At 65.0% G+C, this 112,920-nt stretch carries 103 protein-coding genes, 2 tRNA genes, 1 other RNA gene and 1 pseudogene (1 of these 107 only partly in view); 66 read left to right on the top strand and 41 right to left on the bottom strand.

Annotated elements, in window-relative coordinates:
* Both boxA and HV786_RS16940 read left to right on the top strand, forming a co-directional pair.
* Positions 1-466, top strand: the 3' end of a protein-coding gene (gene boxA, locus HV786_RS16945) for a benzoyl-CoA 2,3-epoxidase subunit BoxA (protein ID WP_175211312.1). The gene continues 791 nt to the left of window position 1, outside the view; the window shows 466 of its 1,257 coding nt (coding positions 792-1,257); its start codon lies beyond the left edge, outside the window; the stop codon is at positions 464-466.
* A gap of 71 nt (positions 467-537) precedes the next feature.
* Complete coding sequence (locus HV786_RS16940) at positions 538-981, top strand: MaoC family dehydratase (protein WP_056326762.1); 444 nt, start codon at positions 538-540, stop codon at positions 979-981.
* 9 nt (positions 982-990) lie between these two features.
* Here HV786_RS16940 and HV786_RS16935 read toward each other — a convergent pair whose 3' ends face one another.
* The 3 genes from HV786_RS16935 to HV786_RS16925 all read right to left on the bottom strand — a co-directional run bounded on the left by HV786_RS16935 (position 991) and on the right by HV786_RS16925 (position 5,188).
* The gene (locus tag HV786_RS16935; protein WP_128827341.1) at positions 991-1,977 is read right to left on the bottom strand and encodes a TRAP transporter substrate-binding protein; all 987 of its coding nucleotides are present in this window, start codon (positions 1,975-1,977) and stop codon (positions 991-993) included.
* A 203-nt stretch (positions 1,978-2,180) separates the two neighbouring features.
* Positions 2,181-3,374 carry an acyl-CoA dehydrogenase gene (locus HV786_RS16930; RefSeq protein WP_056326766.1) on the bottom strand — a complete coding sequence of 398 codons (1,194 nt, stop codon included), beginning with the start codon at positions 3,372-3,374 and terminating at the stop codon, positions 2,181-2,183.
* A gap of 131 nt (positions 3,375-3,505) precedes the next feature.
* Positions 3,506-5,188, bottom strand: a complete 1,683-nt coding sequence (locus HV786_RS16925; RefSeq protein ID WP_128827342.1) for a thiamine pyrophosphate-binding protein — start codon at positions 5,186-5,188, stop codon at positions 3,506-3,508.
* Between the two features lie 169 nt (positions 5,189-5,357).
* On the opposite strand from HV786_RS16925, the gene HV786_RS16920 reads away from it, so the two are divergent.
* The 4 genes from HV786_RS16920 (at position 5,358) to HV786_RS16905 (ending at position 8,507) form a co-directional block, all read left to right on the top strand.
* Positions 5,358-6,284 carry a LysR substrate-binding domain-containing protein gene (locus tag HV786_RS16920; protein WP_175211310.1) on the top strand — a complete coding sequence of 309 codons (927 nt, stop codon included), beginning with the start codon at positions 5,358-5,360 and terminating at the stop codon, positions 6,282-6,284.
* 9 nt (positions 6,285-6,293) lie between these two features.
* Positions 6,294-7,277, top strand: coding sequence for a site-specific tyrosine recombinase XerD (gene xerD, locus HV786_RS16915; RefSeq protein ID WP_128827343.1), 984 nt, complete (start codon positions 6,294-6,296; stop codon positions 7,275-7,277).
* A gap of 36 nt (positions 7,278-7,313) precedes the next feature.
* Entirely contained in the window at positions 7,314-7,802 is a 489-nt protein-coding gene (gene ybaK / locus HV786_RS16910) for a Cys-tRNA(Pro) deacylase (protein ID WP_056326773.1), read from the top strand.
* Between the two features lie 126 nt (positions 7,803-7,928).
* Positions 7,929-8,507: a DJ-1/PfpI family protein gene (locus tag HV786_RS16905; protein WP_128827344.1), complete on the top strand. Its 579-nt coding sequence runs from the start codon at positions 7,929-7,931 to the stop codon at positions 8,505-8,507.
* A gap of 98 nt (positions 8,508-8,605) precedes the next feature.
* On the opposite strand, the gene adhP is transcribed toward HV786_RS16905, so the two are convergent.
* Entirely contained in the window at positions 8,606-9,631 is a 1,026-nt protein-coding gene (gene adhP, locus HV786_RS16900; protein ID WP_128827345.1) for an alcohol dehydrogenase AdhP, read from the bottom strand.
* Positions 9,632-9,827: 196 nt separating this feature from the next.
* Here adhP and HV786_RS16895 point away from each other — a divergent pair, with 196 nt between their 5' ends.
* Positions 9,828-10,214 (top strand): ribbon-helix-helix domain-containing protein, encoded by a 387-nt coding sequence (locus HV786_RS16895; protein WP_128827346.1) that lies wholly within the window; start codon positions 9,828-9,830, stop codon positions 10,212-10,214.
* A gap of 78 nt (positions 10,215-10,292) precedes the next feature.
* Here HV786_RS16895 and pbpG read toward each other — a convergent pair whose 3' ends face one another.
* On the bottom strand, positions 10,293-11,486 hold the full coding sequence (gene pbpG / locus HV786_RS16890; protein WP_226846670.1) for a D-alanyl-D-alanine endopeptidase: 1,194 nt from the start codon (positions 11,484-11,486) through the stop codon (positions 10,293-10,295).
* Between the two features lie 308 nt (positions 11,487-11,794).
* Positions 11,795-11,869 (bottom strand) — tRNA-Arg (locus HV786_RS16885).
* 351 nt (positions 11,870-12,220) lie between these two features.
* Between HV786_RS16885 and HV786_RS16880 the strand changes: the two genes are divergently transcribed.
* The 12 genes from HV786_RS16880 (at position 12,221) to HV786_RS16825 (ending at position 28,030) form a co-directional block, all read left to right on the top strand.
* The gene (locus HV786_RS16880; protein WP_056326784.1) at positions 12,221-13,426 is read left to right on the top strand and encodes an MFS transporter; all 1,206 of its coding nucleotides are present in this window, start codon (positions 12,221-12,223) and stop codon (positions 13,424-13,426) included.
* 23 nt (positions 13,427-13,449) lie between these two features.
* A complete protein-coding gene (locus tag HV786_RS16875; protein ID WP_175211309.1) occupies positions 13,450-13,608 on the top strand; it encodes a hypothetical protein in 159 nt (52 codons plus the stop codon).
* 129 nt (positions 13,609-13,737) lie between these two features.
* Positions 13,738-16,401, top strand: a complete 2,664-nt coding sequence (locus tag HV786_RS16870; RefSeq protein ID WP_175211307.1) for a PD-(D/E)XK nuclease family protein — start codon at positions 13,738-13,740, stop codon at positions 16,399-16,401.
* A 2-nt stretch (positions 16,402-16,403) separates the two neighbouring features.
* Positions 16,404-19,859 (top strand): UvrD-helicase domain-containing protein, encoded by a 3,456-nt coding sequence (locus tag HV786_RS16865; protein ID WP_175211305.1) that lies wholly within the window; start codon positions 16,404-16,406, stop codon positions 19,857-19,859.
* A gap of 373 nt (positions 19,860-20,232) precedes the next feature.
* An RNA gene (gene ffs / locus HV786_RS16860) (signal recognition particle sRNA small type) lies at positions 20,233-20,330 on the top strand.
* A 151-nt stretch (positions 20,331-20,481) separates the two neighbouring features.
* Positions 20,482-23,052, top strand: coding sequence for a DNA polymerase III subunit gamma/tau (gene dnaX, locus HV786_RS16855; RefSeq protein WP_175211303.1), 2,571 nt, complete (start codon positions 20,482-20,484; stop codon positions 23,050-23,052).
* A gap of 42 nt (positions 23,053-23,094) precedes the next feature.
* Positions 23,095-23,421: a YbaB/EbfC family nucleoid-associated protein gene (locus HV786_RS16850; RefSeq protein WP_056326789.1), complete on the top strand. Its 327-nt coding sequence runs from the start codon at positions 23,095-23,097 to the stop codon at positions 23,419-23,421.
* A 21-nt stretch (positions 23,422-23,442) separates the two neighbouring features.
* The gene (recR, locus tag HV786_RS16845) at positions 23,443-24,051 is read left to right on the top strand and encodes a recombination mediator RecR (RefSeq protein WP_056326792.1); all 609 of its coding nucleotides are present in this window, start codon (positions 23,443-23,445) and stop codon (positions 24,049-24,051) included.
* A gap of 67 nt (positions 24,052-24,118) precedes the next feature.
* Positions 24,119-25,393: a CaiB/BaiF CoA transferase family protein gene (locus tag HV786_RS16840; protein ID WP_128827350.1), complete on the top strand. Its 1,275-nt coding sequence runs from the start codon at positions 24,119-24,121 to the stop codon at positions 25,391-25,393.
* On the top strand, positions 25,390-26,430 hold the full coding sequence (locus tag HV786_RS16835) for an ABC transporter substrate-binding protein (protein WP_128827351.1): 1,041 nt from the start codon (positions 25,390-25,392) through the stop codon (positions 26,428-26,430). Before HV786_RS16840 ends, HV786_RS16835 begins: the two co-directional genes overlap by 4 nt.
* Positions 26,423-27,232, top strand: a complete 810-nt coding sequence (locus HV786_RS16830) for an ABC transporter ATP-binding protein (protein ID WP_056326799.1) — start codon at positions 26,423-26,425, stop codon at positions 27,230-27,232. Before HV786_RS16835 ends, HV786_RS16830 begins: the two co-directional genes overlap by 8 nt.
* A gap of 3 nt (positions 27,233-27,235) precedes the next feature.
* Entirely contained in the window at positions 27,236-28,030 is a 795-nt protein-coding gene (locus HV786_RS16825; RefSeq protein WP_062841727.1) for an ABC transporter permease, read from the top strand.
* A gap of 24 nt (positions 28,031-28,054) precedes the next feature.
* Here the strand turns inward: HV786_RS16825 and HV786_RS16820 are convergent, their stop codons facing one another.
* The 4 genes from HV786_RS16820 to HV786_RS16805 are packed head-to-tail and all read right to left on the bottom strand — an operon-like array spanning position 28,055 to position 31,895.
* Positions 28,055-28,630 (bottom strand): biliverdin-producing heme oxygenase, encoded by a 576-nt coding sequence (locus HV786_RS16820; RefSeq protein WP_128827352.1) that lies wholly within the window; start codon positions 28,628-28,630, stop codon positions 28,055-28,057.
* A 50-nt stretch (positions 28,631-28,680) separates the two neighbouring features.
* The gene (locus HV786_RS16815; protein ID WP_128827353.1) at positions 28,681-29,313 is read right to left on the bottom strand and encodes a hypothetical protein; all 633 of its coding nucleotides are present in this window, start codon (positions 29,311-29,313) and stop codon (positions 28,681-28,683) included.
* Positions 29,314-29,323: 10 nt separating this feature from the next.
* Positions 29,324-29,680, bottom strand: a complete 357-nt coding sequence (locus tag HV786_RS16810) for a response regulator (RefSeq protein WP_252870012.1) — start codon at positions 29,678-29,680, stop codon at positions 29,324-29,326.
* 25 nt (positions 29,681-29,705) lie between these two features.
* Positions 29,706-31,895 (bottom strand): ATP-binding protein, encoded by a 2,190-nt coding sequence (locus HV786_RS16805; protein WP_128827355.1) that lies wholly within the window; start codon positions 31,893-31,895, stop codon positions 29,706-29,708.
* A 97-nt stretch (positions 31,896-31,992) separates the two neighbouring features.
* On the opposite strand from HV786_RS16805, the gene HV786_RS16800 reads away from it, so the two are divergent.
* Complete coding sequence (locus tag HV786_RS16800; protein WP_056326810.1) at positions 31,993-32,520, top strand: carboxymuconolactone decarboxylase family protein; 528 nt, start codon at positions 31,993-31,995, stop codon at positions 32,518-32,520.
* A 39-nt stretch (positions 32,521-32,559) separates the two neighbouring features.
* Here the strand turns inward: HV786_RS16800 and tal are convergent, their stop codons facing one another.
* Entirely contained in the window at positions 32,560-33,513 is a 954-nt protein-coding gene (gene tal, locus HV786_RS16795) for a transaldolase (protein WP_128827356.1), read from the bottom strand.
* Between the two features lie 234 nt (positions 33,514-33,747).
* Between tal and carA the strand changes: the two genes are divergently transcribed.
* From carA to HV786_RS16780, 3 genes are all read left to right on the top strand, one after another.
* The gene (gene carA, locus HV786_RS16790) at positions 33,748-34,902 is read left to right on the top strand and encodes a glutamine-hydrolyzing carbamoyl-phosphate synthase small subunit (protein ID WP_062841732.1); all 1,155 of its coding nucleotides are present in this window, start codon (positions 33,748-33,750) and stop codon (positions 34,900-34,902) included.
* A gap of 10 nt (positions 34,903-34,912) precedes the next feature.
* The gene (carB, locus tag HV786_RS16785; RefSeq protein ID WP_056326817.1) at positions 34,913-38,152 is read left to right on the top strand and encodes a carbamoyl-phosphate synthase large subunit; all 3,240 of its coding nucleotides are present in this window, start codon (positions 34,913-34,915) and stop codon (positions 38,150-38,152) included.
* Positions 38,153-38,225: 73 nt separating this feature from the next.
* Positions 38,226-38,990: an SDR family oxidoreductase gene (locus tag HV786_RS16780; RefSeq protein ID WP_175211301.1), complete on the top strand. Its 765-nt coding sequence runs from the start codon at positions 38,226-38,228 to the stop codon at positions 38,988-38,990.
* A 104-nt stretch (positions 38,991-39,094) separates the two neighbouring features.
* Here the strand turns inward: HV786_RS16780 and HV786_RS16775 are convergent, their stop codons facing one another.
* The 6 genes from HV786_RS16775 to HV786_RS16750 all read right to left on the bottom strand — a co-directional run bounded on the left by HV786_RS16775 (position 39,095) and on the right by HV786_RS16750 (position 45,437).
* Positions 39,095-39,739: a histidine phosphatase family protein gene (locus tag HV786_RS16775; protein ID WP_128827357.1), complete on the bottom strand. Its 645-nt coding sequence runs from the start codon at positions 39,737-39,739 to the stop codon at positions 39,095-39,097.
* Positions 39,740-39,765: 26 nt separating this feature from the next.
* Positions 39,766-40,674 (bottom strand): LysR family transcriptional regulator, encoded by a 909-nt coding sequence (locus HV786_RS16770; protein ID WP_175211299.1) that lies wholly within the window; start codon positions 40,672-40,674, stop codon positions 39,766-39,768.
* Positions 40,675-40,689: 15 nt separating this feature from the next.
* Positions 40,690-41,775: an ABC transporter ATP-binding protein gene (locus HV786_RS16765; RefSeq protein ID WP_128827359.1), complete on the bottom strand. Its 1,086-nt coding sequence runs from the start codon at positions 41,773-41,775 to the stop codon at positions 40,690-40,692.
* The gene (locus tag HV786_RS16760) at positions 41,772-43,484 is read right to left on the bottom strand and encodes an ABC transporter permease (RefSeq protein ID WP_128827360.1); all 1,713 of its coding nucleotides are present in this window, start codon (positions 43,482-43,484) and stop codon (positions 41,772-41,774) included. Before HV786_RS16760 ends, HV786_RS16765 begins: the two co-directional genes overlap by 4 nt.
* An 89-nt stretch (positions 43,485-43,573) precedes the next feature.
* Complete coding sequence (locus tag HV786_RS16755) at positions 43,574-44,899, bottom strand: ABC transporter substrate-binding protein (RefSeq protein ID WP_128827361.1); 1,326 nt, start codon at positions 44,897-44,899, stop codon at positions 43,574-43,576.
* A 115-nt stretch (positions 44,900-45,014) separates the two neighbouring features.
* Positions 45,015-45,437 (bottom strand): FlxA-like family protein, encoded by a 423-nt coding sequence (locus HV786_RS16750; protein ID WP_128827362.1) that lies wholly within the window; start codon positions 45,435-45,437, stop codon positions 45,015-45,017.
* 145 nt (positions 45,438-45,582) lie between these two features.
* On the opposite strand from HV786_RS16750, the gene HV786_RS16745 reads away from it, so the two are divergent.
* Together HV786_RS16745 and greA are read left to right on the top strand one after the other, a co-directional pair.
* Positions 45,583-46,893, top strand: a complete 1,311-nt coding sequence (locus HV786_RS16745) for a solute carrier family 23 protein (protein WP_062841738.1) — start codon at positions 45,583-45,585, stop codon at positions 46,891-46,893.
* A gap of 405 nt (positions 46,894-47,298) precedes the next feature.
* Positions 47,299-47,775, top strand: a complete 477-nt coding sequence (gene greA, locus HV786_RS16740; protein ID WP_008158056.1) for a transcription elongation factor GreA — start codon at positions 47,299-47,301, stop codon at positions 47,773-47,775.
* 130 nt (positions 47,776-47,905) lie between these two features.
* Here the strand turns inward: greA and HV786_RS16735 are convergent, their stop codons facing one another.
* The gene (locus HV786_RS16735; protein WP_056326834.1) at positions 47,906-48,508 is read right to left on the bottom strand and encodes a YhbY family RNA-binding protein; all 603 of its coding nucleotides are present in this window, start codon (positions 48,506-48,508) and stop codon (positions 47,906-47,908) included.
* An 18-nt stretch (positions 48,509-48,526) separates the two neighbouring features.
* On the opposite strand from HV786_RS16735, the gene HV786_RS16730 reads away from it, so the two are divergent.
* From HV786_RS16730 to HV786_RS16710, 5 genes are all read left to right on the top strand, one after another.
* The gene (locus HV786_RS16730; protein ID WP_056326836.1) at positions 48,527-49,159 is read left to right on the top strand and encodes an RlmE family RNA methyltransferase; all 633 of its coding nucleotides are present in this window, start codon (positions 48,527-48,529) and stop codon (positions 49,157-49,159) included.
* Between the two features lie 220 nt (positions 49,160-49,379).
* Positions 49,380-51,266, top strand: coding sequence for an ATP-dependent zinc metalloprotease FtsH (gene ftsH / locus HV786_RS16725; RefSeq protein ID WP_062841739.1), 1,887 nt, complete (start codon positions 49,380-49,382; stop codon positions 51,264-51,266).
* An 18-nt stretch (positions 51,267-51,284) separates the two neighbouring features.
* Entirely contained in the window at positions 51,285-52,130 is an 846-nt protein-coding gene (gene folP, locus HV786_RS16720) for a dihydropteroate synthase (protein WP_056326840.1), read from the top strand.
* Positions 52,127-53,470: a phosphoglucosamine mutase gene (gene glmM, locus HV786_RS16715; RefSeq protein WP_056326842.1), complete on the top strand. Its 1,344-nt coding sequence runs from the start codon at positions 52,127-52,129 to the stop codon at positions 53,468-53,470. Before folP ends, glmM begins: the two co-directional genes overlap by 4 nt.
* Positions 53,471-53,640: 170 nt before the next feature.
* Positions 53,641-54,447, top strand: coding sequence for a GNAT family N-acetyltransferase (locus HV786_RS16710; RefSeq protein ID WP_128827363.1), 807 nt, complete (start codon positions 53,641-53,643; stop codon positions 54,445-54,447).
* 158 nt (positions 54,448-54,605) lie between these two features.
* Here HV786_RS16710 and ppx read toward each other — a convergent pair whose 3' ends face one another.
* The gene (ppx, locus tag HV786_RS16705) at positions 54,606-56,093 is read right to left on the bottom strand and encodes an exopolyphosphatase (protein WP_128827364.1); all 1,488 of its coding nucleotides are present in this window, start codon (positions 56,091-56,093) and stop codon (positions 54,606-54,608) included.
* 219 nt (positions 56,094-56,312) lie between these two features.
* On the opposite strand from ppx, the gene ppk1 reads away from it, so the two are divergent.
* From ppk1 to HV786_RS16675, 6 genes are all read left to right on the top strand, one after another.
* Entirely contained in the window at positions 56,313-58,388 is a 2,076-nt protein-coding gene (ppk1, locus tag HV786_RS16700) for a polyphosphate kinase 1 (RefSeq protein WP_128827365.1), read from the top strand.
* Positions 58,389-58,686: 298 nt separating this feature from the next.
* Positions 58,687-59,727 carry a phosphate ABC transporter substrate-binding protein PstS gene (gene pstS, locus HV786_RS16695; RefSeq protein ID WP_128827366.1) on the top strand — a complete coding sequence of 347 codons (1,041 nt, stop codon included), beginning with the start codon at positions 58,687-58,689 and terminating at the stop codon, positions 59,725-59,727.
* A 101-nt stretch (positions 59,728-59,828) separates the two neighbouring features.
* On the top strand, positions 59,829-60,845 hold the full coding sequence (gene pstC / locus HV786_RS16690; RefSeq protein WP_056326851.1) for a phosphate ABC transporter permease subunit PstC: 1,017 nt from the start codon (positions 59,829-59,831) through the stop codon (positions 60,843-60,845).
* Positions 60,846-60,869: 24 nt separating this feature from the next.
* Positions 60,870-61,724, top strand: a complete 855-nt coding sequence (pstA, locus tag HV786_RS16685) for a phosphate ABC transporter permease PstA (protein WP_082586400.1) — start codon at positions 60,870-60,872, stop codon at positions 61,722-61,724.
* A 48-nt stretch (positions 61,725-61,772) separates the two neighbouring features.
* The gene (pstB, locus tag HV786_RS16680; protein WP_056326853.1) at positions 61,773-62,549 is read left to right on the top strand and encodes a phosphate ABC transporter ATP-binding protein PstB; all 777 of its coding nucleotides are present in this window, start codon (positions 61,773-61,775) and stop codon (positions 62,547-62,549) included.
* 58 nt (positions 62,550-62,607) lie between these two features.
* A tRNA-Pro gene (locus tag HV786_RS16675) sits at positions 62,608-62,684 on the top strand.
* A 138-nt stretch (positions 62,685-62,822) separates the two neighbouring features.
* Here HV786_RS16675 and HV786_RS16670 read toward each other — a convergent pair.
* Entirely contained in the window at positions 62,823-63,803 is a 981-nt protein-coding gene (locus HV786_RS16670; protein ID WP_128827367.1) for a Bug family tripartite tricarboxylate transporter substrate binding protein, read from the bottom strand.
* Positions 63,804-63,835: 32 nt separating this feature from the next.
* Positions 63,836-64,786, bottom strand: a complete 951-nt coding sequence (locus HV786_RS16665) for an alpha/beta hydrolase (protein WP_128827368.1) — start codon at positions 64,784-64,786, stop codon at positions 63,836-63,838.
* An 83-nt stretch (positions 64,787-64,869) separates the two neighbouring features.
* Here HV786_RS16665 and HV786_RS16660 point away from each other — a divergent pair, with 83 nt between their 5' ends.
* Positions 64,870-65,763 (top strand): LysR family transcriptional regulator, encoded by an 894-nt coding sequence (locus HV786_RS16660; protein ID WP_128827369.1) that lies wholly within the window; start codon positions 64,870-64,872, stop codon positions 65,761-65,763.
* 57 nt (positions 65,764-65,820) lie between these two features.
* On the opposite strand, the gene HV786_RS16655 is transcribed toward HV786_RS16660, so the two are convergent.
* A complete protein-coding gene (locus HV786_RS16655; RefSeq protein ID WP_056326861.1) occupies positions 65,821-66,468 on the bottom strand; it encodes a BON domain-containing protein in 648 nt (215 codons plus the stop codon).
* Between the two features lie 327 nt (positions 66,469-66,795).
* On the opposite strand from HV786_RS16655, the gene HV786_RS16650 reads away from it, so the two are divergent.
* The 5 genes from HV786_RS16650 to HV786_RS16630 all read left to right on the top strand — a co-directional run bounded on the left by HV786_RS16650 (position 66,796) and on the right by HV786_RS16630 (position 71,270).
* Entirely contained in the window at positions 66,796-66,951 is a 156-nt protein-coding gene (locus HV786_RS16650; RefSeq protein WP_155739284.1) for a hypothetical protein, read from the top strand.
* A 53-nt stretch (positions 66,952-67,004) separates the two neighbouring features.
* The gene (locus HV786_RS16645) at positions 67,005-67,694 is read left to right on the top strand and encodes a phosphoribosyltransferase (protein ID WP_128827370.1); all 690 of its coding nucleotides are present in this window, start codon (positions 67,005-67,007) and stop codon (positions 67,692-67,694) included.
* 29 nt (positions 67,695-67,723) lie between these two features.
* The gene (locus HV786_RS16640) at positions 67,724-69,082 is read left to right on the top strand and encodes an erythromycin esterase family protein (RefSeq protein WP_128827371.1); all 1,359 of its coding nucleotides are present in this window, start codon (positions 67,724-67,726) and stop codon (positions 69,080-69,082) included.
* Between the two features lie 50 nt (positions 69,083-69,132).
* On the top strand, positions 69,133-70,698 hold the full coding sequence (locus tag HV786_RS16635; RefSeq protein WP_128827372.1) for a bifunctional aminoglycoside phosphotransferase/ATP-binding protein: 1,566 nt from the start codon (positions 69,133-69,135) through the stop codon (positions 70,696-70,698).
* A 116-nt stretch (positions 70,699-70,814) separates the two neighbouring features.
* On the top strand, positions 70,815-71,270 hold the full coding sequence (locus tag HV786_RS16630) for a hypothetical protein (protein ID WP_252869993.1): 456 nt from the start codon (positions 70,815-70,817) through the stop codon (positions 71,268-71,270).
* Between the two features lie 134 nt (positions 71,271-71,404).
* Here HV786_RS16630 and HV786_RS16625 read toward each other — a convergent pair whose 3' ends face one another.
* A complete protein-coding gene (locus HV786_RS16625; RefSeq protein ID WP_128827373.1) occupies positions 71,405-72,316 on the bottom strand; it encodes a DNA/RNA non-specific endonuclease in 912 nt (303 codons plus the stop codon).
* A gap of 217 nt (positions 72,317-72,533) precedes the next feature.
* Here HV786_RS16625 and HV786_RS16620 point away from each other — a divergent pair, with 217 nt between their 5' ends.
* Positions 72,534-72,860 (top strand): hypothetical protein, encoded by a 327-nt coding sequence (locus HV786_RS16620; RefSeq protein ID WP_175211297.1) that lies wholly within the window; start codon positions 72,534-72,536, stop codon positions 72,858-72,860.
* 36 nt (positions 72,861-72,896) lie between these two features.
* Here the strand turns inward: HV786_RS16620 and HV786_RS16615 are convergent, their stop codons facing one another.
* Together HV786_RS16615 and HV786_RS16610 are read right to left on the bottom strand one after the other, a co-directional pair.
* Complete coding sequence (locus HV786_RS16615) at positions 72,897-73,238, bottom strand: hypothetical protein (protein ID WP_128827374.1); 342 nt, start codon at positions 73,236-73,238, stop codon at positions 72,897-72,899.
* A 267-nt stretch (positions 73,239-73,505) separates the two neighbouring features.
* On the bottom strand, positions 73,506-73,748 hold the full coding sequence (locus tag HV786_RS16610) for an HP1242/YdcH family protein (RefSeq protein WP_056326879.1): 243 nt from the start codon (positions 73,746-73,748) through the stop codon (positions 73,506-73,508).
* A 253-nt stretch (positions 73,749-74,001) separates the two neighbouring features.
* Here HV786_RS16610 and HV786_RS16605 point away from each other — a divergent pair, with 253 nt between their 5' ends.
* On the top strand, positions 74,002-75,153 hold the full coding sequence (locus HV786_RS16605) for a sterol desaturase family protein (RefSeq protein WP_056326880.1): 1,152 nt from the start codon (positions 74,002-74,004) through the stop codon (positions 75,151-75,153).
* Positions 75,154-75,231: 78 nt separating this feature from the next.
* Here HV786_RS16605 and ycaC read toward each other — a convergent pair whose 3' ends face one another.
* The 3 genes from ycaC to HV786_RS16590 form a co-directional block, all read right to left on the bottom strand.
* Complete coding sequence (ycaC, locus tag HV786_RS16600; protein ID WP_128827375.1) at positions 75,232-75,858, bottom strand: isochorismate family cysteine hydrolase YcaC; 627 nt, start codon at positions 75,856-75,858, stop codon at positions 75,232-75,234.
* A gap of 129 nt (positions 75,859-75,987) precedes the next feature.
* Positions 75,988-76,959, bottom strand: coding sequence for a LysR substrate-binding domain-containing protein (locus HV786_RS16595; RefSeq protein WP_128827376.1), 972 nt, complete (start codon positions 76,957-76,959; stop codon positions 75,988-75,990).
* A gap of 150 nt (positions 76,960-77,109) precedes the next feature.
* Positions 77,110-78,063 carry an AraC family transcriptional regulator gene (locus HV786_RS16590; protein WP_128827377.1) on the bottom strand — a complete coding sequence of 318 codons (954 nt, stop codon included), beginning with the start codon at positions 78,061-78,063 and terminating at the stop codon, positions 77,110-77,112.
* A gap of 318 nt (positions 78,064-78,381) precedes the next feature.
* Here HV786_RS16590 and HV786_RS16585 point away from each other — a divergent pair, with 318 nt between their 5' ends.
* From HV786_RS16585 to HV786_RS16570, 4 genes and pseudogenes are all read left to right on the top strand, one after another.
* Positions 78,382-79,428, top strand: coding sequence for an aldo/keto reductase (locus HV786_RS16585; RefSeq protein ID WP_128827378.1), 1,047 nt, complete (start codon positions 78,382-78,384; stop codon positions 79,426-79,428).
* A gap of 193 nt (positions 79,429-79,621) precedes the next feature.
* Positions 79,622-80,851, top strand: a complete 1,230-nt coding sequence (locus HV786_RS16580) for an SMI1/KNR4 family protein (RefSeq protein ID WP_175211295.1) — start codon at positions 79,622-79,624, stop codon at positions 80,849-80,851.
* Positions 80,848-81,534, top strand: a complete 687-nt coding sequence (locus HV786_RS16575) for a lysozyme inhibitor LprI family protein (protein WP_128827379.1) — start codon at positions 80,848-80,850, stop codon at positions 81,532-81,534. Before HV786_RS16580 ends, HV786_RS16575 begins: the two co-directional genes overlap by 4 nt.
* Before the next feature lie 73 nt (positions 81,535-81,607).
* Positions 81,608-82,360: pseudogene (locus HV786_RS16570) on the top strand (YoaK family protein); the annotation flags it as partial.
* An 11-nt stretch (positions 82,361-82,371) separates the two neighbouring features.
* Here the strand turns inward: HV786_RS16570 and HV786_RS16565 are convergent.
* A complete protein-coding gene (locus HV786_RS16565; RefSeq protein ID WP_128827380.1) occupies positions 82,372-83,133 on the bottom strand; it encodes a hypothetical protein in 762 nt (253 codons plus the stop codon).
* A gap of 151 nt (positions 83,134-83,284) precedes the next feature.
* On the opposite strand from HV786_RS16565, the gene HV786_RS16560 reads away from it, so the two are divergent.
* Positions 83,285-83,944, top strand: coding sequence for a thiopurine S-methyltransferase (locus HV786_RS16560; RefSeq protein ID WP_128827381.1), 660 nt, complete (start codon positions 83,285-83,287; stop codon positions 83,942-83,944).
* A 48-nt stretch (positions 83,945-83,992) separates the two neighbouring features.
* On the opposite strand, the gene HV786_RS16555 is transcribed toward HV786_RS16560, so the two are convergent.
* From HV786_RS16555 to HV786_RS16530, 6 genes are all read right to left on the bottom strand, one after another.
* The gene (locus HV786_RS16555; RefSeq protein WP_128827382.1) at positions 83,993-84,760 is read right to left on the bottom strand and encodes an SDR family oxidoreductase; all 768 of its coding nucleotides are present in this window, start codon (positions 84,758-84,760) and stop codon (positions 83,993-83,995) included.
* A complete protein-coding gene (locus tag HV786_RS16550; RefSeq protein ID WP_128827383.1) occupies positions 84,757-85,752 on the bottom strand; it encodes an NAD(P)H-quinone oxidoreductase in 996 nt (331 codons plus the stop codon). The genes HV786_RS16555 and HV786_RS16550 overlap by 4 nt, the downstream gene beginning before the upstream one ends.
* A gap of 20 nt (positions 85,753-85,772) precedes the next feature.
* Positions 85,773-86,477: an ABC transporter ATP-binding protein gene (locus tag HV786_RS16545; RefSeq protein ID WP_062841762.1), complete on the bottom strand. Its 705-nt coding sequence runs from the start codon at positions 86,475-86,477 to the stop codon at positions 85,773-85,775.
* On the bottom strand, positions 86,470-88,251 hold the full coding sequence (locus HV786_RS16540) for a branched-chain amino acid ABC transporter ATP-binding protein/permease (RefSeq protein ID WP_128827384.1): 1,782 nt from the start codon (positions 88,249-88,251) through the stop codon (positions 86,470-86,472). Before HV786_RS16540 ends, HV786_RS16545 begins: the two co-directional genes overlap by 8 nt.
* Positions 88,252-88,273: 22 nt before the next feature.
* Positions 88,274-89,140 (bottom strand): branched-chain amino acid ABC transporter permease, encoded by an 867-nt coding sequence (locus HV786_RS16535; RefSeq protein ID WP_056326907.1) that lies wholly within the window; start codon positions 89,138-89,140, stop codon positions 88,274-88,276.
* A 134-nt stretch (positions 89,141-89,274) separates the two neighbouring features.
* Positions 89,275-90,474, bottom strand: coding sequence for an ABC transporter substrate-binding protein (locus HV786_RS16530; protein WP_175211293.1), 1,200 nt, complete (start codon positions 90,472-90,474; stop codon positions 89,275-89,277).
* A 331-nt stretch (positions 90,475-90,805) separates the two neighbouring features.
* On the opposite strand from HV786_RS16530, the gene HV786_RS16525 reads away from it, so the two are divergent.
* The 3 genes from HV786_RS16525 to kce are packed head-to-tail and all read left to right on the top strand — an operon-like array spanning position 90,806 to position 93,472.
* The gene (locus HV786_RS16525; protein WP_128827385.1) at positions 90,806-91,588 is read left to right on the top strand and encodes an SDR family oxidoreductase; all 783 of its coding nucleotides are present in this window, start codon (positions 90,806-90,808) and stop codon (positions 91,586-91,588) included.
* Positions 91,588-92,544 carry a 3-hydroxyacyl-CoA dehydrogenase gene (locus HV786_RS16520; RefSeq protein WP_128827386.1) on the top strand — a complete coding sequence of 319 codons (957 nt, stop codon included), beginning with the start codon at positions 91,588-91,590 and terminating at the stop codon, positions 92,542-92,544. The genes HV786_RS16525 and HV786_RS16520 overlap by 1 nt, the downstream gene beginning before the upstream one ends.
* Positions 92,537-93,472 carry a 3,5-dioxohexanoate:acetyl-CoA acetone transferase gene (gene kce, locus HV786_RS16515; protein WP_056326915.1) on the top strand — a complete coding sequence of 312 codons (936 nt, stop codon included), beginning with the start codon at positions 92,537-92,539 and terminating at the stop codon, positions 93,470-93,472. The genes HV786_RS16520 and kce overlap by 8 nt, the downstream gene beginning before the upstream one ends.
* A 59-nt stretch (positions 93,473-93,531) precedes the next feature.
* Here the strand turns inward: kce and HV786_RS16510 are convergent, their stop codons facing one another.
* Positions 93,532-94,602 carry a glycerol dehydrogenase gene (locus HV786_RS16510; protein WP_128827387.1) on the bottom strand — a complete coding sequence of 357 codons (1,071 nt, stop codon included), beginning with the start codon at positions 94,600-94,602 and terminating at the stop codon, positions 93,532-93,534.
* 9 nt (positions 94,603-94,611) lie between these two features.
* A complete protein-coding gene (locus HV786_RS16505; RefSeq protein ID WP_063953167.1) occupies positions 94,612-95,316 on the bottom strand; it encodes a GntR family transcriptional regulator in 705 nt (234 codons plus the stop codon).
* 125 nt (positions 95,317-95,441) lie between these two features.
* Here HV786_RS16505 and HV786_RS16500 point away from each other — a divergent pair, with 125 nt between their 5' ends.
* From HV786_RS16500 to HV786_RS16460, 9 genes are all read left to right on the top strand, one after another.
* Positions 95,442-96,299: a transketolase gene (locus tag HV786_RS16500; protein WP_420809644.1), complete on the top strand. Its 858-nt coding sequence runs from the start codon at positions 95,442-95,444 to the stop codon at positions 96,297-96,299.
* A complete protein-coding gene (locus tag HV786_RS16495) occupies positions 96,300-97,286 on the top strand; it encodes a transketolase family protein (RefSeq protein ID WP_128827389.1) in 987 nt (328 codons plus the stop codon). It begins immediately after the preceding gene.
* A 13-nt stretch (positions 97,287-97,299) separates the two neighbouring features.
* Positions 97,300-98,103 carry a shikimate dehydrogenase family protein gene (locus HV786_RS16490; RefSeq protein ID WP_128827390.1) on the top strand — a complete coding sequence of 268 codons (804 nt, stop codon included), beginning with the start codon at positions 97,300-97,302 and terminating at the stop codon, positions 98,101-98,103.
* Positions 98,104-98,140: 37 nt separating this feature from the next.
* Entirely contained in the window at positions 98,141-99,739 is a 1,599-nt protein-coding gene (locus tag HV786_RS16485) for a GMC family oxidoreductase (RefSeq protein ID WP_128827391.1), read from the top strand.
* Positions 99,740-99,884: 145 nt separating this feature from the next.
* Positions 99,885-100,595: a glutathione S-transferase gene (locus tag HV786_RS16480; RefSeq protein WP_128827487.1), complete on the top strand. Its 711-nt coding sequence runs from the start codon at positions 99,885-99,887 to the stop codon at positions 100,593-100,595.
* A gap of 159 nt (positions 100,596-100,754) precedes the next feature.
* On the top strand, positions 100,755-102,098 hold the full coding sequence (locus HV786_RS27460; RefSeq protein WP_128827392.1) for a methyl-accepting chemotaxis protein: 1,344 nt from the start codon (positions 100,755-100,757) through the stop codon (positions 102,096-102,098).
* Positions 102,099-102,215: 117 nt separating this feature from the next.
* The gene (locus HV786_RS16470; RefSeq protein WP_062841788.1) at positions 102,216-102,440 is read left to right on the top strand and encodes a DUF1653 domain-containing protein; all 225 of its coding nucleotides are present in this window, start codon (positions 102,216-102,218) and stop codon (positions 102,438-102,440) included.
* Between the two features lie 4 nt (positions 102,441-102,444).
* Positions 102,445-103,065 (top strand): 3'-5' exonuclease, encoded by a 621-nt coding sequence (locus tag HV786_RS16465; RefSeq protein ID WP_175211291.1) that lies wholly within the window; start codon positions 102,445-102,447, stop codon positions 103,063-103,065.
* Between the two features lie 26 nt (positions 103,066-103,091).
* The gene (locus tag HV786_RS16460) at positions 103,092-103,448 is read left to right on the top strand and encodes a nucleotide pyrophosphohydrolase (protein WP_128827394.1); all 357 of its coding nucleotides are present in this window, start codon (positions 103,092-103,094) and stop codon (positions 103,446-103,448) included.
* Between the two features lie 34 nt (positions 103,449-103,482).
* On the opposite strand, the gene HV786_RS16455 is transcribed toward HV786_RS16460, so the two are convergent.
* On the bottom strand, positions 103,483-103,773 hold the full coding sequence (locus HV786_RS16455; RefSeq protein ID WP_056326936.1) for an antibiotic biosynthesis monooxygenase family protein: 291 nt from the start codon (positions 103,771-103,773) through the stop codon (positions 103,483-103,485).
* Positions 103,774-103,872: 99 nt separating this feature from the next.
* Here HV786_RS16455 and HV786_RS16450 point away from each other — a divergent pair, with 99 nt between their 5' ends.
* The 3 genes from HV786_RS16450 to HV786_RS16440 all read left to right on the top strand — a co-directional run bounded on the left by HV786_RS16450 (position 103,873) and on the right by HV786_RS16440 (position 105,818).
* Positions 103,873-104,274 (top strand): hypothetical protein, encoded by a 402-nt coding sequence (locus HV786_RS16450; protein WP_252869996.1) that lies wholly within the window; start codon positions 103,873-103,875, stop codon positions 104,272-104,274.
* Positions 104,275-104,613: 339 nt separating this feature from the next.
* A complete protein-coding gene (locus tag HV786_RS16445; protein WP_056326939.1) occupies positions 104,614-105,090 on the top strand; it encodes a hypothetical protein in 477 nt (158 codons plus the stop codon).
* 44 nt (positions 105,091-105,134) lie between these two features.
* Positions 105,135-105,818 (top strand): hypothetical protein, encoded by a 684-nt coding sequence (locus tag HV786_RS16440; RefSeq protein ID WP_128827396.1) that lies wholly within the window; start codon positions 105,135-105,137, stop codon positions 105,816-105,818.
* Between the two features lie 36 nt (positions 105,819-105,854).
* On the opposite strand, the gene HV786_RS16435 is transcribed toward HV786_RS16440, so the two are convergent.
* A complete protein-coding gene (locus tag HV786_RS16435) occupies positions 105,855-108,269 on the bottom strand; it encodes a DUF3772 domain-containing protein (protein WP_175211289.1) in 2,415 nt (804 codons plus the stop codon).
* A gap of 225 nt (positions 108,270-108,494) precedes the next feature.
* The gene (locus HV786_RS16430) at positions 108,495-109,421 is read right to left on the bottom strand and encodes a LysR family transcriptional regulator (protein WP_128827397.1); all 927 of its coding nucleotides are present in this window, start codon (positions 109,419-109,421) and stop codon (positions 108,495-108,497) included.
* Positions 109,422-109,667: 246 nt separating this feature from the next.
* Between HV786_RS16430 and HV786_RS16425 the strand changes: the two genes are divergently transcribed.
* Positions 109,668-111,185: an acetyl-CoA hydrolase/transferase family protein gene (locus tag HV786_RS16425; protein WP_128827398.1), complete on the top strand. Its 1,518-nt coding sequence runs from the start codon at positions 109,668-109,670 to the stop codon at positions 111,183-111,185.
* Positions 111,186-111,331: 146 nt separating this feature from the next.
* Here the strand turns inward: HV786_RS16425 and HV786_RS16420 are convergent, their stop codons facing one another.
* Positions 111,332-112,255, bottom strand: coding sequence for a LysR substrate-binding domain-containing protein (locus tag HV786_RS16420; RefSeq protein WP_128827399.1), 924 nt, complete (start codon positions 112,253-112,255; stop codon positions 111,332-111,334).
* Between the two features lie 119 nt (positions 112,256-112,374).
* Here HV786_RS16420 and HV786_RS27330 point away from each other — a divergent pair, with 119 nt between their 5' ends.
* Positions 112,375-112,677, top strand: a complete 303-nt coding sequence (locus tag HV786_RS27330) for a hypothetical protein (RefSeq protein ID WP_252869997.1) — start codon at positions 112,375-112,377, stop codon at positions 112,675-112,677.
* Positions 112,678-112,920: the final 243 nt, after the last annotated feature.

Genomic DNA, 112,920 nt, shown 5'->3' with positions numbered 1-112,920 from the left:
CCACACCTTCCTGATGCCGAACCACCCGCAGGCCAATCTCATCATGATCTGCACGGGCACGGGTTCTGCGCCGATGCGCGCGATGACCGAGCGCAGCCGCCGCCTGATCGGCACGGCGGACATCGGCAAGCTCATGCTTTTCTTCGGCGCGCGCACCGAACGTGAGCTGCCGTACTTTGGCCCGTTGATGAAGCTGCCGCGCGATTTCATCGACATCAACCTGGCGCTGTCGCGCGAACCCGGCCAGCCCAAGCGCTACGTGCAGGACCTGATCCGCGAACGGGCCGCGCACGTGCGCGGGCTGCTGGCCGACCGCAATACCTGCATCTATGTCTGCGGCTTGAAGGGCATGGAAGTCGGCGTGCTGGACGCCCTGCGCGATGTGGTGGTGCAGTCGGGCGAGGATTGGTCTATCCTGCATGATGCGCTGCGCCGTGAAGGCCGGCTGCACTTCGAGACGTACTGATTCCAACAACAGTTGCGTGACGAACGGCGCGCCTGGGCGCGCCGTTTTCGTTGGCAGGGGGAAAACACAACATGAAGTTCGCCGAATTCAAGGACGGCATGGTGATCAAGGCGGGGCCGGTCACCGTGACGGAAGCGGAGATCCTGGAGTTCGCCCGCAAGTACGATCCCCAGTGGTTCCATACCGATCCGCAGCGCGCCGCGGAAGGCCGCTGGGGCGGGCTGATCGCCAGCGGCTGGCACACCTGCGCGATGGCCATGCGCATGGCGGTCGACGCCGCCCTGCATGATTCCGAATCCTTCGGTTCGCCCGGGCTGGGCGAAGTCCGCTGGCGCACGCCGGTGCGCCCCGGCGACACCCTGCGCCTGCACGCGCGCGTGCAGGGCGCGCGGCACTCGTCCTCGCGCCCGGACCTGGGCATCATCAACTGGGCATGGACGGTCGTGAACCAGCACGACGAAAGCGTGCTGGAAATGGACGCGACCAGCCTGTTCGACCTGTCCGGCAACAACTAGGCGCGGCGTCTACCGCTTGCTCGCCTGCTTGAGAATGGCGGCCGCCTCCGGGCCGGCCGCCGCCTTCCACGCATTGATCGATTCGGCGGAAGCGTCCTTCAACGCCTTCTTCACCGCCGGGGGCACGGCGGTGTTGATCGCGACGCCGTTCTTGCGCATGTTCGCGTAGTTCTGCTGCAGGCGGCCCTCGATGCGTTTCCACTGCTCGGCCTCGGTCTGCGCGGCCGCCTGGTCGATGGCCTTGCGCGAGCGCGCATCCAGCGCCTCGTAGGCCTTCAAGTTCATCGTCGCCACCGAGACCGGCATGGCGTAGTTGATCTCGGCAAAATTCGGCAGATGTTCCCACAGCTTGCGGCCCGCGCCGCCATCGCCGGAAGACAGTACCGCGTTCACCTCGCCCGATGCGATGCGCGGCATCGCGTCCGCGAACGAAATATTCTGCGCCTTTGCGCCGGCCCGCTGCATGACGTCCTGCGAGGTCGCATCGTAGGTGCGGATGGACAGGCGCTTGAGCGCCGCCACGCTGTCCAGCTTCTGCTTGGACCAGATGCCCGACGCGGGCCACGGCGTGGTGTAGAGCAGCTTCTGGCCATGCGCGGCCAGCAGCTTCTCGTAGGCCGGGCGCGCCGCCTTGTTCAGATTGCGCGCCTTGGACAACGAGTCGGCCAGGAAGGGCAGGGACGAGACGCCAAAGATCGGATACTTCGTGGCAAGCGCGCCGGCAAAGGCGTCGCCCGCATCCACCTTGCGCGTTTGCACGGCCTCGATCATGTCGCCCGACTTGATGCCCTTGGCGGCGTCGAAGCTCGCGTCGATGACGACGTTGCCGGCCGACTTGGCCCGCACCAGTTCGGCAAATGTGGACACACCTTGACCCGGCATGGAGGTGGCCGGGTATTCGGTGGTCATGGTGAGCGTCGTGGCGGCCTGAGCGCCTTGGGCGATGAACGCCATGGCGACGACTGCCGCCAGGCGCAGGGGGGGGATGCCGTGCATGCGCGACTCCTCGTGTAGGGACCCGTGAAGCGTAAGAGGTATACAGGCGTACGCCTAGTCGGGCTTTCGGCAATGCGCAGGCGGGGAGGGATCGGGCGTATGGCGTATTCCCATTCGGTCGGTGTCTGACACCCGGCTCTGCAGCAACGCGTCAAAAAAATGGCCGCCCGTGGGCGGCCTCCTTCGCTACACCAGGCAGGCGATCAATAGAACGCCTGGATGCCGGTCTGGGCACGGCCCAGGATCAGGGCGTGCACGTCGTGGGTGCCTTCGTAGGTGTTGACCACTTCCAGGTTCACCAGGTGGCGGGCCACGCCAAATTCGTCGGAGATGCCGTTGCCGCCCAGCATGTCGCGGGCCAGGCGGGCGATGTCCAGCGCCTTGCCGCACGAGTTGCGCTTCATGATCGAGGTGATTTCGACGGCGGCGGTGCCTTCGTCCTTCATGCGGCCCAGGCGCAGGCAGCCTTGCAGCGCCAGCGTGATTTCGGTCTGCATGTCGGCCAGCTTCTTCTGGATCAGCTGGTTGGCGGCGAGCGGGCGGCCGAACTGCTTGCGGTCCAGGGTGTACTGGCGGGCGGTGTGCCAGCAGGCTTCGGCGGCGCCGACAGCGCCCCAGGCGATGCCGTAACGGGCGGAGTTCAGGCAGGTGAACGGACCCTTCAGGCCGGACACGCCGGGCATCATCTGGTCGGCGGACACTTCCACCTCGTCCATGACGATTTCACCGGTGATCGACGCGCGCAGGCCGACCTTGCCGTGGATGGCGGGGGCGGACAGGCCCTTCATGCCCTTTTCCAGGATGAAGCCGCGGATCTTGCCGTCGAAGTCGCCGCCGACGCACTTGGCCCACACCACGAACACGTCCGCGATCGGCGAGTTGGTGATCCACATCTTGTTGCCGCTCAGCTTGTAGCCGTCGGCGGTCTTGACCGCGCGGGTTTCCATGCCGTTGGGGTCGGAGCCGTGATTGGGTTCGGTCAGGCCGAAGCAGCCGATCCATTCGCCGCGCGCCAGCTTGGGCAGGTACTTCTTCTTTTGTTCTTCGCTGCCGAATTCGTTGATCGGCACCATGACCAGCGAGGACTGCACGCTCATCATCGAGCGGTAGCCGGAGTCGACGCGTTCGACTTCACGGGCGATCAGGCCGTAGCTCACGTAGTTCAGGCCAGCGCCGCCGTATTCGACAGGGATGGTGGCGCCCAGCAGGCCGAGCTCGCCCATTTCGGAGAAGATTTCCGGATCGGTCTTCTCGTTGCGGAAGGCGTTGAGCACGCGCGGCGCCAGCTTGTCCTGCGAGTAGGCGTAGGCGGCGTCGCGCACCATACGCTCTTCTTCGGTCAGCTGCTGATCCAGCAACAGGGGGTCTTGCCAGTGGAATGAGGGGTTCGAGGACATGCTGGGTCTCCGCTATGGATTTCCGTGATCGGAATCTAGAAAGTTTAAACTTAAAATAATTCGGGCGGCAAGTTGGGGTTTGCACGGCGGTGCGCCTGGGCGCGCCGCCGGTCTTGACGCCCGTGCAGGGTTCAGTGCTGGGCCTTCAGCGCCGCCTCACGGATCTTTTCGAGGGTCGTGGACGGGCTGATGGTTTCCGGATCGATGAAGCAGTGCAGGATCGCCGGCTTGCCGCTGGCCAATGCACGTTCAAACGCCGGACCGAACTGTTCGGTGGTCTCCACGCGTTCGCCGTGGCCGCCAAAGGCGCGCGCGTAGTCGGCGAAATCGGGGTTCTTCAACTGGGTCGCGGAAATGCGGCCCGGATAGTGCTTTTCCTGGTGCATGCGGATCGTGCCGTACATGCCGTTGTCCACCAGCACCACGATGATGGGCAGGTCGTATTGCACGGCCGTCGCAAATTCCTGGCCGTGCATCAGGAAGCAGCCGTCGCCCGCGAAGCAGACGACGGTCTTGTCCGGCCACACGCGCTTGGCGCCCACCGCTGCCGGCAGGCCGTAGCCCATTGAGCCGGAAGTCGGCGCAAGCTGCGTGCCAAAGCGGGTGAAGCGGTGAAAGCGGTGCAGCCAGGTGGCGTAGTTGCCCGCGCCGTTGGTCATGATCGCGTCGGCGGGCAGGGTCTTTTCCAGATACGCCATGACCTGGCCCAGTTGCAGCGCGCCCGGCGTGGTGATGGCTTCGGGGTCGCTCCATTTCAGGTACGACTCGCGCATCGCCTTCGTGCCGTCGGCCCACACGGGGGCGGCAGGCGCCTTCAGGCCGGCCAGCGTCGCGGCGAAGGCGGACGGCGAGGTGTTGATGGCGAGGGTGGGACGGTACACCCGGCCCAGTTCGGCGGCGTCGGGATGCACGTGCACCAGCTTTTGCTTGGGCACGGGAATGTCCAGCAGCGTGTAGGCCTGGCTGGGGTTTTCCGACATGCGGCCGCCCACCAGCAGGATCAGGTCGGCATCGGCCACGCGCTTGAGCAGCGCCGGATTGATGCCCAGGCCCACGTCGCCGATGAAGCACGGATGGTCCGCGGGAAACAGCATCTGGCGGCGGAACGACACGGCGGTCGGCAGCGAATGCAACTGCGCGAAATCGGCGAACTGCTGCACGGCGCGGGCGTCCCAACGCGTGCCGCCCAGGATGGCGACAGGGTTCTTCGCGTCAGCCAGCAGCTTTTCCAGATCGGACAGCTGGCCAGCCGTGGGGGCCGCATCGATGACTTCGTAGCGCGGGGCGTCGGCCACTTTGGCGGCCTCGACCAGCATGTCTTCCGGCAGCGCGATCACCACCGGACCGGGACGGCCCGAGGTCGCGATGTGAAACGCGCGCGAGATCAGTTCGGGAATGCGTTCGACCTGATCGATCTCGGTCACCCACTTGGCCTGCGTGCCGAACACGGCGCGGTAGTCCATTTCCTGGAAGGCCTCGCGCTCGCGCATGCCGCGCTCGATCTGGCCGACAAACAGGATCATCGGCGTGGAGTCCTGCTTGGAGATGTGCACGCCGGCCAGCGCGTTGGCGGCGCCGGGGCCGCGCGTCACCATGCAGATGCCGGGTTCGCCCGTCAGCTTGCCGTGCGCGTCGGCCATCATGGCCGCGCCGCCTTCCTGGCGGCACACCGTGACCTTGATGTCGGCATCGTGCAGGCCGTCCAGCACCGCCAGATAGCTTTCGCCGGGGACACAAAATACATGTTTGACGCCCTGGGCGACCAGTTGGTCGACCAGAATGTGACCGCCAAGGCGGGAATCTTGCTGAGGCATGGTGGTGTCGTGGTTAGCCTAGGGTAGAACTGCCGAGCATATGTTCCCTGAGCGCACAACGCAATTGATAAAATTGCACATTCTGTTGATCCCCCGGCACGTCCCGCCTGGTGCGCCGCAACATGGGCGCGTCGCCGCGACGGGCCGCATTTCAGGCGGCATTCCCTCCATGAGAAACGGCATTCCCAATCTGAGCGCCCTGCAGGCATTCGAGGCCTCGGCCCGGCTGGGCAGTTTTTCGCGCGCCGCCGAGGAGCTGTCGCTGACCCACAGCGCGGTCTACCGGCAGGTGGCCAGCCTGGAGGCGCGGCTGGGCGTGCAGCTTTTCACCCGGGTGCGCCGCCGCATCGTACTGACCGACCACGGCGCCGAATATGCCGGCCGCATCCGTCACCATCTGGACCAGATCGAAAAAGACACTTTCGGGCTTGTCAGCCGGACCGGCATGGGGCGCAGCATCCACATTGCCGTCGTGCCCACCCTGGCCACCACCTGGCTGATTCCGCGACTCGCGGATTTCCAGCGCGAGCACGGCGACATCACCGTCAGCCTGTCCGTGCGCACGCTGCCGTTCCAGTTCAAGGACCAGCCGTTCGACGGCGCGCTGTATCACGGGGACGGGCTCTGGCCGGGCACGCAGGGCGGGCTGCTGTTTCCCGAGCGCGAACTGGTGCCGGTTTGCGCGCCCGAACTGGCCGCACGCGTGGCGCAAGCGGGGGGCGCCGCGCTGACCGGCATGACGCACCTGCACCTGGCCTCGCGGCCGGACGCCTGGCGCCAGTGGTACGCAGCCAATGGCCATCTGTACGGGCCGCAGGCGGCCGGCGGCCCCCGGTACGAGCTTTTCACCATGGTGATGGCGGCAGTGCAGGCCGGACTGGGCGTCGGGCTGATGCCGCGCTTTCTGGCGCAACCGGCGCTGGACCAGGGCGCGCTCGTCATGCCCGTGCCGCAGTCGCTGGCGGTCAGCCAGGGGTATTACTTCGGCTATCCGCAACGCAGCGAGCGGTCCGAGGCGCTGAAGGTGTTCGAGGCCTGGCTCAAGTCCGCCGCCGCCGGCGTGGGCGAGCGCCTGCCCAACCGCGCCGCGCCGTAGAATCCCGCCATGTCCACCGTCCGCCAGCCGCTGGCCTCCCAGGCCGATATCGACGCCTTCATCGACGCCGTCTGGCTCGAGGATGGCCTTTCCGCTAATACCCTGGCCGCCTACCGCCGCGACCTGACCGGTTTTGCCCGCTGGCTCGAAGACCCCGAGGCCTATGCCCGGGAGCTGGCCGGCCGGCACGGTGAACCCGAGCGTGCGCAGACCATGCCCGTCGGGCCGGCCAAGCCGATCCGCGACGCGCAGAAGGCGGATATCGAGGCCTGGTTCGCGTTTCGCCACGAAGAAACCCGCGCCACCACCGCCAACCGCCGGCTGGCGGCGCTGCGCCGCTTCTACGCCTGGGCGCTGCGCGAACACCGTGCCGAACGCGATCCGTGCCTGACGCTGGTCGCCGCCAAGCAACCGCCGCGCATGCCCAAGACGCTGTCCGAGCAGCAGGTGGACTCCCTGCTGCGGGCGCCCGACCTCAGCCAGCCGCGCGGCCTGCGCGACCGCGCCATGCTCGAGACCTTGTATGCCACCGGCCTGCGCGTGTCCGAGCTGGTGGGCGTGCGTTCGCTGGACGTCAGCCTGAACGAAGGCGTGGTGCGGGTGGTGCTGGGCAAGGGCGGCAAGGATCGCCTGGTGCCGCTGGGCGCCGAAGCCGCGCACTGGATTGCGCAGTATCTGAATACTGCGCGCCCGGAATTGGCGGCAGGCCGCGTCAGCGATGCGCTTTTTATCACCAGCCGCGCCGAGGCGATGTCGCGGCAGGCGTTCTGGCAACTGGTCAAGAAATACGCCGTGATCGCTGGCGTGCATGCGCCCCTGTCGCCCCACGTGCTGCGCCACGCTTTTGCCACGCACCTTCTGAATCACGGCGCGGACCTGCGCGTGGTGCAGATGCTGCTGGGCCACGCAGACATCTCCACCACGCAGATCTACACCCACGTGGCGCGCGAACGCCTGAAGGCGTTGCACGCGGCCCATCATCCGCGCGGCTAGCCGCCGCCCACCATTCCCTTTTCAACCGGCACACCCATGAGCAAAGCCCGCCACGTTTCCGAAACGCCCGCCACCCAGTTCCTCAAGCAGCACAAGGTGGCCTACACCGAGCACACCTACGACTACGTCGACCACGGCGGCGCCGGCGAAGCCGCGCGCCAGCTTGGCCTGGACCCGCACGCGGTGGTCAAGACGCTGGTGATGGAGGACGAATCGGCCAAGCCGCTGATCGTGGTCATGCACGGGGACCGCGAAGTCTCCACCAAGAACCTGGCGCGCCAGGCCGGCCTGAAGAAGGTCGAGCCCTGCAAGCCCGAGGTCGCGCAGCGCCACTCCGGCTATCAGGTGGGCGGCACGTCGCCCTTCGGCACCCGCAAGAAGATGCCGGTATGGGTGGAAGCCGAGGTGCTGACGTATCCGGCGGTCTACATCAACGGCGGGCGGCGCGGCTACCTGGTGGGCATCGATCCCAAGGTGCTGGTGGACCTGCTGGGCGCGCGGCCGGTGACGGTGGCGTTGGAGTAGGACGGCGTTCCGCGGTCGTATCCCGCGCCGGTGGTATCCCATTACCACCCGCCCCGCCGGCGCAGCGCGCACAATGGGACGAGAAGACCAGGAACTGGCCCCCACCCTCATCCCAAGGAGACAATCATGAGCAAACGACTGTTGATGCTGGTCGGCGACTACGCCGAAGACTACGAAACCATGGTGCCGTTCCAGACGCTGCTGACCGTGGGGCACACGGTGCACGCGGTCTGCCCGGACAAGAAGGCCGGCGACACGGTGGCTACGTCCATCCATGACTTCGAGGGCGCGCAGACCTACACGGAAAAGCGCGGCCACAACTTCACGCTGAACTACGACTTCGACCGCGTCGAACCCGCGTCCTACGACGGGCTGGTGATCCCCGGCGGACGTGCGCCCGAATACCTGCGCCTGAATGAAAAGGTGCTGGATATCGTGCGTGAATTCGACAAGGCCAACAAGCCCATCGCCGCGGTGTGCCACGGCGCGCAAATCCTGGCCGCGGCCGGCGTGCTGAAGGGCCGCACCTGCTCGGCGTACCCCGCCTGCGCGCCCGAGGTCCGGCTGGCCGGCGGCACCTATGCCGAGATCGCCGTCGACCAGGCCTACACCGACGGCAACCTGGTGTCGGCGCCCGCCTGGCCTGCCCATCCGGCGTGGATGGCGCAGTTTCTGGCGGTGTTGGGCACGAAGATCACGCCCTGACCGCTCGCGCGGGGCGGCGTGAGAGCGGTCACTTCGCCGCGATCATCCACGGCGTGCGGCAAATGCCGCACCCCGTGGCTAGCCTGGGCGCGAAGCAATCAGGCGAAGTCGAGCACGATGCGGCCTTCGATCTGGCCCTTCTTCATGCGGTTGAACACGCTGTTGATGTTGTCCAGGCTTTCGGTGGCGACGGTGGCGTGGACCTTGCCTTCTTCGGCAAACTGCAGCGACTCCTGCAGATCCAGCCGGGAGCCCACGATGGAACCGCGCACCGTCACGCCATTGAGCACCATGTCGAAGATCGACAGCGGGAAGTCCCCCGGCGGCAGGCCGTTCAGCGAAATCGTGCCGCCGCGGCGCACCATCCCCAGCGCCTGCTCGAAGGCCTTGGGCGACACCGCGGTGATCAGCGCGCCATGCGCGCCGCCGATTTCCCGCTTCAGGTAGGCGGCCGGATCGGTGTTCATCGCGTTGACGGTGACTTCCGCGCCCAGCCGGCGCGCGAAGTCGAGCTTGGCGTCATCGATGTCCACGGCCGCCACATTCAGGCCCATCGCCTTGGCGTACTGCACCGCCATGTGACCCAGGCCGCCAATGCCCGAAATGACCACCCAGTTGCCGGGCCGGGTGTCCGTCATCTTCAGGCCCTTATAAACCGTGACGCCGGCGCACAGCACCGGCGCCACATCGACAAAGCCGACGTTCTTGGGCAGCAGGCCCACGTAGTCGGCGGCCGCCAGCGCGTATTCGGCAAAGCCGCCGTTGACGGAGTAACCCGTGTTCTGCTGCTGCTCGCAAAGGGTTTCCCAGCCGCCCAGGCAGTGTTCGCAATGTCCGCAGGCGGAATACAGCCAGGGGATGCCGACCCGGTCGCCTTCCTTGACGTGGGTGACGCCGGCGCCCACGGCCACGACGTGGCCGACGCCCTCGTGGCCGGGAATGAAGGGGGGATTGGGTTTGACGGGCCAGTCGCCTTCCACGGCGTGCAGGTCCGTGTGGCAGACGCCGCAGGCTTCGATCTTCACCAGGAGCTCGCCCGGGCCCGGGCGCGGCACCGCGACTTCCTCGATCACCAGCGGTTTGCCAAATGCGCGTGCAACTGCGGCCTTCATGGTTTTGTCCATCACTACCTCCGAAGTCTGATCAGTTTCACTATGCTCGAACGCTTGCGCGCTCAAATCCATGATGTACATCAATCGGCGCGGGAAGGTCGAGATCGTTACAGGTTCGGCGCCGTATTGCCCCGGGAGAGGGAGTCGTCGTACAGTCGATCGCAGGCGCGCCGGTCCGGCTGCGTGTCGCCGATGCCCAGGAGCTCCCATGTGTGAAATCTTCATCCGCGCCACCGAGCATTCATATGCGTGCGAAACCCGGTCCTTGCGCCTGCACGGCGTGGCGACCAGCCTGCGGCTCGAGCACCTGTTCTGGCAGGTCCTCGAAGAAATCGCCGGCCGAGACGGCCTGCGGGTCACCCAACTGATCGAACGCCTGTACGACGAACTGGTCGAGTACCGCGGCGAGGCCGCCAACTTCACCTCGTTCCTGCGCGTGTGCTGCCTGCGGTATCAGCTGTTGCAGGCCGAGGGCCGGATCCCGCGCGATGCCAGCGTGCCGATCCGATCGCTCAACGCGCAAGCCGTCCTGGAAGGGCTGCCGCCTTCACTCTGCGACGCCCAGCCCGTCCCCGCGAAGCGCCGCGCGGCGTGACCCGCTTTGCCGCACCATGCAAAAGGGCCCGATAAGATCGGGCCCTTCGTTTTGCGGTGTGGAGCGGTCAGACTGGCATCAGCCGCCCGAGGCAATCGACGCCATGGCCACTTCGCTTTGCACGATGCGGCGGATGCGCACGGCATCGCCGATGCGCGAAAGCTTGCCCTGCGAATCCAGCAGCACGATGGCCAGATCGCGGCCGTTGATGCGCGCCAGCATCACCAGGCATTCGCCCGCTTCATTGATGTAACCCGTCTTGGACACCTTGATGTCCCAGTCGGGCTTGCGCACCAGCAGGTTGGTGTTGCGGAAGGTCTGCGTGCGGTTGTTGATCTCGACCTCGTACTCGGTATCGGTGGAGTAGCGATGGATCAGCGGGCGCTGCGACGCAGCGCGCAAGAGGCGCGCCAGGTCGTGCGGCGACGACACGTTGTTGCTGGACAGGCCCGTCGGCTCGATGAACCGGGTGCTGGTCATGCCCAGCGACTGCGCCTTGGCGTTCATAGCGGCCACGAAGGCGCGCAGCCCGCCCGGATAGTGGCGGCCCAGCGCGTTGGCGGCGCGGTTCTCGGAAGACATCAGCGCCAGATGCAGCATGTCGCCGCGCGACAGCTTGGTGCCCACCCGCAGCCGCGAGGTCGTGTGCTTGAGCTCGTCGACGTCCTCGTCGGTGATCTCCAGCATCTCGTCCATCGGCAGGTTGGCGTCCACCACGACGACTGCCGTCATCAGCTTCGAGATGGAAGCGATGGGGCGCACGACGTTTTCGTTCTTGGCGAAGATGACCGTGGAGGTTTCAAGGTCCTGCACGTAAGCGGTGCTGGACCGCAGCGCGGCCGCTTCGGCGCGCGCCGAGGCGGCGGGCGGCGGCATGGCCGCGCTGGCTGCGCCGGCGGCGGCAACGCGCCGGCCGCGTGCGGCCTTGTCCGTCTTGCCACCCTTGCCGGCAGCGCCCGATTTCTTGGGCGGGGTGCCTTTCGCGGCCACCTGCTTGCCGCTCTTGGGCGGCGCCTTCTTGGCCGACGAGGATTTAGGCGGCGCCTTCTTGGCGGACGGCGCCGCCTGCTTGGCGGCGGCGCTCTTGCCGGAGCCCGCCTTGGGCGCCGGCGCTTTTTTGGCTTGTTGCGCCTTGCAGGCCGCCGACTTGGCGTTGGTCTTGCAAGGGTCGGAATTTTTGGCTGCTTGCGCCGCAGGGGGCAGGAGCGCGCACACCGCCAGCGCGGCAGGCGCTATGGCGTTCGCAATTGCACGTTTCCAGGAAAAGGCCATGGTTGGGCAGGCTTGTGGTCTGTGAGCAAATATTTCTTAAGCCGGCGTTTCGTCGGATCAGAAAAAGTCCAGATGAATTATGGGCTTACGCGTCGAATTTAAACAGCAATTTCAAGTAGTGCGCAAGGCGATTTGCGAGTTTTTCAGAAAAAACACCGTGACGGATTGTGGCCGCATCAATTAGTCACAAGTCGGAAGCTGCAAAGCTAACCGCGCGGCGCGCAAGAGCGTAGCCCGGATTAACCCTCATCTGGCTGAATAGGTGGATTTTTTTGAGAAGAATCTGCGCGCGGAGTCGAGGCCAAAGCTGGCCTCGCCGGGTGGAATCGAACCACCAATTGACCCTTAGGAGGGGCCGGTTATATCCATTTAACTACGGCGAGCGAGGAGGGGGGCGCAAGGCAGTGCTGTCGCCATCGACGGAAAAGGGCCGCCAAAACTGAGGGCGCTTCGCACTAAGGCCTTGAAATTGCTGCGGAACTTGCGAGCCGAAGTTTAGCACTGCAGACGCGGGCTTCGAAGCAGGACGCAAGTCTATCAGCAGGTGCGGCAACGCCCAAATCATCGCGCGCCGGGCGCTCGCCCCGGATGGCCCGGCGGGTGAAGCTTGTTGCGGCAACGCGGGTATTAACGGACCCGCATGCCGACTTGTATATGATGTTCGCGTCCCACCGCTGCGTGGGGCCGCCCCGAGGAGGGGGCGCAAACCCAAAAAACAACCAGACACGGGTTTCATGTCTAGCCAAACCGATACGATTTCCGCACGCACCATTGTCTTGGGCACCCTGGTCGTGCTGCTTGCCATGGGGGTGCGCGCCACCTTCGGCCTGTTCATGCAGCCGATGGGCCTGACGCACGGCTGGAGCCGTGAAGTATTTTCGATGGCGTTTGCCCTGCAGAACCTCGTGTGGGGCGTGGCCTGTATCTTCATGGGCATGCTCGCCGACCGTTACGGTTCGGGCCGAACCATTGCGCTGGGCGCCGTGCTGTACATGCTGGGCCTGATCGGCACGCGCTTTGCCACCGACGAGGCCACGCTTTACCTGACCGCGGGCGTGCTGGTCGGACTGGGACAGGCGGGCACCACGTTCCCCGTCATCCTGCCGGTCGTCGCGCGCGCCGTGCCGCCCGCCTACCGCAGCACGGCGATGGGCATCGCCAGCGCGGGCGGTTCGCTCGGCCAGTTTGCCGTGGTGCCGACCGGGCAGTTGCTCATCAGCGGGCTGGACTGGACGGGCGCGCTCTGGGTGCTGTCGCTGTTCGTGGCTTGCGGCGCGCCTTTGGCGTATTTCCTGCGCGGCCGCCCCCAAGCGCACGCCGGTCCGCATCAGTCGCTGGGCACCGCCATCAAGCAGGCCGTGCGCCATCCGTCATTCCACTTCCTGTTCTGGAGCTACTTCGTCTGCGGCTTTCACACCGCGTTCATCACGCTGCACTTGCCGGCCTATGTGACCGACGGCGGGCTGACGGCCGGGCAGGGCGCCACCGCGATCGCGCTCATCGGCCTGTTCAACGTTCTGGGTTCGTTCTACGCCGGTAAGCTTGGCGGCAAATACAGCAAGAAGCGGCTGCTGGCGGTGGTGTACTTCATGCGCGCGTTCGGCATCCTGTTGCTGCTGTCGGTGCCGCTGACGCCGTGGGTGCTCTATGCGTTCGCGGCTTGGATGGGATTGTTCTGGCTGGGCACGGTGCCGCTGACGCAAGGGCTCATTGGCCAGATCTACGGCTTGCGCTATGCGGCCACGCTCTCGGGCATCGTGTTTCTCGGGCATCAGTTGGGCAGCTTCATTGGCGTGTGGCTGGGCGGTTACGCGTATGCCAAGACCGGCAGCTACGATCTGGTCTGGTGGCTGGGCGTTGCGCTGGCCGTCATCGCGGCGCTGCTCTGCCTGCCCGTGCGCGAGCAGCCGGTCGCGCCGGCGCAGCCCGCCACGGCCTGACCGCGACCTGCCGGAGCCCCGCCATGTCGCACGGACCGCATTCCCAAACCCCTCGCCGCAAAGGCTGGCGAGCGGTGGGCGTGCTGGCGCTGGCCGCGGTGCTGGGGCTGGCGTTCTGGGGATACACCACGCCCGAGATGCAGATTCACTGGGAAAACCTGGCCGCACTCTGCGGGTTTTGACAGGGCTCGGCTTACCGCAACCGGCGCGTCGCGGCGGCCGCCTCGCGGTATCCTACGGCGGAGATTTTCTCCGCCTTTTTCATTGCTTTTCGTCGCGCGGCCGCCCGCCGCGCGCGCCCTTGGATGACCATGCAGGACGCAGCGCCTTCCTACTCCGATCTCTCGTTGCCGGACATCGCCAGTCTGCCCGCGGCAGACACGCTCGTGCTCACGGTGAACAACCGCCTGTCGCGCCGCTTCACGCTAGAGCTCGCCGGATTGCTGCGCCAGGAACGCCAGGTCAGCGAGCTGCCGCGCATCCTGCCGCTGTCCGCCTGGCTCGCTGAATCCGCCAACGAACTCGCGTTCGAATCCGACGAAGACGTGCCCGCCTACCGGTTGGACAGTTTTGCCACACAGCTCGTCTGGACCGAAGCCATCCGCCTCGAAGAAGCCGAGCGCGTCCTGCTGGATGCCAGTCAGGCGGCGCGGCTTTCCATGGATGCGGACCTGCTCATGGACGAATGGGCGCTGCAGGTGCCGTCCGGCGCGGACACCGACGAATACCGCGGCTTTGCGCGCTGGCGCGAGCGCTATCGCCACACGCTCGCCGGCATTGATGCCGAAGACGCCAACCAGGGTTACGCGCGCGTGCTGCGCGCCCTCGAAGCCGGACGCCTTGCCACGCCGCGGCAACTGGTGCTTGCCGGGTTCACCGATATCTCGCCCCGCTTTCAGCGCCTGCTGCACGCATTCGAGGCCCAGGGCACGCGCGTGGCGCAATGGCGCGATACCCAGCGGGTGGCGGCAGTGGCGCAGCGCTTCGAGGCCGCGGATCAGGGCGCCGAATGGCGCGCCGCCGCCGACTGGGCGGCCAGCCGTTTGAAGGCCGATCCCGCCGGGCGGTATGCGATCGTGTCGCCGCAACTGGAAGCCGAATCCCCCTTCGCGCGCCGCGTGCTCAGCCAGGCGCTGGCCGGGCGCGACGGCGCGCCAGCGTTTGCGTTCAACGTTGCCGTGGGCCGGCCGCTCGACGAATGGCCCATGGCCCGCGCCGCGTTGGCCTGGCTGCGGGCGCTGGCCGAATGCGCGCAGGGCAAGGGCTGCGGGGTGGGCGTGCTGGGCGCCGCGTTGCTTGCAGGCCATTGCGCCGGCGACGTGCGCGACCGCGCGCGGCTTGCTGCCATCGACGCGCGCTGGCGGCGCCAGGGGCAATTGCATGTCGCCCCGCAAGCATGGCGCAAGTTGCTTGCAGATCTGCCGGCGTTGGCGCAGGCCTGGAACCACGCCACGGAAATCTGGACGCAAGGTGGCCGCCAGGCCACGTGCGACGTCTGGATGCTGCGCATGAAGGCCGCCTTGACGGCCCTGGGCTTTCCCGGCGAAGCCCCGCTCGACAGCGTGGGTTATCAGGTCATGGGCGCGCTGGGCGATGCGCTAGGCAGCTTTTCGGCGCTGGCGCCGGCCGCGGGCCGACTGGGCGGCGTGGCCGCCGTGAACCTGCTGGAAAGCGTGGCGCGGTCCTCCTCGTTCCAGCCGCAGCGTGATCCGCTCGCGCGGCTGGACGTCCTTGGGTTGCTGGAAGCCGAAGGCGGCTACTGGGATGGCGTCTGGCTGCTGGGCCTGACAGACGACGTGTTGCCCGCGTCGCCCAAACCGAACCCGCTGCTGCCGCTTGCCGTGCTGCGCCAGGCCCGGGCGCCGCGTGCCACGCCCGAGCGCGAGCGCGAATGGGCCGAAGGCATGTTTGCCGCGCTGTGCCGCTGCGCGCCCGACATCATCGTCAGTCACGCCCACATGGACGGCGAGCGTGAGCTGCGTCCCTCGCCATTGATCGCGGCGCTCTCTCTTACCGACTGGACGCCCGCGCTCACGGCGGCGCAGGCCGTCTTGCCGCAGGAATCGCTCGACGATTCGCAGGGGCCGCCATTGGCGGCCGGCAATCGCGGCGGCGGCGGCCTGGATGTGCTGGACACGCAGGCGCGCAATCCGCTTTGGGCGTTCGTGCGCCATCGCCTCGGCGGCCGGGAGCTCGCGCCCTATGCCGACGCGGCCACTGTCAATGTGCGCGGCCAGTTTCTGCACAAGGCGCTTGAAGTGGTGTGGGGCATGATGCCCGACCAGGACGCGCTGCACGAGCAGCTTGCGGCTGGCCGCCTGCCGGCGTTGCTGGAGCAGGCCGTGGCGCAGGCCGCCGACGAAGAACTCAAGGAATACGCGCCAGCCTTGCGCGCGCTGGAATGCCAGCGCGCCCAGGCCGTTCTGGCCTCATGGCTGGACCTCGAAGCGCAGCGCCTGCCGTTCGCGGTGGCGCAGGTCGAAAAAAACCATCAATGGCAGCGTGGCGCGTTGAACCTGAAGTTGCGGTTGGACCGCATCGATCGCCTGCCCGACGGCCGTAACGTCATCGTCGACTACAAGACCGGCGTGGCGGCGGCCAAGCCCGAGCCCGACTGGTCCCGCAGCCGTCCCGTGAACGTGCAGTTGCCGTTCTATGCATCGGTGCTGGCCGACGCGGCTGGCGGCGAAGCCGCGGGGCTGGTGCTGGCGCAGATTCACGCGCGGCAGGTCGCCGCGCAAGGATTGGCCGACGAAGACCTGGGCATGCCCGGCGTCACACTCGCCAGCGAAAGCAAATACTTCGACGGCCTGTCCTGGCCCGAGATCCGCCAACGCTGGCGTGTGGCGATCGAATCCCTGGCCGACGAATACGTGGCGGGGTACGCGGCCAACGTCGCCTACCGGCGCGACGATCTGAAATACTGCGATGCCTTGCCGTTCCTGCGCTTGCATCTTGACGACGAGGACGCATGAACATGGCCGAACCCGATCGCCTTCCGCATGACCACGCCGCTCGCGCGGCGGCGCTCGACCCCGCGCGGTCCTTCCTCGTCCAGGCGCCTGCAGGTTCAGGCAAGACCGAACTCCTCACCGACCGCATCCTGGCCTTGCTGGCCACGGTGAACCGGCCTGAAGAAATCGTCGCCATCACCTTCACGCGCAAGGCCGCGTCCGAGATGCACGCCCGCGTGCTGAGCAAGTTGCGGCGCGGGCTGGATGCGCCTCCCGAGGCCGCGCACGAACGCCGCAGCTGGGACCTCGCCCGCGCGGCGCTGGCGCGCAATGCCGAACAGGGCTGGCATCTGCTGGAGCATCCCGCGCGTCTCGCCATTCGCACCATCGACTCGTTCTGCGCGGGGCTGGTGCGCAGCATGCCGTGGCTGTCGGAGCTGGGCGGCATGCCGGACATCACGGACGATGCGCGCTCGCACTACGAGGCCGCTGCGCGCGCCACGCTTGATCTCGCCGATGACTACGAGGCCGTGCGCATCCTGCTGCGTCACCTGGACGTCGACGTCCAGGCCGCCAAGGACGCCATCGCCGACATGCTGGGCCAGCGCGATCAATGGCTGCCGCTGCTGCGCCACGGCTCCGACCGCGAGGCCATGGAGGCCATGTTGGCCGAGGCCATCGGCGAAGACCTCGATGCCTTGTGCGCCGCCATGCCCTACGGCTGGTCCGAATCGCTTTGCGGCCCGGCGCGCCTGGCCGCCGCCCATCTGCAGGACACCGAAGACGACAACAAGCTGGCTGCGTTGCTGGACTGGACCGAAGCACTGCAACCCGACGCCGAACTGCTGGACGCCTGGCGCGCCGTCGCGCACCTGCTGCTGACCGGCACCGGCTCCCTGCGCAAGACCGTCAACAAGAACCTGGGGTTCCCGGCCAAGTGCGCGCACAAGGAACCCTTTGTCGCCTGGCTGGAAGGCGCCGACGCGCAAGCCGCCTGGGTGCGCCGCTTGCACGCCGTGCGCGATATTCCGGCGCCGCATTTCACCGATGCGCAATGGGAAGTGCTGGGCGCGCAGCTCATGACCCTTGCCCTGGCCGTGGCGCAGTTGCGCCTGCGCTTTGCCGAAAGAGGCGAGGTGGACTTCATCGAGATCGCCCAGCGGGCCGCGGCCGCGCTGGGTAGCGCCGATGACCCGGGAGAACTGCTGCTCAAACTCGACGCCTCGATCCGGCATTTGCTCATCGACGAATTCCAGGACACCAGCCAGACGCAGCTCGACCTGCTGCGCACCCTCACGGCAGGCTGGCAGTCTGGCGATGGCCGCAGCCTGTTCCTCGTGGGCGATCCCATGCAGTCGATCTACCGCTTCCGCAAGGCAGAGGTCGGCCTGTTTCTCGAAGTCGCCGACATCGGCGTGGGCGAGGTCAAGCCCGACTTCCTGAACCTCACGGACAACTTCCGTTCGCAGGCAGGCATTGTCGACTGGGTGAACCAGTCGTTCGTCGACCTGCTGCCCCGGCGTAGCGACGCCGCCGCCGGCGCCATCGCGTACAGTCCGTCCACGGCCTTCCACCCGGCGCTGCCCGACCCCGCGGTGCGCTTTCATCCGGCATGGTCGCGCGAGGGCGCGCCGCCCGCCGAAGAACAGGCCGAAGATATCGCCGTGGGACTGGTGCGCCAGGCGCTGATCGATCACAAGGGCGCCAAGCACCCCGTCGCGATTCTCGTGCGCGCCCGCAGTCACCTGGGCAACCTCACGCGCCGGCTCGCGCAGGAAGGCATACGCTCGCGCGCCGTCGACCTGGTGCCGCTGGCGCTGCGGCCGGTGGTGGCCGACCTGGTGCAACTCGTGCGCGCCGTGTCGCATCCGGCCGACCGCCTCGCGTGGCTGTCCGTGCTCCGCGCGCCCTATTGCGGCTTGACGCTCACCTCGTTGCAGCGGCTCTTCGGCGACGACCACATCACGCCGGTGCCCGTGCTGCTGGAACGCGCCTTGCGCATCGCCCCGCAGCCCATTGCAACGGCAGCGCCCGAGGCATCCGGCCCGCAAGGCTCGCTCTTTGACGCGCCCGCCCCAGAACCGCAAGCCCCGTCGGCGCAAGCAATACTCAGCCCCGACGAATTCGCGCGCCTGCGCCAAGTCGCGTCGGTCCTCCTGGACAAACGCAACGCATCGGGCGCAATCCCCTTCGCCGCGTGGGTGGAATCGCTGTGGCGCCGCCTGGGCGGCCCCGGCCTGTACGCCGGCCTGTCGGTCGCCAACGACGCCGAAAGCCTGTTCCAACTGGTCGAACGCCTTGCCCCGCACGGCAACATCGACGTGGCCGCCTTGGACGCCGGCATCTCCCGCCTTTTCGCCGCGCCCGACGCGGCGGATGAAGACGAAGGCGCGGTCGAGATCATGACCATGCACAAGTCCAAGGGCCTGCAGTTCGAAACCGTGATCCTGTACGGCCTGCACCGCGCGCCGCGCGGCGATCAGGCTCCCCTGGTGCGCTTCGAACAAAGCGGCGGCCGCGTCCTCTTCGGCCCGGTCAAGCCACGCGCCGAAACAGAGGCAGACCCGGTCTCGCGCTATCTGGGCGCCCGCGAGGCCCGCCGCGCCTCCTACGAAATAGACCGTCTCCTCTACGTAGCCGCCACCCGCGCCCGCAAACGTCTGCATCTGGTCGGACACGTATCGATCGACGAAGCCTCGGGCCAGGCCAAGACCCCGCCCGCAGCCAGCCTGCTGGGCCGACTGTGGCCGTGCCTGACCCCGCCCATTCCACCTTCGCTGAATGGCGAAACCGTGCAAGAAGAAGCCGACGCCCCCGAATGGCAAGGCGAACCCCTGCGACGCATCGACAACGCCGGCCTCGCGCATCTGCAACGCCAATCCAGCATCACCATGAGCGCCGGCTTTGCCACGGCCACCCGAGGCGCCTGGGGCGAAGCCGCCGAACATCCCGCCTGGCAACTCGGAGCCGGCTACGACGCCGCCATCGGCACCTTGGCCCACGCCTGGCTGGCCCGCATCGGCCAGGACGGCATACAAGCCTGGCCCCCAGAAGCCCTCACGCCCCGCCTGCCCGCCATGCGCCGCCAACTGACCCGAGCTGGCATCCCCGCCAGCCAGGCAGACGCCGCCGCCGAGGCCGTCCTGGAAACGCTGCAAGCCACCCTGGCAGACGAACGCGGCCTCTGGCTCCTATCCCAATCCGGCGCCCGCCGCGAATGGCCCCTCATCGACGCGGCAGGAAAAGTCTCGGTCATCGACCTGGCGCTCAGCACCGAAGACGGCTGGCTGATCGTCGACTACAAAACCGGCCGCCCCCACCCCGGAGAATCCCCCGCCGCCTTCGCAATCCGCATGCGCCAACGCCACGGCGAACAATTGCAGCGCTACTGCACCCAAGTCACCGCCCTGGACGGCCGCAGCGCCCGAGCCGCGTTGTACTTCCCGCGCGCAAAGGCGTGGATAGATCTGTTGGAGTAAAGCGCAAACAGGGCAAGTACACCGGCGAGCGAAGCAACGCCCCGCGCCAAGCAGTGCCACGCAGGGAGCAAGGCAAAGCGAAGCGAGCCAAAAGGGCGAGCGAAGCAACGCCCCCGCGCCAAGCAGTGCCACGTAGGGCGCAAGGCAAAGCGAAGCGAGCCAAAAGGGCGAGCGAAGCAACGCCCCCGCGCCAAGCAGTGCCACGTAGGGCGCAAGGCAAAGCGAAGCGAGCCAAAAGGGCAAGCGAAGCAAAGCCCCCACCCCCTCCCCCTCGGGGGGAGGGCCGGGGAGGGGGCCCACATATTGCCCCTCGGGGCCCGCCTGCCGAGATTCGAGCGAGCGCGCGAAGCGCAGCTCTGCTAGAATCTCGGCTGGCGGGCCCCTTCGCATGGTTCGACGGTGAACCTGGTCAGGTCGGGAACGAAGCAGCCATAGTCGTTTAGGGTCAGTGCCGGAGTAAGGCTCGCCAACCGGATTCTTCAAGGCAGTAGCGTTTGCTACATCGCTTTCACAGGGGACGGGGTTATTTTCCAAGGATTCGTTCCACGGGAATAAGCCCGTCCCCTTTGCATTCCAGCCCGCTCGATCAACGGGTTCAACAATCAGGCTCTACAATCCAGCCATGACTTATCTGGTATTGGCCCGCAAGTGGCGGCCGCGATCGTTCGATACCCTGGTGGGACAGGATCACGTGGTGCGCGCGCTCACCCATGCGCTCGACACGCAACGCCTGCATCACGCCTGGCTGTTCACCGGAACCCGGGGCGTTGGCAAGACCACGCTCTCGCGCATCCTGGCCAAATCGCTCAACTGCGAGACCGGCATCACCTCCAAGCCTTGTGGCGTCTGCCGCGCCTGCACCGAGATCGATGCCGGCCGCTTCGTCGACTACCTTGAGCTGGACGCCGCGTCCAACCGCGGCGTCGAGGAAATGACGCAGCTCCTGGAGCAGGCGGTCTATGCGCCCGGCGCGGGACGCTTCAAGGTCTACATGATCGACGAAGTCCACATGCTGACCGGGCACGCGTTCAACGCCATGCTCAAGACGCTGGAAGAGCCGCCCCCGCACGTCAAGTTCATCCTGGCCACCACCGATCCGCAGAAGATCCCGGTGACGGTTTTGTCGCGCTGCCTGCAATTCAATCTAAAGCAGATGCCGGCCGACTCCATCGTTGGCCATTTGCAGGCCGTGCTTGGCCAGGAAGACGTGGGCTTTGAAATCCCGGCCCTGCGGCTGATCGGGCAGGCCGCGTCGGGGTCGATGCGCGACGCCTTGTCGCTCACCGACCAGGCCATTGCCTACAGTGCGGGCAACCTGACCGAGGACGCCGTGCGCGGCATGCTCGGCACTATCGACCAGCGCCATCTCGTCCGCCTGCTCGACGCCTTGTCCTCGGGCGACGCCAAGGGCGTGCTGGCCGTGGCCGATGAACTCGCGATCCGCGGGCTGTCGTATGCCGGCGCGCTGGCCGACCTGGCCGTGCTGCTGTCGCGCGTCGCGATCGAGCAGCGCGTGACGGGCGTCACCGCCGCCGAAGATCCGCTGGCCGCCGACATCGCCCGTCTGGCGCTGGCGCTCCATCCGGACGCCGTGCAACTCTTCTATTCCGTCGCGGTGCACAGCCGCGGCGAATTGACGCTGGCGCCTGACGAATACGCAGGCTTCATCATGGCGTGCCTGCGCATGCTGGCGCTCAATGGCGACGCTGGCCCGCAGACGGCGCTGGAAGCGCCCGCCGCACCCGCCCGCCAGACGGCAGCGCCCGCCGCAGCTGCGGCCATCGCCGCGCCCACGGGCGCCGAGGCCGGCGCTTCTAACCCAGATGCTGCGCCAACGGCCGCTGCGTCGGCGGCGGTTGCGTCGACTGCCGCGGTATCGACCGACGCGGTATCGACCGCCGCGGTATCGCCCGCCGCTGTGCCGGCATCCGCGCAGTCGGGAGACGCTCCTTCGGCAGCGGCTCAGTCGGCAGCGGGCCAGCCGCCAGAGGCTCAGTCGGCAGCCGCCGGTCAGCCCATCGCAGCGACATCCGACGCCGGCACGTCCGGCCCCGCGGCAGCCTCCGCGCCGGCCCACAATGCGGCAGCGGGCAACGATCCGGCTGGCAACGCGTCGGCCACCGCCAATGCTGCAGCCACTGACGCTGCCTTCACCTCAGTAGCCGGCGGCGCCGCCGCGCCGGCAGACGGCTCCGCGTCCTCGCCCGACGCCGCCCGCACGCCCTCGACATCGTCGGCAAGCGAAGCGGCAGCCCCCGCGCAACCGGCCCCGCCGGCCGCAGCGGCTCCGGCGCAATCGCCCGCCGCGTCCTCCCCGCAATCCGCGGATCCCAACAGTGTCCCGCCTTGGGAAGACCTCCCTGCGGACGCCGCGCAGGCGCCCGGCAACGGGTCAACGCACGGCGTAGCAACGTCTGCCGCAGCAACGGCTGCCGCAGCAACGGCTGCCGCAGCAACCCCCGCAGCCGCAATCCCGGACGCTACCCCCGCCGACGCCGCTTCGCCGCACCCGGTCTCCGCCAAAGCGCAAAATTCCGCCGCCCTGGCCGTGACGCCCGCCGCTGCTGCCATTGCCCCGGCCGTGGACGACGCCGACGGTCCTCCAGCGTGGGTCGATGAAGAAATTCCTTTCGAAGCCGAAGGCGGGTTCATGCCTGACAGCGGTTTCACGTCCGACCCCGACGACGATTTTGAAACGCTGGCCACGTCGCCGTCCCCCGCACCCGCACCGCCCGCCGCCCGCCGCGATGGCCCCGCGCCCGCGCGCAAGCGCCAGTCGCGCGCGCCGCGCCTGGCAGACATGGACGCGGCGTCCTGGCCCGAACTGGCCGCACGGCTGCCGGTGACCGGCCTGGCCTCGGAACTGGCGCGCCAGAGCGAATGGGCCGGCGTGCAGGGCGACGCCATCATCCTGCGCGTGGCCGTCAAGACCCTGGCCGAAAGCGAAAGCCGCGTGCGGCTGCAGACCGTCCTGTGCGAACATTTCGGGCAGGGCATCCGGCTGGACGTGCGGGTCGGCGTCACCGGCGATGCCACGGCGTATGCCGTGGCTCAGGCCGAGAGCGCGGCGCGCCAGCTGGCGGCCGAAAACGCCGTGGCCGACGATCCCTTTGTGCAAGCGCTGTTGGCGGATTTCGGAGGCCATGTCGTGCCTGGCTCGATCCGCCACGTTGATTCATCGGCCGCCGCCTGACGGCGGCCAACCTCATTCCCCTCGTTCAAGGAAGCTCCCATCATGATGAAAGGACAACTCGCCGGCCTGATGCGCCAAGCGCAGCAGATGCAGGAAAACATGAAGAAGGCGCAGGACGCGCTGGCCGACATCCAGGTCGAAGGCGCCTCGGGCGGCGGTCTGGTGAAGGTCACGATGACCTGCCGTCACGACGTCAAGCGCGTCGAGATCGATCCGTCGCTGCTGGCCGACGACAAGGACATGCTGGAAGACCTGGTCGCCGCCGCGTTCAACGACGCGCTGCGCAAGGCCGAAGCCACCTCCCAGGAGAAGATGGCGTCGGTGACCGCCGGCATGCCGCTGCCCCCGGGCATGAAACTGCCGTTCTGATAGCCGCTGCCGTAGGCTGCAATGGATCCCTTACTGCCTGAACCCGAGCCGCTGGTCTCGCTGATCGAAGCGCTGCGTCGCCTGCCTGGTGTGGGCGTGCGATCGGCCAGACGCATGGCCTACCACCTGTTGCAGCATGATCCGCAAGGCGCGGACATGCTGGGGCGGGCGCTTGCCGGCGCGGTGCGGGATCTGAAGCACTGCGCGCGCTGCAACAGCTTTTCCGAAGACGAGGTCTGCGCGACCTGCTCCAACGCCAAGCGTGATCCCTCGCTGCTGTGCATTGTGGAAACGCCGGCCGACCAGAACATGATCGAGTCCAGTCACGGCTATCGTGGCCTGTACTACGTGCTCATGGGCCGCGTCGCGCCGCTGGAAGGCATCGGCCCGCGCGAGCTGGATTTCGACCGCGTGATCAAACGCGCGACCGACGGCGTGGTGCAGGAGGTCATCCTGGCCACCAACTTCACGGCCGAAGGCGAGACCACCGCGCACTTCCTGGGCGAGGCGCTTGGCGAGCGCGGGCTGCGGGTCACGCGCCTGGCGCGTGGTGTGCCGGCCGGCAGCGAGCTCGAATACGTCGATGCCGGCACCATCGCCTGGGCCCTGATGGAGCGCAAGACCACCTGACGCTCGCGGTACCAGAACGCCCGCCGGCAATGCATCGGCAGGGCAACCAATGTGAGGAAGACAAACCATGTCAGCGCTGACTGGACTCAAAGTCCTGGAACTCGGCACGCTTATCGCCGGCCCGTTCGCCGCGCGCATCTTCGGCGAATTCGGCGCCGACGTCATCAAGGTGGAAACCCCGCACGGGCCTGACGGCACGGGCGGCGGCGATCCCATCCGCAGCTGGCGCCATCTGCACGAGGGCAATTCCTTGTGGTGGACGGTGCAGGCCCGCAACAAGCAATCCATCGCGCTCAACCTGAAAGACCCCCGCGCCCAGGAGATCGCCCGCAAGCTGGCGCTCGACGCCGATGTGGTGGTCGAGAACTACCGCCCCGGCGTCCTGGAAAAGTGGGGGCTGGGCTACGAACAGCTACGAGCCATCAATCCCGCCCTCATCATGGTCCGCCTGTCCGGCTATGGACAGACGGGGCCCATGAAGGATCAGCCCGGCTTTGGCGCCATCGGCGAATCGATGGGCGGCCTGCGCTACGTGTCCGGCCATCCCGACCGTCCGCCGCTGCGCGTGGGCATCTCCATCGGCGATTCCATCGCGGCGCTGCATGGCGTGATCGGCGCGATGATGGCGCTGCGCCATCGCGATGCCACTGGTGGCCGCTGGAATGGCAAGACGGGCGACGAATGCCAGGCAGGGCAGGGCCAGATGGTTGACGTGGCCCTGTACGAAGCCGTGTTCAACATGATGGAAAGCCTGGTCCCCGAATACGACGTGGCCGGCGTGGTGCGCGAGCGCACGGGCGGCGCGCTGCCCGGCATCGTGCCGTCCAACACCTACACCACCCGCGACGGCCAGAACATCGTCATCGCCGGCAATGGCGACGCGATCTTTCATCGCCTCATGCGGGCCATCGGCCGCGACGATCTGGCCGAGGATCCGGACCTGGTGCGCAACGATGGCCGCGCGCGGCGTGTCCAGGAGATCGACGGGGCCATCCAGCAATGGTGCGACGGACGCGGCATCGAAGCGGCACTTGAGGCGCTCAAGCGCGCCGACGTGCCGGTAGGCAAGATCTACAGCGTGGCCGATATGTTCAGTGACCCGCAGTTTCTTGCGCGCCGCATGATCGAGCAGCATCGCCTTGCCGACGGCAGCCCCGTCAAGCTGCCGGGCGTGGTTCCCAAGCTCTCGGAAACGCCCGGCCAGACGCGCTGGGTAGGCCCGAAATTAGGGGAACATACCGAGGAAGTCCTGAAATCGCTAGGGTATGATTCAGCGGCTATCGACGAGCTGGCGAAGACCGGCGCTATCGGAAAACCCGACAACCAGGAGACAAAGCAATGACAGTCACCCGCCGTGAACTGCTCAAGATGGCCGGCGCTGCCGGCGTCATGGGCATGGCCCCTGCCATCGTGCGCGCGCAGAAACTCGAAAAGGCCAAGGTGCAGATCGCAGTAGGCGGCAAGCCGCTGATCTACTACCTCCCGCTGACGATTGCCGAGGTGCGCGGCTACTTCAAGGACGAAGGGCTGGACGTCAGCATCGCCGACTTCGCCGGCGGCTCCAAGGCCTTGCAGGCCGTGGTGGGCGGCAGCGCCGACGTGGTATCGGGCGCCTTCGAGCACACGCTGTCCATGCTTTCCAAGGGCCAGGCCTATCGCGCCTTCGTGCTGCAAGGCCGCGCGCCGATGATCGGCGTGGGCGTGTCCAAGAAGAACATCCCGGGCTACAAGGGCCCGGCCGACCTGAAGGGCAAGAAGATCGGCGTGACCGCGCCGGGTTCGTCCACCAACATGGTCGTCAGCTTCTTCCTGGCCAAGCATGGCCTTAAGGCCTCGGACGTTTCCTTCATCGGCGTGGGCGCCGGCGCGGGCGCCGTGACCGCCGTTCGCAGCGGCCAGATCGACGCCATCTCCAACACGGACCCGGTGGTCTCGATGCTGGAAATGCCCGGCGAGATCCAGATCATCGTCGACACGCGCACGCTCAAGGACACGCAGGAGATTTTCGGCGGCAACATGCCGGCCGGTTGCCTGTACGCGCCGCAGGCGTTCATCGACGCCAACCCCAACACTGTCCAGGCGCTGACCAATGCAATTGTCCGCGCCGACAAGTGGATCCAGAAGGCCGGCCCCGACGAAATCGCCAAGGTCGTGCCGGAAACCTATCTGCTCGGCGATCCGGCCGTGTACAAGGCCGCGCTCGGCAAGAGCATGGAAGGCCTGTCGCCTGACGGCATGATTCCGGAAGATGGCGCGGCCACCGCGCTCAAGGCGCTGGCCGCCTATCAGACTGACTTCGACAGCGCGAAGGTCGATCCGTCGAAGGTATGGACCAACGATTTCGCGCGCCGCGCCAACGAGAAGTATGCCAATGGCTGAAGCTGCACTGTCGCTGGAAAACATAAGTTGCACCTTTGTCTCGCGTGACGACCGGTCGCAGCGCTACACCGCGGTCAGCGACACGACCCTGGCCATTGCGCCAGGTGAGTTCGTGTCCGTGGTGGGCCCGACCGGTTGCGGCAAGTCCACGCTGCTCAACGTCAGCGCCGGTTTGTTGGCGCCGTCGTCGGGGCAGGTGAAGGTATTCGGCCAGCCCCTTGCCGGCATCAACGAACGCGCCGGCTACATGTTCCAGGGCGAGGCGCTCTTGCCCTGGCGCAGCGCGCTGGACAACGTCATCGCCGGCCTGGAGTTCGCCGGCGTGGCCCGATCCGAAGCGCTGGATCGCGGACGCGAATGGATGCGCCGGGTCGGCCTGGGCGGCTTCGAGGGCCGTTACCCGCACCAGATGTCGGGCGGCATGCGCAAGCGAGCCATGCTGGCGCAGACGCTGATCCGCGACCCGGACATCATCCTCATGGATGAACCGTTCTCCGCGCTGGACATCCAGACGCGCCAGCTCATGGAGAACGAAGTCCTGGATCTGTGGATGGCCAAGCGCAAGGCGGTGCTGTTCATCACCCATGACCTGGACGAAGCCATCGCCATGAGCGATCGCGTGATCGTGCTGTCGGCCGGTCCGGGCACCCATCCCATCGGAGAATTTGCCATCGATCTGCCGCGTCCTCGCGATGTGGCCGAAGTGCGCATCGACCCGCGTTTCGTCGAGCTGCATGCCGCCATCTGGGGTGTGCTGCGCGAGGAAGTGCTCAAGGGCTATGCCCAACAGAAGCGAGCCTGAACCATGCCCAAACTGAATAAATCCGGTTCCGGCAGCCTGCGCATCTGGCAATTGCTGCTTCTCGTCATCATCCTGGCCGTCTGGCATTTCGCGTCGCGCGATCCCAAGGTCGCCTTTTTCTTTGGCGAACCGCTGAAGGTCTGGGGGCGGATCTGGGCGTGGTTCGTCACCAATGCCGACATCTACAGCCACTTGGCTGTGACGCTGACCGAGACCGTGCTGGCGTTTTTCATCGGCACGATCGCAGGTTTGGGCTTTGGCCTGTGGCTGGGGCTATCGCCGCGCGCCAGTGCCATTCTCGACCCGTACATCAAGGCGGCCAACTCGATGCCGCGCGTCATTCTGGCACCCATCTTCGGCATGTGGTTCGGCCTGGGCATCTGGTCCAAGGTGGCGCTGGCCGTGACGCTGGTGTTCTTCATCGTGTTCTTCAACGTCTACCAGGGCGTGCGCGAAGTCAGTCCCACCTTGCTGGACAACGCCCGCATGCTGGGCGCGCGCAAGCGCCAGTTGCTGCGCCACGTGTATCTGCCCTCGGCCACAAGCTGGGTCTTCTCCAGCCTGCATACGTCGGTGGGGCTTGCTTTCGTGGGCGCGGTCGTGGGCGAATACCTCGGGTCGGCAAGCGGCGTGGGTTACCTGATCCTGCAGGCCGAGGGCACGTTCGACGTGAACACCGTGTTTGCCGGCATCATCGTGCTGACGGCCTTTGCACTGATCCTGGACACCATCGTCGGGGTCGGCGAAAAGCGCCTGATGAAGTGGCAGCCCAAGTCGGGCGAAACCGAAAAGTTATAGATCTCTGCCGGTGCGCTGCCGGGCTCAGGCCCGCAGCGCACCCTGGCTGCGCAGCCAGCCGGTCAGGCTGTCGAACGCGTCACGGGCGCCTTGCAGCGCTTGCGCCTCGCGGTCCCGCGCGCCAGCCTCGCTGTCCAGATACAGCAAGAACGCTTTCCACAGAGGTCCCACCTCTTCTTCATACCCGCGCAGGTACCGCTGGGGCAGATCGGGCGCCGCCGCCTGCAGCCGCTTGGCCAGGAACCGGCCGCCCAACTGCGAACCTTCCACGACGTACGCGACGCCCAATGCATAGGCGTCGGGCGCCGCCACCAGCGGCGGATGCACGCAATGAACGATGGGCGCGGTATCGCCGGCCGCCTGCAGGTCTTCGTACAGCCAGGTGGTCTTGCCGGCGCGTTCCGGCGCACGCAGTTCCCGCGGCCAATCCAGTTGCCAGAGCCGCCCTTCCAACGGTTCCAGCCATCCCAGAAGCGCACGCAGGTAAGCCAGATAGTTGCCCCGGTCCACATCGCCGTCGGCCAGCGCCAGGCCATGATCCAGCGTTTCGTGACGGTCGCGGGTGCCTTCGCGCAGCACCTGGTGGACGGGAGAAATCATGGCGTTCTTGAAGTGAAGGGTCTTGACCAGACGCGTCTCGATGAAATCGGTTAAACGGGCAGATGCAGCGACCAGCACCGGTCCTGGCGTTCCAGCCGCCAGCCAGCCGCCGTCGCAAGCAGCTCGACTTCCTGGGCGTCGAACGCGGGCGGCCTTTCAGAGGCCGCTTCGCCTTCGGGGACGCGGGCGCGCCAGACGCCGGGTTCGGAAGCATCCAGTTCAAGGTGGGTGTCGGCCGGCACCAGCGGCAACAGGCACAACAACCACGCCAGCACCAGGTAACGGGTGCTGAACAGCGGCACGTCGGCGTGGGCGACTTGCTCCGGCCAGCGAATGCCGTGGTGCGACAACAGCAGGTGCGAGAACATCAGCTTGCGGCAGTCGTGCAACAGGTCGCCGCACGCCACGTTGGCGCCGCCGTCGCTCAGCCATCCTTCCAGGTCGCGCACCACGTTCACGCTTTCGTCGAGCATGTCGGAAAGATCGCCGGCGAGGCGCTCGCAGCGTTGCTGCACGGCTTCGTCGCTGGCGCCTTCAGGGGCCTGGCGCAGCATGGCGGCCGCGAGAGATGCGCTGGACAGCGGGCCCAGGACTTCGTGGCGCAGTACCGGAAAGATCTGGCTGAGCACCTTGAGCTGCACGCCCTTCACGGCTAGTTGGCCAAGGGTGTCGGATTGCATCATGGAAGAATCGTCAGTTGGCCTCGTGCAGAATGGCCAGGAGCGCGTCGGGGTCCGCCGGCTTTTCGATCCATCCGGTGAAGATGCCATTGATGGCATCGCGTCGTTCGTGCCGCGCCAGGCCGCTCAGCGCGTAGATGCGCGGCGGATTGGCGTGTTCGCGCAGGCGCTTGGCGAGCTCGTAGCCGTCCATGTCGGGCAGCAGGATATCCAGCAGCACGGCATCCGGCGCAAACGTGCCGACCAGCTCCAGGGCTTCGGCGCCGGTGGCGGCGCACCGCGTCTCCAGGTTCGAAAGCGCCAGGAACTCGGCCAGCAGTTCCGATCCCATTTCGTTGTCGTCCACCAGCAGGACGCGCATGGCGCGCACTTCGTTCAAGTTATGTCTCCCAGGTTCAAGAGGGGGTTGATTCCGGCAAGGCGCGGGGTAACGAGACCGTGAAGATGACGAGCCCGTCGCGGCATTGGACCGAGATGTCGCCGCCGTGGTCGCGCACGACCTGCTCGGCGATGTACAGACCAAGGCCGAGGCCGGTGCGGTTGCGCGACTGGCCCACGGACTCTGGCTTGAAGGGCGAGAACAGATGCGCAAGCACGTCATCGGCGATCGGTTCGCCATGGTTGGTGACGCTGAGCGTGACGCCGTCGCCGGACGCCGACGCGTTCACCACAATGGGCTGGCGCGGCGCGCCGTGCTGGCGCGCGTTGCTCATCAGGTTGGTCACCACCTGCGCGATGCGGTCGGTATCGGCCATGAGCGTCAAGCCGTCCGGCACGTCAGTTTCAATGCGCAGGCCAGGATAGGCCTGGCGCTTTTCCTCGATGAGGCCGTTGACCAATGCCGACAGGTCGCACAGCCGCTTTTCGATGCCCAATCCCAGCCCGCCCTGCAGGCGCGACAGGTCCAGCACCTGCGAAATCAGGCGCTGCATCCGGCCGCTGGAATAGCGGATGCGCTCGCCCATGCGCGCCCCGGTATCGGTGCGCGACAAGAGCGTTGCGGCCATGGAGATCGATTGCAACGGGTCGCGCAGATCGTGGCCCAGCATGGCCAGCAGCGCGGTGCGGGCGCGGTCGACGTCCGCGGTGCGGCTGGTCGAAATGTGCGAGAGCTCGTCGCGCAGATTGTCCACGGCTTCCAGCTCGGATGGCAGCCAGGGCAGACAGACCCCGCGTACGACTTCGCGCCACGCCTCGAACGAGCCGCGCGGAGTCAGGCGCGGGCCGAGGCTGCCGACGGCGTACTGCTTTTCCGGCTTGCCGCCCCACACAAGGGTCTCGATCTGTTCCTTGCGCAGCCAGATCAGCCAGCCATTGTTCATGGGGTCGAACTTGCAGGCAAGCAGCCCCGCATACGGGACGATTTCGGTCTGCAATTCAGGGAAATCGCGCGCGATGTTGGTGGTGTGCACCACGCGCTGCCCGCTCTGGTCCAGCGCATTGAGAATGCCCGCCAGTTCGCCGCGCGGCGCAATGCCGCCAAACACGGTGACGCTGTTGCTCCAGAGGCAAAGCGCGGCATCGTTCGGGACCAGCGAGGCAGGCGTTTCACCGCCCTGCGACAGCGCCTGATGCATGTTTTCAGAGGCCGACACGCGCTCGACCAGCTTGCTGACCAGCGCGGCGCTCTGGCGGGACTGTTCAGCCCGCTCGTTAGCCTCGATGCCAGACACGGTGGCGGCAACGACCTGCGCCATGGCTTCGCACGCCAGGCGGGCAGGGTACGGCAAGGCCCGCGGCGTGTGGTGGTGGCACGCGATCATGCCCCACAGGCGGCCGCCGATCACCAGCGACAGGCTCATCGACGCCCGCACGCCCATGTTCGCCATGTATTCCAGATGGATGGGCGACACGCTGCGCAAGACCGAAAAGCTCATGTCGAGCGCGCGCGGCTCCGGCGACGGGCCGCTCAGCACGCGCACGGGGTGGTAGGTCGCGTCGGCGATCAGGCGCAGGGTGTTTACCGTGTAGAGCCGGCGCGCCTGCGCCGGGATGTCGCCGGCGGGGTAGCGGCGGCCCACCCAGTCGTCCAGGTCGGCGCGGCGCTGTTCGGCCACGATCTCGCCGCTGTCGTCGGGATGGAAGCGATACGCCATCACCCGGTCAAAGCCCGTGGCGCGCTGCACTTCGCGCACCATGCTGTCCAGAAGCGAAGGAATGTCGCGCTGCCGGCGCACGCGCTCGATGCTGCGGTAGATGCGCTCGGGCGCGGCGATGCCGACGCCGTCGGCGCGGCGCTCGAGTTCGACGATGGTCAGTCCGTCGGTATTGCGATGACCAATGACGTCATACGTGGCGCGATCCAGCGTGATGGTCAGCGGATCGAAAATGGGGTCAGGGTTGCCGAGCCACGTGGACAGGCAGTACGCCAGGCCGGGCGGCAGCGCCTCGGGCGCGCAAGGCTGGTCCAGCGTCAGACACGTGTCGAGCAACTGGGCGGCATTTTCGCTGGCGTAGCGTAGCGTGCCGTCCATGTCGAACGCGAGCAGCGCCCCCAGCGGCTGGATGGCGCCCGGAATATGTATCGGTTCGCTATCGCAATTGGCGAGAGTGAGTTGAGGGTAGGATTCTGTGGGCGCATTCATGCGAGTGGGTTACCGTGGACGCGCGGATGTAGTGCCATTATGTCAAAGATATTGTGAGAATGTGTGCATTTGCTGCCCCTTACCTTCCGGAGTTCGCATGGCCCGTTTGCCCTACGCTGATTTGACTCATCCCGAAGCACGGCCCCTCGTGGAACGCATCGTCGCGCAGCGAGGCAGTGTGCTGCATCTGTATCAGATGCTGCTGCACAGTCCCGCCGTGGCCGACGGCTGGCTGAACTACCTGACGTCGATCCGGCAGCTCAGCACGTTGCCGGGCGATCTGCGCGAGCTCGTCATCATGCGGGTGGCGGCCATCAACGGTGCGCCCTACGAGGCCGACCAGCATGCGCCGATCGCATTGAAGGAAGGCGTGTCCCAGGCGCAGCTCGATGCGCTGGATGCGTGGGAAACCTCGGGTCTGTTCAGCGAACGCGAACGGGCGGTGCTGGCCTACACGGACGCCATGACGCGTCACGTGCAGGTTCCCGAGGCGGTGTTCGACGCCGTCCGGGCGGCCATGGGGTCGGAAAAACTGGTGGTCGAGCTGACGGCGACAATCGCCGCGTACAACATGGTATCGCGGTTCCTCGAAGCGCTGCAGGTGCACTCCCACGATCACCGGTAGGAAAGGGGCGCGCGGAAGCCCGCCGCGCGCCACGCTGGCTCAGCCTCGCTGCGCGTCGATCAGGGCGTCCAGCTTGATGGCATCGGCCACAAACAGGCGGATGCCCTCTGACAGTTTTTCGCTGGCCATCGCGTCTTCATTGAGCAGGGTGCGGAACGTGACTTCATCCGCGCCGATGCGTTCGATGTCACCGCGCGCGTCGCCGGCCCGAAGCTGCGCCGGGGCGTCGCCCTCGGTGGAGGCCAGCTTGTTCAGCAGGTCCGGGCTGATCGTCAGCAGGTCGCAGCCGGACAAGGCAAGGATCTGCCCGACGTTGCGAAAGCTCGCGCCCATGATCTCCGTGGGAATCCCGAAGTGCTTGTAATAACGGTAGATATTGGTGACGGATTGGACGCCGGGGTCGCGCGCGCCGGCGTTGTCCTCTTCCACCCACGACGCCCCGGCCGATTTCTTGTGCCAGTCGTAGATGCGGCCCACGAAAGGGGAAATGAGCTGCACGTGCGCATCGGCGCAGGCGACGGCCTGGGGCAGCGAGAACAGCAGGGTCAGGTTGCAGCGGATGCCTTCGGACTGCAGGACGCGGGCGGCCTGGATGCCTTCCCAGGTGGAGGCAATCTTGATCAGCACGCGCTCGCGCGGGATGCCGGCGGCCTCGTACAGGGCGATCAGGCCGCGCGCGCGCTCGATGGTGGCGCGGGTGTCGAACGACAGGCGGGCGTCCACTTCGGTGGACACGCGGCCCGGCACGATGTCCAGAATCGCGCGGCCGAAGGCGACCAGCAGGCGATCCATGAGCTCGGCAGTCGAGACGCCGCGGTGTTCGCGCGCGGTCTTTTCCAGCAGCGGGCGGTAGGCGTCCTGCTGCACGGCCTTCAGAATCAGGGACGGGTTGGTGGTCGCGTCGGTGGGGCGCAACGCCTTCATGGCTTCGAAATCGCCGGTATCGGCGACAACGGTGGTGTGATCACGCAGGGCGTCAAGTTGGCTGGGCATGGACTTATACGACTCGCAGCAGGCTAGGGTTGAAGGTGCTGCTAGCGTATCACCGACGCCGCCGCGCCGCTGTCCGCCGCAAGGCCGAGGGCGCTCATGGAATGCCGCGCAACGGCGGGGCAAAACAGCCGAAAACACCGATTTCGGCCTTATTTGGCGCGGTTCTCCGGGAAAAACGGCCGGTCAAGGTATAATCCGAAGGTTTGATTATCGATTCTAAAACCGGGGTTTACTGTGCTGCCGCAACTCTTTCCCGAGGGGATCAACCGCTTCCCTCCTGCAATTCTGGCTCTGGCGGACGGTACCATTTTTCGAGGCGTGTCGATCGGTGCGCCTGGCCATACCGTCGCCGAAGTGGTGTTCAACACCGCGATGACCGGGTACCAGGAAATTCTCACCGATCCCAGCTATAGCGGCCAGATCGTCACGCTGACCTATCCGCACATCGGCAACACCGGCGTCAACGCCGAAGACGTGGAATCCAATCGCGTCTATGCCGCCGGCCTGGTGGTACGCGACTGCCCCGCGCGCGTGTCGAACTTCCGTTCCACGCAATCCTTGCCTGACTACCTGAATGAGCAGGGCATCGTTGCCATCTCCGGCATCGACACCCGCAAGCTCACGCGCATCCTGCGCGAAAAGGGCGCCCAAGGCGCGTGCATCCTCGTGGGTTCCGACGCCGAGCGCGCCGTTGAACTCGCCCGCGGCTTTCCCGGCATGGCCGGCCAGGATCTGGCCAAGGTCGTGTCCATCAAGGAAAGCACCGGCTGGACGCAAGGCACCTGGCAGCTCGAAGGCGGATACACGTCGCCCGACCAGTCCAAGTTCCATGTGGTCGCCTACGACTACGGCGTCAAGAGCAACATCCTGCGCCTGCTGGCCGACCGCGGCTGCCGCATCACGCTGGTGCCCGCCCAGACCTCCGCCGAAGAGGTCTTCAAGCTCAATCCCGACGGCGTGTTCCTGTCCAATGGCCCCGGCGACCCCGAGCCCTGCGACTACGCCATCGAAGCCACGCGTGCCTTCCTGGACAAGAAGCTGCCCGTGTTCGGCATCTGCCTTGGCCACCAGATCATGGGCCTGGCGGTGGGCGGCAAGACCGTCAAGATGAAGACGGGCCATCACGGCGCCAACCACCCTGTGCAGGACCTGGCGTCCAAGCGCGTGTTCATCACCAGCCAGAACCACGGTTTCGGCGTCGACGCAGCCAGCCTGCCCGCCAACGCGCGCGTGACGCACGTGTCGCTGTTCGACGGCACGCTGCAAGGCTTCGAGCTCACCGACCGCCCGGCCTTCTGCTTCCAGGGTCACCCCGAAGCCAGCCCGGGTCCGCACGACATCCTCGAGCTGTTCGACAAGTTCATCAGCCTGATGTCCGGCCAAAAGTAAAGATTGCATCATGCCCAAGCGTACAGACCTAAAAAGCATTCTCATTATCGGCGCCGGCCCCATCATCATCGGGCAGGCCTGCGAATTCGACTACTCCGGCGCGCAAGCTTGCAAGGCGCTCAAGGCCGAGGGCTACCGCACCATCCTGGTGAACAGCAACCCGGCCACGATCATGACGGACCCGGAAACGGCCGACGTCACCTACATCGAGCCCATCACCTGGCAGGCCGTCGAAAAGATCATCGAGCGTGAAAAGCCCGATGCGCTCCTGCCCACGATGGGCGGCCAGACCGCGCTGAACTGCGCGCTGGACCTGGCCCACCACGGCGTGCTCAAGAAGCACAACGTCGAGCTCATCGGCGCCAACGAACACGCCATCGAAAAGGCCGAAGACCGCCAGAAGTTCAAGCAGGCCATGACCGACATCGGCCTGGAATCGGCCAAGTCGGGCGTGGCCCACAGCATGGACGAAGCGTGGGAAGTGCAGCGCCGCATCGCGGCCGAAGTCGGCACCTCCGGCTTTCCCGCCGTCATTCGCCCCAGCTTCACGATGGGCGGCTCGGGCGGCGGTATCGCCTACAACGCCGAAGAATTCGAAACCATCTGCCGCCGCGGCCTGGAAGCCTCGCCCACCAGCGAACTCCTGATCGAAGAATCGCTGCTCGGCTGGAAGGAATTCGAGATGGAAGTGGTCCGCGACAAGGCGGACAACTGCATCATCGTCTGCTCCATCGAAAACCTGGATCCGATGGGCGTCCACACGGGCGACTCCATCACTGTCGCGCCGGCCCAGACGCTGACCGACAAGGAATACCAGATCATGCGTAACGCATCGATCGCGGTGTTGCGCGAGATCGGCGTGGATACGGGCGGCTCGAACGTGCAGTTCGCCGTCAATCCCAAGAACGGCCGCATGATCGTCATCGAGATGAACCCGCGCGTGTCGCGTTCGTCGGCGCTGGCATCGAAGGCCACGGGTTTCCCCATCGCCAAGGTCGCCGCGCGCCTGGCCGTCGGCTACACGCTCGACGAGCTGCGCAACGAAATCACCGGCGGCGCAACGCCGGCTTCGTTCGAACCGACGATCGACTACGTGGTCACCAAGGTGCCGCGTTTCGCCTTCGAAAAATTCCCCACCGCCGACGCGCGCCTGACCACCCAGATGAAGTCCGTGGGTGAAGTCATGGCCATCGGCCGCACCTTCCAGGAATCGTTCCAGAAGGCGCTGCGTGGCCTGGAAGTGGGCGTCGACGGCCTGAACCAGAAGACCACCGACCGCGAAAAGCTGCAGGTCGAGCTGGGCGAACCCGGTCCGGAACGCATCTGGTACGTGGGCGACGCCTTCGCGCAAGGCTTCACGCTGGACGAAGTGCACAACATCACGCACATCGACCCGTGGTTCCTTTCGCAGATCAAGGAAATCGTCGATATCGAGCTGGCGCTCGAGCAAAAGACGCTGGCCGACCTGGACTACGCCACGCTGTTCGAACTGAAGCGCCGCGGGTTCTCGGACCGCCGCCTCGCGTTCCTGCTGGATTCCTCGGAATCCGAAGTGCGCAAGCTGCGCCACCAGCTCAACGTGCGCCCGGTCTACAAGCGCGTCGACACCTGCGCCGCCGAATTCGCCACCCGCACCGCCTACATGTACTCCACGTACGAGGAAGAGTGCGAATCCGCGCCCACCGATCGCAAGAAGATCGTGGTGCTGGGCGGCGGCCCGAACCGGATCGGCCAGGGCATCGAGTTCGACTACTGCTGCGTGCATGCCGCACTGGCGCTGCGCGATGACGGGTATGAGACCATCATGGTCAACTGCAACCCGGAAACCGTGTCCACCGACTACGACACGTCCGACCGTCTGTACTTCGAGCCGCTGACGCTGGAAGACGTGCTGGAAATCGTCCACAAGGAAAACCCGGTCGGCATGATCGTCCAGTACGGCGGCCAGACCCCGCTGAAGCTGGCGCGCGCCCTGGAAGCCAACGGCGTGCCCATCATCGGCACCAGCCCCGAATCCATCGACGTCGCCGAAGACCGCGAGCGCTTCCAGAAGCTGCTCAACAAGCTCGGCCTGCGTCAGCCGCCCAACCGCACCGCGCGCACCGAAGGCGAGGCCCTGGCCCACGCCGCCGAAATCGGCTATCCGCTCGTCGTGCGTCCCAGCTACGTGCTGGGCGGCCGCGCGATGGAAATCGTGCACGAGCAGCAGGACCTCGAGCGCTACATGCGCGAAGCCGTGAAGGTCAGCAATGACTCGCCCGTGCTGCTGGACCGCTTCCTGAACAACGCCACCGAAGTCGACGTGGACTGCCTGGCCGACGGCGAAACCGTCTTCATCGGCGGCGTCATGGAACACATCGAGCAGGCCGGCGTGCACTCGGGCGACTCGGCGTGCAGCCTGCCGCCGTACTCGCTGTCGGCGGAAGTCATCGCCGAGATCAAGCGCCAGACCACGATGATGGCCAAGGCCCTGAACGTCAGCGGCCTGATGAACGTGCAGTTCGCCATCCAGGGTGGCGACGTCTATGTGCTGGAAGTGAACCCGCGCGCCTCGCGCACGGTGCCTTACGTCTCCAAGGCCACAGGCCTGCAGCTTGCCAAGATCGCCGCGCGCGCCATGGCCGGCCAGACCCTTGCCGCGCAAGGCATCACGAAGGAAGTCGTGCCGCCTTACTTCTCCGTCAAGGAAGCCGTCTTCCCCTTCGTGAAGTTCCCGGGCGTGGACACCATCCTCGGACCGGAAATGAAGTCGACCGGCGAAGTGATGGGCGTGGGCATGAGCTTCGGCGAAGCCTTCGTGAAGTCGCAGCTGGCTGCCAGCGTGCGCCTGCCGGAATCCGGCACGGTGTTCATCAGCGTGAAGAACCAGGACAAGCCCCGCGCCGTCGAAGTGGCGCGCGGCCTGCACACCCTGGGGTTCAAGCTGGTCGCCACGCGCGGCACGGCCGCCGAGATCGAAGCCGCCGGCATTCCGGTGCAAGTGGTGAACAAGGTCAACGAAGGCCGTCCGCACATCGTCGACATGGTCAAGAACGGCGAGATCTCGCTGGTCATCAACACCGTCGAAGAACGCCGCAACGCCATCGCCGACTCGCGCACCATCCGCACCCAGGCGCTGGCCGCCCGCGTGACCTTCTTCACGACCATCGCCGGCGCCCGCGCCGCGGTCGAAGGCATGCAGTATCTGCGCCAGGGACTCGGCCTGCAGGTGTACCCGCTGCAAGAGCTTCACGCTTCCCTGCACGGCTAAGCCGGTAGTCAACGTTAGGGCACGCGAGAGCGTGCCCTAATTCTTTGCAACGCCAACACAGCGACGGGCACACATGGTCAACGTCTTCATTACCGGCGCCAGCAGCGGGCTCGGCCGCGCGCTGGCGCAGCAATACGCCGCCTCGGGCGCCACGCTGGGCCTGCTGGGCCGGCGCGAGGACGCGCTGCAGGAGCTGGCCGGCAGTCTGCCTGGCGCCCACCGCTGCTATGCCGTCGATGTGCGCGACCGCCAGGCGCTGCATGCCGCGGCGCAGGACTTCATCGCGTTCTGCCAGGGCAAGGTGGACGTGGTCATCGCCAGCGCGGGCATCAGTGCCGGCACGCTGACCGACCATGGCGAGGATTTCGACGTGTTCAAGGCTATCGTCGACACCAACCTGCTGGCCACGGTGTCCACCTTCGAGCCCTTCATTGGACCAATGCGCGCGGCGGGGGCGGGACGGCTGGTCGGTATCGCCAGCGTGGCCGGTGTGCGCGGCCTGCCCGGGGCGGGCGCCTACAGCGCCTCCAAGTCGGCGGTGGTGACGTATTGCGAAAGCCTGCGGCTTGAACTGGCCGCCCAGGGCATTGGCGTGGTGACGATCGCACCCGGCTACATCAAAACCGCCATGACGGCGCACAACCCGTACTCGATGCCCTTCCTGATGGAAGCCGACGCCTTCGCGTCGCGCGCCCGCGCGGCAATCGACAGGGGCACGAGCTACACGGTGATTCCGTGGCAGATGGGCGTGGTGGCCAAGCTGATGCGCCTGCTGCCCAACGCCGTGTACGACAGGCTCGCCCGCAACGCTCCCCGCAAGCCGCGCAAGACGGCCTGAGCCTGGCTGCGTTGTGCACAGGTGTCTGACACCCGGCGGAAACGACCTTCAACTGTCGCACCTGCTCCAGGGGTTTCAGGCACCCACAGACCCCCGGGGCCGATTCAAGGCACCACGTCGTCGCCGACCTCGGCTGCCACGTGGCTGACATCGCCCCAGTCCAATACTTCCCATTTGCGTCCATCAACGCCGACGCGGTTGATGCTGACATTGAGCAGCGCGGCGTCGCGCGGCGCGTTAAGCGGCACGCCCGAGGCATGGCGCCAGATGATGTCCAGCACGCCGCCGTGGGTGAACAGCAGGATGCGCTCGCCTTCATGGCGGCTGGCGATATCGTCGACCGTGCTGATGACGCGCGACTGGAACTGGCCCAGCGTTTCGCCGCCGTCCAGCGGTCGCAGCGGATCGCGGCTCTTCCAGGCGGCCGCGGCCTCCGGCGCCAGCACGTCGATGCGCTCATGGTCCAGGCCTTCCAGCACACCGAAACCCCGCTCGCGGATGCCGGGCTCCACGCGCACGCGCAGGCCAAGCTGCTCCGAGACGGGCACGGCGGTCGCGTGCGCGCGCTGCAGATCGCTGCTGTAGATCGCGTGGATGGGCGTGTGCTTGGCCTCGTCGTGCAGGCGCGAGGCCAGCAGGCTGGCCTGGTTGATGCCGAATTCGTTCAGGGGGATGTCTTGCCAGCCTTGCAGGCGCCGCTGGCGATTCCAGTCGGTTTCGCCGTGGCGGATAAACCAGATTTCAGTCATTGCAGTCTTGTTGCGGGAATTGAGCCTTAAGCCTGGGTGGGCGCGATGGGCGCGCGCGGTTTCCAGATGGCTTGAATGATCGAGCTTAACGCGACCAGCGCGGGCTCGCTAGCGCGTTCGTAAGGCAGCATGAAGCCCAGCACGGCGTCCACGCGCGCCTGGCCCCACACGATGAAGTCGTTGGACGCCGCGCCCGCCAGCGCGGTTTCCTCGCGCAGCAGCGCGCAGCCCGCGCCGGCCCGCACCAGCGCGTCCATGTTGGCCTGGTCGTCGTTCTGCATCACGATGCGCGGCGACAGGCCGTGCCGTTCGAACATATCGCGCAACAGCAGATGCGTGTGGCTGCCGGACTGCCCGTCCAGCCACGGCAGTTGCGCCACTTCGCGCCAGCCGCCGCGTTTGAGCACCGCCGCGTGCTCGCCGGGCATGGCGATGCGGTAGCGCACACTGCGCAGCGGTTGCCACAGCACGCCGCGCGGCGCGTTGGCCGCGATGGTCAATGCGGCAGGCAGACGGCCCGTGCTCACCTGTTCGGCCAGCGTCGCTGCGGGCTGCGTCTGCGTCTTTAACTCAACCAGCGGCAAGCGCTGCGTCACGGCCGACGCCAGCTCGCCCAGCCGCAGGAAATCGGGCTTTTCACTGGGTACGCCCAGCTCGACGATGCCGTGCAGATTGCCCTGCAGCTGCTGCGCCTCGGACTTGAACTGCGCGCCCAGCACCAGCAGCGATTCCGCCGTTGGCAGCAATACTTCGCCTGCCTTGGCGAGAGCCAGGCGGCCGCCGCTGCGATCGAACAGCGCCACGCCCAGGCTCTGCTCCAGCGCCTTGATCTGTGCTGTCACGGCGGGCTGCGTCAGCGACAGCGCCTCTGCCGCCTTCGTCAGGTTGCCCAGCCGGGCGACCGTGACGAAGGCGCGGATCTGGTAGATTTCCATGGCCGCGAGTGTAGGTCAGGCCGCCAGCAACCGCACCTGTGTCGGCTCCAGGCCCACGGATACCGGCGCGCCCGCCGGAAACGGCGACAGCCCGGCCAGATGCGCCTGGTCCGCGGTCAGGCGCTGTTCGCCGACCTGCACCTGATAGCGCGTGAATTCGCCCAGGAATTCGCTGCTTTCGACAATGCCGGGCAGCCAGACGTAGCGCGCATCGCCCAGGCCGTCCGCCATCTCGATCTGCACCGTGTGGGGCCGGAAACTTGCCGCCAGCCGCGTGGCCGCGGGCGCGTCGCCCGCCAGCGGCAGATGCAGGTCGCCCACGCCGTCCACCGCCAGCGTCACGCTGCTGCTGGTGCGCTCGCGCACGTTGCCTTCCAGCACATTCATCGTGCCCACGAAGTTCGCCACAAAGCGGTTCACCGGATAGTCGAACAGCGTGCTGGGCGCGCCGATCTGCTGCACCACGCCGTGGTCCAGCACCGCCATGCGGTCGGCGGTGGTCATCGCTTCTTCCTGGTCGTGCGTGACGAAGATCGTCGTGATCCCCAGGCGGCGCTGCAGGCTCAGGAGGTCCTGGCGCATCTGCACGCGCAGCTTCTTGTCCAGGTTGGACAGGGGTTCATCCAGCAGCAGCACCTGCGGTTCGATCACGATGGTGCGCGCCAGCGCCACCCGCTGCTGCTGGCCGCCGGACAGTTGGTTTGGTCGCCGCTTGGCATATTGGGACAGGCCGACCAGATCGAGCGCGGCTTCGACCTTGGTGCGGATCTCGGCGCGCGGCAGCTTGCGCTCGACCAGCCCGAACGCCACGTTGTCCCACACCGTCATGTGCGGCCACAGCGCGTAGTTCTGAAACACCATGCCGATGTTGCGGTGCCAGGGCGGGGTGCCGCTGATGTCCTTGCCATCCACCAGCAGTTGGCCCGCGCTGTGCCGGTTGAACCCCGCGATCAGCCGCAGCAACGTGGACTTGCCGGATCCCGACGGCCCGAGCAGCGCGAAGAACTCGCCCGGCTCGATGCTGATGCTGACGTCCTTGAGCACTTCGGTGTTGCCGTAGGAAAGCTTAATGTTGCGGCATTCGACGCTGACTTTCTTCATGCGGATTCCCCTTCATTGCGCGCCGGCTGCTGGCGTTTGGACGCACGGTCCACCAGCAGGTGCGAGATGTATGTGCCGATGCCCACGGCGACCACCGCCAGGACGCCCAGCGCGGCGCCCGGGCCCCGGCCCGCCGCGCTTTGCATGTAGAGATAGATGCCATAGCTCATGGGCGCCTGGCTGTCCTTGGTCACCAGCATGATGGTGGCCGACAGTTCCACGGCCGCGGTGACGAAGCTGGTCACAAAGCCCGCCAGCATGCCGCCCGCCATCAGCGGCACCACCACGCGGCGGATCGTGCTCATGCGTGTGGCGCCCAGGGACTGGGCGGCTTCTTCAAGCGACACGTGGATCTGCTGCAGCGCCGCCACGCACGAGCGCAGCGCATACGGCAACCGCCGCACGGAATACGCCAGCATGATGATGATCCAGGACGAGGTCAGCATCGTGCCTGTGCCTGGCAGCTCGATGCCGCGGAAAGTGCGAAGAAAGCCGATCGCCAGCACGATGCCGGGAATCGCCAGCGCCGCGGAGGCAAGAAAATCCAGCCATTGGCGCGCGGGCAGCCGGGTGCGCAGCATCAGGTACGCAATTGCGGTGCCCAGGATCACGTCGATCCCGGCCGCCAGCCCGCAGTAAAGCAATGTGTTCGCGATCATGCCCTGCGACTCGGAGAACACGGCGGAATAATGCGCCAGCGTGTACCCGTCCGGCAGCGGCGCGTAGCTCCAGACGCTGGCCAGCGACAGCAGCAACACGCCGATGTGCGGCGACAGCACCAGCAGCAGCACCAGCACGATCCAGCCATACGCCAGCACGCTTTCCACCGGTCCCAGCTTACGCTTCTGGATCGAATTGCCGCCCTTCTGCAGCGTGGAGTAGTCGCGCCCCTTGAGCACCCGCGCCGACAGCCACAGCGCCAGGATCGAGAAGCCCACCATGATGACGCTGATCACGTAGCCCAGCGGGTCCTCCAATCCGACCTGCGTGATGCGCAAATAAGCTTGCGGCGCCAGCATGTTGGTGGTGCCAAGCACCAGCGGCGTGCCAAGGTCGTCGAACACCTTCACGAACACCAGCGACGCGCCGGCCACGTAGCCGGGCAGGGCAAGCGGAAAGATCACGCGGCGAAACAGCCGGAAGCCGCGCGAGCCCAGGTTGAAGGCCGCTTCCTCCATGGCCCCGTCGATGTTGCGCAGCGCCACGACCAGGTTCATCAGGATGAACGGAAAATAATGGATGGCCTCGACGAAGATCACGCCGTTCAGCCCTTCCATGAACGGAATGGTGAAGCCGAACCAGTCGTTCAGCAGCAGGTTCACGCTGCCCGAGCGGCCGAAGATCAACTGCATGGCGACCGCGCCCACGAAGGGCGGCATGATGAGCGGCAGCACGCCCAGGGTCTGGATCAGCAGGGCGCCCCGGAAATCGAAGCGCACCGTGAAGTACGCCAGCGGCACCGCGATCAGCGAGGCCAGCAGCGCCGACCAGCCCGCCACATACAGGCTGTTGAAGAACGCCTCGCGCATCAACGGCTGGTTGAAGAAGGCGCCGAAGTGCCCGGTCGTGAAGCTGCCGTCGGCGTTGACGAAGGCGCTGTGAAAGACCGTGCCCACCGGCACGATCAGGAACAGCAGCAGAAAGCCCAACACCAGCAGCGCCGCCAGGACGGGGCCGGGGGGCAGGCGCGAATGGCCCGAATGATTCATCGAGATTCCCGAAAATCGTTGCCAGTAGACAAGCGCTGCCCGCGGCGGGCAGGTCAGGCCCGCTCGCCGCGTTCAGTGCGTCCTGCGTATCAGAGTGCGGCGGCTTGCCGCGCCAGCTTGACGGCTTCTTCGTAGTTGGCGCGCGCGCGGCCGTTCCACTCGCCCTCGAGCTGCGTGACCTGCTGATTGACAGCCGCGTCCTTCTTGTTGCCCGCGAAGATCGCCAGGAAGGCAGGATCGGCCGCCTTCTTGCTGTCCACCAACGGCGCCCAGGCCAGCTTACGCGCCTGGTCCAGCAGTTCCGCAGCCTTGCCGCTCTTGGCCTTGTCGCCCAGCTTGGCTTCGGCGTCGTAGATGGCTTTGGTGGCCGCTTGCAGCTCTTTCAGCCGGAACGTCACGGTCTGGTCGTACAGCGACTGCACGACGTAGTAGCGCGTCTGCGACAGGTCCGCATCGAAATGCACCTTGCTGCGCTTGGCGATTTCCGCCGGGTCGGGATAGCCCGGCGGGATCTTTCCGGCCAGGGCGGAGTAGGGCAGCACCGGCAGCCGCGAGATCTTCGGCTCCAGCAGCAGCTCCTGGCCTGCCTGGCTCAGCGTGAAGGCGATGAACTTCTTGCCTTCCTCGGTGTTCTTTGCGCCCTCGATCAGCGCGATGTTGGCCGGGACGATGGCCGTCTCGGAGGGATAGACGAATTCGACCGGGAACTTGGAATACTTGCTCGACAGTCCGAAGAAGTCGATGACCGGGCCTGCGCCGAACTGGCCGTTGTTCACGCCGTCCGGCACGCCGAACGAGCGCTCGGTCACGGCGCTGCTGTTGCCCGACATGCGAAGCAGCGTGCTCCAGCCCTCATCCCAGCCTTCGCCCTGCAGGATGGTCTCCACCGTCAGGTGCATCGTGCCCGAGCGCGACGGCGAGGTGATGCCCACATGGCCGAACCACTTGGGCGACAGCAGGTCCTTCCATTCCACGGGAGCCGGGATCTTGTGCGCCGCGATGTACCGGGTGTTGTAGATGATGCCGTAGCCCGCCAGCGCCTGACCTAGATACATGCCGCCCGGATCGTTGATGGGGTAGCTGCCGATCTTGTCGGGCACATCCTTGTTGGCGATGTCGGCCGACTTGGCCAGCAGCTTGTCTCGCCCCAGCACCTCGAACGCATCGGGCGCACTCGCCCAGAAGACCTCGGGGCGTTGGCCTGCCGGCGTCTCGCGCACGAAGGCGATGCCCGACACGGTGTTCTTGTTCAGGATTTCCAGGGTGATGCCTGGGTTCGCTTTTTCGAACGCGGTCTTGTAGGCCTGGGTCAGGTCCTTGGGGAACGACGTGATCACCGTAACGGTGCCGGCCAGGGCCGGCGCCGCGCAAACGGCCAGCAACGCCCCGGCCAGGGCTGTGCGCATAGCGTGCATGGTTTGTCTCCGTGGTTTTAGATTTGTCTGGAGACAGTACCGGCACGCCCGATGAGCGTCCAATCAGAAATTTTGATGCGCGCCATCAGTGACGGCGCCACATCGCTTGCCCGAATCAGGCTTGGGCCGACACGCCGGCCTGTTTGGCCGCCTGCGCCTGTTTCGCCAGGAGCTGCGAGATCTGGCCTTGGATCTGCACCGCCTGGGCATTGAGCGCCATGATCTGCTGCGCCTTCATTTCGGCCGACATGCCGCTTGCCTTCACTTTGGCGATCTGATCCATGATGCGCTTGAGCTGCTTTTGCAACTCCTTGATCTGACGGGTGTATTCGTCTTCGTTGTCGGTTTCTTCGGTGGCCTGCGCGTTGCCGACCTTGGTGGCGCCCGGATTGTTGACGCGGATCTTGCCTTCCGCGGTCACCGACACCGCATCCTGCCCCGAAGCGTTCTTCGCTTCCTTGTTGGCCTGGATCTTCTCGGCCCACAGATCTGCAAGGCTGCTGATCCGGGAGGTGCCGCTGATGCTGTTGATCGCCATGACTGTTCCTTTGTCTGGGATTTCGGGGTTTCCACTAATACGGCAATCGGCCGGCAAAACTTAAACGTTGCCCCCGCTTGATGGCCCCCTTTACACTGGCGCCCGCTCGCAGTTTGAAACCCTCTCGTACCACCCCGGGGAATCCATGTCCAACTCCTACTTTCCGCGCTGGCGCCTGGCGGACGACGCCGAGCCCGGCGTCATCATCGCGCCTGACGAACGGCTGTCCTGGCCCAAGAACGTCGCCATGGGCGCACAGCACGTCGTCGCGATGTTCGGCTCGACTGTCCTGGCGCCGTTGCTCATGGGGTTCGATCCCAACGTCGCCATCCTGATGTCGGGCATCGGCACGCTGATCTTCTTTCTGTTCGTGGGCGGCCGGGTGCCCAGCTACCTGGGTTCCAGCTTCGCGTTCATCGGCGGCGTCATCGCGGTGACCGGCTATGCCGGCGGCGGGGCCAACGCCAACATCGGTGTCGCGCTGGGCGCCATCATTGCCTGCGGTCTGGCTTACACGCTGATCGGCGTCATCGTCTGGATCGTCAATGCCCGGGCAGGCGGCGGCGCCAACTGGATCGATACCCTCATGCCGCCGGTCGTCACGGGTGCGGTGGTGGCGGTGATCGGCTTGAATCTCGCGCCCATCGCCGCCAAGGGCGCGATGGGCGCGTCGGGCTTCGATAGCGCCATGGCCATCGTCACGATCGTCTGCGTCGGCGGCATCGCCGTCTACACGCGCGGCATGGTGCAGCGCCTGCTCATCCTGGTCGGCCTGATCCTTGCCTGCGTGGTGTACGCGGTGCTGGCCAACGGCCTGGGCCTGGGCAAGCCCATCGATTTCTCCGCGGTGTCCGCCGCGGCGTGGTTCGGCCTGCCGCAGTTCTCGGCGCCGGTGTTCAAGGCCGAGGCCATGGGCCTGATCGTTCCGGTCGCCATCATCCTGGTGGCCGAAAACCTGGGGCACGTGAAGGCCGTCAGCGCCATGACGGGGCGCGACCTGGACCGCTACCTGGGCAGGGCATTCGTGGGCGACGGCGTGGCGACGATGGTGTCGGGCGCGGTCGGCGGCACGGGCGTCACCACCTACGCTGAGAACATCGGCGTCATGGCGGTCACGCGCATCTATTCCACGCTGGTGTTCGTGATTGCTGCCTTGATTGCGATCGTCCTGGGCTTCTCGCCCAAGTTCGGCGCGCTCATCCAGACGATCCCGGGACCCGTGCTGGGCGGGATGTCGGTGGTCGTCTTCGGTCTGATCGCCATTGCCGGCGCCCGTATCTGGGTCGTCAATCAGGTGGATTTCACCGACAACCGCAATCTCATCGTGGCAGCTGTCACGCTGGTGTTGGGCGCGGGCGACTTCACCATCAAGCTGGGCGACTTCACGCTGGGCGGCATCGGTACCGCCACCTTCGGCGCCATCATCCTTTATGCGCTGTTGCGCCGCACGAAGTAAACGCTGCGGGCCGGGGCGCCCTGGCGCCCCGTTTCAAGCCGCACAGGCAATCTTTCAGGTGTTTTTCAGCGGTAGCCGATCCCGAAAAACCCGCAGTCCGCATGACGGTTCGCCCCTACGGGCGGCATCGCCAGCGTTTTTGGCGCGAAATCGCGGGTTTTAGCGGGTTACAGCGGCGAAATGCGCCGAAAAGGCCGTTTTCTCCGGCGGCTTGCATTTCCCAGCAAGTTTGACCACAATATGAACTTGATTGCCCCGGTTCCGACCCGAGCCGGGGTTTTGTTTTGGTCGCCCGCGCCGCTCGCCAGTTTTTTTCAAGCATCAGATGGCAAGCGCGCCGGTCCAGCGGCCTTCACCGAGAACGCTCCTTCGGGGCGTTTTTCTACTTTTTGTTTGGGAAACGACATGTCTGCCATTCCTTTGACCGTGCGCGGGGCCGAGCGCTTGCAAGAAGAGCTCCAACGGCTGAAAACCGTCGAACGTCCTGCTGTGATCAACGCGATCGCCGAGGCTCGCGCGCAGGGTGATCTGTCGGAAAATGCCGAGTACGATGCCGCTCGCGAGCGCCAGGGTTTCATCGAGGGCCGGATTGCCGAGCTTGAAGGCACGCTTTCCAATGCCCACATCATCGATCCGTCCTCGCTCGAGGCCGAAGGCCGCGCCGTGTTTGGCGCCACCGTCGACATCGAAGACCTGGATTCGGGCGATCGCGTCACCTATCAGATCGTCGGCGACGTCGAAGCTGATATCAAGTCCAACCTGATTTCCGTGTCCAGCCCTGTGGCTCGCGCGCTGATCGGCAAGAGCGAAGGCGACGTGGTCGAGGTCATGGCCCCGGCTGGCGTTCGCGAGTATGAAGTCCTGGGTGTGCGTTACATCTGACGCAAACCCGTCAAGCAGTAAAAATGTCAAACCACCCTGGCCCTGACGCAACGTTCGTCTGAATTCCGCGGTACATTGCGGATCGCTATGGTGGACCGGGCGCGTAAAGCGCCCGTTTTTGTGCCTGGACTTACCGTTTTGCAGTCTTGCGGCTGGTGCCGCTGCGGGCTCCGGCGCGCAGGCTCAGCGCGCTGCCAGCGCGGCGCGGAATGCCGTGGCCGCTGGTGGTGGCGCGTTTGTTGGACGGCCGCATGGGCTTGCCCTTCTTGTTGAGTTCGTCCTGGGGGACGTAACGCTTCTTGGCGGGCGCGGGCTCTTCGGACTCGCTGCGGCGCGGGCGCTTGGCAAGGGTCCGGCCTTCGGCGGCCAGCTTCTTGGGCGTGTACGGCTCAGAGGCGCGGCGCTTGGCGGGGGCTTCGGGCTCCTGGGCGGCCAGCGCGGCGGGCTTGATGTTGCCGGGCAGCGGGCGGAACAGGATCAGGGTCTTGCCCAGGTGATGCACGGGCGCGCACGATAGCGTGTCGCAGATCGTGGCAAGCATGGCGTCACGGGCCTCGCGGTCGTCGCCGCCGGCGCGAACCTTGATGAGGCCATGCGACGTCAGCGCCCGGTCGATTTCCTTCAGCACGGCGTCGGTCAGGCCGTTGTCGCCAATCAGGACGACAGGGCGCAGAGGGTGAGCGGCGGACCGCAGGTCGCTGCGCTCACGAGAGGTAAGTTCTAATATAGGCATGCGTGGAATTGTACGGTAATGGCCAAGAATAAATTCTCTAAAGACTGGATTCACCAGCACATCAACGATCCCTATGTGAAGCTGGCGCAACAGAAGGGCTATCGCGCCCGCGCCGCCTTCAAGCTGATCGAGATTCTCGACACCGAAAAGCTGCTGCGCCGCGGCGATCTGGTCGTCGACCTGGGCTCCGCGCCCGGCAGCTGGTCACAGGTGGCGCGCGAACGGCTCGCGGGGCCGGGCGGCGTCGTGGACGGCCGCATTATCGCGCTGGACATCCTGCCCATGGAACCCGTGGCAGGCGTGGAATTCATCCAGGGCGACTTCCGCGAAGACGAAGTCTTGAAACAATTGGAAGACATGGTCGGAACCCGCGCGGTGGACCTTGTTATTTCCGACATGGCCCCCAACTTGTCCGGGGTGGGTATTGCCGATGCCGCGCGCATCCAGCATGTGTGCGAATTGGCGATGGAATTTTCCTGCGCCCACCTCAAGCCCAACGGGGCGCTGATCGTCAAGGCATTCCACGGCACTGGCTTTTCGCAGATCGTGGAATCCTTCAAAAAGCGCTTTCGCCGGGTGGTCGAACGCAAACCGAAGGCGTCACGGGACAAGTCCTCTGAAACCTTTCTGGTGGCGCGCGATCTGAAGTAACCCTTCCGTATCCATCCGGGGCAAGGTGCCCTGGCCAAGAAAACCCCGGCCCGCCGAGACAACGACCAGAAAACTCAAGAATCAAATGTAATTAAATGGGCCCCACGGCTGCCAGGACGCAACTCCGTCCTACAGGTTAGAATGGGCTATTGACATACTTGTGACTGTGCCATACGCGGGTGCACAGTCGCCGGTCGGAATCGAAAGCAGGAGATCGACCTTGAACAATTCATTTTCCAAAGTCGCTGTCTGGATGGTGATAGCCCTGGTGCTGTTCACCGTCTTCAAACAGTTCGACGGACGCGCTCAGACCCAGGACGGCGTGACCTACACGCAGTTCATGGACGACGCCAAGGCGGGACGCATCCGCAAGGTCGACGTTCAAGGCGACGTGCTGTACGTCACCCCGGACGCGGGCCGCGCCTATACGCTGACTTCGCCCGGCGATCTCTGGATGGTTTCCGACCTGCTGAAGTACGGCGTGCAGGTGTCGGGCAAGCCGCGTGAAGAGCAGTCGCTCCTGATGAGCATCTTCGTGTCCTGGTTCCCCATGCTGCTGCTGATCGGCGTCTGGGTGTTCTTCATGCGCCAGATGCAGGGCGGTGGCAGGGGCGGCGCGTTCAGCTTCGGCAAATCGCGCGCCCGGATGCTCGACGAGAACACCAACCAGATCACCTTCGCCGACGTTGCCGGCTGCGACGAAGCCAAGGAAGACGTCCAGGAACTGGTCGACTTCCTGCGCGACCCCAGCAAGTTCCAGAAGCTGGGCGGCCGCATTCCGCGCGGCGTGCTGATGGTGGGCTCGCCCGGTACCGGCAAGACGCTGCTGGCCAAGGCCATCGCCGGCGAAGCCAAGGTGCCGTTCTTCAGCATCTCCGGCTCGGACTTCGTTGAAATGTTCGTCGGCGTGGGCGCGGCCCGTGTCCGCGACATGTTCGAAAACGCCAAGAAGCACGCGCCTTGCATCATCTTCATCGACGAAATCGATGCGGTCGGCCGCCAGCGTGGCGCCGGTCTGGGTGGCGGCAACGACGAGCGCGAACAGACCCTGAACCAGATGCTGGTTGAAATGGACGGCTTCGAATCCGGCCAGGGCGTCATCGTGATCGCCGCGACCAACCGTCCCGACGTGCTGGATCCGGCGCTGCTGCGTCCGGGCCGTTTCGACCGCCAGGTTGTCGTGCCGTTGCCCGATATCCGTGGCCGCGAGCAGATCCTGAAGGTTCACATGCGCAAGGTTCCGCTGTCGCCCAACGTCGACGCGACCATCCTGGCGCGCGGTTGCCCGGGCTTCTCCGGCGCCGACCTGGCCAACCTGGTCAACGAAGCCGCACTGTTCGCCGCCCGCCGCAATGGCCGCACGGTGGATATGTCCGACTTTGAAAAGGCCAAGGACAAGATCATCATGGGCGCCGAGCGCCGCTCCATCGTGATGCCCGAAGAGGAACGCAAGAACACCGCGTACCACGAGTCCGGCCACGCGATCGTCGCGCGCATGCTGCCCAAGACCGACCCCGTCCACAAGGTCACCATCATCCCGCGCGGCCGTGCGCTGGGCGTGACCATGCAGCTTCCGGAAACCGACCGCTACAGCATGGACAAGGGCCGCCTGCTGTCCACGATCGCCGTGCTGTTCGGCGGCCGTATCGCGGAAGAGATCTTCATGGACCAGATGACGACGGGCGCCTCGAACGACTTCGAACGCGCCACCGCCATCGCCCGCGACATCGTCACGCGCTACGGCATGACCGACGAACTGGGCCCCATGGTCTACGCCGAGAACGAAGGCGAAGTCTTCCTGGGCCGCAGCGTCACCAAGACCACGCACATGTCCGAAGCCACCATGCAGAAGGTGGACACCGAGATCCGCCGCATCATCGACGAGCAGTACGGCGTTGCGCGCAAGATCCTGGAAGACAACCGCGACAAGGTCGAAGTGATGACCGCCGCGCTGCTCGAATGGGAAACCATCGACGCCGACCAGATCAACGACATCATGGAGGGCCGCCCCCCGCGTCCCCCGAAGACGCCGCAAGGCCCGTCGGATACGTCCGATACGCCGCCGACCGGCCTGGCTGCAGGCGGCAACACGGCAGCTGCGGTCTGAGGTCCTTCGTTCTGGGTTATGGCAAATAACTTCCTTTGCGGGCGCTTCGAGTTTGATCTCGAGCGCCCGCTTGTCATGGGCATCGTCAATGTCACGCCGGACTCGTTTTCCGACGGCGGCCAGCACGACGATACCGATTCCGCGGTGGCGCATGCGCGCCGGCTGATCGACGAAGGCGCGCAGATCCTGGATCTTGGCGGCGAGTCCACGCGGCCCGGCGCAGACCCCGTGTCCGTGTCCGACGAGCTGGACCGGCTGCTGCCGGTGGTCGAGGCGCTGCGCGACTGCGGCGTGCCGCTGTCCATCGACACCTTCAAGCCGGAGGTCATGCGCGCCACGCTGGACGCGGGCGCGGACATGATCAACGACATCTATGGTTTCAGGCAGCCGGGCGCGATCGAGGCGGTCTCGCAATCGCGCTGCGGCCTGTGCGTCATGCACATGAAAGGCGAGCCGCGCACCATGCAGGCGGCGCCGCCCGAGTACACCGACCTGATCGGTGAAATCGGCCTGTTCCTGGGGGCACGCGCGCAAAAGCTGCGCGCGGCCTGGATCGATCCTCGGCGCATCGTGCTGGACCCGGGTTTCGGGTTCGGCAAGACGGCCGACCAGAACTTTCAACTGCTGCGCCGGCTGTCCAGCCTGCGCAGCACCGGTTATCCATTGCTGATCGGCCTGTCGCGCAAGAATATGATCGGCCAGGCCACCGGCCGGCCGGTCGGCGACCGGCTGCCCGGCAGCATTGCCGCCGCGCTTGCCTGCGTCGCGCGTGGCGCCTCCATCGTGCGCGTGCACGATGTTGCGGCCACCGTGGATGCGCTTAAGGTATGGCAGGCGGCTGAACAAGGAGCTATCAGTTCATGATTCGACGCAAATATTTCGGTACCGATGGCGTACGCGGTGAAGTCGGCGGTCCGGTGATCAACGCCGAATTCGCGCTGCGGCTGGGCTACGCGGCTGGCCGCGTGCTGGCGCGCGAGCACGCGGTGCGCGGCGCGACGCGCCCCCAGGTCGTCATCGGCAAGGACACGCGGATTTCCGGCTACATGCTGGAATCCGCGCTGGAGGCGGGGCTGTCCGCCGCCGGCATCGACGTGCTGCTGGCCGGCCCGATCCCCACGCCCGCCGTGGCCTACCTGACCCGCGCTCTGCGCCTGGTCGCCGGCATCGTCATCAGCGCATCGCACAATCCCTACCAGGACAACGGCATCAAGTTCTTCTCGGCGCAGGGCATGAAGCTGCCCGATGACATCGAAGCCGATATCGAGGCCGCGCTGGACGAGCCGCTGGGCTGCGTCAGCTCCGAAGGCCTGGGGCGCGCGCGCCGCATGGGCGATGCCCAGGGCCGCTACATCGAGTTCTGCAAGAGCACGTTCCCCAACGATCTGGACCTGAACGGCATGACCATCGTGGTCGACGCCGCGCACGGCGCCGCCTACAACATCGCCCCGCACGTCTTCCGTGAGCTGGGCGCCGAAGTCCACGCGATCGGCGTGAACCCGGACGGTTTCAACATCAACAAGGGCGTGGGCGCGCTGCACCCCGAGCTGCTGGCCAAGGAAGTCAAGGCGCGCGGCGCCCAGCTTGGCATTGCGCTGGACGGCGACGCCGACCGCCTGCAGATGGTCGATGGCGAGGGCCGCATCTACAACGGCGACGAGCTGATGTACGCCATCGTGCGCGAGCGCATGCAGCGCGGCAAGGTCGAAGGCGTCGTGGGCACGCTGATGACCAATTTCGGCTTCGAGCGCGAAATGAAGCGACTGGGCGTGGGTTTTGACCGCGCCAATGTCGGCGACCGCTACGTCCTGGAACAGATGCAGTCGCGCGGCTGGCTGTATGGCGGCGAAAGCTCAGGCCACCTGCTGTGCCTGGACTGCCACTCCACCGGCGATGGCATCGTGGCCGCCTTGCAGGTCCTGACGGCGCTGCGCCGCAATTCGGCCGCGCTGGGCGATTGGGTCAGTGATCTGCGCATGTATCCGCAGAAGATGATCAATGTGCCGCTCACGCCCGGCATGGACTGGAAGACGCACCCCGGCCTGACCGCGGCGCGCCAGGCTGTCGAAGCCGAACTGGACGGCCGCGGCCGGATTCTGATCCGCGCTTCGGGGACGGAACCCAAGCTGCGTCTGATGGTCGAGGCCGAAGACGAGGCGCTGGCGACCAATTCGGCCGAGAAGCTTGCACAAAGCCTGGGGTAAACCCTGAGTTTTCGTTTTAATATGTGGGCCACGCGTCGAAATTCGCCGCGTGGCCTTTGTTTATATGCTCTTTCTGTACCGGCCTAATCTTCATAGTCACGTAACATATTGGTCAAGTCATTGACATACAGGGCGTCCACACTGGCTGGACTCTCTAGGAGCTTCGCGCAATGCTGGAATTAGCACGCATCAACCCGAGCCGCAGTACCGCAGAACCCTGGACGGGCGCCTCGCCGAAGGTCCTGGCGGTCGGCCTGGCGCGCACCGCCGAAGAAATAGAGCAGATTCAACGCCTGCGCTATGACGTCTTTACGGAAGACATGGGTGTCGTCTTTCCAGATGCGCAAGATGGCATCGAACAAGACCGCTTCGATCCCTTCTGTGAACACCTGATGGTGCGTGAGCTCGACACAGACCGGGTCGTCGGCACCTATCGGATACTGACCCCTGAAAAGGCCCTCGAAGCCGGCGGCTATTACTCGCAGTCTGAGTTCGACCTGTCGGGACTGGGCGCCATCCGCGACGAAGTCGTCGAGGTCGGCCGCTCGTGCACCCACGCGGATTACCGTGGCGGCGCGGTCATCATGCTGTTGTGGTCTGGCCTTGCCGAATACTTGCGCCGTGGCGGTTACGAATATGTGCTTGGTTGCGCCAGCGTCAGCCTGCGCGACGACGGCGTCACCGCAGCCGAAGTCTGGCGCACGGTCGCCAAGCAGATGCCCCAAGGCGACGAGCCGCGCGTCACGCCGCTGCACCGCTACCCGGTCGAAAAGCTCAACAGCACCCTGCCGGCCCGCGTGCCGCCGCTGATCAAGGGTTACCTGAAGCTGGGCGCCAAGGTTTGCGGCGAACCCGCCTGGGATCCGGATTTCAACGCCGCCGACTTCCCGGTCCTCTTGAAGATGGAGCGCATGGACGAGCGCTACCGCCGCCACTTCGGCCTGGATCAGCCGGCCGTCCTCAATACTCAGCGCTAGACACCACTACCATGCGCCGCCTGCTCCGCCGAATGACTATCAGACTGATACGGCGGGCCACCCGGCCGCTGCGCATGGAACTCAGGCGGCTCGATCGGGAAACCGATCTGTCGCCATTTTGAAGCGCCGGGGCGGCCAGGCCGCCCCGCGCGGCCGCTTCAGAACTCCAGCAACTCGAACGAAAACCCGACCTTGTTCCACTCGGCTTCTTCCGCGCGCAGCGTGAAGTCGCTGAGCGGATGTTCGGCCAGCCATTCGCGGTTGACGCGCACCACGATGGAGTTGTCGCGGACCGAGGCGGTCAGCGGCAGGGGCTCGATCTCGCCGCGGCGGCGGAACAGCAGCACGGCCAGACGCAGAGCCAGAATGGCTTTCCACTGCGGGCGCGACCGCACCAGGGGTTCCAGCTTGACGAGCTTGCCCTGGTGACCCAGCGCCAGCAGGGCCAGCAGTTGCTGGTCCGCGCGCGAGAAGCCGGGCATGTCTGCGTTTTCGAGCACGTAGGCGGTGTGCTTGTGATACGCGTTGTGCGCGATCGACAAGCCCACTTCGTGCAGGTCTGCCGCCCAGCCGAGCGCGGGCCGCAGTTCGGCGCGTTCCTGGCCTTCCGGGAACATCGCATCGAACAGGGTGAGGGCGGCGTGGCGCACGCGGCGCGCCTGGTTCACGTCGACGTGGTAGCGCTTCATGAACTGGCGCACCGATTCATCGCGTTTGTCGTGCTCGTCGTCGCGGCCCAGCAGGTCGTACAGCACGCCCAGCCGCAGCGCGCCGTCGCCGGTGTGCATGACGTCGATGCCCAGTTCGTCGAACAACGCGCTCATGATGGCCAGCCCGCCCGGGAGCACGTCGGCGCGCTCGATCTTGATGCCGGGCAGCTCGGACGGGATGACGCGGCCCGAGCGCACGAGGCGGTCTTTCAGCTTGTTCAGCCCGACGCGCGTGATGCCGCGGTTGGAATAGCCGCCTTCGGTCAGGATGGCAAAGAGCGCCTTGGCCGTGCCGGAAGAGCCATACACTTCCTTCCAGCCCGTCTTGCGGTACTGCTTGGCGATGACTTCGATTTCGCGGCGCGCGGCCAGTTCGGCCTGTTTCATCTGGTGGGCGTCCACCACGCCGTCCGAGAAGAACTGGCGGCTGTAACTGACGCAGCCCATGTAAAGCGAGGACATCAGACCGGGTTCGAGCCCCTTGCCGATGATGACTTCGGTGGAACCGCCGCCGATGTCGATGACCAGGCGCTTGTTGGGGGAGGGGGGCAGGGTGTTGACCACCCCCGTGAAGATCAGGCGGGCCTCTTCGCGGCCGGCGATGACTTCAATCGGAAAACCCAGCGCGGCTTCGGCCCGGGGCAGGAAGTCTCGCGTGTTGCGGGCGACGCGAAAAGTGTTGGTGGCAACCGCGCGCACCCGATTGGGGTGAAAGCTGCGAAGCCGTTCGCCGAAGCGTTCCAGGACGGCGATGGCGCGATCGATGGCGTCGTCGCTAAGCCGTTTTTCGGCATCCAGGCCGGCGGCCAGCCGGACGGTTTCCTTGAGGCGGTCGATCTGGTAAATCTGGGGCGTACCGTCCTGCTGAACGATGCGTCCGATGGAGAGGCGAAAGCTGTTGGACCCGAGGTCCACCGCGGCCAGAAGTTGATCCATGCGGCTCGTGATATTGGCTGTGAGGTGGACCGATTATAGAGACCCCATGTGACAACGCCTTCGGCTTCGGGTTTTTGCTTATGGAACAGGCGCTTGCAAGCGTCAGGCCGATGCGCCATATGTCCCGTATTTGACGTACCCTTAGCGAATGGGCGCTGTCATAGAACCGTCACTCTTTTGCAGTAAAACTTCACGCTCTCTTTTCGTATGGAATCCGGTATGCCCACACGTCCGCCAGGCGAGCCCTTGCTCATGAATCGCGAATTGTCGCTGCTCAAGTTCAATGAACGGGTGCTGGCGATGGCGGAGAACCCCAAGACGCCGCTCCTTGAGCGGCTGCGCTACGTGTGCATCGTCAGTTCCAACCTGGACGAGTTCTTCGAGATCCGGATTTCCAGTCTGAAAGAGCAGCAGCGCCAGTCGCCCAACCTGGTCGGCCCGGACGGCATGACGCCGGACGAGGCTTTCGACTGCGTGCAGCAGGCCGTGCATGAATTGGTGGGCCGCCAGTACAACCTGCTCAACGACGACATCCTGCCGGCGATGCACGCCGAGGGCATCGCGCTGCATCACGCTTCCGAATGGAACGCCGCGCAGCAGGAATGGGCGCGCGACGTGTTCCATCGCGACGTGATGCCGCTATTGACGCCCATCGGGCTGGATCCCGCGCATCCGTTTCCGCGCGTCTACAACAAGAGCCTGAATTTCATCGTGTCGCTGGCGGGCGCCGATGCCTTCGGCCGTCAGGCATCGATCGCCATCGTCCAGGCGCCCCGAGCCCTGCCGCGTTTGATCAAGATGCCCCAGGAACTGTCGGGGCAGCCCGAAGGCTACATCCTGCTGACCTCGCTGCTGCGCGCCTTCGTGGGCGAGCTGTTTCCGGGCCTGGAGATGCTGGGCTGCTATCAGTGGCGCGTCACCCGCAACAGCGACCTCTTCGTGGACGAGGAAGAAGTCACCAACCTGCGCCATGCGCTTCAAGGCGAGCTGTCGCAGCGCAACTTCGGCGCGGCCGTCCGGCTGGAGATCGACAAGCTGACGCCGGTCGAACTCGAAACGTTCCTGCAGCGCGAGTTCTCGCTCAAGGCGGACGACACCTACCGTGTGCCGGGCCCGGTGAACCTGTCGCGCCTCATGCAGCTGTGCAATTCCGCGGCGCGCCCGGATCTGCTGTTTCCCGACTATCGTGCCCCCGTGCCCGCGCCCTTTGACCGGGTCGGCGACAAGCCGGCCGATCTCTTTGAAGCGGTGGCCGAATGCGACCGCCTGCTGCACCACCCCTACCAGTCGTTTCAGCCCGTCATCGATTTCCTGACTGCGGCCGCGCTGGATCCCGACGTGATGGCCATCAAGCAGACCATCTACCGTACCGGCGAGGACTCCGAGCTGATGAAGATCCTGCTGGCGGCCGCGCGCGCCGGCAAGGAAGTGACGGTGGTCGTGGAGCTGATGGCCCGATTCGACGAGCAGACCAACATCAACTGGGCTTCCAAGCTTGAAGAGGTGGGGGCGCATGTCGTCTACGGCGTGGTGGCGCACAAGACGCACGCCAAGATGGCGGTCGTGCTGCGCCGGGAAAAAGGGCGTCTGCGCCGCTACGCCCACCTGGGCACCGGCAACTACCATCCCCGCACGGCGCGGCTGTACACCGATTTCGGACTGCTGACTGCGGATCCCAAGCTGTGCGAGGACATGGACAAGGTCTTCGCCCAGCTGACCGGCCTGGGCGCGCGGCGGGCATTGAAGTCGCTGATGCAGTCGCCGTTCACCCTGCACGAGGGCATGGTGTCGCTGATCCGCGCCGAGGCGCGCGCCGCCAAGGCGGGCAAGCGGTCGCGCATCATGGCCAAGATGAATTCCCTGCTCGAAGAGCAGATCATCGCCGAGCTTTACAAGGCCAGCCAGGCAGGCGTGAAGATCGACCTGATCGTGCGTGGCGTCTGCGCCCTGCGCGCCGGGGTGCCGGGCTTGTCGGAGAACATCCGCGTGCGTTCCATCGTGGGCCGCTTCCTGGAGCACTCCCGCGTCTTCTATTTCTATGCCGAGGGCGAAGAGACGGTGTACCTGTCGTCTGCCGACTGGATGGACCGCAATTTCTTCCGGCGCGTGGAAATCGCTTTCCCGATCTATGACAAGACGCTCAAGAAGCGCGTCATCGACGAAGCGTTCACCTATGCCCTGCGCGACAACCAGCTCGCCTGGCAGCAGCAACCCAGCGGCGACTACGCGCGCGTCAAAAGCCGCCGCGAGCCCTTCAACGTGCACCAGTTCCTGATGCAGAAGCTGGGCGTGTAACACCGACATGGCGGCAAACCGTCCCTGATATTGCAGCGGGTGACGAGCGCCGCTCCATGCCGGTCCCCGGGCTTGAGCACGGCCCCGGGCAGCCCATTTCCGCAGTGGAAATGGGCTTTTTTCATTCAGGGACGGGCTTCCCCATGCCGCCGCGCGGATCCGGCTTCGCGGGGCCGGCACCCGGGATCATGACTGTCATGGTCTTGTCACGTTGGACTCCTAAGATGCGAGGGTCGCTGAAAGACAGGCAGCTAAAAAGCCTGCCAAGACTCCTTTAACGAGCACAGAAGGAACCCAGATGTTCAAACGTGTCTTCAAGCAAGTTTCCGTGGGCGTCGCGCTGAGCGCCGCCGTTTTCGCTGTCCAGGCCGCCAACGTGACCGGCGCCGGCGCATCGTTCCCGTACCCGATCTACGCCAAGTGGGCGTCCGACTACAAGGCTGCGACCAACAACGCGGTCAACTACCAGTCCATCGGTTCGGGCGGCGGCCAGCAGCAGATCATTGCAAAGACCGTCGACTTCGGCGCCTCGGATGACCCGATGAAGGCTGCCGACCTGGAAAAGCACGGCCTGCTGCAATTCCCCGCCGTGATCGGCGGCACCGTTGCCGTCGTGAACGTCGACGGCGTCGAGCCGGGCAAGCTGAAGCTGTCGGGCAAGGTCCTGGCCGACATCTTCCTGGGCAAGATCAAGAAGTGGGATGATGCCGCCGTCAAGGCGCTGAACCCTGACCTGAAGCTGCCGTCGGCCGACATCATCGTCGTGCACCGTTCGGATGGCTCGGGCACCACCTTCGGCTGGACGAACTACCTGTCCAAGGTGTCGCCGGAGTGGAAGTCGCAAGTCGGTGAAGGCAAGGCCGTCAAGTGGCCCACCGGTCAGGGCGGCAAGGGCAACGAAGGCGTCGCCGCCTACGTCGGCCAGCTGAAGAACTCGATCGGCTACGTCGAATACGCCTACGCCAAGCAGAACAAGCTGGCCTGGACGCAACTGCAGAACAAGGACGGCAAGTTCGTCCAACCCGAGCAAAAGGCGTTCGCCGCCGCGGCCGCCAACGCCGACTGGAAGAGCGCGCCGGGCATGGGCGTGGTCCTGACCGACGAGCCGGGCGCCGATTCGTGGCCCGTCACCGCCGCTACCTTCATCCTGATCCACAAGTCGCAAGACAAGCCGGCTCAGGGCAAGGCGGTGCTGGAGTTCTTCGACTGGGCCTTCAAGAACGGCGCCAAGTCGGCTGAAGCCATGGACTACGTGCCGCTGCCGGAAGCCGTGACCAAGGAAATCCGCGCCGCCTGGGGCGAAGTGAAGTCCGCCGACGGCCAGGCTGTCTGGAAGTAAATCAGTAACGCGCGGCCCCGACGCCACCCGGCGGGCGGGGCCGCCGCCTGTAATTCGACCTACCTGCTGTTCCCCCCAGGTTTCCTAAGGAAAGTCCATCCATGAGCGCGGTAATGGATAATAGTGTGCCGCTTCCGCCCAGCGTGGCGGATTCCGTGACTACCGGCACGCCTTCGCCTATGAAGCAAACAAAAAACGCGCTGATGGATGCGCTGTTCAAGAATCTGACCCGCCTGTTCGCCTTCCTGGTGTTCATTCTGCTGGCGGCAATTCTTATCTCCCTCATCTATGGCAGCCGCGAATCGCTGGCCAAATACGGCCTGTCGTTCCTGTGGCTCAATGACTGGGATCCGGTCAATTCCAATTACGGCGCGGTCGTGCCGATCATCGGTACGTTGCTGACGTCCGCGATCGCGCTGATCATCGCCGTGCCGGTGTCCTTCGGCATCGCCATCTTCCTGACCGAACTGTCGCCGACCTGGCTGCGCCGCCCGCTGGGCACCGCCATCGAAATGCTGGCGGCCATCCCGTCCATCATCTACGGCATGTGGGGCCTGTTCGTCTTCGTGCCCGTGTTCCAGCAGTACGTGCAGCCGTTCCTGATCGCGACATTGGGCAATCTTCCCATCATCGGCGGACTGTTCGCGGGTCCGCCGTTCGGCATCGGCATCTTCACCGCAGGACTGATCCTCTCGATCATGATCATCCCGTTCATCGCCGCCGTGATGCGCGACGTGTTCGAGCTGGTCCCCGCGATGCTCAAGGAATCGGCGTACGGCCTGGGCAGCACGACCTGGGAAGTGATGTGGCGCGTGGTTCTGCCCTTCACCAAGTCGGGCGTCATCGGCGGCATCATGCTCGGCCTGGGCCGCGCGCTCGGCGAAACCATGGCCGTGACCTTCGTCATCGGCAATGCGTTCAAGTGGTCCGGCTCGCTGTTCTCGCCCGGCAACTCCATCGCCTCGGCGCTCGCCAACGAATTCAACGAGGCGGGCGGCATCCAGAAGGCGGCGTTGCTGGAACTGGGCCTGATCCTGTTCCTCATCACGACCATCGTGCTGGCCCTGGCCAAGGCGCTGCTGGTCCGCCTGTCCGCTGGCGAAGGCAAGAAGACCTGACGCCCGGAAGCACAAGGAAAAACCATGGCTGAATCCGTACTCAACATGCAGAACGGCATCTATCGCCGGCGCCGCGTGGTCAATCGCATCATGCTCGCCGTGTCGATGACGACGCTGATTTTCGGCCTGTTCTGGCTGTTCTGGATCATTATCACGTTGCTGATGAAGGGCGCGCCCGCGCTGTCGTACACGCTCTTCACCGAAATCACGCCGCCGCCGGGCCAGGCGGGGGGCTTGCTCAACGCCATTCTCGGCAGCGTGATGATGGCGGGCGTCGGCACGTTGATCGGCACGCCGGTGGGCATCCTGGCCGGCACCTATCTGGCTGAATACGGCCAGCGCGGCTGGCTGGCGCCGGCCACGCGATTCCTGAACGACGTGCTGCTGTCCGCGCCGTCGATCATCATCGGTCTGTTCATCTACGCCGTGTATGTGGCGCAGGTGGGGCATTACTCCGGTTGGGCCGGCGCGGTTGCGCTGTCCATCCTGGTGATTCCCGTCGTGGTCCGCACCACCGACAACATGCTGCTGCTGGTGCCCAATAGCCTGCGCGAGGCCACCGCCGCGCTGGGCTGCCCGAAGTGGCGCATGATCACCATGGTGTGCTATCGCGCCGCCAAGTCCGGCATCATCACCGGCGTGCTGCTCGCCATCGCCCGCATCTCCGGCGAAACCGCGCCGCTGCTGTTCACCGCGCTGTCGAACCAGTTCATGTCGCTGAACATGAACGGTCCGATGGCCAACCTGCCGGTCGTCATCTACCAATACGCCGCCAGCCCCTTCAAGGACTGGAACAACCTGGCCTGGGCCGGCGCGACGCTGATCACGCTGCTGGTGTTGGGCATCAACATCATCGCCCGCAACTTGTTCCGCAAGTAAAGATCGCTATCCCGGCGCGCCAGCCGCGCCGGAGCCAAGGGAAATGCAATGGAAAACACCGCTACCGCAGTCAAGAACAAGCTCGAGGTCAAGGACCTGAACTTCTACTACGGCAAGTTCCACGCGATTCGCAACGTGAACATGTCGATCCAGGAGAAGAAGGTCACCGCCTTCATCGGCCCGTCGGGCTGCGGCAAATCGACCCTGCTGCGCACGTTCAACCGCATGTTCGAGCTCTACCCCGGCCAGCGCGCCGAGGGCGAAATCCTCCTGGATGGCGAAAACCTGCTGACGGCCAAGACCGACATCTCGCTGATCCGCGCCAAGGTCGGCATGGTCTTCCAGAAGCCCACGCCGTTCCCCATGAGCATCTACGACAACATCGCCTTCGGCGTGCGTCTGTTCGAACGCCTGTCCAAGGGCGAGATGGACGAGCGCGTGGAATGGGCGCTGAGCAAGGCCGCGCTGTGGAACGAAGTGAAGGACAAGCTGCACCAGAGCGGCAACAGCCTTTCCGGCGGCCAGCAGCAGCGCCTGTGCATCGCCCGCGGCGTCGCGATCAAGCCCGAAGTCCTGCTGCTCGACGAGCCGTGCTCGGCGCTGGATCCCATTTCCACCGCCAAGATCGAAGAGCTGATCGCCGAACTGAAGAACGACTACACCGTCGTGATCGTGACGCACAACATGCAGCAGGCCGCGCGGTGTTCGGACTACACGGCGTATATGTACCTGGGCGAACTGATGGAATTCGGTCAGACCGACCAGATTTTTGTTAAGCCCTCGCGCAAGGAAACCGAGGACTACATCACGGGCCGTTTCGGCTGACCGCAGGGTCGGGCGCAGCGCACGCCAGACAACAGTTTCTGGTATAGTCTCCACCCTTCGGGGCGTAGCGCAGCCTGGTAGCGCATCTGCTTTGGGAGCAGAGGGTCGTGAGTTCGAATCCCACCGCCCCGACCAATATTCATGCGGGTCTCCGGATTTCCGCAGTGCAAGAAAAGACGACAGGTGGCCCATCCTATGGACCACCATTCGGTAGGACAACAAAATGGCCCCAAGCTCACAAAGCTTGGGGCCATTTTGTTCCGTCCCTTCCTTCTACTGCCGCGGGATCTTCGCTTCTTCGATCAGCTTTTGCCATTGCGCATCGCTGCTCGCCACGAACTGCCCAAACGCCGTGGGCGAGGTGGGCGGGCTGACCTTCACGCCCAATTCCTTGAACCGTGCCTGGATCTCCGGCTTGGCCATGACACGGCTGAACGCGGCGTTCAATGTCTGGACGATGGGTTCCGGCGTATTCGACGGCGCGAAAATTCCGGTCCAGAAGTAGTAGTCCATCCCTTTGAGTTCCGGTGTTTCACTGGCCGACGCCAAGTCTGGGTTGCCGATGTCGCGGTCGCGGCTCATGACGCCCACGCCCGTCACTCGCCCGCTTTTGATCAGTTCAAGCAGGGCTGGCAGCCCAGACACCGCGATATCCACATTGCCGCCGATGACATCGGTCGCGATCTTCGAGGCGCTTGCATAGGGAATGAAGGTGATGTCCGTACCGGTGGTGAGCTTGAAGCTCTCCATGGCGATGGCGGGCAGCGAGCCGACGCCCGTGGCGCCGTAGGTCAGCTTGCCCGGGTTGGCCTTGGCGCGCGCAATCAGGTCGCCGAACGATTTCACGCCCAGGTTCGGGTTCGCCACCACGCCGACGCCGCTTGTGCCCAGCGGCGCGACAGCGGCCAGGTCGCGGTAGGTGTACTTGGCCGACGATTGCAGAATGGGCGCGATCACGACGTCGGACACGATGCCCATCAGTACCGTGTACCCATCGGGCTTGGCGTTGACGGCGCGCGTGACGCCGATGATGCCTCCGGCTCCCGCGACGTTCTCGATGACGACGGTCTGGCCCAGTTCGCGGCCCAGTTCGGGGGCAATGATGCGAGCAAACGTGTCCACCGAGCCTGCCGGCGCGTAGCCCACGATGAGCTTGATGGGATGGGCAGGGTATGCCTGCGCATGCGCCGCGCTCGTTCCTCCCAACACAAGGGCTCCCAGCAGCGCTGCGCTGGAAAGGGTTCGAATGTTCATGGTTGTCTCCCGTTGTTGTCGTTTGTGTTGCTTCAGCTTTGCAGCCAGTTCAGGACGCGTTGGAACACCTCGTCGCTATTGCGGTCCATCATCGGCAGGTGCGAATTGCCCGCGATGCCGCTGGCGGGCAAGTCCAGCACCGTTACGTCGGCGCACCCCCGTATGGAATCCAGGTAACGCTCGGCTTGTTGGCGGTAGCCGACCCAGTGCGATCCCGACGGTTCGATGAAGTCGCCCCACACCACAAGATGCGGCGGCAGCGCTTCAATCGGCGCCGCTTGCGGCATGCCGCCGGGCTCCACGCCCACCACCCGGCGCACCGCGCGTGGCCGACGGCGCGCAATTTCGGCTGCAAAGCCCGCGCCTTGGCTGTGGGCCACGATATGGCAATGTCCCACCCGGTCGATCAACGCTTCATAGGCCGCGAGGATCATGGACTCGTGGCCCGGCCAGCGCGGCACCCATTGATTGGCGAACGCGTCGAACGCCTCGGTGGGAAACTGTTGCCCTGCATAGGCTTGCCGCCGCGCAGGGTCCGGGTCGTAGACAGGCCCGATGCGAAACGTCGTCCACGCCTCGCGCTTGGTGCGAAAGACGGGCGCCTCGCGATACACCTGCGGGAACCGTGCCCATGACGAACGGCCCCGTTCCACCGCATCGCTGACCAGCACGTCGTAACCGGCGTCCAGGAATTTCCACAGCCAGCCGTTGCGGCCATCCGGGGTCGTTTCCCAGGTGCAGCCGGTCATGCCCCCGCCATGCCACAGCAGCACCGGATCCGGATGGCGGGGCTGCGCCAGGCGGTACTCCTGGACATACATCTGCCCATAGACCTGTTCTCCGTTCGGGTTGACCTCGCGCGGCGATCCGTTCAGGACCATGCTGCGATATTCGACCGGCAGGCCTTCCAGCACGGCGGTCGCGCCGCCCACGAAGAAGCTGCTCATCGATTTCAGGAAAATGCCCTTGCCTTGTGGATTCATGATGGCTCGTCGAAGTAATGCCGGCATGTTCGGCCAGCGCGTATAGTTACGTCTATCGAAAAAATTTCAACGATTATTAATCCATGAGAATCAATTACGATCTGGAAGATATCCGCGCGTTCTGCTGCGTGGCGCGCATGGGTCAATACACGTCGGCCGCCGCGTTGCTGTGCGTCACGACGTCGGCCTTGAGCCGGCGCATTGCGAAGCTGGAATCGGAAATTGGCGGGCGGTTGTTCGAACGCACGACGCGCAGCGTGGTGCTGACGTCGGTGGGCCGCGCGCTCTATGAGCGCGTGCTGCCTATCGTGACGCAGATGGATGCCAGTCTGACCGAGGCAGCCCGCCGCGCGCGGGGGCACGAAGGCACGCTGATGGTGAGCACGGTGGCCTCGGTCGGCTATTCGGTGCTGCCGAAGGTGCTGCCCGAGTTCTATGCACGGCATCCGCAGGTGTACCTGTCAATCCGCGACGGCAACGCCACCGTCACGACGGGCCTGGTCGAAGAACGCGAGGTGGAATTCGGCATCACCACGCCGGTGTCATTCGGCCCCACCCTGGAGGCCGAGCGCGTCGCCACCTATGGCTTCAATCTGGTGTACGCCGAGCGTTCTGCCCTGGCGCCACGCAGCCGCAAGCTGTCGTGGAAAAAGTTGCCCGGCCTGCCGGTGGTGGGACTGAATCCGGTCAGTTCCACCCGCCTGCAGATCGACAGCGTCCTCAATGCCCGCGGGCTGGAGTTGCCCTGGACCATCGAAGTGGATCAGCTAGCCACCATGATCGGGCTGGTGCAGTCGGGCAATTTCGTGACCATCATGCCGGCATTGTTCGAGGCGCATGGTTATGGCCTGAAGTCGATTCCGGTCCTGGATCCCGACATTACGCGGGAGGTGTACATCGTGCGCCGGCGTGACAGCACGCCGACGCCCCAAGGCCAGTATCTGATGGAACTCGTGCGCGCCTACCTGGCGCGTTGAGTCACGCCAATTGATTCGGCGGTTGCCCGCCGGCAAGCCGCAGCGCAAGCGCCGCCATCAGCCCACGGTGAGCTTGTCTTCCACGCTTATGACGCTTGGCGCGCTCCATGCGGCCTGCTCGGCGACGCGCCTGTCGGCCAGGCTATTCACTTTTCCCATCAGCGTGACGTGCCTGTCGTGCACGGCCACTTGAATATCGTGTGCTTCCAGCGCGGCGCTTCGTTTCAACGCGTCCTGAATTCGCTGTTTCACATCGCTGATCTGCGCGTTGTTCGACAACTTGATCTGGTTCGCGACGCCCTTGACGCCGGATAGGCGGCGAATGGCGCTTTCGGCCGCCACGCGTTGGAAGTTCCAACTGACCTCTCCGGTCAAGGTCACCCAGCCGTGTTGCACCTTGACCTGCACCTTGTTGTCGGGGATGGACACATTCCAGCCGATGCTGGTGATCGCGCGTTTGGCCAGCTCTTCGTCCGAGTTTCCTTGCTCGTAGCCGGTTCGGACCTCGAGCTCCTGCGCGATGCCTTTGACGCCTTTCACGTGTGCGGCAATCTTCTCTGCGTCGTACTTTTCGCTGAACGTGCTGACATGCCCCGTCAGCGTTACGACCCCTTGGGAAGCCGCGACCCCGATGCCGGTCGCATCGACGCGGGGATCGAACTCCAAGGCGTCCAGCACGTGACGGCGAAGTTCTTCGTCTTTCATGATGGCTCTCCTGTCGGAATAAGGGACGAGTTAAGGGGTACGCGTGTTCCGTCGCGCACCCCGGATTCGGCGCTCTTCGCATCGATTTTCCCGGGGCAGGGCGAGTCAGTATTGACGATCGTCAATGGAAAAATGGGGTGCGTTTCATGCCGGGCGTTCGGGGGGCGACGCGTGCAAGCCCGCCAAGCGGGGCGCGTCTGTGCCCCTGGCAAAGATTCGATGAACGGGTGGTTGGAAAATTCGTGATTTTCGTCAACAAGGCGCCGCGGCGCCGGTTCATGATGGGCTATCCCGCCGCGTCGGGCGGCGAACGTCCAGGAGGCCATCATGCAGCAACCCGCCAAAACTCCCCCGCCGAAAGCCAGAAAAGAAGAGGCGCGCCAGAAGGAAGACGCCGTGGCACAGCGGCAGAAGGCCGAAATGGCCGAGTCGCTGGGACGGCACAAAAATACTGGCCAGAAAGATCACAAGGGCGCGCGTTGATGTCCGCGCGGGTCACGGCCTGGCAAGACAACGGGCTGGGGACGCAAGAGATCATGAACATTCTCTTCAGAAACCGGCGCGAGGCCGGGCTGTTGCTCGCGCGGCAATTGGCCCGATATGCGGGGCGGCCGGATGTGATCGTGCTGGCGTTGCCGCGAGGCGGCGTGCCGGTGGGATTCGAAGTCGCAGCCGAACTGGATGCACCCCTGGACATCAAGGTGGTGCGAAAGATCGGAATGCCGGGGCATCCCGAATACGCCATCGGCGCGATCAGCAGCGATCAGTCGCTATTCCAGACCAGGGAAATTGAGGCCTACGGCGTCGATCCAAAAGCGATCGAGTCCATCGTGACGCGTGAACGGAAAGAAATCGAGCGCCGTGAATCGCTCTATCGCGCGGGGCGGCCACCGCTTCCATTGCAGGGAAAAGTCGTCATCGTGGTGGATGACGGCCTTGCGACGGGTTCGACCATGCGCGTGGCGCTTCAGTCCGTACGCAAGAATAATCCTGCATGGGTTGTTGCCGCCGTGCCCGTTGCCGCTGCCGAGATCAGGCAAGAGCTTGAGGGCGAAGCGGACGAGGTCGTGTGTCTGCATACGCCGACGCCGTTTTATGGCGTCGGGCAATGGTATGCGGATTTTGAACAGACTGCGGATAACGAGGTTCTGCATCTGCTGCACGAGGCGCAACGCCGGCATCCGTCCACCGCGTCGACGACGACTTCTTCGTCGCGCAATGGATGATGCCCCCTGGTCCAGCCTTTGGAGTGCACATGGAAACCGCCATCGATGCTCACGCCGCCACGCTTGCCCAACTGTCTGCGGCAGCGCGGCCGCTTACGGGAGGAATGACGGACTACGACGCGCTTCTTGAACATATCGGCGGCGCGCGCTTCGTGCTGATCGGCGAAGCCAGTCATGGCACACACGAATTCTACGAAGAACGGGCTCGCATTACGCAGCGGCTGATCGCCGAAAGGCGATTCTCTGCAGTTGCGGTCGAGGCGGATTGGCCCGATGCCTATCGCGTCAACCGATACCTGCGCGGCCAAGGCGACGACAATTCCGGCGAGCAGGCCTTGGCCGGGTTCAAGCGATTTCCAACGTGGATGTGGCGCAATACCGAGGTCGTCCGGTTCGTGGAGTGGCTTCGGTCTTTCAACCAATCGTTGCCCGCACACGCGGCGCCCGTCGGTTTTTATGGGCTAGATCTATATAGCCTGTTCACGTCCATTGCCGAAGTGCTGAAGTACCTGGATGAGGTCGACCCCGATGCTGCGCGTGATGCGCGTCAGCGTTACGCCTGCTTCGATCATTTCGGCAGCAGTAGCGAGCGCTACGGCTACTTTGCGCACCATGGCATGTCGGCGTCCTGCAGGGACGCCGTGATCGCGCAAATGCAGGATCTCAATGCCCGTGCGGCCGAATATATGAGGCGCGATGGCCAGGAGGCAAGCGATGCGCTCTTTTACGTGCAGCAGAACGCGCGCCTGATCGCAAACGCCGAGCAGTATTACCGAACCATGTTCGACCAGCGCGTTTCGTCCTGGAATCTGCGGGATCGGCACATGATGGAAACGCTTGATGCGCTAGCCAGGCATTTGCCTCGGACAGAAGACGGCCTGCCACCAAAGATCGTGGTGTGGGAACACAATTCTCATGTGGGCGACGCGCGTGCCACGCAAGTGGGCCAGGCCGGCGAGTTGACCGTGGGACAGTTGGCGCGTGAATCCTATGGCAAGCAGGCGTTTCTGATCGGACTGACGACCTACCAGGGCAGCGTGACGGCGGCGGCCGATTGGGACTTGCCCGCCGAGCGCATGCGGGTGCGCCCTGGCCTGCGGGGAAGCTACGAATCGCTGTTCCATGAGACGGGCCTTCGCCGCTTCATGTTGCCGCTCAACAGCGATCAAGAGGTGATGCGGGCGCTGTCGACGTCCCGCCTGGAGCGCGCCATTGGGGTCGTCTACCGTCCGGAAACGGAACGAGGCAGCCATTATTTTTACGCCTGCCTGCCACGGCAGTTCGACTGCGTGCTGCATTTTGACGAGACGCGAGCGGTTGAACCTCTGGAATGGGGCGACATCTGGAAATTGGATGAAGCGCCAGAAACCTTCCCCGCAGGGTTCTAGCGGGGCCAGCACGTCTGACCCAACGGCATTGCGATGCGAGGCGGACCTGCATGAACCAGACAGATGAACACGTGGACCCGGACGCGAGGGGCCAGGCCGCAACGCTGGAATTCTTGACCCGTCCTGATGTTCACGGCGTGCCTGCGGGCGACATCGTCACGATACGCACCCATATCTCCGTTATTGTCCTTGCCGGGATTCGCGCTTTCAAACTGAAAAAGGCGGTGCGCTTTCCCTACGCCGATTTCTCCGCTGCGGCGCTGCGCTTGGCGGCATGCTTGCGTGAACTTGAGCTCAACCGGCGAACCGCGCCCGATCTGTATGTGGCGGTGCGGGAAATCAGGCGTGACGATAAGGGCAATCTGAATTTCGACGGCCCCGGAGAACTGATTGATGCTGTCGTGGAAATGCGACGCTTCCCGGACGATGCGCTGCTTGAAGCCGTCGCGCAGCGGGAAGGGCTGACCGACGCGCTGGCGGAGCGCATTGCGGGAGAGATTGCCAAGTCTCATGACAACGCGCCGGTCGTGGGCGGCGTCGATGTGCCTTCCAGGCTGGCCCACGTGCTGGCCGCGGCGGAGAAACTTCTTGTCGCGGCCGGCGTGCTGCCTGGACCGAAGATCGAGGTGCTCTGCGGCGCGATTCGTGACGAGTTGGACAAGCAGGCACCGTTGCTGGCCGCGCGGGCGGCGGCGGGGCATGTGCGCCATTGTCACGGGGACCTGCACTTGCGCAATATCTGCGTGATCGATGGGGCGCCGATGCTGTTCGACTGCCTCGAGTTCGATGATGCCCTTGCCACCATCGATGTGCTGTACGACCTGGCATTTCTGATCATGGATCTTTGCTCGCAGGGGTTTTCGCGGCAAGCCAACGTCGTGCTGAACCGATATCTGGATCTCTGCCACGATGACGCGGGCATGGCGCTGATGCCGTTGTTCCTGGCCATCAGAGCCGTCATCCGCGCCCACGTCCTGGTCGCGCAGGCCGAAGAAGCCATCGACACCACGCGACCGTCTCTCCTGGGAAAGGCCCAGCGCTATATCGATACCGCGCTTGCCTGCCTGTCGCCGCGCGTTGGGCGTCTGGTTGCCATTGGCGGGCTCAGCGGCTCGGGAAAATCATCGTTGGCCGTCGCGATCGCGCATGCGCTTGGCCCGATGCCGGGGGCTCGGATACTGTCCAGTGACCGTATTCGCAAGCAGATGTGGGGAGTGCCGGCCTCATCGAAGCTGCCCGAAATGGCTTATCAAACCGACTTTTCCGAAAGCGTCTACGCGGCACAGGCCGTTTGCGCGCAGAAATTGGTCCAGGCTGGTTGCGCAGTGATCGCCGATGCAGTGTTTGAGCGGGAGGCCTGCCGCCAGCGTATTGAACAGTGCGCGGCGCGTGGTGGGGTGCCCTTCAGCGGGTTTTGGCTCGATGCGTCACCGGCCGCGTTGTCGGCACGCGTGAATCAGCGTACGAATGACCCTTCGGACGCCACTGAGGATGTGGTGCGCGCCCAATTGTCGCGGCAACGCGACGTGAAAGGCTGGACGCATGTCGATGCGCAACGCCCGCTGGAATGTGTCGCCGCATCCGTCCTTGCCCACCTGGACGGGCATGGGTCCTGACACATCGCGTTACTTCGTTCGTGGCGACCGATGATTGCCGCATGTTAGATATATCGGCGGGAGTCACCGCTCGGCGCGTCGCCGGGCGCATCCCCCCTTTTTCCAAGGAGCCGACCATGAATGCTGTTCAAGTGTCCCTGAAAAGCGTTTCCGCGATCCTTTGCCTGGCGGGTCTGGCGTGGACGGCTGGCTCGGCCCGTGCTGCCGACACCAGCGCCACCTCGCAAGCGCAGCATCAGCAGGATGTCGCGACCTGCAAGAGTGGCGCCTCCGGCCAACCGCTGGAGACATGCCTGCGCGAAGCGGCCGCGGCGCGGCAAGAGCGTGATCGTCAGAACCTGAATGCGCAGAGCCCGGAGCAGCTCCGCCAGAACGAGCTGGCGCGATGCAACCGTCTGCCGGAATCGCAGCGGCAGACCTGCGTGGCAAAGATGAACTCGCCCACCAGTGTGCAGGGCAGCGTGCAGGGGGGCGGCGTACTGCGCAAGAAAGAGATCCAGGTGCCCGCTACGCCGGCTACCCCGGCCAATCCCGCCACGCCGGCCGGCAGTGCGCCGGCTCCCGCGCGTTGAACGGGGCGTTTCAGCCCGTATGAAACGCGGTGTTTCGCTGCCATGCGGCACATGCTTGCGTGGCGGCGATTGTCCATCTGCGCGAGGCGGGTGGCCTCGGCAATCGCGCCATTCATCGCCGTCCTGCTCCTTCGTCAAGGCTTCGACGTTGGCAGCAGCTGCATACCCGTGCGCCGTGCGAATTCCTCGTAGCTGATGGGCGCGCCTGCCGTGGTGCTGGGGCTGTTGGCCTGCCAATGCACCCACGAGCGTCCGCTGGACGCATCGTAGACGACCTTGAACAGATGGCTTGGCACGGCCACGCCCGAGCCGATCTGTTTGGGCTTGTCGCCGTAGTACGGGCCGGTGAAGACATACACGTCGCCCGAGGCGCGCATTACGTACTTGCGCGTGTCCTGTTCGATCTGGCTCCACGGGCCGCCATTGTGGCGCTGGTCTTGAGGCACCATGTTGGCCAGCGAAAAGCTCTGCGCCATCGCTTCGGGGGTGGACATGTCGCCCGCCGGAGCCATGTGGCCGCGGGAATAGCCCGAGCCGCGGTAGTCCGTCAGTTCGGCACGTTCGGCGCGGGGCACACGCGCTTCGGCATAGAACTTGTCGGACCGCTGCATGTCCTGCGCCTGCGTCAAGATCTTGCGGTTCAGGCGCTCGGCCACGAACACCGGCGTCTTGGTCTGGCCGTTGTGCAAGATGGCGAAGTTGGAAAAGCACAGCTCGCGCAGGGCTTGGCTGGCCGGAACGACCGGCGGGCGCTGCTGCGGGAAGAACTGCGGACACTCGGCAAAGCGCGTGTGCGCCATGCCGCCTGCCGGCACCGCCGCGGGCGCGAACTTTTCGTGGGTCGGCCAGCCGACGCGCGCAAGAATGTCGTCAAGCGAAAACTGAGGGCGCCACTGCGGATTCAGCGCATAGGTGGCTGCGCCGAAGGCGGCCACCGAGGTCAGCGCGAATGTGCGCAGGAACCGGAAGATGCGGCCGCCGCTTGCGGCCTTGCTTCTGCTGGCTGGGGCTCTCTTTCTGGGTGCTGATTTCTTCGCGCGGGTCATGCTGCCTGTTTGTTGCGGGCCGGCGCCACTTCGCGCTCGGCAAGTGGCGGCATTGTAGATGACCGCAACATGACAGGCGCAGACCGGGCAATCGGGCCGACGCCGAACCGCGTCAAGGGCGTTGGCCGGGGTATTCTTATGCTCGTTCTAAATTCATAACCACAACGTCATAACCACAACGGCCGCACATGCCGGCCGCCAGGATTGGGGAAGTTCAATGAGATCGTCCGTGCTTTTCGTGGCCGCGCTCGTGGCGGGTTGCGCCTCGCCCGCGCCGGGAGACCTGGTCACGCAATCGAAGGTGCAAGCCATCAAGATCAACGTCACGACGTTCGATGAGATGGTTCGCGATTTTGGCCCGCCCCGCACGCAGAGCGTCAATAAGCAGGGGCTGCGCACGGCCTCGTGGTTCTACTTCAACAACAACGAGTTCGGCGCCATGCAGGATCAGCGCACACTGACCGTGACGTACAACAAGAACGGTACGGTCAAGGAATACGTGAATTCGTCCGCCGGAGAGAAGGACGGCGCGCGGACGCGATAGCGCGCAGTTTCACCCTCTGCGCCGGCCGGCAATGCCTCACTGCGCCGGCGCCGCCTTCGAGGCGTTCGCCCGAATCTGTTCCGACCGCTGGCGCTGCTCGGCGCGAATCGGGATGCAATCGACGACCAGCACTTCTTCGCCCGTGCGCAGGTCGATGACCTTGGTCGCACGGTAAAGGTTGCTGGGCGGGCCGCGATCCAGGCACGCGCGCTTGGCGCCGGAACTGGCGCGAAAGAGCTCGGGCACGCCTTCGTAGTGCGGGTTGGGCACGCTCCACTTGCCGCTCATGTCCTGGGTGCGCACCACATACTGGGCAAAGGCCGGACCGCCGCACAGCAGCATGGCCAATGCGCACGCGACGCCAACTGCGGTTCTCATGGCGGACGTTCCTTGATGGACGACGGTAGGGCAGCGTAGCAGCGCACTGCCGCCTTCGCCGTCCGCCAGAAGGATGAGGGATTTGATGCGCTCGCGCGCGCGTTCAACTCGCCGGAGGTCAGGCAGTCGATGGCGACTCAGAACAACCGTATTGTCCTGATGCCGCCTGAGCAGACGGTGGCGTACTTTCGGTCCGAAATGGCGAAGTACGCCGCCGTCGTCAAGGGCGCGGGCCTGGAATTGATGTAGCCCGCATGGAGCGGCAGGTCAGCTGCCGTTGCGCTTGTCGTGACCGTTCTGGTCGGCTGCGCGGAGCAGTCCGTAGAGCTTGTCCTTGAGGTGCAGTTTTTCTTTTTTTAGCACCTCGATCGCGGTGCCCGAGGACGGCGTGATGCCGTCCTCCATGTTCTGGATTTCCTGGTCCAGATCGTTGTGCCGCTGGAACAGCGCCGAAAAGTGAGCGTTTTCGGATTTCAGTTGGGTAATGAGCTCGCGGTATTCAGGGAACATAAAGGCCTCTTGAGGAACCGGTTGACGGGACCGACGATGCGCCTGGCTCGACGCCCTCATCAGCGTCAAGCCCATGACACGCCAACGCCAACGGCTTGTCAACCTCAGGGGCCGCGGCGGGCTTCCCGCCCGTTGATGGGGCGCAAGGGCTCCCTCAAAATGAGTCATTCTGTCGCGTACGTTCACCTTTAATTACAGGACGCTCTGTCCCCGGCGATACACTCGCTTCCCTTTGGACTGTCCCAGAACACCCATGAAAGAGCGCGCCCCGGTCTACCGCAGAGTGATGGACCTTTTCAAACAGGATGGCCGGATCCACCCCGGCACCGGCATGATGAGCGGCGTGATCGCGCTTTTCCTGGCGATCCTTTCGGTGCTGGGTGTGCTGGCGTTCCACTTTCCCGCCTATCTCACCACGCCGGAGCTGCGCAGCTTCTACTCGGTGGAGGCGATGCGCACGCTGCTGTTCAGCGCGCTGCTGGTGTCGGGCTCGATCGCGCTGGCCAATACCGTGCTTGGCCGCCAGCGCTGGCTGAATATCTCGGCCTTCGTGCTGGTCTGCTGCGCGGTGGCCGCGGGCGGCAGCCAGGTTGCCGTCACAGCGTCGAACGCAGGCGGCCATCCCTATCTGGGACTCGATTGGTTCATCCTCGACCTCTTGGCGTCCAGCACCGTCTTCATCATTTTCGAAAAGCTGACACCGCTCTATCCTGGCCAGCCCGTATTCCGGGGCGAGTGGCAGGTGGACATGAAGCACTTCCTCTTCAATCACCTGTCGGTGGGGGCCGTGCTGCTGTGCATCAACTTCTTCATTCACCGCCTGTTCTCCTGGGCGGCCTATGAACCGCTGCAACAGGCCATCCAGTCGATGCCGTATCTGCTGGAGCTGTTCGTGGCGGTGCTGGTGGCGGACCTGGCGCAATACGCCGCGCACCGCATTTATCACGAGGTGCCGTTCATGTGGCGCTTCCATGCCGTGCACCACAGCACGCGCACGCTGGATTGGCTGGCCGGCTCGCGCCTGCACATCGTTGAACTGTTGATCACGCGCGTGGCCGTGCTGGGCGTGCTGTTCGTCTTGGGCTTTTCGAAGGCCGTGCTCGATGCCTACATCATCATCGTGGGATTCCAGGCGGTGCTGATCCATTCCAACGTGAAGCTGCCGTGGGGCTGGCTGCGCTACATCATCGTCACGCCGGACTTTCATCACTGGCACCATTCGTCCGATACCGAGGCGATCGACAAGAACTACGCGGCGCACTTTTCCTTCATCGACTACCTGTTCGGCACCGCGGTGCGCGGGGTAGGCAACCGGTTGCCGCAACACTACGGTATTCTGGACAACGACATGCCAGGAACCTTCCTGGCGCAACAGGCATATCCCTTCGCCCGCAAGGCGAAATGACGAAGGCCCAGGCATATCGCCTGGGCCTTTTTTCATTGCCGTCTCAGCGGGTTACGGCCGGCAGTCCGGCCGCGCGCCTTACTTGGCCGACTTGAAGGCCGAATACGAAGCCATCAGGTTGCGGTAGTCGGGGATGTGGTTGGCGAACAGGGTGCCCAGGCCTTCCACGTCGTTGCGCCAGTCGCGGTGCAGTTCGCACGCCACCCCGAACCACGACATCAGCTGGGCGCCAGCCTGTTCCATGCGTCGCCACGCCGCATCGCGGGTGACTTCGTTGAAGGTGCCCGACGCATCGGTCACGACGAACACGTCAAAACCCTCTTCGATGGCCGACAGCACGGGGAAGGCGACGCAGACTTCGGTCACGACGCCGGCGATGATCAGTTGCTTCTTGCCGGTTGCCTTGACCGCCTTGACGAAGTCTTCGTTGTCCCAGGCATTGATGTTGCCGGGGCGGGCGATGTACGGCGCGTCGGGAAATTTGTCCTTCAGCTCCTGGACCAGGGGGCCGTTGGGGCCGTCTTCGAAACTGGTCGTCAGGATGGTGGGAAGCTTGAAGTATTCGGCCAGGTCGGCCAAGGCCAGCACGTTGTTCTTGAATTGATCGGGTTGGAAGTCGCGCACCAGGGACAGCAGGCCCGCCTGGTGATCCACCAGCAGAACGGCGGCTTGGGACTTGTCGAGCTTAACGTAGGGCTTGGTCATGGCTGATTCCTTTGGTCGATTCAGTTTTGCGCGGTGGTGCGCGGTGTTGAGAACAACGCTGAGTGCGTAGAAGGAATACTAATTTCAGGACGATACAGCCGCTAGTCCGGTGATTTGCACCTCAGTGTTCTATAAATTGAACGCCGGCGTTAGGGCGCCCAGCGTGGGAATGCCGTGGCGTGCCTGGGTTTCAGCCTCTCGGCGCGCGTTTTCACGATACTCCGCGCCCATGAAATCCAACAGTTCGCGCACGGCCGGCAGGAGGCCGCGGCGCGACGGAAAGACGGCATGCACGCTGCCCGGCTCGGGTTGCCAGGGGGCGCCCACGGTCACGAGCGTGCCCGCATCCAGTTCCTCGCGGATCATCAAGAGGGGCAGCGCCACGACGCCCACGCCGCGCAGCGCGGCCTGCTTGAGCGCCAGCATGTCGTCCGTGACCAGCCTGGGCATGAAGGGAACGGCAAGGCGCGCGTTGCCGGGTCCCAGCAGGCGCCATTGGCATTCGCGCTGCTCGGTCCCAAGCGCCAGGGTGGGTTGCCGGCTGATCATCTGCAAGTCGGCGGGGTCGGGCAACGAGCGGGCCAGCGCGGGGCTGGCGACCAGGCTCTGGCAGCTCATACCCAGGTTTTTCATCACGAGATCGCTGCTTTCGATGGCGCCGAAGCGCACCCGCACGGCTAGGTCAAAGCCTTCACGCAGCACGTCCACGGGCCGGCTGAAGCTCTTCAGGTAGACGTTCACCTTCGGGCACTTTTCCATGTAACGCGCCACCACGTTGCCCAGGAAGTAGTAGATGAGCGCGGGCGGTGCGGCGATGCGGATGGTGCCTTGCGGTTCAGCGTGGGTGCGGTCGATGACATCCTGCGCCGCTTCGGCGCCCGCCAGCATTGCCAGGCACTGGTCGTAGTATTCCTGTCCAAGTTCAGTCACGGCGAACGTCCGCGTGGACCGCTGGATCAGGCGCACGCCAAGGCGCTCTTCCAGTTGGGCAATGCGCCGGCTCAGACGCGACTTCGGGATGTTCAGCGCCCGGCCGGCCGGCGCAAATCCGCCATGCTTGACGACCTCCACGAAGAAATAAAGGTCATTCAGGTCGTGCATGCAAAATCCTCTCAGGTCGTCGGTGGGCCGCCGAGCATATTAAGGCGCGCGGCGCCGATTCCCTACAAATGCGCCATTACGCAGACAAATCCGGGTCGTCTTCGAGGCACAGGGGGATATCGGCTTGGCACCGGCGGGTCGGGGCTGCTCTCAGGCGGCCAGCGCGGTCTCGTCCTTCCAGCGCTGCTTGTCGCGCAGCGGCGGCGCTCCGAAAAGGCGGCTGTACTCGCGGCTGAACTGCGAGGAACTCTCGTAGCCCACGGCATGCGCGGCCAGCGCCACGCCGGCATCGTCCGTCAGCATCAGCCGCCGCGCCTCCTGCAGCCGCAGGTGCTTCTGATACTGCAGCGGGCTCATGGCGGTGGCCTGCTTGAAATGATGATGCAGCGACGACACGCTCATGTGCACGTCGCGCGCAATCTCTTCCACCCGCAACGGTTGCGCGAAATTGTCTCGCAGGATGCGGATCGCCTTGGCCACGCGGTTGAGCTGGCTATCTTGCAGCACCGTCTGGCGCAGCACGACACCCTGGCCGTTCATGAGCAGGCGGTACAGCAGTTCGCGCTTGATCATCGGCGCCAGGATCGGAATGTCGCGCGGCGTGTCCAGCAGCCGCAGCAGACGCAGCACGACGTCCAGGAGGGTGCTGCCCAGCGGGTTGACGCACAGCGCGCGCGAGGCTTGCTCAGGCACCAGCGGCGGCAGGTTTTCGTCGCTGATGAGCGCGGTGATTTCCTCGGGGTTCAGGTCCAGCCGCAGGCCCAGATAGGGCAGGGTGGGACTGGCGACGGACACCTTGGCCACCACGGGCAGGTCCACCGACGAGATCAGGAAATGGAAGGGATCGTATTCGTAGGTCTCATCCCCGATGAGCAGGCGTTTCGACCCCTGCGCAATGACCGCCAGCGCCGCCTTTTGCAAGGCCGGCTTCGCCCCCGACGGCTGCGACAGCCGGTGCAGGTACAAGCCTTCGATCGGCGTATCCAGTGCGCCTTCCAGGTTGCCGGTCATGCGCTCCAGCATGCACAGCAGCTCGGACCGCGCCAGTTCGCAGGCGGCGTCGTGACCGGTGGGGGCGAGCGATCGGGCAGGATTCAGGGACATTGACGGGCTCTCGAAGGCGCACCGTTCGTCACCTTGAGAGGCGACGGCGGCGGAGGATTGGGTGTCCGCCAGTGTATTGCCATCTCGGGCCTGAGGCGGCGTGTTCACGTGGGGGAATGGAGAATCAGGCAGGAATTCCGGAGAAAACGACGGGTCGGTCCGGCCTGGCTGTCGTGCCGGAGAATCAGGCAAAAAAAGGGCAGGATCAAGCAGCGCGTGCCGGGCCCGCCGGTCGCATACTGTCCGCATCCGGCAGGCTGCCGCAGCGGCGTTCCGTTCCGGAACCCGGCGCGCCCGCCAGCCCCTGAAGGAGCAAACATGCGATACAAGAAATTTGGCAGCACGGGCCTGTTCGTCTCGGAGCTGTGCCTGGGCACCATGACCTTTGGCGGCGAAGGCGAGCTCTGGAGCAAGATCGGCAGCCTGCAGCAGGAGGACGCCAACCGCCTGGTGGGACGCGCGCTGGACGCAGGCATCAATTTCATCGACACGGCGGACGTCTACTCCGAAGGACGTTCGGAAATCATCACGGGCCAGGCCCTGCGCGATCTGAACATCCCGCGCGAAGATGTCGTCATCGCTACGAAGGTCTTTGGACCGACCGGCGCGGGCGTGAACGCCCGGGGCAATTCGCGCGTGCACATCCTGGACGGCGTGAAGAAAAGCCTGTCGCGCTTGCAGCTCGACCATATCGACCTCTATCAGATCCACGGCTTTGACCCGGCCACGCCCATCGAGGAAACCCTGCGCGCGCTGGACACGCTGGTGCAGCATGGCCACGTGCGCTATATCGGGGTGTCGAACTGGGCCGCCTGGCAGATCATGAAGGCGCTTGGCATTTCCGAACGCCTGGGGCTGGCGCGCTTCGAGTCGCTGCAGGCCTATTACACGGTTGCCGGGCGTGATCTGGAACGCGAGCTCGTCCCCATGCTGCAAAGCGAGGGCGTCGGGCTGATGGTATGGAGCCCGCTGGCCGGCGGCCTGCTCAGCGGCAAGTACGGCCGGGACGGCGAAGCCGAGGCGGGCAGCCGCCGCGTGGCGTTCGATTTCCCGCCCGTGAACCGCGAACGCGCCTATGACAGCATCGACGCGCTGCGGCTGATTGCGGATGCGCGCGGCGTGTCGGTGGCGCAGGTTGCGCTGGCCTGGCTGCTGCACCAGCAAGTCGTCACCAGCGTCATCATCGGCGCCAAGCGCGTGGACCAGCTCGAGGACAACCTGGCGGCCACGGACATCCGGCTGACCGGGGAGGAATTGGCCGCGCTGGACAGGGTCAGCGCGCTGCCGCCGGAATACCCGGGCTGGATGCATGTCCGGCAGGGCGAATACCGGCGCCAGCAGTTGCGCGAATCGGGCGAGGTCTGACCCGCGCCGCGCTAGGGTAATCCTCACGGACCGGCGCCCGGCCGCCGGTCCGCGCCGGATGGGTGCCGTGCAGACTCATGGAGAAGGCCCAGGACAAACGCCGTAAATCAACGGCGGTCGGCCATCTTGGCCCGGCGATATTCACCGCTCGCTAGTAGAATCGGACCAGTCCCTTTTTCCTCGAAGCATCACCATGAGCGAGTTTTTCACGTCGGCCGAACTGCAGGCCTTGCGCGAGCACGGCATCGCTGTGTTCGCGGACCGCCTGCTGATCGATGTGCAGCCGCCATTGCCCGACGCCCGTATCGCCGAGATCCAGGCCCTGTGCGAAGGGCCGCTCCCGCCCGCGCTGCTCGACCTGTGGCGGCTCACCGCCGGGGGCGAACTGGCGTACGACCTGCGCGCCCAGATGGATGGCAATGAAGAGGCCCTGAGCTGGTCCGAACTCTTCTATGACGGCAGCGATCACTATCGTGACCTGCAAGGCTGGATCGAGCACGAACAGGAGTGCGCCCAGGACGCCGCCGCCGAGGACGGCGCCATCTGGAACGCGAAGTTGCGCTATCTGCCGATTGGCGGCTTCGAATACTGCGACCGCATCTACGTCGCCGTGGAGCCAGGGCCGCAGGCCGGCAGTGTGGTCGCGTGGAAGCAGGGCCTGCCGGGCTGGACGCACGCCTTGCAGCAGGACGGCATCGCCACGATCGCCCCGGACCTGCACGCGGCCTTTGCCGCGCTCCGCCTGGAAACCGACCCCGGCGAAGACGAGAACAGCACCGGCCTGCGCGTGCTGGAGTATCTGGATGAGCGCGTGTCGGACCATGGGATGCCGCAGGCGCTTGCCGACCGCGTGGCCGCCTTCCACCGGCGGGCGCTGGTGGACTGGCGCGGCCCGCTTGAGGCCGGCACGCTGGCCGACACCCCCAGTCTTGCCACGCTGGCCTTGCAGCACGCGCTGTCGCACGATGACGCCGGGCTCGTGCGTCGCCTGTCGGCGCAGGGCATGCGCTTCGATGCGCCGCTGCGCGGCAGCGCCCAACCGCTGGATGTGGCCCTGATGCAGCATGCGTACGCCGCTGCCCAGGCGCTGTTGGAAGCGGGCGCGCCGGTCAGCCCGACGGCCCTGCACCGGTTCGACCGGCAGCCGCCCGTCGCGCTGGTCGCCGCGCTGCTGGCGCACGGCGCCGTGGCCGATGCGCTGGGGGTTGCGCGCTGCGTCGCCTGTGGATCCCCGGAGGCCGCGCGTCTGATCGCGCAGGCGTGCGGCGATGGGCTTGCCGACGCATATGCCCAGGTCCGCGATTCGATGGCCAGCCGCTACCAGGAAGACCTCAAACGCGTGCGCGCGGGCACGCTGGGGCACTACCTGGGCGCGGAAGGCCTGGCCGAGCGGGTCGCCAACCTGCGGGAATTTTCGCTATGAATCGTCGCCTGGCCGCGCCGGCGCTGTGCCTGCTGCTGGGCAATGCGGCGGCCTGGGCGGCCGGCACGCCTTCTTTCGATTGCGCCAAGGCGCGCACCGACGTCGAAAAGGCGATCTGCGCCGATGACGCACTGGCCGGGCAGGATGCCAGCATTGCCAAACACTTCGGCAAGGCCAGGATGACCTTCGATGCCGCGACGGGCAAGGCGCTGACGCAAGACCAGCGCTGGTTCGTTCAGGTGCGCGACGAGGCGTTTGCGTCGCCGCCCGGCAACGATCCGCCGCAAAAGGAACTTGCCGACCGGCTGAAGTACCGCGATGCCTTTCTTGCGTCGCTGGTGCTCAAGCGGCGGCAGGGCTTCGAGGGAGACTGGGAGAACCTCGCGGGCGGCGTCTCGATCAACCGGCAGCCCGATGGCAGCCTGTCGTTCGACGGCTCCGCGGCGCATCCGGAAAACGGCCGTTGGGTGTGCGATGTCCGGGGCACGGGCGCCATCAAGAACAAGGTGCTGGTCGTCGAGACCGTCGATGCCGAGGGCTGGACGCTGACGTTGTCGCGCAAGGGGTACGGCCTTGTGGTGTCGGAAATCCCGCCGGCGGGGGCGGCCGATGCTGCGGGCCGGCCTTACTGCGGTCTGAACGGCGCGCTGGGCGGCGTTTACTATCCCGTATCCAGGCCTTGATCGATCCCGCCCCGGCGCGTCTAGAATGGTTTCCGAATCGCAGTGAATACGCTCTTCTGTTGAAAGGACTGGCGTGACCATCCCGTATCTGCGCCGGCTGACCGCCGTCAGCCGAAGCCCGCAAGCCAACCGCCATCTCGCCTATCTGCTGACCTTTACCGCCGGCGCCGTCAACGCGGGCGGTTTCCTGGCGGTCCAGCAATACACCTCGCACATGTCCGGCATCGTGTCCATGATGGCCGACCACATGGCGCTCGGCGGGGTGATCGTGGTGCTGCAAGGCCTGGCGGCGCTCTTGTCGTTCATGGCCGGGGCCGCCAGCTCGGCCTTCCTGATCAACTTTGGCCGCAGGTCCCGGCTGGCCAGCGAATATGCGTTGCCGCTGCTGCTCGAAGCCGTGCTGCTGCTCGTCTTCGGCCTGTTGGGCGCCAATCTCGAAACGCTGCGCTGGTTCTACGTGCCCGGCACGGTGATGCTGCTGTGCTACATCATGGGTCTGCAAAACGCGATGATCACCAAGGTGTCGCGGTCCGAGATCCGCACGACGCATGTCACGGGCATGGTGACCGATATCGGCATCGAGCTTGGCAAGCTGTTTTACTGGAACGTCGCCAAAGGCGATCCGCAGACGATGCCGCGGGTGCTGGCCGACCGCGGCAAGCTCATCGTCCTGAGCCTGATGGTGACCCTGTTCTTCGTGGGCGGCGTGACCGGCGCGTATTCGTTCTACAACTTCGGTTTTGGATCAACTTGGCCGCTGGCGCTGTTGCTGATGCTGCTGGCCGCGGTGCCGATCCTGGACGACATCCGCAGCTTCATGCACCGCGCAAAGGGCGCCTAACGCTGCCGCTTCGGCTTGGCGGCAGTGGAATGGCGCAGGAACACCTGCAGCGCGGCAAGCGTTTCGGCATGCAGCCGTGCCAGGCGGGCGTCCTTGGCGGGTTCGGTGACCGCATGGCCCCTGGCATCCAGCGGATAAGGCTCTTTGAGCAACCGCGCCATGTCGATCTGATAGAAGCTCGCGCCGCCGTACGGCCGCTTGCCATCGATGTAGGGCATGGGCCAGAAGCGATCGCCTTCGCGCAGCACGGCCTGTAACGCCGGCCCCTCGGCCTCGCGCCAGTCGGCGGCGCGCAGCAGCATCAGGTGCGCATCGCGCAGCGCAAACGTGCCGTCCGCGCCCACGCCGCTTTCCGGAAAGTCGAAGGCCTCCCGCATTTCGGCCGGCACGTCATAACGGCCCGGCGACAGGTTGCCGATCGCGCGCACATAGCGCGGCACCAGCCGGCAGACTTCGGCCATCCTGCGCACCGCCAGGGCATCGTCGGCGGTATCGAGCGTGCGGCGGACGATGGCCAGCGTATCGTCTCCGCCCAGCAGGGGCTGCTCGAAATCGATGGCGGGCGCCCCGGACTCGACCGGCATCCACTGCACGCGCAACAGGCGCATCAGCGCGGCATGCTGCGCGGTGTAGGGCAAACCGTCTGCCGGCGCCGAAAACACGCCGCGGATGATGGCATCTCGGCTGGGCGATGCCAGGGCGCGCAACGGTGCGGCGATCAGGCTGGCCAAGGTCAGGAGCAGGGTGCGGCGTTGCATGGGGCTCGGAGAAGTGAACGCGAGGGGACATAAGATACCGAAAAGCGCGGCGCGCGGGAAAAGCGCGCTGGTGCCGGCCCGGGAATACAATCCAGCGATCGTCCTGCGCGCAACGTGTGCGACACGGATCCTTTGGAGGAGCAGACAAGTCATGGACGCGGAATTCTGGCTGGAACGGTGGCGCGAAGGGCGCACGCATTTTCATCAGACGCGGGTCACGCCGTTATTGCAGAAATACTGGCCGTCGCTGGACGTGCCCAAGGGCGGCAAGGTGCTCGTGCCGCTTTGCGGCAAGTCGCTGGACATGGTGTGGCTGGCCGCCCAAGGCCATCAGGTGCTGGGCGCGGAATTGTCCAAGCTTGCCGTCGAGCAATTCTTTGCCGAGAACGAGCTGCGGCCAGTGATTCACGATTCGGTTTACGGGACCCATTACGTGGCCGGCAACATCGAGATCGTCTGCGGCGACATTTTCAAGCTGGATGCCCAGGTGCTGTCGCATTGCGTGGGCGTCTATGACCGCGCGGCGCTCGTTGCGCTGCCGGACGCCATGCGTGCCGACTACGTGCGGCACGTCTACGGTCAGCTGTCGCCGTCTTACCGGGGCCTGCTCATCACGCTGGACTATCCCCAAGAAGAGATGGCCGGTCCCCCGTTTTCCGTGGTGGACAGCGAGGTGCAGGCCATCTTTGCTGGCGTTTCGCCCGCGGTCATCATCGACCGCCGCGACATCCTCGACAAGGAACCCAAGTTCCAGTCGGCGGGCGTAAGCCGCCTGGACACCGTGGTCTACCGGTTGGGCGTGCAGGCCTGACCCGGTGCGCCCCGCTAAAAGGTCCGTTCGATTCGAACGGGCCTTTTGCTAGGTCATGAGCCAGCCGCCGGCCACGTCCAGCACCTGGCCGGTCACAAAGCGGGCCTGATCGGACGCGAAGAACAGGCACGCGTCCGCCACTTCCTCGGGCGTGCCCAGCCGCCGCAGCGCGGTCACGGACGCCACCGCGTCGTTGATTTCCTGCGGCACGCTTTTCAGCAAGGGCGTGCTGATGCGGCCCGGCGCCAGCGCATTCACCGTCACCTGGTGCTCGCCAAGCTCGGCCGCCCAGTGGCGCGTCAGCCCGATCAGACCGGCCTTGGTGGCCGCATAATGCGCCGCCACGATATCGCAATACGCCTTGCCCGCCACCGACGACATGTTGATGACGCGCCCCTGCCGCGCCTGCACCATGTGCGGCGCGGCCAGATGCGTCATGTAGAACACGCTGTTCAGGTTCACCGAGACGACGTTGTTCCACTCTGCCGGCGGCATTTCCCAGACCTTCAGCGCGCGGCCGTTGGTTTTGGGCGAGATGCCGACGTTGTTGACCAGGATGGTCGCGGGGCCCAGATCGCGCGTGATGCGATCGTAGGCCGCCTGGCACTGATCGAAATGCGCGACGTCGGCCGGCACGAAGCACACGTCGTGGCCGCGCGTCTTGAGTTCTTTCTCGTAAGCCTGGCCTGCCTGCGCGTTGAAGTCGACAAGACCGACACGCCCGCCCTCGGCCAGGAACGCCTCGACGATGGCCGAGCCGATGCCTCCCACGGCGCCCGTAACGATGACGGTCTGGTCCGCAAAGCGTGCGCTCATGACTTCACCTGCAGCATGATCTTGCCGATGTGCTTGCTGCTTTCCATCTGTTCGTGCGCGCGCGCGGCCTCGGCCAGCGGGAAGACTTCGTGGATCAGCGGCAGGCACTGTCCGGCCTCCATGAGCGGCAGCACCTTCTGTATCAGCGACTGCGCGATGTCGGCCTTGTCCTCGTCCGAGCGCGGGCGCAGCGTGGATCCCGTGAACTGCAGGCGCTTTGTCATGATGGGCAGGGCGTCGATCTCGGCCTTGCTGCCTTCCAGGAAGGCGATCTGCACCAGCCGGCCGTTCAGCGCCAGTAGCCGCAAATTCTTGTTGATGTAGGCGCCGCCCACCATGTCCAGGATCACATCGACGCCGGCGTTGCCGGTGCCCTCGCGCACGGCGGACTCGAAGTCCGCCTCGCGATACAGCACGGCATGATGCGCCCCGGCCTTGATGCACGCCTGCGCCTTTTGCGCGTTGCCCACGGTGGTCCAGACTTCGGCGCCAAACGCACGTGCGAGCTGGATGGCGGTCAGGCCGATGCCGCTGGAGCCGCCGTGCACCAGGAATTTCTCGCCCTGCGCCAGGCGCGCTCGGTCGAACACGTTGGTCCAGACGGTGAAATAGTTCTCCGGAATGGCCGCGGCCGTCAGCAGGTCCATGCCGCGCGGCACAGGCAGGCAGTGCCGCTCGTCGGCCAGGCAGAACTGCGCATAGCCGCCGCCCGGCGTCAGTGCGCAGACCTGGTCGCCCACCTTCCAGTCACGCGCCTCGGGCCCGGTCGCGACGATGGTGCCGGACACTTCCAGGCCAAGATACGGAGAAGCGCCCGGGGGCGGGGGATAGGAGCCGGAGCGTTGCAACACGTCGGGGCGGTTCACGCCCGCGTAGGCGACTTCGATCAGCACCTGGCGACCCGTGGGCGCTTGCATGTCGCGTTCGGCGACGCGCATGCAATCGGGCGCGCCGCCCTTGCCATGGTCGATGAATGTGCAGCGTTGTGACATGAGACGATGGTCCTTGGATTTCAGTGGCCCAGGTAGGCCTTCTTGACGTGGGGATCGCTGAGCAGCTCAGCGCCGGTGCCCGTGCGCACGATCGCGCCGTTCTCAAGCACGTAGCCGCGATCGGCCAGGCGCAGCGTGCGAAACACGTTCTGCTCCACCAGCAGCACCGTGACGCCATGCGAGGTGACGTCGCGGATGATGTCGAACATCTGTTGCACCAGCAGCGGCGACAGGCCCAGCGAAGGCTCGTCGAACACCAGCAGCTTCGGATCGGCCATCATGCCGCGCGCGATGGCGACCATCTGTTGTTCGCCGCCCGACAGCGATCCGGCGTACTGGCTAAGCCGTTCCTTAACGCGCGGGAAGATGCGCAGCACTTCCTCGAGCTTGCGCTCGACGATCGGGCGGGCCGCCCGCTTATACGAGCCCATCAGCAGGTTGTCGCGCACCGTGAAGTGCGGAAAGAGCTGGCGCCCTTCAGGAATCATCGTGATCCCGGCATCCACGATGTCGTAGGGCTGGAGATTGGTCAGATCCTGGCCTTCGAATTCCACCTTGCCCTGCGTGGCGGCGATCACCCCGCACAGCGTTTTGAGCGTGGTGGTCTTGCCCGCGCCATTGGCGCCAATCAGCGTGACGATCTCGCCCGCGTGCACCTCGAAATTCAGGCCGTTGAGCACCTGGCTCTTGCCATAGCCCGACGTCAGATTCGACACCTTAAGCATCCTGATACTCCTTGCCCAGATAGGCTTCGATGACGGCCGGATTCTCGACCACGTCCTTCGGGGCGCCGCTTACCAGCACGCCGCCTTCGTTCAGGACGATGATGCGGTCGGACAGCGCCATCGTCGCCTGCATCATGTGTTCGATCAGCAGCACCGAGACGCCAGAATCGCGGATGCGCCGGATCATCTGGATCGATTTCTCGATGTCCGTGGGATTCAGGCCCGCCATCACTTCATCCAGCAGCAGGATGCGCGGCTTGATCGCCAGCGCCCGCGCCACCTCCAGCCGCTTCATGCCGCCCACCGTGAGGCTGCGCGCCTCGGTGTTCAAGTACTTCACCAGGTCGGTCTGCTCGGCCACCTTCAGCGCGATCTGTTCGGCTTCGTCGCGGTCGGACGTGTGAATGAAGGCGCCCAGCATGATGTTCTCCAGCACCGTCAATCCCGTGAACGGTTTGGCGATCTGGAACGTGCGGCCCAAACCCTTGTGCGCAAAGGCGTCGGGCGTCTTGCAGCTGACCCAGTTGCCTTGCTCGTCGCGCATCGTGATGTTGCCCTTGTCCGGCGACAGAAAGCCCGACAGCAGGTTGAACACCGTGGTCTTGCCGGCGCCGTTGGGACCGATCATGCCCAGGATCTCGTGCTGGTTGAGCGTCAGCGACACGTCGTTCGTGGCGCGCAGGCCGCCAAAGCTCTTGAACAGGCCCTCCGCCTTCAGCACAGGCTGCTCGCTGCGCGTGGCGTTGCGGATGCGGATCTCGTCGGCGAGCTTGCGCTTGGCCGGGGGCGTGCCCAGGTACGGCAGGCGCGCCAGCATGCGCTCGATGAAGGGCCCGAACGCGCCGGCCAGACCGCGCGGAATCGTCAGCACCACCGCCACCAGGATCAGGCCGTAGATCAACCCGTGCATGCCGTTGCCCACGCTGCTGAGCCAGCCGCGCGCCAGTTCCGCGATGGGCAGCACCAGGAAGGTGCCCGCGATGGGGCCGGACACGGTGCCCAGTCCGCCGATCAGCGCAAACATCGCCACCTGGATGGACAGCTCAAGCGAGAACGCGGAGCTGGGGTCGACGAAGGTCAGATAGGTGATGTGGAAAGTGCCGATGATGCTGGTCAGCACGGCCGACACGACGGCGGCGATGATCTTCACGCGCACGGTGTGGATGCCCACCGCAAGCGCCGCATCCTCGCGTTCGCGGATTGCGATCAGGTAGTGCCCGATGCGCGACTTGCGGATGTACCACGAGACCCAGGTCACCAGCACGAACAGGCCGAACGCGATGATGACGTAGTTGATCTTCTCGCGGAACACGATCCAGGCCCAGCCGATGTTCAAGGGCAGGCTGATGCCGCTGGAACCGCCCGTCCAGCTTTCCTCGTGGATGACCAGGAGGCGCACCACTTCCAGGATGGCGATGGTCGCCAGCGCAAAGAAGGGACCCCGCAGGCGCAGCGTGGGATAGCTGATCAGGATGGCGACGGCGGCGGAAATGGCCGCGCCCGCAAACATGCCGATCCACGGCGATATGCCGAAGTTCTGCGTCAGCAGGGTGGCCGTGTAGCCGCCGATGCCATAAAACACCGCGTGGCCAAGGGACAACTGGCCGGCATAGCCGCCCACGATGTTCCAGGCGACCGACAACGCGGAAAACACGAACAGCAGGACAAAGAGGTTGGTCCAGAAGGGCGTGCCCATGACGACGGGCACGAGGAACATCGTGATCAGCAGAATGAGGCTGACGTAGGCTTTGGGATGTCGAAAGTCGGGAAACACGTCTTGCTCCTTGTTGTTCTGGTCACTCTGTGCCGATGCCGAACAGACCGTTCGGCTTCAGGACAAGGATCAAGAGGAAGATCCCGAAATAGACGACTTCCTTCAGGTCGGGCGCGATGTAGAAGCCCGCCAGCGTGTCGACGATGCCGATGATCATGGAGCCGGCGACCGCGCCGTACAGGCTGCCCAGGCCGCCCAGCACCACGATGACGAACGCGGTCAGCACGAAGTACGTGCCCACCGTCGGGAACACCGGATACTGCGGCGCGAGCAGACCCGCGGCGATGCCCACGAATGCGGTGCCCAGGCCAAAGGCGATGGCGTACACGTTGTTGACGTTCACGCCCATCAGCGTGGCGGCATAGCGATGCTGCGCCACGGCGCGCAGCGCGCGGCCAAGATAGGTGCGGTGCATGAACAGGTGCAGCAGCACGGCCAGGGTCAGGCCGATGACGAAGGTGACGAGTTGGCCGGTGACCATCGAGAACGGCCCGACGTCGATCGCGTTGGTGCCCAGCTCCACCGGCGCGCGGTACACGTTGGCCCCGAAAATCACGAGCGCCAGGTTCAGCAGGATGGTGGATACCCCCACCGTGGCGAAGATCTGGATGTGCTGGTCGGCGTGCAGCAACGGCTGGATGATGCCCTTCTGCGTCAGCGCGCCCAGCGCGAACAGGATCACGGCGACAGGAATCAGGCCGGCGTAGGGGTGGATGCCGAACTGCGCCGCGATCAGATAGACCATGTACATGCCGATCATCAGGAACTCGCCGTGCGCGAAGTTCACGACGCGCACGACGCCGAAGATGAGTGTCAGCCCCAGGCTGATGATCGTGTATGCGCCGCCCAGCAACAGGCCATTGATGACCAGTTGAATGAATAATTCCATTGTGCAACCTCTAAGTGCGGGAGGCGCCCCGTCTCCGTCCCGCAGCGTCCAGGGACGGGGCGCTCGAACCCCGGGTAATGCCGGACGCGCACCGGGGCTGCAAGCCCCCGGCGTCCGGCCGCTGGCATCGCGCTTTATTTCTTGAAGATGGGCTTGCCGAGAGCGAGGTTGTCAGGACCGATGGTGACGAGCTTGCCGTCCTGCCACTGCATCACGTAGAAGGTGGACGCGTTGTTCTGTCCGTCTTCGCCGAAGTCGAAGCCCCAGCCATTGGCCGTCTGGCCCGCGGGCTTCTTGTAGGCCAGCACCGCGGCGCGGATCTTGTCCTTGTCCGTGGACTTGGCGTTGCCGATCGCTTCAAAGAAGGCCTTGGCGCCGACGTAGTTGGTCAGGCTGTGGCCGGATTGCGGATCGCTCTTGTACGTGTCCTTGTAGGCCTTCAGGAACTTGTCCAGCCCCGGCGCGCCGGCCGGATTGATGGACGCTTGCGGGAAGTCCAGGTCGAACACGCCGTTCATGTCGGCGCCCACGGCCTTGGCGGTGTCGGCAAGCGAATAGCCGCCGCCCGCGCCGATCACGACCTTGGGCTTGAAACCCGCCGCGCGTGCCTGGCTGAAGAACAGGATGGCGTCATTCTGGTAGGCCGTCTGCAGCACCACGTCGGCCTTGGCGCCTTTAAGGCGCAAGATCAGCGAAGACAGGTCAACGGTCTTGGCCGAGTAGGGCAGAACCTCCACGACGTTGTAGCCAAGTTCCTGCGCGCGCTTCTTTTCGGTGGCCGCCACGTCGGTCCCATACGGGCCGTCTTCGTGGATGATGCCGATCTTGATGTCCTTGGGGTTCAGGCCCATGCCCGGCGCGATGGTCTCGTGCAGCGCGTTCACGACCGACACGCCGTACAGCGCGGTGTTGGGATTGCTGCGGAACAGGTACTTGTAGCCGCGCGTGGTGATCTTGTGCGCGGTGGCGCCCAACTCGAAGTAAGGCACGCCGGCCAGCTCGGTCACGGGCGAAGCGGCGTACGAAATGCCCGACGCGTAGCTGCCGAAGACGCCGACCACGTTGGCTGAGATCAGACGCTTGGTTTCCGACACGGCCTGCGTGGGATCCACGGCGTCGGCCTTGATGATTTCGATCTTTTCGCCGTTCACTCCCCCCGCGGCGTTGATCTCGTTCACGGCCAGTTCCAGTCCGCGATAGCTTTCCTGTCCAAGCAGCGCAAGCGCGCCGCTGAACGGGAACAGGGCGCCTACCTTCATGTCGGCCGCTGCGGGGCCGCTTGCCAGCGCGCCGCACACACCCAGCGCCAAAACAATTTTGTTGAACTTGAACACTGTCTACGCTCCTTTGTCGGTATGGGATGCGGACTGGATCCTGAGGTCCGTCCGTCTTTTGATATATATGATATATGTGCCGGCGGGGCGTGAAACCCTCGCCTTGGATTCTAGTGGCGGTCGCTGCATGCCGAATCAGGGAATTCCCTGAAACCGCATGAATAAAGCCTAAGCGGCCGATATACAAGAAAAAAACCCACTTGATTCCGCCTGGCGGACCACGCCTTTTGCACGAGGTGAGGGCCGCTGGGCGGATCACAGCATAGCCGGTTTTATCATATATCGTATATGATGATTCGCGCTCATAAGAACGATCCGAGGAGACAGGAGCATGTTCGAGGAAGTCGATTTCAACGGCAAGAAAGTGCTTATCACGGCCGGCGCCGATGGACTGGGTCTGGAAATGGCCAAGGTCTTTCATCATGCCGGCGCCACCGTGTTCGTGTGCGACGTCAATGACGCGCGGCTGGCAGCCTTGCCCACCGAATTGCCCGGCGTGCACGTGGCGCATGCCGATGTGTCTGACGAGGCCAGCGTCGAGCAGCTCTTTGCGGCGGTCCGCCAGACGCTGGGCGGCCTGGACATCCTGATCAACAACGCCGGCGTCGCCGGTCCCACGGGCTTTGTGGAAACGCTTTCCAAGGCGGACTGGGACCGCACCCTCGCCGTCAACATCACGGGCCAGTTCCTGTGCGCGCGCCAGGCCATTGCGCTGCTCAAGGAATCGAAGGCTGGCGTGATGATCAATCTGTCGTCGGCGGCGGGGCATCTCGGGTTCGCCGGCCGGTCGGTGTATTCGGCATCCAAGTGGGCGGTGATCGGTTTCACCAAGTCGCTCGCCATCGAGCTGGGTCCCCATAACATCCGCGTCAACGCCATTTTGCCCGGCGCGGTTGAAGGCCCCCGCATTCGCGCGGTGATCGCCGCCAAGGCCGACACCCTGGGCCGGCCGGTTCAAGAGATCGCGGCACAGTACGAAAACCAGGCCGTGCTTGGCCGCATGGTCACCGCGCGCGACATCGCCAACATGGTCCTGTTCAACGCCAGCGAGGCCGCCCGCAGCGTCACCGGGCAGGCCATCGTGGTGGACGGCTTCACGCAGAAGCTCTACTGATGGACACGGAAAACGCCGTGCGGCGAGCCGCTATCATTGGAACGGGATTGATCGGGCAGGGGTGGGCCATTGTCTTTGCGCGCATGGGCTGGGAAGTGCGGCTTCACGACGTCAATGCCGCCATGCTCGCCGAGGCGCGTACCCTGATCCTGCAGCAGTTGCGCGTGCTGCAAGCGCAGGGCTTGCTGGACGACGCCGATGCCATCGTCGATCGCGTGCAGGTATCTTCCAGCCTGCAGGAAGCCCTGGCCGGCGCCAGCTACGTCCAGGAAAACTCACCGGAAAAAGTGGAGATCAAGCGTGCGCTCTTTTCCGAACTGGATGCGTTGGCCGAACCGCACGCCATCATCGGCAGTTCCACGTCCAGTATCCCGGCAAGCCAGTTCACCGAGCATCTTGCCGGCAGGCGCCGGTGCCTCGTCGCTCATCCCGTCAATCCACCTTACCTGATCCCTGTGGTCGAACTGTGTCCGGCGCCCTGGACCAGTCCTGAAGCGTTGGCGGGCGCGCGCGAAATCATGACGGGCATCGGCCAGAAGCCCGTGCTTGTGCGGCGCGAAATCGAAGGCTTCATTCTGAACCGCCTGCAAGGCGCGTTGCTGCAAGAGGCCTTCCGTCTTGCAAGTCAGGGCATCGCCAGCGCGGAAGATATCGACACCACGGTCAAGGACGGACTTGGCCTGCGCTGGTCCTTCATGGGCCCCTTTGAAACCATCGATCTGAATGCGCCGGGCGGCATCGCGGATTACTGCCGGCGTTACGGCGGCCTGTACCAATCCATCGGCGCCACACAAGGCGATTGCGTGGCCTGGGAGGGCGAACTGGTCGACTCACTGTCCGACGAGCGGCGTGCCTTGCTGCCCGAAGAGGATCTTGCCGCACGCCGCTTCTGGCGTGACGAAAAGCTGATGCGCCTCATGCGTCACAAACAATGCAACGGAGACAACAATGGCTAAGCCCAAATCGAAAGTCGTCATCACCTGCGCCGTGACGGGCGCCATCCACACGCCCAGCATGTCGCCGCATCTGCCGGTCACGGCCGACGAGATCGCCGAGGCCGCCATTGGCGCCGCCAAGGCCGGCGCTGCAGTGCTGCACCTGCATGCGCGCGATCCCCAGACCGGCAAGCCTTCGCAGGATCCGGCGCTGTTCAAGCCCTTCCTGGAACGCATCAAGCGCGAGACCGACGCCATCATCAACATCACCACGGGCGGCAGCCCGCACATGACGGTGGAAGAGCGCATGCGGCCCGCCACCACGTTCCAGCCGGAGCTGGCGTCGTTGAACATGGGTTCCATGAACTTCGGCCTTTTCCCCATGCTGGACCGCTTCTCGGAGTTCAAGCACGACTGGGAGCGCGAGCATCTGGAAAACAGCCGTTCGCTGATCTTTCGCAACACGTACCAGGACATCGAATCCATCCTGACGCTGGGCAATGCCAACGGCACGCGGTTCGAATTCGAGTGCTATGACATCAGCCATCTCTACAACCTGGCCCATTTCGTGGACCGTGGTCTGGTCAAGTCGCCACCCTTCATTCAGTCCGTGTTCGGCATCCTGGGCGGCATCGGTCCGCATCCGGAAGACCTCATGCACATGAAGCGCACGGCGGACCGCCTGTTTGGCAACGACTACGAGTGGTCGATCCTGGGCGCCGGACGAAACCAGATGCCGCTGGCGACCATCGGCGCGGCCATGGGCTCGAACGTGCGGGTGGGGCTGGAGGATTCGCTGTGGATCGGGCCGGGTCAGCTGGCCGAATCCAACCGCGTTCAGGTCGAACGCATCCGCGGCATCCTCGAAGCCTTGAACCTCGAGGTCGCGACGCCGGACGAGGCGCGGGCCAAGCTGGGATTGAAAGGAAAGGACAACGTCGCGTTCTGACCGGGCAAGCGGGGTGGGTCGGCGGTCAGCGCCGCCCCGCATTTTTGCGTTAAGGCGGATCAGGCGTGGCGCCGCAAGGCCTCAGCCAGCGTGCTCACATCCAGCGTGCGATCGAAGTTGGCGGCATGCCGGGCCTTCAGGCTGAGGTCCGCGGCCAACGTCAATTCCGCGTCGGTCGGCTGGTCCGGCGCGCCGAGTTCGCGCAGCGTGGTCGGCAGGCCGACCTGGGCGTACCACTGTTGCAGATCGGCCAACATGCCATCGCCGCGGTTTTCCAGGTCCAGCTGCACCAGCAGGCCCACCGCGACCTGCAGGCCATGCAGCGCCGTCGCGATGCCGTTGATCTTTGGCAACCCGCGCGTCAGGGCGTGGGCAATGGACAGGCCGCCGCTTTCGAAACCGAGACCGCTCATGAGGATCATCGCTTCCACCACGCGCTCGAAGGCGGGCGTGGGCTGGCCGGTTCCCGCCGCGGCAACGGCGTCAGCGCCGTCTGCCAGCAGCGTGCGCAGGCAGCCGTCCGCGATGAGCTGGGCCGTGAGCAGCGGCGCGGCGTCATACATGTTCTTGCCGCCATTGCGCTGGCATTGCTCGGCTTCGAACTTCTTGGAAATCGCATCGCCCAGTCCGGCGCGAAAGAAATGCACCGGCGCGGTCGCGATGATCGCGGTGTCGACCAGCACGATGGTGGGATTGAACAGCATGTGCTCGACGGCAAGGAGATTGTGATGCGCGTCGTAAAGCACGTAGTTCTTGCTGGTGGGCGCGTCGTTGGACGCCACCGTGGGAACGGTGATCAGGTGACAGTGGGACGACTTCGCAACGGCCTTGCCCGCATCCAGCGACTTGCCGCCCCCCACCGCGATGACCATGTCGATGCCCGCGGGCGCGGCCTGCGCGCGCAAGCCGTCAATGACCTCGGGCGTCAGATCGCCTTCCACGATCAGCGGCACAAGCGTCACGCCGTGCCCGGCGCACAACGCCTCGATTCTTGGACCCAGCACGCCGTGGACATAGCTGTCGATGACGAGCGCGGCGCGTCTTCCGAACAGCGCCGCATATTGTCCCAACGTTTCCAGGGCGCCCGATCCCTGGATGTAGCGGCTGGGCGCTCCAAAAATCTTCAGCATGGCGTCTTCCTATTTGCGGGCCCCGGGGGGGCGGTAGTCGAGTTCTTTTTCCCGCTCGACCAGCCAGTCGATCATGATCTTTCCACCCCAGACCAGGTCAGCCTGAATGGCTTCCCGCGCCGCTTCCGAATCGCGCGCCTCCAGGGCCTCGATCACGGCCTCGTGGCGATGTTCGTTCTGCGAGTAATCCAGCCCCGCCGTCTTGACGTGAAACACCTTGAGGATGGGGCCGGTGATGACCCAGAACGACTCAACCGTGTTGCGCAGGATGGGCTTGTTGCTGGCTTCCAGGATGGCGAAGTGGAACTTGCGGTTCAGGTAGCTGGCGCGTTTGGGATCGGTGGAGGTGCACGAGATGAAATCGCGCTGCAGCGCGATCAGGTTGTCGAGCTGCTTGCGCGTGATGTGCTGCGCGGCTTCGGCGGCGCCCATGCCTTCCAGGTGAAAGCGGATCTGCTGGATCTCGCGCAGCTTTTCCGAGTTGACGTACGGAACATACACCGCGGTGGCCGCCTGCATCTCCAGGCCTTGCTCGCTGATGAGCCGGAAGATGGCTTCGCGAACCGGCGTGATGGACACGCCCATTTCCTGCGCCAGTTCGCCAATGATCAGGCGCTCGCCAGGTTCGTACTGCCCATTGATCAGGGCATTGCGGATTTCGTTGTAGACCCTGACGGAAAGGTTCTCTTTTTTGACCGGTTTGAGGCTGGGCATGGCGTTTCTGGCTTGCGGTATAGGGGATGCGGGACGAACCCAGGAGCGATTCTAGCCCGGCGTAGCCAATTCGAGCGCAATGGGTATATTATATATCATATATCCATACAACACGAGGAGGCGCGATGCGCAAGGAGCAGGGGACCCCTACCGCGGGGGAAATCGCGATGCTGCGGGAAAAGGCCCGCCATATCAGGCTTGAGACGATCCGCCTCATTGAAATTGCCAAGGTCGGTCATTACAGCTCCGTGTTCTCGTGCGCCGAGATATTTGCGGCGCTTTACTACGATGTGATGCGCCTGCGGCATGGCGAGCCGCAATGGCCGGATCGCGATCGTTTCCTCATGGGCAAGGGCCACGCCGCGGTGGGCTTGTTCCCGGTGCTGGCCGATCTTGGCTTCATCGACCGTGAACTGCTCGATGGCTACACGCGGCTGGGCAGTCCCCTGGGTGATCATCCCGACATGAGCAAGGTGCCCGGCGTGGACTTCAGCTCCGGTTCCATCGGCCACGCCCTGTCCAACGGCGTGGGCATGGCGGTGGGCGGGCGCATGAACGGACGCGACTTCAACGTGTTCGTGATGCTGGGCGATGGCGAAATGCAGGAAGGGCAGGTCTGGGAAGCAGCGCTCTTCGCGGCGCACAATCGCTTGTCCCGCCTGATCGCCATCGTCGATCGCAACGGCTACCAGCTCGACGGCAAGGTCGACGACGTCATGGGCGTGGAATCGCTGAAGGAGAAATGGCAGGCATTCGGCTGGGAAGTGCACGAGGTCGACGGCCACAATCTTGCCGAACTGACGGGGTTGCTGCGCCGTCTGCGGGACGACGACTCGCGTGCCCGGCCGGCCTGCGTGATCGCCCGCACCGTCAAGGGCAAGGGCGTGTCCTACATGGAAACCGAACCGGGCTGGCACCTGGGCTACCTGGCTCCTCAAGACGCGCAAAGCGCTGTCGAAGAAATCCTCTCCCGCGAGATCTGAATGGCACAGGCACAAGTCCTCTCTCCCGATTCCTGGCAGTACCGAGCCCTCAATGCGGTGAACCCTGGGCTGTCTTATCTCTCTGACGCGCTGATCGATCTGGCGAAGGCGGGGCATCCGGTCGTGGCCGGGTCGGCCGATCTGCAGTACTCGAACGGCTTGAACCGTTTCGCCCAGGCCTACCCCGATCGCTATGTGCAGTTCGGCATCTCCGAGCAGAACATGGTGTCGGCTGCGGCCGGGCTTGCGACGACCGGCATGATGCCGTTTGTCGCCACCTTTGCCTCGTTCCTCGGCCTGTTGTGCTGCGAGCAGATCCGGATGGATGTCGCCTACACCCGGCTGCCGGTGCGCCTGATAGGCCATCACACCGGGATCAGCCTGGGCTTCTATGGAACCTCCCACCACGCCACCGAAGACATCTCCACCATGCGCGCGCTCGCGGGACTGACGGTGGTGTCGCCTGCCGACGGGCCGCAACTTGCGTCCGCCATCAAGGCGTCCGCGGACTGGCCCGAGCCCATCTACTTCCGTATCGGACGCGGACGCGATCCGCAGGTCTATGAAGACGGCACGCCGTTCGAGTTTGGCCGAGCGATTGTCCACGATGTTGGTAGCGACCTGACGTTGATCGCGTGCGGCATCACGCTGCACGGCGCGTTGGCCGCCGCCCGGCAGTTGCGTGAAGAGGGCCTGTCGGTAGGCGTGATCGACATGCCCACGATCAAGCCGCTCGACCGCGACGCCATCCTGAAGGCTGCGGGCCAATCCCGGCTGATGATGACGGTCGAAGAGCACAATGTGCTGGGCGGCCTCGGATCGGCGGTCGCGGAGGTGCTGGCCGACGCAGGCACCGGTACCCGGCTGCGCCGTCATGGCATTTATGACGAATACAGCCTCATTGCGCCGCCCACCACCCTGTACGCCCATTACAAGCTCGACGCCGAAGGCATTGCCGGCGTCGCGCGGGAATTCATCAAGCTTTGATCCGGAGACACCCATGAAGGAAATCAGCGGCAACACGCGCCTGTTCGGCATCCTGGCCGATCCCATTCACCATGTGAAGACGCCGCAGCGCATGAACGAGCATTTCGCCAAGATCGGCTATGACGGGGTCTGCGTGCCGTTTCACGCGCGGCCGGACAACCTTGCTGCCGTGGTTGAGGGCCTGCGTCGTCTGGAGAATCTGGGGGGCGTGATCGTCACGGTGCCGCACAAGACGGCCGTCCTGGAATTGGCCGACGAAGCCACGCCTGTCGCGCGCAAGATCGGCGCGGCCAACGTGCTGCGGCGCGAGGCCGATGGGCGACTGGTGGCCCATATGCTGGACGGCGAAGGTTTTGTCCGCGGTCTGCGCAGCTGCGGTGTCGCACCGGAAGGCAAGAGCGTCTATCTGGCCGGCGCGGGCGGCGCGGCCAACGCGATCGGCTTTGCACTGGTGCAGGCTGGCGTGTCGCGCCTGACCATCGCCAACCGCACGCCGGCCAAGGCCGAGGACCTCAAGGCCCGCATCCTGTCGCTGCATCCGGACGCGCAGATATCCGTGGGCAATGCCGATCCGTCCGGCCATGACCTGGTCGTCAACGGCACGTCGTTGGGCATGAAGGAAGGCGATCCGCTGCCGCTGGACGCCAGCCGCTTGACGCCGGATCAACTGGTCTGCGAGGTCATCATGCAGCCCAAGGACACCGCGTTGCTCGTCGCGGCGCGGGCGCGCGGCTGCAAGGTCCATTACGGTGCGCCGATGCTGGCCTGCCAGATCGAATTGATGGTGGAAACGCTGGGTGTGACGGCCGCGCGCTAGGCGCGCGCGACGCATATCCAGAACCCGGTGGAAGAAGATGGGCGACTACGATTTCATCATCGCGGGCGGCGGAACAGCCGGCTGCATCCTGGCCAACCGCCTCAGTGCGGATGGCAGGCATCGCGTACTGCTGCTGGAAGCCGGCCAGGAGGCGCGCAGCATGTGGATTCCGATTCCAGCGGGCTTTTCCAAGCTGCTGGTCGATCCGCAATACAACTGGCGCTTTGCGACGGAGCCCGAGGACAACGTCCACGGTCGGGTCATCGCCGTGCCGCGCGGCAAGGGGTTGGGCGGATCGACGCTCATCAACGGCATGATCTACGTACGCGGCCAGCCCCAGGATTACGACGGCTGGGTGGCGGCCGGCGCGGCAGGTTGGGGCCGCGACGAGGCCGAGCGCATCTACCGCAAGATCGAGAACTACTCGCCGGGGGGCGAGAACCGCGGCAAGGACGGGCCGATGCACCTCGAAGAGGTCGCCGAACGCTTTCCCGTGTCGGATGCTTTCCTGCAGGCTGCGCGCGAAGACGGCCAGCCGTTCAATCCGGATTACAACAGCGGCGACCAGGAAGGCGTGGGCTATTACCAGGTGCTCCAGCACCGTGGCCGGCGCTGGAGCGTCGTGGACGGCTACCTGAAACCGGCGGCCGGCCGGCGCAATCTCAGCGTCGAATGCGGCGCCCATGTCACGAGGCTGGTATTCGAAGGAAAGCGCTGCGTCGGTGTGGCCTATCGCAAGAACGGTCAGGAGCACACCGTGCGGGCGCGCCGCGAAACGTTGCTTTGCATGGGTGCGGTGCAGTCGCCGCAATTGCTCGAATTGTCCGGCGTGGGCAACCCGGCCTTGTTGAAGACGCATGGCATCGACCTCGTGCACGCGCTGCCGTCGGTGGGCGAAAACTACATCGACCACTTCGCCACGCGCATGAACTGGCGCGTCAGGAACACGGTGACCTTGAACGAGATGTCGCGCGGCTGGCGGCTGGCGCAGCAGGTGGCGCGCTATTACATGAGCCGCAAAGGCATCCTGACGCTCGGCACGGGATTGGTGCATGGCTTCGTGAAGAGCCGTCCCGGCCTGCCCACGCCGGACGTGCAGTTCTTCTTTGTGCACGCCAGTTACGCCAACGCAGCCGAACGCATTCTGGATCGCCACCCTGGCATGACCATCGGCGTGGCCCAGTTGCGTCCCGAGTCGGTCGGGTCCATTCATATCAAGTCGGCCGATCCCATGGCCGGACCTGCGATCCGGCCCAACTTCCTGTCCGCGCAGGTCGACCGCGATAGCCTGGTGGGCGGCATGCAGGTGGCCCGGCGCATCGTGGGCCGGCCCGCCATGCAGCGCTATGTGCAAGCGGAAATCAGCCCGGGGCCGGATGTGGACACCGACGACGAATGGCTGGATTTCGCCCGGCGCAACGGTCAGACCATCTATCACCCCATTGGCACCTGCCGCATGGGGACGGATGCGGCGGCCGTCACCGACGTGCGTTTGCGGGTCAACGGGCTGATTGGCCTGCGCGTGGTGGATGCGTCGGTCATGCCGAAGATGGTTTCAGGCAACACGCAAGCCGCTGTGATGATGGTGGCCGAACGCGGCGCGGAATTGATTCTTGAGGACGCGGCGCAGGGGTAAGCACCTGCCCTCGGCATAAAACGCGCAGGCTTGCCGCCTGCGCTTTTTTTGTGCGCATCGTCCCGCGCTTGCGGAATGCGCCTTGCTAACAGCCGGGCGCGGCTGCAGACTTCAGATTCGGCTGCGCCAACTGAAAGGAGACCGTATGACTTACGACCTTTGGTATTGGGATGGCATCCCCGGGCGGGGAGAATTCGTGCGCCTGGCGCTGGAAGCAGGCGGCATTCCTTATCGGGAGCGGGCGCGTGATCCGGGCGCCGACGAAGGCACGTTGATCGATGACATGCGATCGGCCCGCAAGCATCCGCCTTTTGCCCCGCCTTATCTGGTGGCCGGAAAAATGACGCTGGGGCAGACGGCCAACATCCTGCTTTTCCTTGGCGAGAAACATGGCCTTGCCCCTGAATCGCTCGAAGGACGATTGTGGGTAAATCAGCTGCAACTCACGATCGCCGACATGGTGGCCGAAGCGCACGACACCCATCACCCCATTTCCGCCAGCGATTATTACGAAGACCAGAAGGAAGAGGCTGCTCGTCGCGCCCGGGTCTTTCGCGAAGAGCGTATTCCGAAGTTTTTGGGATATTTCGAGCGGCTGCTGGACGGGACGGATGCCTGGCTGGCGGGTGGCGGCAAATGGACCTATGTCGACCTGTCCTTGTATCACCTGGTCGACGGGCTGTTGTACGCCTTTCCCAAACGGATGGCCACGGTGGCCGCGCATTATCCCAATGTGTTCGCGCTGCACGAACGCGTGACGGCGCTGCCCGAATTGCAGGGCTATTTCGCAAGCGGACGCCGTCTGCCATTTGGCGAAGGGATTTTCCGTCAATATCGCGAGCTGGATGCGGCTTGAATCCGGGATTACCCGGGTGTGCGTCACGACGACGGTTGGAATTTATTTCGGACTGATCCCAAAAAAAGTGCGATGAGTCGTGATATTTTCTGGGATCAATAGTATCTATTAGATACACGTGTACCAGGCACGCCGGCAAACTCACCCCTGGAGGTCACCATGCTTTGGCATACTCTTGGCCGATTCATCCGTGGATACCGCAGCACCGACAAAGTTGATCTGCTCGGACAAATCGACGCGATTCATAAATCGCAGGCGGTCATCGAGTTTGATCTGAATGGCCACATACTGACGGCCAACCAGAATTTCCTGGACACAATGGGCTATGCGCTCGACGAGATCCAGGGACATCACCATCGCATGTTCATCGCGCCGCAAGAGCGCGGGTCGGCGCAGTACGCAGCCTTCTGGGAAAGGCTGGGGCAGGGCGCCCATGATTCCGGCAGATACCGGCGAATTCGCAAAGACGGATCGGATGTCTGGCTGCAGGCGTCCTACAACCCAATCGTTGACAAGCGCGGACAGCCGCTGAAGGTCATCAAGTACGCCACGGACATTACCGAGCAGCAGCACCGGCAGGCGGATTCCGAAGGCCAGCTCGCGGCGATCTCCAAGGTTCAGGCGATCATCGAGTTTGAACTGGACGGCACCATCGTGCGCGCCAACGACCTGTTCCTCAATGCGGTGGGCTATCGCGCGGACGAGGTGCTGGGCCGGCACCACAGCATGTTCGTACCTGCCGACGAGGCAAGAAGCACGGCCTACAAGGATTTCTGGCGCAGGCTGCGCAACGGCGAACATGACACGGGTCAGTACATGCGCCTCGGCAAGGGCGGGCGTCAGGTGTGGATCGAAGCCAGCTACAACCCGATCTTCGACGCGCAGGGCCGGCCCTTCAAGGTCGTTAAATTTGCCACCGACATCACCAAGCGTTTTACGGCGGCGCAGACGCTGCAAGTCGCCGTGCAAGGCCTGACTGAGAACGCCGAAAGAGCGCGGCAGGCCAATAGCCTTGCGCAGGACGCGAGCCGCGTCGCGGAAACCGGTGGCGACACGATGCGCGAGGTGGTGGCCACGATGGAAGCCATCACCGGCAGCTCGCGCCGAATTTCCGAAATCATCGGGGTCATGGACGGCATCGCATTCCAGACCAACATCCTGGCGCTGAACGCCGCGGTCGAAGCGGCGCGCGCGGGCGAACACGGTAAGGGATTCGCGGTCGTGGCGTCCGAAGTCCGCAACCTGGCGCAGAGCAGCGCCGCCGCCGCCAAGGAAATCAAGGCGCTCATCACGACGTCGGTGGCACAGGTCGAAGGCGGCGCAGTGCAAGTCCAGTCAGCAGGGGGCACGATGGAGGGCATCGTCGCCTCATCGCGCCGCGTCACCGAAATCATGGGTCAGGTGGTTGAAGTGTCGCTCGCGCAATCGGCCAAGCTTGCCGGCGTCACCGAGGACCTGACTGAAGCCCGCGTCGAGGCCACGGCACGTCTGCGCGCCGCGTGACGCGGCTGAGATCGCGCGAAGCGGGTCCCAATTGCGCTATAAACACGGCATTGCCGATCCTCCGTGGCCCGCGCGGGCAGTTTCCGCGGCGGGCCACGCCATTTGCCGCCGATGTCCATGACCGAATCCGAAGCCTTAGCACTTGCCACGCACCGCCACTACAAGGGCGGCCTGTATCGCTATGTGGGCACTGCCCGCCATTCCGAGACCGAGGAATCGATGGTGGTGTACGAACATCTTTGGCCGCATGCGCGCGGTCTGTGGGTGCGACCGGCCGAGCTGTTCTTTGGCAAGCTTGCCGACGGCTCGGACCGCTTCGCCGCGCTGCACCCCGCGGAGTAGGCCCGTGAGCTTTTTGTATCGGCGCACGCTTTCGAGCGGCGCATCACCGGCACGCCCCTCCCGGCCCGCGGCCCGTGCGCAGGCCGCGGTCACGCAAGCCCTTGACGCGTTGGGCGGCCCTTTCATCGTGGCCGACCTTGAAACGACCGGCCTGTCCACTGCCAGTTGCGAAATCCTGGAATTCGCGGCGGTCAGGGTCGGCGAGGGCGGCGCCGTGGTGAACGAGTACACGCAGGTCGTGCGCACCTGCGCACGCGTGCCCTCCTTCATTTCCCGCCTCACCGGCATCACGCAGGCCGAAGTCGATCGCGACGGCATACCGGTCGCGCAGGCCTTTTCTTCGTTCCTGGCGTTTGTCGAGGACCTGCCGGTGTTTTTCCACAACGCCTCGTTCGATCGGCGCTTCCTCAGCGCGGCGGCAGACCAGACGGGGATGCCTTTCTCGAACGCCACCCACTGCACTTTGGCGCTGGCGCGCCGCGCGTGGCCCGAGCTGACGTCGCACAAGCTCGACATCCTGGCGCGGCACGTGGGCGCTTCGCAGCCCACCCACCGGGCCTTGGCCGACGTGCGCACGACCGTTGCCGTGGCGCTGGCGGCCAGCGCTCGCCTGGCCTCGGTTTAGCGCGGCGTCATTTTGTGGGAGTTCCCATGTCAGACCTGCAAGAGATCCGGCTTGCCGTGCGTCAGTTCACGGCCGAACGCGAATGGCAGCAGTTTCATTCGCCCAAGAATCTGGCCATGGCCCTGGCGGGTGAAACGGGCGAGCTGGTCTCGCTGTTTCAGTGGCTAAGCGAGGACGAGTCGCGCAATATGCCTGCCGCCCGCCTTGCGGATGCCGCGGACGAGATCGCCGATGTGCAGATGTACCTGGTGGCGCTTGCCGATCAGCTGGGCATCGATATCGCGCAGGCGGTCGCCGGCAAGATGGAGAAGAACGCCCGCAAGTACCCCGCCGACGCCTTCCGCCGCAGTGCGCGTAAATACAACGAGCCGCCCCAAGAATAGTGCCGCGCCGTGCTGCCGCCCGGCGCGGGGGCACTCAGATCACTTTCTGTTCGTGGTGCACCTGGGGCGGCTCGACGAAAAAGCCGCCCACCAGCTTGCGCCATTCCTGGAAATCGGGCGACTCGCGGAAATCCACCATGTGGTTTTCGACCGTTTCCCAGTCCACCACCAGCGTGTAACGCTGCGGCTGCTCGATGCTGCGGTACAGTTCCATGCCATGGCAACCCTTGGCGCGCAGAAAAAGCGGCTTCGCCTGGGTCACACCGGCTTCGAACAGCGCTTCCTGTCCTTCGCGGACGTGGATGCTGGCAATCTCCTGAATCATGGTTTTGTCTCCGATTGAAGGGGGAGGGGGGCAAGGCCGGGAGTAGTATGGCCGAAATTTCCGCTTCCAGTCCGATTGATGAATCACCGAGCCGTTACCTTGACTCGTCTCATTTCCCTTCGTCTGCTCTGGTACGTGGGCGTCGGCATGATCGTATTGATGTCCCTGTTCCTGCATACGCAGTTCGCGGTTGACGTGCTGCTGTCGGCCATTGCCATTTACATCCCCCTGTCGATGCTGAGCCTGCCGCTGGTGGCGTGGTTGTGCCTGTCGCGCCGCCTTCGAGCCATCGCGTCCGGGGTGCCGCCCGCTTGGCCCGCATATCTTGCCGGCGTCACCGGCATAACCCTGCTGGCGACCTATCAGGTGGTCGCCAATCTGAATCTGGCCGAGTGCGGATTCCTGCTGGTCATGGTGGCCGTGGACCTGATGCTGGCCCGGCGCGAGACCGGCTGGTGGCTGCGCCTGGCGCAAGAGGGAGCTCGCCCTCTTGCGCGCTAGATATCATGCGCGAGCCGCCCGCGCGCACACCCATCCTTTGAGCTGACAGCCGCCCTTACGGCGAGTCTTCGCGCACGCTTGGCGTCATCCATACGCATGGCCGCATCGGCCCGGCGTCTCCTCTTTCAGGTTTGTGTAATTCGCGCGTCCATCCGCCAGAAAGACCCGGTCGTTCGTTTAACCGATACCGACCTGCCTAGGACGGCGCAATCATTCCGTACCAATACGAAAGTCCCACGCCCTGGCCCTGGACGGGCGCAGTACCTGGGGGAGTAACGGTCCGCGCCGGTCGGTCTCCGGCACCTGTGCATCCGTGCAGACGGATCAGGAGGAGCTCAAATGAAAAAGCTCGCAGCAGTCGCCGCGTTGTCATTGTTCGCCGCATCGGCTTACGCCACTGGCCCGGGCCAGGTCGGAGGTTCGGTGACCGGCCACGCCGGCGCCATCAACGGTACCGCGTCATCCATCTCCACCGGCAGTTCGGTGGTCGCCACCCAGATAAACGGCTATGGCTCATCGAGCCAGACGTCGTTCGGCAGCACGGGCGGCATCGCGGAGGTCGGCGGCACGTTCAGCCGCGATGGCACGCAAGTCGTCACCAGCACACGGCAATACGCCAATAGCGAGTCTTACGGGCATGTGTCGGGCAATGCGCCGATCATGGTCGGCGACAGCATCGCGAACGGCGGCGCCACCTTCGGCAAGACGGAAACGAGCGCGTCGGCGACGGGGACGTTCCATGCAGCGAACATCGGCGCTTTCGGGTCGATACACGGCATCGGCGCGGTGGGCCATGTCGGCGGGTTCAATCGCTGACCGAATTATCCGGACGGCTTCGGCCGTCCGGGCGAGGGGACATCATGAAGACCATAGTTCTAGCCATTTCCCTGTCGTTTGCCGCCATGTCGGCCGGGGCGCAGACCAGCACGTCCAGTTCCTCGACCTCGGCATCGTCCGGGTCGACCAACGCGGGCAACAATCAGGGCATCACGCTCAATTCCAGCAATAGCGGCACCAGCACGTTGCGCAGCGCGCCGCCGGTCGGCGGCCAGAGCTTCTACGGCTCGTTCTCGTCCGACAGCTGCATGGTGTCGGCGGGCGGCGGCGGTTCCGTCGTGGGATTCGGGATGAACGTTGCGATTCCGATCGAAGACCAAAAATGCAGCCTTCGCCGCAACTTCGAGCGCACGATGCAGGCGGCGGCGTCGACCAAGGACGCGGACCGCTCGCGGCGTCTGGAAACGGCAGCCATCGATATCCTGTGCCAGACCGACGACCGCACCAAGGCGGCGCTGGTGGCGCAGGGACTCTGCACCAATCCGGCCTTGACGACGGCGGATCACCGGTTCGACAGCGGCGCCGTGGCGCAGGTCGCGCCGCAAACGCCCGTCCAGACGGCGGGCCCCGTGCCCGTCGCGCCCCAGGCGCAGGCGTCGCAAGGCTATCCCGTGATGTCGGCTCGCAGCGCGGCTTTTACCGCGCCGCCGCTTCGGAATCCCCGCCTGGAGCGTCAGCAGTTTGCCGACCTGTATTCGCCCGGCTGAGACGGCGGGGCCGGGGCCGGATGGCCGCGCGGGCAATCAGGGTGAAGCGGGCGGGGCTACCGCGATGGGCGCAGGCGCCTGCGCGGGCTCCGGCGCCGCCGCAATCAGCATCGTCGGCGGCGACGACACTTCGAGCTTGGCCTCGTCCAGCCGCTTGAGCACCGTGAACAGCAGCGCGCTGCGCACACCGTACGCCGCACGGGGCGAGGACACGTAGCCCCTGGCGTTGAAGATCAGGTGGCCAGCATCGATCCCATCCAGGAATACGTTGGGCGCAGGCGACTCCAATACGTCCTCGTGATCGGCAAAGGCCTGCAGCATCAGCTCGCGCACCTTTTCGGCATCCGTCGACAGCGGCATGGGCAGCTTGATCTGCACCAGCCCAAGCGGGTTGGACCGCGTCACGTTGCGTACTGTCTTCGTCACGAATTCGGAATTGGGCACGATCACCGTGGACCGGTCGCCCATCTGGATCTCGGTGGCGCGAACGTTGATGCGCAGGATGTCGCCCTCCACGCCGCCGAGCGACACCCAATCGCCCACCTTCACCGGCCGCTCGGCAAGCAGGATCAGACCCGACACGAAATTCTGCACGACGGCTTGAAGGCCGAAACCGATACCCACCGACAGCGCGCTCGCAATCCATGCGACCCGTTCCAGACCGATCCCGGCGGCGGATAGCGACAAAGCCACCGCCAGCACGAAACCGCCGTAGCCGAACAGCGTCGCGGCAGACAATTGCATGCCGGGATCCAGTTCGGTCGTGGGCAGGTAGCGGTTCGAGAGCCAGCGCTTGAGCATCTTGACGCTCAGCAACGACAGCGCCAGCACGATCAGCGCCTGCAGCACCGCGCCCGGGCGGATCTGCGCCTCACCGATGGCCAGACCTTTACGCAACTGGTCAAAGCGCTGCACCAGATCCATCGGCGCCTCGCCGAAGGGCGCCAGCACCAGAATGATGGCGAGCAGCGCGATCGCCACTCGGCCAAGGCCCGACAGCAGCACGGCGGCCTGATCGCGCATGCTGGGCCCTTCGCCTTCGCCACCTTCGCGGTGTGCCGTCCCCAGCAGCGTGCTGAATCCGTCCTCGATCAGCGTGGAGGCCAGGTAAGCCGAGGCCAGCACGATCAGCACCCACAACACCTGCTTGACCAGGAAGCTGCCAAACGCCACGTAGCCTGCCAGCAGGCTGGCAAGGCTGACGATCAGCACCGTCCAGATGGCGGCCAGCATCAGCGAGACCCACAGCGGAATCGGCGCTTCGCTGTCCTGCATGACCTGCCGGCGCAGGCGACGGCTGATCGCCAATACGGCGGCCAGCATCGCCATGCTCAGCACGCCCACGATGCCGGTCAGCGTAATGGTCGTCGTCAGGCTGGCGTCGAGCAGCACAGGCAACCTTTCGGCGAGCCAGATCAGGACCACCAGCACGCCCAGCGTGCCGGGGAGCCAGCGCAGGCGGTTCGCCACGATGTCGCTGACCGGCGGCAGGCGCCAGGAAGGACGATTGGTCGACAGGAGCGCGAAGCCCAGCCCTGAAACGAACCCGCCAAAACACACGGTCGCCACCAGGTTGGTCAGAAGTGACGCGGTGCGGTCCGAAAGTTGCGACCGCCAGTCCAGGCCGGCCTGGATCAGCAAGGCGATTACGCCGGGCGTTGCGACCGATAGCGCGACGAGGGCCACGGCCAGGAAAGAACGGCGCAACCGGCCAGGCGGCACGCGCGTTGCCGTTAACCGCAGCAGGTAACGGCCAACCCAGACGCGCAGTGCAATCGCCAGACCGGCGACGACGGCGAGCAGCAGCCAGCCCCACTTGGGCGTCTGTCCGACGGCGGTGGACAGGTCATCGCGCAGCGCTTCCAGCCGCTCCAGATCCCGGGGGAATTCCTGGCGGAATTCGGTCCAGAATTGGCCGGACAGGAAGGAATCGCGACGCTCGCCTAAGCGCGCCTGGAACTGCTTGCGCCGCTGGGCCGATATCTGCTCGGCGGTCTGTCCGGCGTCTACCGACAGCAGCCTCGCCAGCTTGATTTGCGCGTCCAGGGCGCGGCTGTTTTTCTCAAGCTGCGTGCGTTGTGCCGCCACATCGGGCGCTTCCTTGGCGCCGTCCGGCGGCGTGCCCAGTTCGCTCAGTCGCGCGGTCACGCTGGCCAGCTGCGGCGTCAGCGCCTCCGTGGCGGCATCCGCCTTCGATTGAATGTCCAGCGCCTCGCCGCGTTGTTTGAGCAGCACGGCGTCGTCCGTTTGGTCGGGGATCTGCTTGCGGATCTCGTCGATCTGCTTACGCGCGGCGGCCAATACGGCTTCGGTATCGGCTGGGGTGGCGGGCGGCGCCGCAAAGGCGGGCAGCAAGCTGAACACCAGCAGCAGCGCGGCAAGCAGCGCCGCCAGGTTGGGCGCGCGAACGAGGCGGGCGCGCATGAGCAGAGGGTACGTGGTGGGGATCATGTTCTTGGGGCGAGTTGCTCGCGTCGAGGCGGCAGCATAACAAGCCGCCCGGCTGCCCGTTGCAACAAAAATGCTGTTGCGTCCCTAAATTTCAGGGCTCGTGCCAGCGCGGTGAATATCGCCGCTGGCGGGCAGAAAAACGGGGCCGGATTTGCGGCGCTTGCGCCTCGTCCGCGGGCGGCCACGGCCCGTCGCAACCCCTGTTTACGAGCCGAACGTTTGGATTCAACTCTCAGTGACTTGGTGGGCGCGCGCCGCCCGGCTCCGAGGCTTGCCCAGCACGGCATCGCATACCTCCAGCCAGGCGCGGGCGGCGAACGATAGATAGCCGGATTGCAGCCAGATATGCCCAACTTCCCATTGCATGCCGGACTTCGCCAGCTTGGCGGTGCTAAGGCCCCGCGTCTTCATCCGCTGCATCAGGGGTTCGGGAAGCAGGGCCACCCCCAGCCCTGCCGACGCCATCGCCACCAGGAAATCCCAGTGAGCGCTCTGCGCCGCGATGCTGGGCTGCAGTCCCGCATCGGCAAACGCCTGGCGCAACCGCCGGGTGATCGCGAAGTCGTCGGTGGGAATCAGCAGCCGCGCGTCGCGTAGCGCGCTCAGCGGCAGCGAGGTCTTTCCGGACCAGGGCGCGTCGGGCGGGCCAATCACCCAAATCGGGTAGCTGCCAAACGCTTGTGCAACCAGGCCGCTGTCGGGGGCGACCGGCAGGATGGTGGCTCCAACCTCCAGTTCGCCGCTGGCCACCAGGCCTTCCACGGCCTGGCCGGTCCCTTCGCGCAGTGTCAGATGAATGCCGGGATGCAATTCACGAAACCGCTTGACCACCGGCGTGAACAGCAGATTGATCATCGGGGGGATACCGACCTCCAGCGCGCCGCGCCCCAGTTCCGCGGTTTGCCGCAGTTCTTCCGATAGTTGGCGCATGGTCTCCAGCACCTGCAGGCCGCGCTGGTACATGACCCGGCCTGTATCGGTGGGGCGGGCCGTATGCCCATCGCGAATCAGGAGCGGCGTGCCGGCTTCTTCTTCCAGCTGCCGGATCATCTTGCTCACCGTGGACTGCGTGACGAACAGCGCCTTCGCTGCCTGAGTGAAGCTGGCATGGCGGACGGTTTCCACGAAATACCGCAAAGCGCGCACGTCCATGGGAAAGCTGACCCCTTCGCGCGATGCGCGACGAAAATGCAAATGATGAAAAAAACGACTGGATTGGATGATTTTAAGTCATTACGAGATTTGCGTCCGCGTTCCTATACTGCCGAAAAATCGTTCCATCGCCCGCATCCGCGGCCCTTGGAACCTCGGGAAACGCCGCGTCAGACGGTGCCCGGGCGCTGAAGATCCTTCGCCGCGCCCGGCCCTAAGCCGCAAGCCTTTGAATTTGGAGACAACATGCCTTTCGACCGGATCCGCAACCCAGAACTGCACGCCCGGATCACCACAGCCGAACAGGCCGCCTTACTGATTCAGGACGGAATGACCGTCGGAATGAGCGGATTTACCCGGGCGGGCGACTGTAAGTCGGTGCCCGCTGCGCTGGCCGCGCGAGCCGAACGCGAACCGCTCTCCATCACCTTGATCACCGGCGCATCGCTCGGGCACGACACCGATAAGATGCTGGCGCAGGCCAATGCGCTCGCGCGGCGCCTGCCGTTCCAGGTCGACACGACCCTGCGCCGCAAGATCAATCAAGGCGAAATCGCCTTCATCGACCAGCACCTGTCCGAAACGGTGGAACAATTGCGCGCGGGTCACCTGGGGCCCATCAACGTGGCCATCATCGAGGCCGCCGCCATCACCGAAACCGGCGCGATAGTGCCGACGATGTCGGTGGGCAATTCGGCGTCGTTCGTGCAACAGGCCGACAAGATCATCGTCGAACTGAACATGAGCGTGCCCACGGCCATCGAAGGTCTGCACGATATCTACATCCCCGGTGACCGTCCCACCCGCCAGCCCATCGGCCTGGTGTCGGCAGACCAGCGCATCGGCCAGCCCTTCATCGAGGTGGATCCTTCCCGCATCGCCGCCATCGTCATCACGCAGGAGCCCGACAGTCCCTCCAACGCGCTGCCGCCCGATGCGGAAACCAACGCGATCGCGGGCCACATCAACCAGTTCCTGCGCGGCGAAGTCAACGCCGGCCGCCTGACCAATTCGCTGCTGCCGCTGCAGGCAGGCATCGGCACCATCGCCAATGCGGTATTGCACGGCTTCGAGTCATCCGACTTCGAGAACCTGGTCATGTACTCCGAGGTGCTGCAGGACAGCGCCATCGAGCTCCTCGACCAGGGTAAGCTCGCATTCGCATCGGCGTCTTCCATCACCGTGTCCAAGCCGGTGTATGAAAAGATCCTCGCCAACATGGAACACTACCGCCAGCGCATCGTGCTGCGCCCGCAAGAGATCAGCAACGCGCCTGAAATCGTGCGGCGCCTTGGCATCATTGCCATCAATACGGCGCTGGAATTCGACATTTACGGCAACGTGAATTCCACGCACGTCGGCGGCACGCACATGATGAACGGCATTGGCGGCTCAGGCGACTTCGCCCGCAACGCGCATATCTCGATTTTCGTGTCCAAGTCGATGGCCAAGAGTGGCGACATCTCCAGCGTGGTCCCGATGGTGTCCCATGTCGATCACACGGAGCATGACGTCGATGTGCTGGTCACGGAATGCGGTCTAGCCGACCTGCGCGGCTTGGCGCCGCGCGAGCGTGCGCGCGCGATCATCCAGAATTGCGTGCATCCGACTTACCGCGACGCGCTGCAAGACTACTTTGATCGCGCCTGCGAACGCGGCGGCCAGACGCCGCATCTGCTCGAAGAAGCATTCTCGTGGCATCAGCGGTTCAACGAAACCGACTCGATGCAGCCTGTCCCCGCATCCACCCGCAAGGTCGCCTGATGCGGGACTGAAGATTGACTGCCGCCGTCGCGGCGTCCGCCTGGGCTTCGAGCGAAGCGAACCCAGGCTGTTTGAGGCTAGGTCCTGCCGGACGCCGTGTTTTGGTCAAGGTAAAGCGGCTGCACGCTGCTTTACCTTTTTTTTCATTAGGCCTCGTCTTCGGACTTGGAGGTCACCAGCGTCTGGCGCGAAATTTCCAGTTCGTCGCGCAGCCACTGCTTGAACTCGGCCAGGGGCGCCCAGTCCCGCAAGCTTGGCCGATAGACCAGGTGATAGGTCTGCGCCAATTCGTAGTGCACGCGCACCGGCGACACCTGCACAAGCCGCCCCGCGCACAGCGCATCCGCCGCCAGCAGTTCTCGGCCCAACGTAATTCCCAGCCCCTGCTCAGCTGCTTGCAGCATCATCCCCGCATCGTTGAATGACGCCACAGGCGTGACCTGCGTCGGAAATCCGGCTGCTGCAAACCAATGCTGCCATAGCTCACGTTCGCCCAGCAGCGGTTGGCGCGCCAACGTTTGGGGGGAGTTGTCGGGGAGGGCGGCCATCGTCTCGGGCGAAGCAAGCACGATGAGCGGCAAGGGCACATCAAACAGCGGCTCCGATTCCACTCCGGGCCAGGGCCCTTGCCCGATTCGAAGCGCGGCATGAAAGCCGTCGCGCAACAAGTCCACCAATTGCTGGGACGTCTCGATCTCCAACGCCAGGCCGGGATGCCGTGCGCGCCAACGCGCCATGCGCGGAAGCAACCACCGCTGGGCAAACGAAGGCAACACAGACACCCGCAGCCTTTGCTCGCTGCCGGACGCAGCCGCGCTCGCAGCCATAAGCCCTTCATCGAGCAGCGCCATGGCGCTTTGCACGCTGCACAGAAGTGCCGCGCCCGCCGAGTTGAGCACGATGCCGCGCCCGCTGCGCTCGAAAAGCGTAAAGCCAATCTGCTCTTCCAGCACCTTGATCTGCTGGCTGACCGCGCTATGTGTGAGGTGAAGGCGCTCCGCCGCAGCGCGAAGGTTCTGCAATTCCGCGACAACGCGAAAGGCAGGAAGCGTATTGAGGGGCAATCGCATGGGAGATCCAGGCTGGAATTCGACTGGTCATCGTAGCTTACCGATCATGCCAAAACAATTAGATTTTCAGGCGGGCATTGGGCGACTACGCTTACCAAAACGGATCAGCAAAGGAGCCCGTGATGACCGCTCAGCCTTTCATGCCGCCTGTCACCTTGGCCGGTGCGCCCCCCAAAGCCAAACTGGCCGACGCCGAACCGGTCGCCGTGCTGGAAAGCGCCCAGGCGCCAGACCGCAGTTTCATGGCGCGTCTGTGGAACGCCTATTGTGTTCGCCGCAACGAACGGCGTATGCGCAACCTCGCACAAGAGATGGATACCCACCTGCTCAATGACGTGGGCGCGCCCCAATGGCTGGTAAACGAAGTCGCCCTGAGCCGCGATCTCGCGCGGTTGCGCAACAATCATTACTTGCGCTGGTAAGTGACCCCGCCCGCCCGCGTCCGCCGCCTCTACCCACGGGCTCCTCGCCGGTTCGCTATATATAGAGAGACAGCGAGTCGCGTTACCCATGGTCGGCGGCTTCTAGCTGCCGCCGACACACCAAAAAATTGCGACACTGGCATGACAGCCCAAAATTCTGTGCTATAGTCTCGCTCCTTCGCAGCTCAGACAGTTTTGAGACGCGAAGCCAAGCAAGTGCAACAGGTGGCGGGGCAACCCAAT

Source organism: Achromobacter mucicolens (assembly GCF_902859725.1).
GTDB lineage: Bacteria > Pseudomonadota > Gammaproteobacteria > Burkholderiales > Burkholderiaceae_B > Achromobacter > Achromobacter mucicolens.
Note: the sequence above shows the minus strand (reverse complement) of the source record. Positions and strands in the feature narration are given on the sequence as shown.

Excerpts from the sequence above, each read along its gene's own strand:
- recR (WP_056326792.1), top strand. The coding sequence starts at position 23,443 with ATGGATCCCTTACTGCCTGAACCCGAGCCGCTGGTCTCGCTGATCGAA.
- HV786_RS16545 (WP_062841762.1), bottom strand. The coding sequence starts at position 86,477 with ATGCTTAAGGTGTCGAATCTGACGTCGGGCTATGGCAAGAGCCAGGTG.
- HV786_RS16595 (WP_128827376.1), bottom strand. The coding sequence starts at position 76,959 with ATGCACGACCTGAATGACCTTTATTTCTTCGTGGAGGTCGTCAAGCAT.
- HV786_RS16580 (WP_175211295.1), top strand. The coding sequence starts at position 79,622 with ATGAGCGAGTTTTTCACGTCGGCCGAACTGCAGGCCTTGCGCGAGCAC.
- HV786_RS16905 (WP_128827344.1), top strand. The coding sequence starts at position 7,929 with ATGAGCAAACGACTGTTGATGCTGGTCGGCGACTACGCCGAAGACTAC.
- HV786_RS16745 (WP_062841738.1), top strand. The coding sequence starts at position 45,583 with ATGTCCAACTCCTACTTTCCGCGCTGGCGCCTGGCGGACGACGCCGAG.
- HV786_RS16660 (WP_128827369.1), top strand. The coding sequence starts at position 64,870 with ATGAGAATCAATTACGATCTGGAAGATATCCGCGCGTTCTGCTGCGTG.
- HV786_RS16480 (WP_128827487.1), top strand. The coding sequence starts at position 99,885 with ATGACTTACGACCTTTGGTATTGGGATGGCATCCCCGGGCGGGGAGAA.
- HV786_RS16560 (WP_128827381.1), top strand. The coding sequence starts at position 83,285 with ATGGACGCGGAATTCTGGCTGGAACGGTGGCGCGAAGGGCGCACGCAT.
- adhP (WP_128827345.1), bottom strand. The coding sequence starts at position 9,631 with ATGGACAAAACCATGAAGGCCGCAGTTGCACGCGCATTTGGCAAACCG.
- HV786_RS16610 (WP_056326879.1), bottom strand. The coding sequence starts at position 73,748 with ATGTTCCCTGAATACCGCGAGCTCATTACCCAACTGAAATCCGAAAAC.
- HV786_RS16760 (WP_128827360.1), bottom strand. The coding sequence starts at position 43,484 with ATGAATCATTCGGGCCATTCGCGCCTGCCCCCCGGCCCCGTCCTGGCG.
- kce (WP_056326915.1), top strand. The coding sequence starts at position 92,537 with ATGGCTAAGCCCAAATCGAAAGTCGTCATCACCTGCGCCGTGACGGGC.
- HV786_RS16815 (WP_128827353.1), bottom strand. The coding sequence starts at position 29,313 with ATGATGCAATCCGACACCCTTGGCCAACTAGCCGTGAAGGGCGTGCAG.
- HV786_RS16800 (WP_056326810.1), top strand. The coding sequence starts at position 31,993 with ATGGCCCGTTTGCCCTACGCTGATTTGACTCATCCCGAAGCACGGCCC.
- HV786_RS16495 (WP_128827389.1), top strand. The coding sequence starts at position 96,300 with ATGGCACAGGCACAAGTCCTCTCTCCCGATTCCTGGCAGTACCGAGCC.
- HV786_RS16585 (WP_128827378.1), top strand. The coding sequence starts at position 78,382 with ATGCGATACAAGAAATTTGGCAGCACGGGCCTGTTCGTCTCGGAGCTG.
- xerD (WP_128827343.1), top strand. The coding sequence starts at position 6,294 with ATGTCCACCGTCCGCCAGCCGCTGGCCTCCCAGGCCGATATCGACGCC.
- HV786_RS16440 (WP_128827396.1), top strand. The coding sequence starts at position 105,135 with ATGAAGACCATAGTTCTAGCCATTTCCCTGTCGTTTGCCGCCATGTCG.
- HV786_RS16520 (WP_128827386.1), top strand. The coding sequence starts at position 91,588 with ATGGACACGGAAAACGCCGTGCGGCGAGCCGCTATCATTGGAACGGGA.
- HV786_RS16635 (WP_128827372.1), top strand. The coding sequence starts at position 69,133 with ATGAACCAGACAGATGAACACGTGGACCCGGACGCGAGGGGCCAGGCC.
- HV786_RS16470 (WP_062841788.1), top strand. The coding sequence starts at position 102,216 with ATGACCGAATCCGAAGCCTTAGCACTTGCCACGCACCGCCACTACAAG.
- HV786_RS16620 (WP_175211297.1), top strand. The coding sequence starts at position 72,534 with ATGAGATCGTCCGTGCTTTTCGTGGCCGCGCTCGTGGCGGGTTGCGCC.
- HV786_RS16775 (WP_128827357.1), bottom strand. The coding sequence starts at position 39,739 with ATGACTGAAATCTGGTTTATCCGCCACGGCGAAACCGACTGGAATCGC.
- HV786_RS16575 (WP_128827379.1), top strand. The coding sequence starts at position 80,848 with ATGAATCGTCGCCTGGCCGCGCCGGCGCTGTGCCTGCTGCTGGGCAAT.
- HV786_RS16605 (WP_056326880.1), top strand. The coding sequence starts at position 74,002 with ATGAAAGAGCGCGCCCCGGTCTACCGCAGAGTGATGGACCTTTTCAAA.
- HV786_RS16655 (WP_056326861.1), bottom strand. The coding sequence starts at position 66,468 with ATGAAAGACGAAGAACTTCGCCGTCACGTGCTGGACGCCTTGGAGTTC.
- pstA (WP_082586400.1), top strand. The coding sequence starts at position 60,870 with ATGGCTGAATCCGTACTCAACATGCAGAACGGCATCTATCGCCGGCGC.
- pstS (WP_128827366.1), top strand. The coding sequence starts at position 58,687 with ATGTTCAAACGTGTCTTCAAGCAAGTTTCCGTGGGCGTCGCGCTGAGC.
- folP (WP_056326840.1), top strand. The coding sequence starts at position 51,285 with ATGGCAAATAACTTCCTTTGCGGGCGCTTCGAGTTTGATCTCGAGCGC.
- HV786_RS16765 (WP_128827359.1), bottom strand. The coding sequence starts at position 41,775 with ATGAAGAAAGTCAGCGTCGAATGCCGCAACATTAAGCTTTCCTACGGC.
- HV786_RS16710 (WP_128827363.1), top strand. The coding sequence starts at position 53,641 with ATGCTGGAATTAGCACGCATCAACCCGAGCCGCAGTACCGCAGAACCC.
- HV786_RS16445 (WP_056326939.1), top strand. The coding sequence starts at position 104,614 with ATGAAAAAGCTCGCAGCAGTCGCCGCGTTGTCATTGTTCGCCGCATCG.
- ybaK (WP_056326773.1), top strand. The coding sequence starts at position 7,314 with ATGAGCAAAGCCCGCCACGTTTCCGAAACGCCCGCCACCCAGTTCCTC.
- HV786_RS16850 (WP_056326789.1), top strand. The coding sequence starts at position 23,095 with ATGATGAAAGGACAACTCGCCGGCCTGATGCGCCAAGCGCAGCAGATG.
- HV786_RS16420 (WP_128827399.1), bottom strand. The coding sequence starts at position 112,255 with ATGCGATTGCCCCTCAATACGCTTCCTGCCTTTCGCGTTGTCGCGGAA.
- HV786_RS16870 (WP_175211307.1), top strand. The coding sequence starts at position 13,738 with ATGCAGGACGCAGCGCCTTCCTACTCCGATCTCTCGTTGCCGGACATC.
- HV786_RS16525 (WP_128827385.1), top strand. The coding sequence starts at position 90,806 with ATGTTCGAGGAAGTCGATTTCAACGGCAAGAAAGTGCTTATCACGGCC.
- HV786_RS16550 (WP_128827383.1), bottom strand. The coding sequence starts at position 85,752 with ATGTCACAACGCTGCACATTCATCGACCATGGCAAGGGCGGCGCGCCC.
- HV786_RS16625 (WP_128827373.1), bottom strand. The coding sequence starts at position 72,316 with ATGACCCGCGCGAAGAAATCAGCACCCAGAAAGAGAGCCCCAGCCAGC.
- HV786_RS16455 (WP_056326936.1), bottom strand. The coding sequence starts at position 103,773 with ATGATTCAGGAGATTGCCAGCATCCACGTCCGCGAAGGACAGGAAGCG.
- HV786_RS16820 (WP_128827352.1), bottom strand. The coding sequence starts at position 28,630 with ATGATTTCTCCCGTCCACCAGGTGCTGCGCGAAGGCACCCGCGACCGT.
- ppk1 (WP_128827365.1), top strand. The coding sequence starts at position 56,313 with ATGCCCACACGTCCGCCAGGCGAGCCCTTGCTCATGAATCGCGAATTG.
- tal (WP_128827356.1), bottom strand. The coding sequence starts at position 33,513 with ATGCCCAGCCAACTTGACGCCCTGCGTGATCACACCACCGTTGTCGCC.
- HV786_RS16835 (WP_128827351.1), top strand. The coding sequence starts at position 25,390 with ATGACAGTCACCCGCCGTGAACTGCTCAAGATGGCCGGCGCTGCCGGC.
- pstB (WP_056326853.1), top strand. The coding sequence starts at position 61,773 with ATGGAAAACACCGCTACCGCAGTCAAGAACAAGCTCGAGGTCAAGGAC.
- ycaC (WP_128827375.1), bottom strand. The coding sequence starts at position 75,858 with ATGACCAAGCCCTACGTTAAGCTCGACAAGTCCCAAGCCGCCGTTCTG.
- HV786_RS16490 (WP_128827390.1), top strand. The coding sequence starts at position 97,300 with ATGAAGGAAATCAGCGGCAACACGCGCCTGTTCGGCATCCTGGCCGAT.
- HV786_RS16755 (WP_128827361.1), bottom strand. The coding sequence starts at position 44,899 with ATGCACGCTATGCGCACAGCCCTGGCCGGGGCGTTGCTGGCCGTTTGC.
- HV786_RS16920 (WP_175211310.1), top strand. The coding sequence starts at position 5,358 with ATGAGAAACGGCATTCCCAATCTGAGCGCCCTGCAGGCATTCGAGGCC.
- HV786_RS16485 (WP_128827391.1), top strand. The coding sequence starts at position 98,141 with ATGGGCGACTACGATTTCATCATCGCGGGCGGCGGAACAGCCGGCTGC.
- HV786_RS16930 (WP_056326766.1), bottom strand. The coding sequence starts at position 3,374 with ATGTCCTCGAACCCCTCATTCCACTGGCAAGACCCCCTGTTGCTGGAT.
- HV786_RS16590 (WP_128827377.1), bottom strand. The coding sequence starts at position 78,063 with ATGTCCCTGAATCCTGCCCGATCGCTCGCCCCCACCGGTCACGACGCC.
- carB (WP_056326817.1), top strand. The coding sequence starts at position 34,913 with ATGCCCAAGCGTACAGACCTAAAAAGCATTCTCATTATCGGCGCCGGC.
- HV786_RS16460 (WP_128827394.1), top strand. The coding sequence starts at position 103,092 with ATGTCAGACCTGCAAGAGATCCGGCTTGCCGTGCGTCAGTTCACGGCC.
- HV786_RS16770 (WP_175211299.1), bottom strand. The coding sequence starts at position 40,674 with ATGGAAATCTACCAGATCCGCGCCTTCGTCACGGTCGCCCGGCTGGGC.
- HV786_RS16430 (WP_128827397.1), bottom strand. The coding sequence starts at position 109,421 with ATGGACGTGCGCGCTTTGCGGTATTTCGTGGAAACCGTCCGCCATGCC.
- HV786_RS16510 (WP_128827387.1), bottom strand. The coding sequence starts at position 94,602 with ATGCTGAAGATTTTTGGAGCGCCCAGCCGCTACATCCAGGGATCGGGC.
- HV786_RS16875 (WP_175211309.1), top strand. The coding sequence starts at position 13,450 with ATGTCGCACGGACCGCATTCCCAAACCCCTCGCCGCAAAGGCTGGCGA.
- HV786_RS16880 (WP_056326784.1), top strand. The coding sequence starts at position 12,221 with ATGTCTAGCCAAACCGATACGATTTCCGCACGCACCATTGTCTTGGGC.
- dnaX (WP_175211303.1), top strand. The coding sequence starts at position 20,482 with ATGACTTATCTGGTATTGGCCCGCAAGTGGCGGCCGCGATCGTTCGAT.
- HV786_RS16670 (WP_128827367.1), bottom strand. The coding sequence starts at position 63,803 with ATGAACATTCGAACCCTTTCCAGCGCAGCGCTGCTGGGAGCCCTTGTG.
- HV786_RS16735 (WP_056326834.1), bottom strand. The coding sequence starts at position 48,508 with ATGCCTATATTAGAACTTACCTCTCGTGAGCGCAGCGACCTGCGGTCC.
- ppx (WP_128827364.1), bottom strand. The coding sequence starts at position 56,093 with ATGGATCAACTTCTGGCCGCGGTGGACCTCGGGTCCAACAGCTTTCGC.
- HV786_RS16805 (WP_128827355.1), bottom strand. The coding sequence starts at position 31,895 with ATGAATGCGCCCACAGAATCCTACCCTCAACTCACTCTCGCCAATTGC.
- HV786_RS16940 (WP_056326762.1), top strand. The coding sequence starts at position 538 with ATGAAGTTCGCCGAATTCAAGGACGGCATGGTGATCAAGGCGGGGCCG.
- HV786_RS16935 (WP_128827341.1), bottom strand. The coding sequence starts at position 1,977 with ATGCACGGCATCCCCCCCCTGCGCCTGGCGGCAGTCGTCGCCATGGCG.
- HV786_RS16555 (WP_128827382.1), bottom strand. The coding sequence starts at position 84,760 with ATGAGCGCACGCTTTGCGGACCAGACCGTCATCGTTACGGGCGCCGTG.
- pstC (WP_056326851.1), top strand. The coding sequence starts at position 59,829 with ATGAGCGCGGTAATGGATAATAGTGTGCCGCTTCCGCCCAGCGTGGCG.
- glmM (WP_056326842.1), top strand. The coding sequence starts at position 52,127 with ATGATTCGACGCAAATATTTCGGTACCGATGGCGTACGCGGTGAAGTC.
- HV786_RS16750 (WP_128827362.1), bottom strand. The coding sequence starts at position 45,437 with ATGGCGATCAACAGCATCAGCGGCACCTCCCGGATCAGCAGCCTTGCA.
- HV786_RS16650 (WP_155739284.1), top strand. The coding sequence starts at position 66,796 with ATGCAGCAACCCGCCAAAACTCCCCCGCCGAAAGCCAGAAAAGAAGAG.
- HV786_RS16500 (WP_420809644.1), top strand. The coding sequence starts at position 95,442 with ATGCGCAAGGAGCAGGGGACCCCTACCGCGGGGGAAATCGCGATGCTG.
- HV786_RS16825 (WP_062841727.1), top strand. The coding sequence starts at position 27,236 with ATGCCCAAACTGAATAAATCCGGTTCCGGCAGCCTGCGCATCTGGCAA.
- HV786_RS16730 (WP_056326836.1), top strand. The coding sequence starts at position 48,527 with ATGGCCAAGAATAAATTCTCTAAAGACTGGATTCACCAGCACATCAAC.
- greA (WP_008158056.1), top strand. The coding sequence starts at position 47,299 with ATGTCTGCCATTCCTTTGACCGTGCGCGGGGCCGAGCGCTTGCAAGAA.
- pbpG (WP_226846670.1), bottom strand. The coding sequence starts at position 11,486 with ATGGCCTTTTCCTGGAAACGTGCAATTGCGAACGCCATAGCGCCTGCC.
- HV786_RS16425 (WP_128827398.1), top strand. The coding sequence starts at position 109,668 with ATGCCTTTCGACCGGATCCGCAACCCAGAACTGCACGCCCGGATCACC.
- HV786_RS27460 (WP_128827392.1), top strand. The coding sequence starts at position 100,755 with ATGCTTTGGCATACTCTTGGCCGATTCATCCGTGGATACCGCAGCACC.
- HV786_RS16615 (WP_128827374.1), bottom strand. The coding sequence starts at position 73,238 with ATGAGAACCGCAGTTGGCGTCGCGTGCGCATTGGCCATGCTGCTGTGC.
- HV786_RS16895 (WP_128827346.1), top strand. The coding sequence starts at position 9,828 with ATGTGTGAAATCTTCATCCGCGCCACCGAGCATTCATATGCGTGCGAA.
- HV786_RS16780 (WP_175211301.1), top strand. The coding sequence starts at position 38,226 with ATGGTCAACGTCTTCATTACCGGCGCCAGCAGCGGGCTCGGCCGCGCG.
- HV786_RS16830 (WP_056326799.1), top strand. The coding sequence starts at position 26,423 with ATGGCTGAAGCTGCACTGTCGCTGGAAAACATAAGTTGCACCTTTGTC.
- HV786_RS16505 (WP_063953167.1), bottom strand. The coding sequence starts at position 95,316 with ATGCCCAGCCTCAAACCGGTCAAAAAAGAGAACCTTTCCGTCAGGGTC.
- HV786_RS16840 (WP_128827350.1), top strand. The coding sequence starts at position 24,119 with ATGTCAGCGCTGACTGGACTCAAAGTCCTGGAACTCGGCACGCTTATC.
- HV786_RS16630 (WP_252869993.1), top strand. The coding sequence starts at position 70,815 with ATGAATGCTGTTCAAGTGTCCCTGAAAAGCGTTTCCGCGATCCTTTGC.
- HV786_RS16640 (WP_128827371.1), top strand. The coding sequence starts at position 67,724 with ATGGAAACCGCCATCGATGCTCACGCCGCCACGCTTGCCCAACTGTCT.
- HV786_RS16865 (WP_175211305.1), top strand. The coding sequence starts at position 16,404 with ATGGCCGAACCCGATCGCCTTCCGCATGACCACGCCGCTCGCGCGGCG.
- HV786_RS16535 (WP_056326907.1), bottom strand. The coding sequence starts at position 89,140 with ATGGAATTATTCATTCAACTGGTCATCAATGGCCTGTTGCTGGGCGGC.
- HV786_RS16645 (WP_128827370.1), top strand. The coding sequence starts at position 67,005 with ATGAACATTCTCTTCAGAAACCGGCGCGAGGCCGGGCTGTTGCTCGCG.
- HV786_RS16565 (WP_128827380.1), bottom strand. The coding sequence starts at position 83,133 with ATGCAACGCCGCACCCTGCTCCTGACCTTGGCCAGCCTGATCGCCGCA.
- HV786_RS16925 (WP_128827342.1), bottom strand. The coding sequence starts at position 5,188 with ATGCCTCAGCAAGATTCCCGCCTTGGCGGTCACATTCTGGTCGACCAA.
- HV786_RS16665 (WP_128827368.1), bottom strand. The coding sequence starts at position 64,786 with ATGAATCCACAAGGCAAGGGCATTTTCCTGAAATCGATGAGCAGCTTC.
- HV786_RS16435 (WP_175211289.1), bottom strand. The coding sequence starts at position 108,269 with ATGATCCCCACCACGTACCCTCTGCTCATGCGCGCCCGCCTCGTTCGC.